Annotated in this window: 93 protein-coding genes and 1 other annotated feature (1 of these 94 running past the window's edge); of the genes, 82 read left to right on the forward strand and 11 right to left on the reverse strand. The window is 52.3% G+C overall.

The window, feature by feature from the left end; all coding sequences use genetic code 11:
- Positions 1–461 (forward strand): hypothetical protein (locus tag EYB31_RS40160; RefSeq protein ID WP_206105452.1); only part of this gene is annotated, 461 nt, incomplete at its 5' end.
- A gap of 774 nt (positions 462–1,235) precedes the next feature.
- Here the strand turns inward: EYB31_RS40160 and EYB31_RS10520 are convergent.
- Together EYB31_RS10520 and EYB31_RS10530 are read right to left on the reverse strand one after the other, a co-directional pair.
- Entirely contained in the window at positions 1,236–1,673 is a 438-nt protein-coding gene (locus EYB31_RS10520) for a MarR family winged helix-turn-helix transcriptional regulator (RefSeq protein WP_131013284.1), read from the reverse strand.
- A gap of 243 nt (positions 1,674–1,916) precedes the next feature.
- Positions 1,917–3,122 carry an MFS transporter gene (locus EYB31_RS10530; protein WP_131013286.1) on the reverse strand — a complete coding sequence of 402 codons (1,206 nt, stop codon included), beginning with the start codon at positions 3,120–3,122 and terminating at the stop codon, positions 1,917–1,919.
- A gap of 264 nt (positions 3,123–3,386) precedes the next feature.
- Here EYB31_RS10530 and EYB31_RS10535 point away from each other — a divergent pair, with 264 nt between their 5' ends.
- From EYB31_RS10535 to EYB31_RS10655, 26 genes are all read left to right on the forward strand, one after another.
- Positions 3,387–4,967 carry a type 2 periplasmic-binding domain-containing protein gene (locus EYB31_RS10535; RefSeq protein ID WP_131013287.1) on the forward strand — a complete coding sequence of 527 codons (1,581 nt, stop codon included), beginning with the start codon at positions 3,387–3,389 and terminating at the stop codon, positions 4,965–4,967.
- A 28-nt stretch (positions 4,968–4,995) separates the two neighbouring features.
- Positions 4,996–7,323 carry a helix-turn-helix domain-containing protein gene (locus tag EYB31_RS10540; RefSeq protein WP_131013288.1) on the forward strand — a complete coding sequence of 776 codons (2,328 nt, stop codon included), beginning with the start codon at positions 4,996–4,998 and terminating at the stop codon, positions 7,321–7,323.
- Positions 7,324–7,335: 12 nt separating this feature from the next.
- Positions 7,336–8,424 (forward strand): mandelate racemase/muconate lactonizing enzyme family protein, encoded by a 1,089-nt coding sequence (locus tag EYB31_RS10545; RefSeq protein WP_131013289.1) that lies wholly within the window; start codon positions 7,336–7,338, stop codon positions 8,422–8,424.
- Between the two features lie 9 nt (positions 8,425–8,433).
- Positions 8,434–9,618 carry an iron-containing alcohol dehydrogenase gene (locus tag EYB31_RS10550; protein ID WP_131013290.1) on the forward strand — a complete coding sequence of 395 codons (1,185 nt, stop codon included), beginning with the start codon at positions 8,434–8,436 and terminating at the stop codon, positions 9,616–9,618.
- A 15-nt stretch (positions 9,619–9,633) separates the two neighbouring features.
- The gene (locus EYB31_RS10555) at positions 9,634–12,462 is read left to right on the forward strand and encodes a hypothetical protein (protein ID WP_131013291.1); all 2,829 of its coding nucleotides are present in this window, start codon (positions 9,634–9,636) and stop codon (positions 12,460–12,462) included.
- Between the two features lie 166 nt (positions 12,463–12,628).
- Complete coding sequence (locus tag EYB31_RS10560) at positions 12,629–13,585, forward strand: ABC transporter permease (protein WP_131013292.1); 957 nt, start codon at positions 12,629–12,631, stop codon at positions 13,583–13,585.
- A 14-nt stretch (positions 13,586–13,599) separates the two neighbouring features.
- Positions 13,600–14,481, forward strand: coding sequence for a carbohydrate ABC transporter permease (locus EYB31_RS10565; RefSeq protein WP_131013293.1), 882 nt, complete (start codon positions 13,600–13,602; stop codon positions 14,479–14,481).
- Between the two features lie 54 nt (positions 14,482–14,535).
- Positions 14,536–15,603 (forward strand): amidohydrolase family protein, encoded by a 1,068-nt coding sequence (locus EYB31_RS10570; RefSeq protein ID WP_131013294.1) that lies wholly within the window; start codon positions 14,536–14,538, stop codon positions 15,601–15,603.
- Between the two features lie 139 nt (positions 15,604–15,742).
- A complete protein-coding gene (locus EYB31_RS10575) occupies positions 15,743–16,234 on the forward strand; it encodes a Rieske (2Fe-2S) protein (RefSeq protein WP_131013295.1) in 492 nt (163 codons plus the stop codon).
- A gap of 60 nt (positions 16,235–16,294) precedes the next feature.
- Positions 16,295–18,472 carry an alpha-amylase family protein gene (locus tag EYB31_RS10580; protein ID WP_131013296.1) on the forward strand — a complete coding sequence of 726 codons (2,178 nt, stop codon included), beginning with the start codon at positions 16,295–16,297 and terminating at the stop codon, positions 18,470–18,472.
- Positions 18,473–18,527: 55 nt separating this feature from the next.
- Positions 18,528–20,120, forward strand: coding sequence for a type 2 periplasmic-binding domain-containing protein (locus tag EYB31_RS10585; protein WP_131013297.1), 1,593 nt, complete (start codon positions 18,528–18,530; stop codon positions 20,118–20,120).
- 336 nt (positions 20,121–20,456) lie between these two features.
- A complete protein-coding gene (locus tag EYB31_RS10590; protein WP_131013298.1) occupies positions 20,457–24,356 on the forward strand; it encodes an S-layer homology domain-containing protein in 3,900 nt (1,299 codons plus the stop codon).
- Positions 24,357–24,653: 297 nt separating this feature from the next.
- Positions 24,654–25,538, forward strand: a complete 885-nt coding sequence (locus EYB31_RS10595; RefSeq protein ID WP_131013299.1) for a carbohydrate ABC transporter permease — start codon at positions 24,654–24,656, stop codon at positions 25,536–25,538.
- Positions 25,520–26,380 (forward strand): carbohydrate ABC transporter permease, encoded by an 861-nt coding sequence (locus EYB31_RS10600; RefSeq protein WP_131013300.1) that lies wholly within the window; start codon positions 25,520–25,522, stop codon positions 26,378–26,380. Before EYB31_RS10595 ends, EYB31_RS10600 begins: the two co-directional genes overlap by 19 nt.
- Before the next feature lie 40 nt (positions 26,381–26,420).
- A complete protein-coding gene (locus tag EYB31_RS10605; RefSeq protein WP_131013301.1) occupies positions 26,421–27,308 on the forward strand; it encodes a dihydrodipicolinate synthase family protein in 888 nt (295 codons plus the stop codon).
- Positions 27,309–27,339: 31 nt separating this feature from the next.
- Positions 27,340–28,698: an FAD-dependent oxidoreductase gene (locus EYB31_RS10610; protein ID WP_131013302.1), complete on the forward strand. Its 1,359-nt coding sequence runs from the start codon at positions 27,340–27,342 to the stop codon at positions 28,696–28,698.
- A gap of 51 nt (positions 28,699–28,749) precedes the next feature.
- Positions 28,750–30,591, forward strand: a complete 1,842-nt coding sequence (locus EYB31_RS10615) for a sensor histidine kinase (protein WP_131013303.1) — start codon at positions 28,750–28,752, stop codon at positions 30,589–30,591.
- Positions 30,584–32,164 carry a response regulator transcription factor gene (locus EYB31_RS10620; RefSeq protein ID WP_131013304.1) on the forward strand — a complete coding sequence of 527 codons (1,581 nt, stop codon included), beginning with the start codon at positions 30,584–30,586 and terminating at the stop codon, positions 32,162–32,164. Before EYB31_RS10615 ends, EYB31_RS10620 begins: the two co-directional genes overlap by 8 nt.
- Before the next feature lie 156 nt (positions 32,165–32,320).
- Positions 32,321–33,718 carry an extracellular solute-binding protein gene (locus tag EYB31_RS10625; RefSeq protein ID WP_165452327.1) on the forward strand — a complete coding sequence of 466 codons (1,398 nt, stop codon included), beginning with the start codon at positions 32,321–32,323 and terminating at the stop codon, positions 33,716–33,718.
- A 110-nt stretch (positions 33,719–33,828) separates the two neighbouring features.
- Positions 33,829–33,993 carry a hypothetical protein gene (locus tag EYB31_RS40165; RefSeq protein ID WP_165452328.1) on the forward strand — a complete coding sequence of 55 codons (165 nt, stop codon included), beginning with the start codon at positions 33,829–33,831 and terminating at the stop codon, positions 33,991–33,993.
- 395 nt (positions 33,994–34,388) lie between these two features.
- A complete protein-coding gene (locus tag EYB31_RS10630; RefSeq protein ID WP_131013306.1) occupies positions 34,389–35,009 on the forward strand; it encodes a histidine phosphatase family protein in 621 nt (206 codons plus the stop codon).
- 53 nt (positions 35,010–35,062) lie between these two features.
- Positions 35,063–35,686, forward strand: coding sequence for a histidine phosphatase family protein (locus EYB31_RS10635; RefSeq protein ID WP_131013307.1), 624 nt, complete (start codon positions 35,063–35,065; stop codon positions 35,684–35,686).
- 32 nt (positions 35,687–35,718) lie between these two features.
- Positions 35,719–37,023: an extracellular solute-binding protein gene (locus tag EYB31_RS10640; protein ID WP_131013308.1), complete on the forward strand. Its 1,305-nt coding sequence runs from the start codon at positions 35,719–35,721 to the stop codon at positions 37,021–37,023.
- A 73-nt stretch (positions 37,024–37,096) separates the two neighbouring features.
- Complete coding sequence (locus EYB31_RS10645; protein ID WP_131013528.1) at positions 37,097–38,389, forward strand: carbohydrate ABC transporter permease; 1,293 nt, start codon at positions 37,097–37,099, stop codon at positions 38,387–38,389.
- Positions 38,386–39,228, forward strand: coding sequence for a sugar ABC transporter permease (locus EYB31_RS10650; protein ID WP_131013309.1), 843 nt, complete (start codon positions 38,386–38,388; stop codon positions 39,226–39,228). The genes EYB31_RS10645 and EYB31_RS10650 overlap by 4 nt, the downstream gene beginning before the upstream one ends.
- Before the next feature lie 130 nt (positions 39,229–39,358).
- Positions 39,359–40,354: a LacI family DNA-binding transcriptional regulator gene (locus EYB31_RS10655; protein WP_240762297.1), complete on the forward strand. Its 996-nt coding sequence runs from the start codon at positions 39,359–39,361 to the stop codon at positions 40,352–40,354.
- 62 nt (positions 40,355–40,416) lie between these two features.
- Here EYB31_RS10655 and EYB31_RS10660 read toward each other — a convergent pair whose 3' ends face one another.
- Positions 40,417–41,388 carry a cohesin domain-containing protein gene (locus tag EYB31_RS10660; RefSeq protein ID WP_131013311.1) on the reverse strand — a complete coding sequence of 324 codons (972 nt, stop codon included), beginning with the start codon at positions 41,386–41,388 and terminating at the stop codon, positions 40,417–40,419.
- Positions 41,389–41,423: 35 nt separating this feature from the next.
- Complete coding sequence (locus tag EYB31_RS40170) at positions 41,424–41,591, reverse strand: hypothetical protein (RefSeq protein ID WP_165452329.1); 168 nt, start codon at positions 41,589–41,591, stop codon at positions 41,424–41,426.
- 106 nt (positions 41,592–41,697) lie between these two features.
- On the opposite strand from EYB31_RS40170, the gene EYB31_RS10665 reads away from it, so the two are divergent.
- Positions 41,698–42,519, forward strand: a complete 822-nt coding sequence (locus tag EYB31_RS10665) for a DUF2935 domain-containing protein (RefSeq protein ID WP_131013312.1) — start codon at positions 41,698–41,700, stop codon at positions 42,517–42,519.
- 510 nt (positions 42,520–43,029) lie between these two features.
- On the opposite strand, the gene EYB31_RS10670 is transcribed toward EYB31_RS10665, so the two are convergent.
- Positions 43,030–43,812 carry an IclR family transcriptional regulator gene (locus EYB31_RS10670; protein WP_131013313.1) on the reverse strand — a complete coding sequence of 261 codons (783 nt, stop codon included), beginning with the start codon at positions 43,810–43,812 and terminating at the stop codon, positions 43,030–43,032.
- A 361-nt stretch (positions 43,813–44,173) separates the two neighbouring features.
- Here EYB31_RS10670 and EYB31_RS10675 point away from each other — a divergent pair, with 361 nt between their 5' ends.
- The 9 genes from EYB31_RS10675 to moaA all read left to right on the forward strand — a co-directional run bounded on the left by EYB31_RS10675 (position 44,174) and on the right by moaA (position 52,768).
- Positions 44,174–44,977, forward strand: coding sequence for a DODA-type extradiol aromatic ring-opening family dioxygenase (locus tag EYB31_RS10675; protein ID WP_131013314.1), 804 nt, complete (start codon positions 44,174–44,176; stop codon positions 44,975–44,977).
- 45 nt (positions 44,978–45,022) lie between these two features.
- Positions 45,023–46,483, forward strand: coding sequence for an aldehyde dehydrogenase (locus EYB31_RS10680; protein ID WP_131013315.1), 1,461 nt, complete (start codon positions 45,023–45,025; stop codon positions 46,481–46,483).
- 67 nt (positions 46,484–46,550) lie between these two features.
- Positions 46,551–47,333 carry a 2-keto-4-pentenoate hydratase gene (locus EYB31_RS10685; RefSeq protein WP_131013316.1) on the forward strand — a complete coding sequence of 261 codons (783 nt, stop codon included), beginning with the start codon at positions 46,551–46,553 and terminating at the stop codon, positions 47,331–47,333.
- Between the two features lie 29 nt (positions 47,334–47,362).
- Positions 47,363–48,259, forward strand: a complete 897-nt coding sequence (locus EYB31_RS10690; RefSeq protein ID WP_131013317.1) for an acetaldehyde dehydrogenase (acetylating) — start codon at positions 47,363–47,365, stop codon at positions 48,257–48,259.
- A complete protein-coding gene (dmpG, locus tag EYB31_RS10695) occupies positions 48,256–49,269 on the forward strand; it encodes a 4-hydroxy-2-oxovalerate aldolase (RefSeq protein ID WP_131013318.1) in 1,014 nt (337 codons plus the stop codon). Before EYB31_RS10690 ends, dmpG begins: the two co-directional genes overlap by 4 nt.
- Positions 49,270–49,363: 94 nt before the next feature.
- The gene (locus EYB31_RS10700) at positions 49,364–50,146 is read left to right on the forward strand and encodes a 2-keto-4-pentenoate hydratase (protein WP_131013319.1); all 783 of its coding nucleotides are present in this window, start codon (positions 49,364–49,366) and stop codon (positions 50,144–50,146) included.
- A 17-nt stretch (positions 50,147–50,163) separates the two neighbouring features.
- The gene (locus tag EYB31_RS10705) at positions 50,164–50,358 is read left to right on the forward strand and encodes a 4-oxalocrotonate tautomerase (RefSeq protein ID WP_131013320.1); all 195 of its coding nucleotides are present in this window, start codon (positions 50,164–50,166) and stop codon (positions 50,356–50,358) included.
- 62 nt (positions 50,359–50,420) lie between these two features.
- Positions 50,421–51,359, forward strand: coding sequence for an amidohydrolase family protein (locus EYB31_RS10710; protein WP_131013321.1), 939 nt, complete (start codon positions 50,421–50,423; stop codon positions 51,357–51,359).
- A 377-nt stretch (positions 51,360–51,736) separates the two neighbouring features.
- A complete protein-coding gene (gene moaA / locus EYB31_RS10715; protein ID WP_131013322.1) occupies positions 51,737–52,768 on the forward strand; it encodes a GTP 3',8-cyclase MoaA in 1,032 nt (343 codons plus the stop codon).
- Positions 52,769–52,870: 102 nt separating this feature from the next.
- On the opposite strand, the gene EYB31_RS10720 is transcribed toward moaA, so the two are convergent.
- A complete protein-coding gene (locus EYB31_RS10720) occupies positions 52,871–54,556 on the reverse strand; it encodes a methyl-accepting chemotaxis protein (protein ID WP_131013323.1) in 1,686 nt (561 codons plus the stop codon).
- 277 nt (positions 54,557–54,833) lie between these two features.
- On the opposite strand from EYB31_RS10720, the gene EYB31_RS10725 reads away from it, so the two are divergent.
- Positions 54,834–56,099 (forward strand): nickel pincer cofactor-dependent isomerase, group 22, encoded by a 1,266-nt coding sequence (locus tag EYB31_RS10725; protein WP_131013324.1) that lies wholly within the window; start codon positions 54,834–54,836, stop codon positions 56,097–56,099.
- 698 nt (positions 56,100–56,797) lie between these two features.
- Here the strand turns inward: EYB31_RS10725 and uvrA are convergent.
- Positions 56,798–59,332 carry an excinuclease ABC subunit UvrA gene (uvrA, locus tag EYB31_RS10730; protein ID WP_131013325.1) on the reverse strand — a complete coding sequence of 845 codons (2,535 nt, stop codon included), beginning with the start codon at positions 59,330–59,332 and terminating at the stop codon, positions 56,798–56,800.
- Positions 59,333–59,618: 286 nt separating this feature from the next.
- Between uvrA and EYB31_RS10735 the strand changes: the two genes are divergently transcribed.
- The gene (locus EYB31_RS10735) at positions 59,619–59,912 is read left to right on the forward strand and encodes a hypothetical protein (RefSeq protein ID WP_131013326.1); all 294 of its coding nucleotides are present in this window, start codon (positions 59,619–59,621) and stop codon (positions 59,910–59,912) included.
- Between the two features lie 192 nt (positions 59,913–60,104).
- On the opposite strand, the gene EYB31_RS10740 is transcribed toward EYB31_RS10735, so the two are convergent.
- The gene (locus EYB31_RS10740) at positions 60,105–60,965 is read right to left on the reverse strand and encodes an aldo/keto reductase (RefSeq protein ID WP_131013327.1); all 861 of its coding nucleotides are present in this window, start codon (positions 60,963–60,965) and stop codon (positions 60,105–60,107) included.
- A 558-nt stretch (positions 60,966–61,523) separates the two neighbouring features.
- On the opposite strand from EYB31_RS10740, the gene EYB31_RS10745 reads away from it, so the two are divergent.
- The 13 genes from EYB31_RS10745 (at position 61,524) to EYB31_RS10800 (ending at position 74,387) form a co-directional block, all read left to right on the forward strand.
- Entirely contained in the window at positions 61,524–62,672 is a 1,149-nt protein-coding gene (locus EYB31_RS10745) for a Gfo/Idh/MocA family protein (protein ID WP_131013328.1), read from the forward strand.
- A gap of 258 nt (positions 62,673–62,930) precedes the next feature.
- Entirely contained in the window at positions 62,931–64,094 is a 1,164-nt protein-coding gene (locus EYB31_RS10750) for a dihydrodipicolinate synthase family protein (protein ID WP_131013329.1), read from the forward strand.
- Positions 64,095–64,307: 213 nt separating this feature from the next.
- Positions 64,308–65,129 carry a sugar phosphate isomerase/epimerase family protein gene (locus EYB31_RS10755; RefSeq protein ID WP_131013330.1) on the forward strand — a complete coding sequence of 274 codons (822 nt, stop codon included), beginning with the start codon at positions 64,308–64,310 and terminating at the stop codon, positions 65,127–65,129.
- Between the two features lie 90 nt (positions 65,130–65,219).
- Positions 65,220–66,038 (forward strand): helix-turn-helix domain-containing protein, encoded by an 819-nt coding sequence (locus EYB31_RS10760; RefSeq protein ID WP_131013331.1) that lies wholly within the window; start codon positions 65,220–65,222, stop codon positions 66,036–66,038.
- Positions 66,039–66,337: 299 nt separating this feature from the next.
- Entirely contained in the window at positions 66,338–67,648 is a 1,311-nt protein-coding gene (gene murD, locus EYB31_RS10765; protein WP_131013332.1) for a UDP-N-acetylmuramoyl-L-alanine--D-glutamate ligase, read from the forward strand.
- Between the two features lie 141 nt (positions 67,649–67,789).
- Positions 67,790–68,302, forward strand: coding sequence for an AAA family ATPase (locus tag EYB31_RS10770; protein ID WP_131013333.1), 513 nt, complete (start codon positions 67,790–67,792; stop codon positions 68,300–68,302).
- A 269-nt stretch (positions 68,303–68,571) separates the two neighbouring features.
- Positions 68,572–68,907: a hypothetical protein gene (locus EYB31_RS10775; protein WP_131013334.1), complete on the forward strand. Its 336-nt coding sequence runs from the start codon at positions 68,572–68,574 to the stop codon at positions 68,905–68,907.
- Positions 68,908–69,082: 175 nt separating this feature from the next.
- On the forward strand, positions 69,083–69,232 hold the full coding sequence (locus EYB31_RS40175) for a hypothetical protein (protein ID WP_165452330.1): 150 nt from the start codon (positions 69,083–69,085) through the stop codon (positions 69,230–69,232).
- A 240-nt stretch (positions 69,233–69,472) separates the two neighbouring features.
- Positions 69,473–71,074 (forward strand): glycosyl hydrolase family 18 protein, encoded by a 1,602-nt coding sequence (locus tag EYB31_RS10780; RefSeq protein WP_131013335.1) that lies wholly within the window; start codon positions 69,473–69,475, stop codon positions 71,072–71,074.
- Positions 71,075–71,091: 17 nt separating this feature from the next.
- Entirely contained in the window at positions 71,092–71,856 is a 765-nt protein-coding gene (locus tag EYB31_RS10785; protein WP_131013336.1) for a formylglycine-generating enzyme family protein, read from the forward strand.
- A 170-nt stretch (positions 71,857–72,026) separates the two neighbouring features.
- Positions 72,027–73,142 carry a DUF3626 domain-containing protein gene (locus EYB31_RS10790; RefSeq protein ID WP_420819434.1) on the forward strand — a complete coding sequence of 372 codons (1,116 nt, stop codon included), beginning with the start codon at positions 72,027–72,029 and terminating at the stop codon, positions 73,140–73,142.
- 148 nt (positions 73,143–73,290) lie between these two features.
- On the forward strand, positions 73,291–73,662 hold the full coding sequence (locus EYB31_RS10795; protein WP_276322041.1) for a MerR family transcriptional regulator: 372 nt from the start codon (positions 73,291–73,293) through the stop codon (positions 73,660–73,662).
- On the forward strand, positions 73,659–74,387 hold the full coding sequence (locus EYB31_RS10800; RefSeq protein ID WP_131013338.1) for an SDR family oxidoreductase: 729 nt from the start codon (positions 73,659–73,661) through the stop codon (positions 74,385–74,387). Before EYB31_RS10795 ends, EYB31_RS10800 begins: the two co-directional genes overlap by 4 nt.
- 208 nt (positions 74,388–74,595) lie before the next feature.
- Here EYB31_RS10800 and EYB31_RS10805 read toward each other — a convergent pair whose 3' ends face one another.
- A complete protein-coding gene (locus EYB31_RS10805) occupies positions 74,596–76,008 on the reverse strand; it encodes a sulfatase family protein (RefSeq protein WP_131013339.1) in 1,413 nt (470 codons plus the stop codon).
- A 180-nt stretch (positions 76,009–76,188) separates the two neighbouring features.
- Between EYB31_RS10805 and EYB31_RS10810 the strand changes: the two genes are divergently transcribed.
- Complete coding sequence (locus tag EYB31_RS10810) at positions 76,189–77,004, forward strand: AraC family transcriptional regulator (protein WP_131013340.1); 816 nt, start codon at positions 76,189–76,191, stop codon at positions 77,002–77,004.
- 283 nt (positions 77,005–77,287) lie between these two features.
- On the opposite strand, the gene EYB31_RS10815 is transcribed toward EYB31_RS10810, so the two are convergent.
- Positions 77,288–78,466, reverse strand: coding sequence for an aminotransferase class I/II-fold pyridoxal phosphate-dependent enzyme (locus EYB31_RS10815; protein WP_131013341.1), 1,179 nt, complete (start codon positions 78,464–78,466; stop codon positions 77,288–77,290).
- A gap of 37 nt (positions 78,467–78,503) precedes the next feature.
- Positions 78,504–78,748 (reverse strand) — a binding site (T-box leader).
- Positions 78,749–78,896: 148 nt separating this feature from the next.
- Here EYB31_RS10815 and EYB31_RS10820 point away from each other — a divergent pair.
- From EYB31_RS10820 to EYB31_RS10925, 23 genes are all read left to right on the forward strand, one after another.
- Positions 78,897–79,457 carry an RNA polymerase sigma factor gene (locus EYB31_RS10820; protein WP_165452331.1) on the forward strand — a complete coding sequence of 187 codons (561 nt, stop codon included), beginning with the start codon at positions 78,897–78,899 and terminating at the stop codon, positions 79,455–79,457.
- Positions 79,432–80,256, forward strand: coding sequence for a hypothetical protein (locus EYB31_RS10825; protein WP_131013343.1), 825 nt, complete (start codon positions 79,432–79,434; stop codon positions 80,254–80,256). Before EYB31_RS10820 ends, EYB31_RS10825 begins: the two co-directional genes overlap by 26 nt.
- Positions 80,257–80,788: 532 nt before the next feature.
- Positions 80,789–81,430, forward strand: coding sequence for a GntR family transcriptional regulator (locus EYB31_RS10830; protein WP_131013344.1), 642 nt, complete (start codon positions 80,789–80,791; stop codon positions 81,428–81,430).
- A 297-nt stretch (positions 81,431–81,727) separates the two neighbouring features.
- Positions 81,728–82,615: a DUF6282 family protein gene (locus EYB31_RS10835; RefSeq protein ID WP_131013345.1), complete on the forward strand. Its 888-nt coding sequence runs from the start codon at positions 81,728–81,730 to the stop codon at positions 82,613–82,615.
- A gap of 27 nt (positions 82,616–82,642) precedes the next feature.
- Complete coding sequence (locus EYB31_RS10840; RefSeq protein ID WP_240762303.1) at positions 82,643–83,380, forward strand: PIG-L deacetylase family protein; 738 nt, start codon at positions 82,643–82,645, stop codon at positions 83,378–83,380.
- Positions 83,380–84,075 (forward strand): 4-carboxy-4-hydroxy-2-oxoadipate aldolase/oxaloacetate decarboxylase, encoded by a 696-nt coding sequence (locus EYB31_RS10845; RefSeq protein WP_131013346.1) that lies wholly within the window; start codon positions 83,380–83,382, stop codon positions 84,073–84,075. The genes EYB31_RS10840 and EYB31_RS10845 overlap by 1 nt, the downstream gene beginning before the upstream one ends.
- Before the next feature lie 1,149 nt (positions 84,076–85,224).
- Complete coding sequence (locus EYB31_RS10850; RefSeq protein WP_131013347.1) at positions 85,225–86,556, forward strand: ABC transporter substrate-binding protein; 1,332 nt, start codon at positions 85,225–85,227, stop codon at positions 86,554–86,556.
- Between the two features lie 64 nt (positions 86,557–86,620).
- A complete protein-coding gene (locus EYB31_RS10855) occupies positions 86,621–87,508 on the forward strand; it encodes a carbohydrate ABC transporter permease (protein WP_131013348.1) in 888 nt (295 codons plus the stop codon).
- Positions 87,501–88,337 carry a carbohydrate ABC transporter permease gene (locus tag EYB31_RS10860; protein WP_131013349.1) on the forward strand — a complete coding sequence of 279 codons (837 nt, stop codon included), beginning with the start codon at positions 87,501–87,503 and terminating at the stop codon, positions 88,335–88,337. The genes EYB31_RS10855 and EYB31_RS10860 overlap by 8 nt, the downstream gene beginning before the upstream one ends.
- A gap of 408 nt (positions 88,338–88,745) precedes the next feature.
- Positions 88,746–89,618, forward strand: coding sequence for a DUF1932 domain-containing protein (locus tag EYB31_RS10865; RefSeq protein WP_131013350.1), 873 nt, complete (start codon positions 88,746–88,748; stop codon positions 89,616–89,618).
- Between the two features lie 289 nt (positions 89,619–89,907).
- The gene (locus EYB31_RS10870; RefSeq protein WP_131013351.1) at positions 89,908–91,716 is read left to right on the forward strand and encodes a cache domain-containing sensor histidine kinase; all 1,809 of its coding nucleotides are present in this window, start codon (positions 89,908–89,910) and stop codon (positions 91,714–91,716) included.
- Between the two features lie 38 nt (positions 91,717–91,754).
- The gene (locus EYB31_RS10875; RefSeq protein WP_131013352.1) at positions 91,755–93,362 is read left to right on the forward strand and encodes a response regulator transcription factor; all 1,608 of its coding nucleotides are present in this window, start codon (positions 91,755–91,757) and stop codon (positions 93,360–93,362) included.
- Between the two features lie 127 nt (positions 93,363–93,489).
- The gene (locus tag EYB31_RS10880) at positions 93,490–94,176 is read left to right on the forward strand and encodes a GntR family transcriptional regulator (RefSeq protein WP_165452332.1); all 687 of its coding nucleotides are present in this window, start codon (positions 93,490–93,492) and stop codon (positions 94,174–94,176) included.
- A 17-nt stretch (positions 94,177–94,193) separates the two neighbouring features.
- Complete coding sequence (locus EYB31_RS40180; RefSeq protein WP_165452333.1) at positions 94,194–94,355, forward strand: hypothetical protein; 162 nt, start codon at positions 94,194–94,196, stop codon at positions 94,353–94,355.
- Positions 94,356–94,666: 311 nt separating this feature from the next.
- The gene (gene dapA, locus EYB31_RS10885) at positions 94,667–95,593 is read left to right on the forward strand and encodes a 4-hydroxy-tetrahydrodipicolinate synthase (RefSeq protein WP_131013354.1); all 927 of its coding nucleotides are present in this window, start codon (positions 94,667–94,669) and stop codon (positions 95,591–95,593) included.
- Between the two features lie 39 nt (positions 95,594–95,632).
- Entirely contained in the window at positions 95,633–96,784 is a 1,152-nt protein-coding gene (locus EYB31_RS10890) for a sialidase family protein (protein WP_131013355.1), read from the forward strand.
- 235 nt (positions 96,785–97,019) lie between these two features.
- Positions 97,020–98,603, forward strand: a complete 1,584-nt coding sequence (locus EYB31_RS10895; RefSeq protein WP_165452334.1) for an extracellular solute-binding protein — start codon at positions 97,020–97,022, stop codon at positions 98,601–98,603.
- Between the two features lie 84 nt (positions 98,604–98,687).
- Positions 98,688–99,665, forward strand: a complete 978-nt coding sequence (locus EYB31_RS10900) for an ABC transporter permease (RefSeq protein WP_131013357.1) — start codon at positions 98,688–98,690, stop codon at positions 99,663–99,665.
- A 12-nt stretch (positions 99,666–99,677) separates the two neighbouring features.
- Positions 99,678–100,553: a carbohydrate ABC transporter permease gene (locus EYB31_RS10905; RefSeq protein WP_131013358.1), complete on the forward strand. Its 876-nt coding sequence runs from the start codon at positions 99,678–99,680 to the stop codon at positions 100,551–100,553.
- A gap of 30 nt (positions 100,554–100,583) precedes the next feature.
- Positions 100,584–101,750 (forward strand): iron-containing alcohol dehydrogenase, encoded by a 1,167-nt coding sequence (locus tag EYB31_RS10910; RefSeq protein WP_131013359.1) that lies wholly within the window; start codon positions 100,584–100,586, stop codon positions 101,748–101,750.
- A 12-nt stretch (positions 101,751–101,762) separates the two neighbouring features.
- Positions 101,763–102,854 (forward strand): sialidase family protein, encoded by a 1,092-nt coding sequence (locus EYB31_RS10915; RefSeq protein ID WP_206105453.1) that lies wholly within the window; start codon positions 101,763–101,765, stop codon positions 102,852–102,854.
- 29 nt (positions 102,855–102,883) lie between these two features.
- Complete coding sequence (locus EYB31_RS10920; protein WP_131013360.1) at positions 102,884–105,187, forward strand: MGH1-like glycoside hydrolase domain-containing protein; 2,304 nt, start codon at positions 102,884–102,886, stop codon at positions 105,185–105,187.
- Positions 105,188–105,591: 404 nt separating this feature from the next.
- The gene (locus EYB31_RS10925) at positions 105,592–106,080 is read left to right on the forward strand and encodes an 8-oxo-dGTP diphosphatase (RefSeq protein WP_131013361.1); all 489 of its coding nucleotides are present in this window, start codon (positions 105,592–105,594) and stop codon (positions 106,078–106,080) included.
- 981 nt (positions 106,081–107,061) lie between these two features.
- Here EYB31_RS10925 and EYB31_RS10930 read toward each other — a convergent pair.
- Positions 107,062–107,976, reverse strand: coding sequence for a LysR family transcriptional regulator (locus tag EYB31_RS10930; protein WP_131013362.1), 915 nt, complete (start codon positions 107,974–107,976; stop codon positions 107,062–107,064).
- 140 nt (positions 107,977–108,116) lie between these two features.
- On the opposite strand from EYB31_RS10930, the gene EYB31_RS10935 reads away from it, so the two are divergent.
- From EYB31_RS10935 to EYB31_RS10960, 6 genes are all read left to right on the forward strand, one after another.
- The gene (locus EYB31_RS10935; RefSeq protein ID WP_131013363.1) at positions 108,117–109,601 is read left to right on the forward strand and encodes an SLC13 family permease; all 1,485 of its coding nucleotides are present in this window, start codon (positions 108,117–108,119) and stop codon (positions 109,599–109,601) included.
- Between the two features lie 63 nt (positions 109,602–109,664).
- Positions 109,665–110,906 (forward strand): 2,3-bisphosphoglycerate-independent phosphoglycerate mutase, encoded by a 1,242-nt coding sequence (apgM, locus tag EYB31_RS10940; protein ID WP_131013364.1) that lies wholly within the window; start codon positions 109,665–109,667, stop codon positions 110,904–110,906.
- 245 nt (positions 110,907–111,151) lie between these two features.
- On the forward strand, positions 111,152–112,255 hold the full coding sequence (locus EYB31_RS10945; protein ID WP_131013365.1) for a Gfo/Idh/MocA family protein: 1,104 nt from the start codon (positions 111,152–111,154) through the stop codon (positions 112,253–112,255).
- A gap of 206 nt (positions 112,256–112,461) precedes the next feature.
- Positions 112,462–113,268 (forward strand): sugar phosphate isomerase/epimerase family protein, encoded by an 807-nt coding sequence (locus tag EYB31_RS10950; RefSeq protein WP_131013366.1) that lies wholly within the window; start codon positions 112,462–112,464, stop codon positions 113,266–113,268.
- 85 nt (positions 113,269–113,353) lie between these two features.
- Positions 113,354–114,787 (forward strand): sulfatase family protein, encoded by a 1,434-nt coding sequence (locus tag EYB31_RS10955; protein ID WP_131013367.1) that lies wholly within the window; start codon positions 113,354–113,356, stop codon positions 114,785–114,787.
- Between the two features lie 359 nt (positions 114,788–115,146).
- A protein-coding gene (locus tag EYB31_RS10960; protein WP_131013368.1) for a Gfo/Idh/MocA family protein crosses the window boundary here: on the forward strand, positions 115,147–115,343 show its 5' portion. 820 nt of this gene lie beyond the right edge of the window; only the first 197 of its 1,017 coding nucleotides appear in the window; it begins with the start codon at positions 115,147–115,149; its stop codon lies beyond the right edge, outside the window.

Here is a 115,343-nt window from a genome sequence, read left to right on the forward strand (position 1 = left end):
CCGAGCGGCCCGGCGCCTCGCCGGCTGCGGCGCCTGCCGCTGCGCCGCCGCCGGTCTCGGCGTCCGGGCAGCTGAAGCAGCTCGGCCCGGACGCCGAAGTGCTCGCCGGCTGGAGCCGCTTCCTGCTGGCCGAGCCGGAGCGGCTGCAGCTGCCCGCCGTGCTGGAGCTCGGCGCAGTCGAGCTGGCGCAGGGCTTTACGCTGCTGACCGCGGGCGCGGAGCTGGCCGGCGCCTACGGCGCCTACGTGAAAAGCCGCTACGCCGGCAGCGTGCTGCCCGTCGGCTACAGCAACGGCCTGCTCGGCTACATCTGCACGCGGGACCAGCTGTCGGAAGGCGGCTACGAGGCCGCCGATTTCATTTATTATTTCGGGCTGCCGGCTCCGCTTGCTTCGGAAACCGAAGAGACGGTATGCGCGGCGATCGATGATGTGCTTCACGAACAATTTGGCGCGAAATAAACTTAAAGCAGTTAATCTCGGAGTTTATGTTCATGGACGTAAATGCTGCGGAAGATCGGCAGATGACGGAGCGCAATTTTATCGGCTATGTAACGAGGGCCGACTGTATCGTCACGGTCCGACGCTAAAGGACAGGGGCGTACTTATTTGGCAAAAAAGCCGAGGTTATCATTTTTAACGGACAGGGGCGCGCTTATTCACTCAAAAAGTCAGGGAAACCACAGGCGCTAGACAGAATAAGACCCCTGATGTCCATTACATTTGGCAAACCCCCGATTTTGTTTAAATTGCGTCGCTCATGTCCGTTAGAGGGGGCGTGCTGATCGCATATTGGGTTATGCACAATGAATTGACGATCTCAGCTGAGGCCCGTTAAAGGAAATTAGGCAGGCTGATCGCATATTGGGCTATGTGCACAATGAATTGACAGCCTCAGCCGAGGTCCGTTAAAGCAAATTAGGCGTATCCGCCATCAACTACCTGAAAGTAACTCAGGATCGATCTACTAGGTGCCGGCCGAACGTCCGATTGCCGGCGGCGTTCTGGCGTCGCTTGCATTTAAGCTGCAGTTTCTCTGATTCGCCACCCATTTGATACGCATCGTGTGAAATGTAAACAAACATGCATGATCCCGCTAACACCGTTACATAACTTGTCCCGCCAAAAGCTTCGTAAAGACGGGCGATGGGCGGGACAAAGCGGTCATGCTTATCTTGATTATAGCCGGGCAAGCAGCTCAAGTTTTCTTCTTTAGCGATTCTCTAACGATCCGGTTTACCGGTAAGTGTTAATGCTTTTATCTCCCATGTTTACAGCCAGATGGTGGAGCCTGGTCTCCAGCTCCAAAATTTCCGCGGAAGAGAACCCTTTGAAACATTTTTCCACAATATCAAATGCCTCGTATCGTTTAATATCCTCAACAATCCGCAATGCATTGGGCGTGGGGACGACCAGCTTGACCCGCCCGTCCCGCGGGCTTTCGTATTGCTCGATCCAGCCGTTCGTGACAAGACTTTCTATCGTTCGCGTCAAACAAGCGGAAGTGATGCCGAATTTCAACTGCAGCACACGTTGTTCCGTCTCTCCGTTTTTGGCGAGAAATTCGATGATATCGAATTGAGTTAACGTAATGTCATATTTTTGCAGCCGTTCGTCGAGGTATTTCCTTGTGGCGAGAAAAGCTCTTTTTAACTCAAATAGTATGGCATGCATTGAATTTAGCCCCCTAATAGGCTGTTATATGATAACGCTTCCAATCGTTGCTCAGCCTTTGTTTTTATTATAAAATAACGACTTTGCCGCTGAATAGTATAATCAATTAATTTTTGTGTAAAGTTTAACAATTTTATAAAGTTGTTAAGCGAATCTTGCGCATAAGGCGGCCAAATTTTCCAACGCGCGCGATCCCAAGCGCGCGTTGCGGCGCTGCGCGGCGGTTGGTCCAACCCCAAAAGTCTACAGCTCCAGCGGACGGCCTGTCTGCGGTTTGACAAAATAAAAGTAAAATCCCCCGGCTACCGCCAGCGATATGATAAAACAAGTCACCCATGGCAGCCAAGCCGCGCCGATGCCGCTTCCCGCATCGTAAAGCCAACCGCCGAGTGAAGTGCTCAGCGCGCCGCCGACCGCCATGGCATACCCGTTGAACCCGTAATAAGAAGCCAGCTTGTCCGGCGGCGCAAAAGAAGGAATTACATCAAGCAGCAGCGGTGCTGCGACCATTGTTCCCAGCGCAAACAGCACGGAGCAAGCGCACATCAGAACGATGCCGCTCACCGAGCCGAACAGCAGCAGTCCAAGTCCCATCAGCAGCGATCCGGCGCCAATAAGCATAAAACGGTTGGCAAACCGTTCCGTATACCGGGTCACCCGCAGCTGCAGGACGATCACGGATATCGAAACCGCCGCATAGATGTAAGCTACGCTGGACGGATCGCCCGTCGCGAGCGCCGCCGCTTTTGGTATGGTCAAGTAAAGCTGCATGTACAGAAAATAATAACCGATCAGCACGAGGGTGTAGATGACAAACGGGACATCCCTTACAATTTGATGAATGTCCTGCACGAAATTTTGGCGGTGAATGTCCACTTCCAGCGGTTTAAGACGGATCATCACAAAAAAAGCCATCGCGAAATAGATGATCCCCGCCGTAATCGATAAATATTTAAAATCAAGCGTCAGCAGTACGCTGCCAAGCAGCGATGAGGCGATCATTGCGATGTTGACCAGCATATTTTTGAAGGAAAACAGCGATTTGCGCTGATCTTGAGGGGTCAGTTTGGCGAAAGCGGCCTGGAAAGCAGGTTCGAACAAAGCGCCGCCAAGTCCGGATAACACCGCGCTTGCAAAGAACTGCCAAATCTCGCCGCAAAAAGCAAAAGAGCAAAATCCGACCGAGCGCAGCAGCAGCCCCGCAATCAGCGTAGGTTTGCAGCCCAATCTGTCGGCGACCAGCCCTCCGAGAAAGGTCACGCCTTGCTGCGACATCTGCCGGACGCCCAGCAGCAGTCCCGTTAATGCAAGTGACCAGCCGAAGCTGCCCGTTAAATAGATGCTCAAATAAGGGATAAACGAATAGAAGCCCAAATTGACAAAAAGCAGCGCAGCAAGCAGCACCTTGGTGTCCGGCGGAGCAGTCTTCCATATTCCGTAAGCGTTCATTGTTGATGCCTCCTAAGAACTTTGCTTTAGCAAAGTTCGCTTCGAAAGATTATGCTTTGAACTTTGCTTCCATACTCATTATGCCAAAACGTACGCCCAATCGGTAACGGACATTTTTGTGCCAACCGGACAAAATTTGATCTGACGGCAGCCGGATCCTTAACGGACAAAATCTGTCGCTTACTTGCCGTCCCGGTACATTTTAAAATGAAAGCGTTATCCTGTAAAGTTTAACCTATTTTACGAATTGGGGGGAGTGTTGAAATGAAGAACTTGTTGCAAAAGCGCCTTAGCTGCTCGGTGGCATCCGTTCTTGTGATCGGCATGCTGGCGGGATGCTCGGGAGGGGCCGCGCCTGCGGCAGGCGGGAAAGACAATAATCCGAAACCGGCCGACGCCAAGCCGGCTGAGGCCAAACCTGCGGACAATAAGCCCGCGGAGCCTTTGAAGCTTCAAATGATGGTGCCGTCGTTTGCCGACGTGCCCAACATGAACGACGAATATTGGTCCGAATGGCAGAAAAAAACGAACACCAAGCTGGACGTGGAATGGATTCCTTCCGGAGACTACGATACGAAATTCGATTTGGTGCTCGCATCGGGCAATCTTCCGGAAATTATTGTCGCCCAATCGGCAACAAGGCCCACTTTGCTTAACGCCATCAAACAAGGAGCGTTTTGGGATTTAAGCCCGATCCTCGGCGATTTCAGCAAATACCCCAACTTGAAAAACAACAGCGAAGGCAACGTATGGAATTATATGAAAGTGGACGGCAAAATTTACGGGATTCCCCGCAACCGTCCGCTGATCGACCTGGGTATCAAAATGCGCAAGGATTGGCTGGATAAGCTGAACATTCCGATTCCGAAGACGATGGACGAATACGGAGCCGCTCTAAAAAAGATCGTCGACAGCGATCCGGACGGCAACGGCAAAAACGATACGATCGGCTTGCTCGGACACGGCTTCCTGCTGGCTGACGGCGACGGCTCGCTGCTGGCGGCGTTTGGCGGATTAGACCCGATTTTTGATAAAGAAGGCGGGCTGATCAAAGAAAATATGACGCCGCAGTACACCGACATGCTCGTATGGCTGCGCAAGCTGTACGCCGACGGCGTGCTGGCGAAAGAGTTTTCCGCTATTAAGAAAACGCAGGCCGAAGAAATGTTTGCGACGGGCAAGGCGGCTTCGTACGTGCGCAACATTTGGCGCGATTACACGTGGGAACAAGATATTAAGAAAGTTCAGCCCGATGCCAATGTCATCACTTTGCCGCCGATGAAAGGTCCGGGAGGCGTCAGTGTGCAGCTTGCCACGCCGTTCTTCGGAGCCATGTACATTTCCAAAAAGGTGCCGGAAGCCAAGGTGCGCCAGATTCTCGACTACATGGAAAAGACAACAACGATGGAGTATACCGACTTTAACTATTTCGGCATCGAAGGCGTGCATCATAAGAAAGTGGACGGCCAGCCGGTGTTAACCGATCTTGGGGTGAAGCAGGTTACGACCAACGCCAACCAAGTATTTGCCTTGGCCTTCAACAACAAAATGAAGGTGATGAACCCGGCCGCGCCTAAAGCGTACAACGACGCCAAGCTGAAGGAAACCGAGGTGTTCGCTCAAGTCGGCAAGCTGAACATATTCAGCATTGTCCCTTCCGATACATGGACGAATATATGGCCGAAGTTCGAGAAAGAATGGCAATCCATGGCGACCAAAGCGATTGTCGGACAAATTACGATGGACGAATATAAAGCGTATGTCGACAAGCTTAATGCATCTCCCGACTTTAAGAAGGCATATCAGGAGTTTGCCAAAGCGTACAAGGAATATTTTAAAAAATAAAGCCTGAAACACGTAATTAGGGGGGCCTATGGAAAATTGGCTGCTGAAGGTGCTGCGTTTACGGGGGGCGAAACCGCTCGGACAAAGGAAGTATTTGCACAAGCTGATTTGGCTTGGCTGTATTTCCGTGTGCATACCGGTCATACTCGCAAGCGTAGTATATTATCAGTTTTCCATGAACCGGGTCAAACAGCAAATTGCCAAAGAAAGCGATGCCGCGCTGATGATGATGAAAGACAGAGCGGAGCGTGTGCTGCAAGGTATTGAGCAGGACTCGCTGCAGTTGGCTGTTGGCCCGGAGCTTACCGATTTTTTCAATCATCAGGCGCAGGACAACAGTTTGATTTGGCACCGGAATTTCCTGGACCGCATCGCACTTGTGAAATACGGCAACAGCTTTATCGACGAACTTTATTATTACAGTCCCGCCGAAGAAGTCGTATTGTCCAATCGTTACGGGGCGATATCCAAAGATTCGTACAAACATTCCGCGGATATCGATCTGCTGCTGAAGGAAGGCAAGCTGTCGCAATGGGCGTATTTGCCGGCCGGCCAAAAGGACGGCATGGTCACCTTTGCCCGCATGCTGCCTGTCATTGGCGGCAGCACACCGCAAGGGGTGCTTGGCATCGAAATCGACGTGTCGGCGTTTACGGGTATGCTGGAGGCCGGCACCTTTGTGCTGCCGCAAGGCTCGGAGCTGCTTATCGCCAATTACCAGAAGCTGCAGGATGAGGCGAAGCTGAACAATCAAGAGCTGAGCGGTTTGCTTGCAGGGCTGCCGGCAATTGCCCAGATCCGTTCGTCGGACAAAGGGGCGGACCGTTTTTTTGCGGAAGGGCTTGGCGGAGAACACGCGGAGTTCCTTTATTTAAAAAACGTTTACGGCCGAACCTACATCACGGTGATTCCGGAGCAATTGATTGCCGGCCAACTGATTTGGATTCGCGTCGGCACCATACTTATCTTATCTTTTTTGCTCGTTTTGGGCATCATGTTGACTTATTTTATTACTAAGCGAGCCTATAACCCGATTGAGCAGTTGTTCCGCCACAGCAGAGAGCTGAGTTTCGGCTCTATTTCTTCAAAGGAAGACGAATTCGACTTTATTAAGGAATGTCTGGATTTTCTGAACAAAGAGACGAAGAAACTAGGAAGTTATATGGAAAAAATCGAACCGACCCTCAGGGAAAAATGCATCCAGCAGCTTCTCGGCGGGGATTATTCGCGGTACGAACCGCTGCTTCGGGAGTGCGAGGAATACGGAATTTCCACTTCATCGACAACGGTCGCGCTGGCGGCGGAAGCCGAAAATTTGACCAAAGACAAGCGGTTTCTTCCCGAAGATAAAGGGATCATCGCATTTGTGATCGCCAATGTGATGCAGGAAATATTGCAGCAAAACGAGGCGTTTACCGGTTACGCGGTGCCTTATCAGGGCCGGGGGGTGGCGCTTCTCCAGTTTCCGCACGATAAGACGGTGACATATATGAGCGAGCAGACGTTGCGTTATGCGGAAGCGGTACGTGTCTCCTTAAAGAAGGCGCTGTCGTTTGAGGTGTCCGTTGGCATAGGACGGTTCTACGCGCATGTGGCCGACGTGCCGGTTTCGTACAAAGAGGCGGATTTGGCGCTGCAATACCGCGTGTACAGGGAGGCCGACCGCATTCTCTATATTGAAGAACTTGAGCATGCCAAAAAGCAGGCCACACTGAAGTATCCGCGCCAGCTGGAACATGAGATGCTGAACGCGCTCGAAAACGGGGATGTGCATAACGCAGCGGCATGTTTGGCGCAATTCGCCGATGCGATGCGCGAATCGGAATCGTATGTGTTTATTTATCAAAGCTACCATATGCTGCTTTCCGCCGCGATCGCTTCGCTGGAGCAGCATGGGGGCAGTATCGCCGATATTGTGGAGCATAATTTATTCGGCCAGCTCAAAGATAAATTAACTTCCAAAGAAATTTACGATTGGTTTGAGGAAACGGTGTTTCCGCTGTACAAGTGGCTGACCGAAAATTACCGCAGCGATGCGGCGCAAACGCTGATTCAACGGGTCTGCCGGCATATCCGGCAGCATTGCGGCGACGATGTGTCTCTGGTGCAATGCGCGGACATGGTTGGAGTGAGCCCGTCGTATTTAAGCCGGCTTTTCAAGAAGGAAACCGGTATGAACTTTCTGGATTTTGTCGTGGAATGCAAGGTGGAAGAGGCTAAAAAGCTGCTGACGCAAACCGATCAAACGGTCAGCGATATTGCCGAGGCGGTAGGCTACTCGGAAAGAAACTTAAGCCGGATTTTTCAACGGCTGACCAAAATGACGCCAAGCACGTTCAGATCAAAACATCGGTAAAGGGAGAGAGCCATGAATATAAAAAGCATAGAAACCTTCAGCACACGCAACATCTGTATCGTCCGGGTGAAAACGGAGGATGGAGCGGAAGGGATCGGGCAAATCGCCCCTTATCACGCCAATATTTCCGCGCTTGTGCTTCACCAGCAAATCGCGCCTCAAGCCCTCGGCAAAGATGCGGAGCGCATTGAGCAACTGGTGGATGCGATTGTCACGGCTGAACATAAATTTCCCGGCTCTTACGTATGCCGCGCCGTCGGAGGGCTCGATACCGCGCTGTGGGATTTGAAAGGAAAACGGCTCGGGCAAAGCGTTTGCGAGCTGATCGGAGGGAAACCACGTGCGATTGAGGTATACGGCTCCAGCATGAAGCGGGACATCTTGCCCGAGGACGAAGCGGAGAGGCTGAAGCGGCTGCAGGACAAACACGGTTTTAAGGCGTTTAAATTCCGCATCGCTAATAATTTCGGCAACGATGTGGACGTTTATCCCGGCCGTACCGAGCAGATCGTGCCGGCTGTGCGCAAAGCGCTTGGCGACGGTACGCTGCTGTACGTCGATGCGAACAGCGGTTTCACCCCCGGCCGGGCGATCGAGGTGGGCAAGATGCTGGAGCAGCACGGCGTTGTGCATTACGAGGAGCCGTGTCCGTACCCGCAGCTCGAATGGACGAAACAGGTGACGGACGCGCTTAACCTTAATGTGACCGGCGGGGAACAGGATACCGATCTGGTGCAGTTTCAGCGGATGATTTCGATGCATGCCGTCGATATCGTGCAGCCGGATATTTGTTATATCGGGGGGCTCAGCAGAGCGCTTGAAGTCGCGCGTATGGCGCAGAAAGCGGGAATACCCTGCACGCCGCATGCCGCGAACCTGTCGATGGTGACCGTGTTTACGATGCATATGGCGGCTGCGATACCAAATGCCGGACGGTTTATGGAGTTTACCGTCGAATCGGACTCTTGGGCAAATGAGCTGTTTACATCGCGTTTTGAGGTGCGTGATGGCAGAATTACGGTCCCCGACGCTCCGGGCTGGGGTGTAACGGTGCGCCCGGAATGGCTGGAAAAAGCCGAATACCGGATCAGTCAATTATAAGGAGGCGCCATGGAGCAGCCTATTCATCAACTGCTAATGCCGGCAAAAGTCATATATGGCCCGGATGCGCTCCGGGAATTGGGCGGCGCGGCCTCGGCATACGGCACTAAAGCGCTGCTTGTCAGCGATCCGGTGATGCTGAATAACGGCGTCGTGCAAAGGTGCGTCTCCCTTCTCGAAGCGGCTTCGGTGACGTGCGCCGTCTATGCTGAAGTTGTGACGGAACCGACGCATCTGTATGTGGAAGATGCGCTTGCGATATGCCGTGAACACAGATGCGACGTCGTTGTGGCTGTCGGCGGCGGCAGCTGTCTGGACACCGCCAAAGCGGTGGCTGTCATGATGCGCAACGACGGTTTTATCGGCGACTACCGGCATAAGCGCTTCGAGCGGGCGGCGCTGCCGCTGATCGCCGTCCCGACGACGGGAGGCACCGGATCGGAAATGACCAAAGTGACGGTTATTACCGATACGCGAACGGACGAAAAGCTGATGATTTCACAGCCCGAGCTGCTTCCCTGTGTGGCGCTGGTCGACCCGTTGCTCACGGTATCGTGTCCGCCGCACATTACGGCCGCAACCGGCATTGATGCGCTGTCGCACGCCCTTGAGGCTTATTTATCGAAAAAAGCACACCCGGCGACGGATGCGCTTGCGCTTAGCGCGGCCCGGCACATAACGGCGAATTTGCCGGAAGCTTACCGCAACGGCGCGAGCGTGCCGGCTCGCACGGAGATGATGATCGGCTCCATGCTGGCGGGAGCGGCTTTCTCCAACGCCTCGGTCGCCTTGGTGCACGGGATGTCCCGGCCGATCGGCGCGCTGTTCCATGTGCCGCATGGCATTTCCAACGCGATGCTGCTCCCTGCCGTGCTGGAATACAGCCTGCCGGAAGCAGCGTCACGGCTCGCCGGCATCGGTCAAGCGATGTTGCCCGAGCTGATCGGGAAAGGGCTTACCGACAGGCAGCTGGCGGAAGCGGCGATCGGCCGGATCAAAGAATGGTGCGTGTTGATGAATATTCCGAACTTGCGCGGCTGGGGTATTGAGCGTGAGCGTTATGAAAGCCTGCTCGGCAAGATGGCCGATGATGCCATAGCCAGCGGCAGTCCGGCAAATCATCCGAAACCGGTGACCCGGGAAGAGATTATCCGGTTATACATGCTGATTTACGACTATGAATTCAAACATTAAGGGAGGGACTATACGATGTCAAACATAACTTCAGCTTTAACCGCAGTATGGAAACTGGTGAGAACGGAGAGTGATACCGCAGCGTTTCATGAATCCGTGGATTGGGCGATCGGACATTTGACCGGCGTTTGCAGCGCCAAAGGCATTGCGCTGCTGGGAGAGGAAGCTGCACCCGGCGGCTCCGCCGAATTTACCTTGACGTTTGCGGGAGGTGACGTGAACGCTGTCAGCGATGCGCTTGAGCACGCTGGACTTACATTAGGCGAAACGGAATCGTTCGCCCTGATTCCCGAACGGGCCGAAGGGCCAGCGGGGCTGCTTGCCGCAGGCGCGGATGACAGGGGCCTGATGTATGCGATTCTGGAAATCGCCGACATCGTTAAGCATGCGGACTCTCCACTGGATGCGCTGCGCGGCATCAGCCCGCTGGCGCAGCGGCCCGCATCGCCGGTGCGCAGCATTAACCGGCTGTTTGTGAGCGAAGCGGAGGATAAGCCGTGGTTTTACGATCCGGCGTTCTGGAGCGAATATTTGACAGAGCTGGCGACACACCGGTTCAACCGGTTTCATTTGGCGCTGGGCATGGGGTACGATTACGGCCACGATCCGGGCGTTCACGATAACTATTTCTGTTTTGCCTACCCGTATTTTCTGCAGGTTCCGGGTTACGAGGTATGCGTGAAGGAGCTGCCGGAAGGGGAAGCGCAGCGCAATTTGGCGGCACTGCAGCTGATTAGCGAAGAGGCCCGCCGCAGAGGCATTCACTTCCAGCTTGGCATATGGACGCATGCGTACGATCCGAGCGAAAGCCCAAATGCGAAATATACGATTGAAGGCGTTCACCGGCAAAATCATGCCGAATACTGCAGGGACGGGCTGAGCGCCCTGCTGGAAGCATGCCCGCTTATCGACGGCGTGACGATCCGCACGCATTACGAAGGCGGCATTCCCGAGCCGGCGCATGAGTTCTGGGCTGTTGTTTTTTCCGGGATTGAACAAAGCGGCCGGAAGGTGGAGCTGGACCTGCACTCCAAAGGCGTCGACGAGCAAATGCTGGGCGTTGCTGTCGATACCGGCCTGCCGGTTGTCGTGTCGCCGAAATATTGGGCGGAGCATATGGGGCCGCCTTACCATCAGGCGGCGATCCGGCCGCTGGAGCTGCCGGTAACCGATACCGAGCGGCCCGATCTGATGGCGATTACCGCCACTTACCGGCGGTTTACCCGCTACGGTTATGCCGATTTCCTCAGGGAGGACCGCAAGCACGACGTGCTTTACCGCATTTGGCCGGGGACGCAGCGGGTGCTGCTGTGGGGCGATCCGGAGATGGCCGCGGGATACGGCCGCTTAGGCACATTTTGCGGCGCGCTTGGCGTCGAGTTGTGCGAGCCGCTGACGTTTAAGGGGCGCAAAGGTTCGGGTTCGCCGGGAGGTCGGGATTCTTATGCCGACGGATCGCTGGCTTTGAACGGCGCCGATTGGAAAAAATACGCCTACAGCTACCGGCTGTGGGGCCGGCTGCTGTACAACCCCGACGCCGATCCGAGCGGCTGGCGGCGGTATTTGGCCGCCGAATTCGGCGCTGCCGCAGCACCCGGCTGCGAGGCCGCGCTTGCCGTAGCCAGCCGGATTTTGCCGCTGCTGACGGCGGCGCACCTGCCTTCGGCGGCGAACAACCATTTTTGGCCGGAAATGTACGCCAATTTGCCGATCGTCAATATGGGCGAGCGCTCGCAATACGCGTTTGATACGCCGGCTCCGGCGACGTTTGGCGCGGTTAGCCCGCTGGATCCGGCGCTGTTTTACCGCATCGAGGATTACGCCGACGAAGTCGTGCGCGGCGCTGGCTTGAGCGGCAAATATACGCCGCTGGAGGTCGCCGGCCAGTTGGAGGCTTGGGCGGAGACGGCTCTGGCGCAGCTTGGCGAAGCGGCTGCAGCACTGGGCGAAGAGCGCGAGCTTAACGCAGCTTGGCGGCGCCTGGCCGTCGATGCGGCGATGCTGGCCGAGTTGGGCCGCTTTTTCGCAGAGAAGCTGCGGGCGGGCGTCGCATATGCCATATACGAAAGAACAAGCAGCGAAAGCAAGCTGCATGAGGCGGTGGCGCGTTACAAAGCGGCAAAAGCGGCCTGGCAGCGGCTGGCGGCCACGGCAAGCGGCGTGTACCGCGACGACATCACGTTTGGGTACGTGCCGTACATGCGGGGGCATTGGGCCGATCGTCTGCCGGACATCGAAGCGGATATCGCCGCGATGGAACGCCTGCTGGCGGGAGCGCCGGCAGAGCGGGAAGCTGCGGCAGGCATTGCCGCTGATGCGGGCACGGAAGCCGCAAGCGTACAGGCCGGCGGAACGTCGGCCGGCTCTGGAGCGGGTGCGCGCACAGCTAGCGGCGCGAACGCCTTCGGCGTAGCAGCGCCTGCCGGTTCGCCGGCAAGCGCCTATGCCGGCGCAGCCGCTGGCTCGTCCGACGCTCAGCCGGCGCATGCCGCCAGAGCGCAGCTGCAGGCGCAGCCGCTCGGCCATGACGCCCCCGCCGCGTACCGCCGGGGCGAAGCGATCCCGCTTCGCGTGACGGCGGGCGAAAGCGTCGCAGCGGTCCGGCTCCATTACCGGCTGGTGCACCAAGCGCAGCCGTATAAACTGGCGGACATGGCGGCCTCCGGCGGCGGTGAGTTTTCCGCGGAAATTCCCGCGGATGATACCGATTCGCCGTATCCGGTGATGTACTTTTTCGAGCTGGTCGGCACGGGCGGAGAAACCTGGCTTTCGCCGGGCTTTAACGAGACGTTTTCCAATCAGCCGTATTATGTCGTCCGTCAGACCGCTGCCGGCAGAATTTGAACCGATTCTCTTAAATGCCTCTGAAGAGCGGCTATGCCGGAGCACGCCGCAATCGTCCGCAATCGTAGTCTGTGATGCATCGCTGGATGTATCATGACCGCGTCGGTTCTCCGGCATAACGGCTCATTGCAAGTTATCCATCGAAATCGGAAAGGTGCTGGTCCTGATGCCGCCCACGTCCACTGTGCTGGCCAAAACAAAAACCAAGCAGCGGGAAAAGTCCCGCCTGCTTGTCCGCATACTGCAGCACAAATATATGTATTTGCTGGCTTTGCCGGGTATCGCTTATTTTATATTGTTCAAATTTGTGCCGATGTGGGGGCTTATCATCGCTTTTATGAAATACAACCCGTACGTCGGCATACTCGGCAGCGAGTGGATCGGCATGAAAAACTTCGCCGAGCTGTTCACCGACAATAATTTTTATTTGATGCTGCGCAATACGTTTGCGATCAATATCTTTGGGCTTGTGTTTATGTTTCCGCTGCCGATCGTGCTGGCGCTGATGCTGAACGAGGTGCGGCATGAGGTATTTAAGCGGGTCAACCAATCCATCGTGTATTTGCCGCATTTTCTTTCCTGGGTTGTCGTGGCGAGCATGACCTTCTTTATCTTGTCTTCGGATGTCGGCATCGTCAACAAGCTGATCGTCGGGGCGGGCCACGAGCGTGTCGCCTTTTTGTCCAACCCGAATTATTTCTGGGGACTCATCACCGCGCAAAACATGTGGAAGGAGGCCGGTTGGGGCACAATCATCTTCCTCGCGGCTATGGCCGGCGTCGATCCGCAGCGTTACGAAGCGGCCGTTGTAGACGGAGCCAGCCGGTGGCGGCAGATTTGGCATATTACGCTGCCGGCGATTCGCCCCACGATCATCATTTTGCTCATTCTCCGGCTTGGCCATATGGCCGACGTCGGCTTCGAGCAGGTGCTGCTGATGACCAACCCGCTTGTCATGTCGGTGTCGGAAGTATTTGATACGTACGCTTACACGATCGGCATTCTCAAAGGCCAAGTCAGCGTTGGCGTCACCGTCGGCATGTTTAAGGGAGTCGTTGGCCTTGTGCTTGTGCTGGCTTCCAACTATATCGTCAAAAAACTCGGGCACGACGGCATTTATTAGGAAGGTGATCAGGTATGAGTCTCGTAAGCACCAAACGGCTGACGTTGTTTGATTGGGTCAATTATTCGCTGCTGGCGCTTATTTCGCTGGCCTGCGTATTCCCGTTTATTTACGTGTTCAGCGTATCCTTTACGGACCCGAAGGCGTATATCCCGCTTAAATTTTATTTGTTCCCCGATCAGTGGTCGCTGGCCGCCTACAAGTACATTTTATCGACGAACAGCTTTCTGAACGCGCTGAAAAGTACGGTGTTTATTACTTTGATCGGAACGGCGCTGAGCATCGTCACCTCGTTTACTTTCGCTTACGCGCTGACCCGCAAGACGATGCCGGGGCGTTCGATTATGCTTGGCGCGGTCGTCTTTACTTTGGTATTTAACGCCGGCATTTTGCCAAGTTATATTCTAATCAAATCGCTGGGCCTGCTTAATTCGCACTGGTCGCTTATTTGGCCGAGCTTGACGAACGCCTGGAGCCTCATCGTGATCAAAAGTTTTCTCGAATCGCTGCCTTCGGAGCTGGAGGATTCGGCGCGCATCGACGGCTGCTCCGATATCGGGGTATTTCTGCGTATCGTCATTCCGCTGTCGATGCCTGCGATCGCCGCATTTGTGCTGTTTTTTGCGGTAACGTATTGGAATACGTATTTTAACGCGTTGATTTATTTATCGGATTCGAAAAAGTGGACCCTGCAGGTGCTCGTCAAAACGCTGGTCATCGATTCCGACTCGACAGGGGTCGGCCAGGCGGGAGCGGGCGGCGACGATCGGATTGTGCCGCAGGAAACGATCCGCATGGCGTCGATTATGCTGGCGATGGCGCCGATTTTGGCGGTATATCCGTTTTTGCAGAAACATTTTGCCAAAGGGGTTATGTTAGGTTCGATCAAGGGCTGACGGGCCGACGGGCAAGCAGGTATGTCTTTTGAAAATACGGACGGAGGCGATCTTATGGGCTCGAATGAAAAAGTGCGCGGCAAAAGCGGCATCATCGACTGCGATGTGCATGTGTATCCGAAAAGCATGGAAGAGCTGAAGCGATACATGCAGGAGCCGTGGCGCGACAGGCATAAGCCGATGGGAAGAGGCTTCTACGAAAATCCGGTGCACGGCAGCCGCCTGGATGCCAAACCGCCCGGAGGCGGGGGGCCGGGAACCGACCCGGCATTTCTGCGAGAGCAGCTGATCGAGGAATACGGGATCGATCACGCTATTTTGCTGCCGCGGGCTTTCTGCAACATGCATCCCGATCCGGACTATGCCGCGGCGATTGCCGCCGCTTATAACGATTGGCTCGCGGACACGTGGCTGGGTCGTTATAACGAAGACGGCGTGTTTAAAGGTTCGATCACGATTGCTCACCAGGATCCGGCGTTAGCGGCGAAAGAAATCGACCGCTGGGCCGGACATCCGCATTTTGTGCAGGTGATGACCGACTCGGGGGCGCGCGCTCCGTTTGGACAGCGGCAGTATTATCCGATCTATGAAGCATGCGAGCGGGGCGGGTTTCCTTTTGCCATTCATCCCGGCACGGACGGCATGGGCATTAACGAGCAGCCTTCCCCGGGCTATCCGACCCATTATATCGAGTGGCACACATGTTTGTCGCTCAGCTTTCAGGCGCACCTGGTCAGCTTTATTACCGAAGGCGTATTCGAGCGGTTCCCCGGTTTTAAGGTCGTGCTGGTGGAAGGCGGCGTTGCTTGGCTGCCGGCATTGATGTGGCGGCTTGACGCCGAATATAAAGGGCTGCGTTACGAGGTGCCGTGGCTGACGAAAAAACCAAGCGAATATTTGCGAGACCATGTGCGCATCACCTCCCAGCCGATTGAACGGCCGGACAACGACGCGTATTTGCTGCAAACGCTGGAGATGATGGATGCCCGGCATTTGCTGATGTTTGCCAGCGATTATCCGCATTGGGATTTCGATTCGCCGACGCGGGCGTTTCCGAAGCTGCCCGAGCTGCTGCACAGCCGTATTTTCTCGGAGAATGCAAGAGAGCTGTACGGTTTGTGAAGGCCGTAACACGGCAATAAACCAGGCTGTCATGTAAGCTGTAAATCGGCACTATGCATCGAAGCCGTATAGTAGGCAGCGTATCGTGCTGCGCATCAAGCAACTTTTTAGCGTACGAACTTAAAGGAGGGAGCGCGCATTGTCCAGACACATTATCGGAAAAGCAAGCGATTTGCCTCCGGGCGAGCGCACCATCGTTACGGCAGAGAATCGTTCGATCGGCGTTTTTAACGTCAACGGGACGTATTACGCTTTGCGCAACAGCTGTCCTCACCAAGGGGCTCCCTTGTGCAAAGGGCACGTAACCGGCATGACGCTTGCAGCGCCGCCCGGACAGTACCGGTACGGGCGTCAGGACGAGATTTTGCGCTGTCCGTGGCACGGCTGGGAGTTCGATTTAACAAGCGGCAAGTCGATCTACGATCCGCATCGCTGCTTGGTGAAAACGTATGACGTGACGGTGGAACGGACGCAGGCCGCGGCGGGAGCGCCGGAGCCGGTCGCTGCCGGGCCGGCAGCGGAAGGTGGCGCTGTTCAAACGGCTGCCGCGAGCGATCCGGACGGCGAAGAGGCCCGGGTCGATACTTATCCGGTTACCGTGGAAGACGGCTGGATCGTTGTGCACGTTTAGAGTCAAGAGGCGGATAAGAGCCGGCAAGGCATGACATGTACGAAAAGGAGCGCGACCTAAATGAGCGAAAATAGCATAAGCGGCACGTATGCAACCGGCAAGCCGGTTGCGGCCCCGATTCCCTGGTACCGCCGGACTTTCCGCTGGGGGCAGACCAACTTGACGGAAATGGATCCCGTGTATTGCGATATGGAGTGGTGGAAGCGGTATTGGCGCGATACGCGGGTTCAAGGCATCATCGTTAATGCAGGCGGCATCGTTGCGTATTACCCAAGCTCAATTAAGCTGCATTACCGCGCGGCAGGATTGGGAGACCGCGATTTGTACGGCGAGTTTTCCACGGAAGCCAGAAAAGCCGGCCTGACGGTGTTGGCTCGAATGGACATTAACCGGGCCACGCAGGACTTTTACGACGCGCATCCGGATTGCTTTGTCGTTAACGGCAAGGGAGAGCCGCTGATGGCGGACGGCCGTTATTTTTCCTGCGTCAACAGCGATTATTACAAAACGTACATTCCCGAAGTGCTGAAGGAAATCATTGCGCTTTACAAGCCGGACGGCTTTACCGACAACAGCTGGACTGGCGTGTCGCGCCAACATATATGCCATTGCGGCAGCTGCCGCAGCAAATTTAAACAATACGCGGGCCTGGAGCTTCCGGCCGCGGCGGATTGGAACGATCCCGGCTATCGGCAGTGGATCAAGTGGAGCTACCAATGCCGTATGGAAAATTGGGATTTGTTTAACCGGGTGACCCGGGAATTCGGCGGGCCGGATTGTCTATGGCTGGGCATGGTTAACGCCAATCCGGTGAAAACCCACGCCTCCTTTTGCGATTTGAAGGAAGTCGGCGAACGATCGCAGGTTATGATGTGCGACCATCAATCCAGGGATCCGTTAAACGGCTTCGAACAGAACAGCCTGAACGGTCAGTTACTGCATGGAGTGGCCGGCTGGGATGCGCTTATTCCGGAGAGCATGGCGAATTATATCCGCGGTGTGCGCAGCTTTCGCCAAGGCAGCAACCCTCCTGCGGAAACTAGGTTATGGATGATCGAAGGGATGGCTGGGGGCATTTCGCCATGGTTTCACCATGTCGGCGGGGTTCAGGAAGACCGTCGGCAGTTCGGCAACATGCCGCCGCTCATGCAATGGCATGAGGCCAACGAAACATATTTGTACAACCGTCAGCCGGTTTCGAATATCGGTCTTGTGTGGAGTCAGGAGAATACGGAATTTTACGGGCGCGCCGACGCCGACGAAAACGTCGCGCTGCCGTGGCACGGCTTTGTCAAAGCGCTCAAGCGGGCGCGGATTCCTTTTATCCCGGTGCATGCCGATCATATCGCCCGAGACGCCGCTCGTTTGGATGTGCTGATTTTGCCCGATCTGGCGGCCATGAGCGACTCGCAATGCGAGGCGGTGCGGCGTTTCGCCGAGTCCGGCGGACATCTAGTGTTTACCGGCGCAACGGGAACGCTGGACGAGTGGGGAGAAAAACGCGAATTTTTCCCGCTTGAAGCCGTAACCGGGATTGCGCATTCGCATCAAACGGAAGGAGCGGCAGGCAAGCAATCGTCCGATTGGGCTTTTTTTGACACGCATAATTACATCAGGCTGCCGGACCTTGATGAACGCCATGAGGTGCTGAACGGCTTCGAGCAGACGGATATTTTGCCCTTCGGCGGTAAGCTTCAGCGGGTCCAAGCTGCGGATTGGCTGAACGCGGCAGCGACTTACATTCCGTCGTATCCGATTTATCCGCCGGAGTTCAGCTGGGTCAGAGAGCAGCGCACGGATATCCCGGTCATGCTGGCCGGCGAAAATCCCTTTGGCGGCCGGATATTTTATTTTGCTGGCGACATAGACCGCTGTTATGGCCGTACCTATTTGCCGGATCTTGGGGATTTGCTCGCCGGGGCTGTCAAATGGGCCTCCGCCGGTACGATGCCGCTGAAAGTGGAGGGCCCGGGGTACCTGGATTGCCAATTATACCGGCAGACCGGTCGGTTGATCGTTCATGTGGTCAATTTGAGCGGTACCCAGCAAACAGCGGGTTATGTGGAGGATTATTTGCCCGTCGGCCCGATTACCGTTTCCGTCAAGCTGGACGGATCCGAACCGGCCTGCGCGGCGATGAAGGTGAGCGGCCTGGAAGTCAAGCCGGTGATCGCGGACGGCTGGGCGACGGTACGGCTCGACACGCTGACGGACCATGAAATGATCATATTGGAATGACCGCAATGATCAAACGGGAAAAACGTTGAAAATCGGGCAAAGGAGAGGGATTGCCATGACGGATGTGGGAAAAGGCAAATGGCATTGGCGTAAAATGGCGCATTGGGCGCTTGGCGTAAGCTGCGCTGCGGCACTTGCCGCCAGCGGGTGTTCCGCCGGAAATGGCGGCAGCTCCCAGCCGCAGGCGGGAACGGGGAACCCGTCCGCTCAGGCGACGGCTAAGGAGACTGCCAAAGAAACCGCCGCCGAGGCCGGAAAGCCGCTGCAAATTCAAATTTTCGGCGGGTTGTACAACGAAATGCCGGATATGAACAACGCCTTCTGGGCGGAATGGCAGAAGCGGCTGAACGTAAAGCTTGACGCCAACTGGGTTCCTTCCGGCGACGTCATCACCAAGCTGGACTTGGTGCTTGCATCGGGCGATCTCCCTGAAGTCATCGCCTACCCGAACCAAGGTTTGACGGTATCGATGATCAACGCGGTGCGCAACGGCGCGTTCTGGGATTTGACGCCTTTTCTGGGCGACCTGAGCCAATACCCGAATTTGAAAAACAACACGCCTCCCAATTGGCAAAAATTCCTGTCCGTCGACGGCAAAATATACGCCCTGCCGCGCTCCCGCTCGCTGATCGACAATTCGGTCAACATCCGCAAGGACTGGCTGGATAAGCTGGGCATACCGGTGCCCGCGACGATCGATGAATACCGCAATGCGCTTAAAGCAATCGCAAACGGGGACCCGGACGGCAACGGGAAAAAAGATACGATGGGCATTGTCGGCATCAACGAAGGGGTTAGTCCGTTCGAAGCGGCCTTCGGCGCGTTCGCGCCGCATTACGACAGCGAGGGCGGGCTCGTTTGGCATGAGCTGACGGGAGAATACACTTCCTTGGTCGAGTGGCTGCGCGGCCTCTATTCCGACGGCAGTCTGCCGAAGGAATTTATGACGATGAAAAGAACGCAGATGGAAGAAGCGATCGGCACCGGCAAAGCGGCCACGTATATCCGGAGCACGAGGTACCATTACGATTTTGAAGTGCAGGCCAAAAAGGTGCAGCCCGAGGCTAAAATCATCGGGTTACCTCCTCTAAAAGGCCCGGGCGGTTATGCGGCGGATTTGTCCACCGGCGTCAACGGCGGGATTTTTATCTCGAAAAAGGTGCCTGAAGCGAAGGTCAAGCAGATGCTGAAATATTTTGATGCGACGGCCTCTCAGGAAATGACCGACTTCGGCTACAGCGGGGTGGAAGGCGTTCATTATAAAGTCGTGGGCGGCGAGAAGGTGCCAACTGAGCTGTCGATTAAAGAGGTAAATACGACAAGCCTTGGCGCCGGCGTTTTCGCCTACGTCAAGTGGGGAAAGGTTGACAATCCCGGAGCGCCGAAGGAAGCAAACGAGCAAAAGCGCAAAGAAGTGGCCGATTATGAGAAGCTCGGCGTCTATAACATTTTTACATGGCTCATATCTAATACGTGGGTGAACACGTGGCCGAAATATTCCAGCGAATGGAACGCGATGATGACTAAGGCGATCGTCGGACAAATTTCCATGGACGAATATAAAACGTATGTCGCCAAACTCAACAATCTTCCTGAATTTAAGACGGCTTACAAAGAATTTGCCAAGGCGTACAGCTATTATAAGTGACGGGACTGCGGACGACGATTGCCGGATGAATGCTGCAGAGCCGTGAAAAAGCGATTGATATATTGGCGTTGGAGAACCGGAGTTGAGACTTCCGGTTCTTTTTATTTTATACGACCGGCATATTTCCAGAGGTGACGGTTATCGTCAGCAGCGGATGCTATCCGGCTTCCGAGTACACGTCCCGGGCTTGCCTGGCGGTGGTCGAACCCTAGACCTATGGAAATTTTGTGAATTTTACGCTACTTTTGGAATGAGCTTGTATCCATCGCGGCGCTGATGCGATACACTTTTATAACAAGCTAACAACATATTTTTGGGAGAAAAGAAGGTAGAGAGATGAGGAGAGCAGGTTACGTTTTCTCGGCAGTTGTTGCCGCAGTCGTTATTGTGCTTCTTGGTTCATTGCAAATAACGCATGCGGCGGATTTTCCGGCGACAGGCGGTTATGAGCAGGTTACGGTGACGGGCGTTGCGGCGGACGCGACGCTGCAATTGGGACAAGGCGCTCAAATATTGGATACGCAGATAGCTTCAGGAACGTCTTTTACGTTTACCAATGTAGAGCCGGGAATCGAATATTATGTCATTCAAACCGCAGGCGGCGTAGTGACTTCGTCCAATATGGTAACGGTCAATCCGGCCGCCGTCAACGCCACGGGAGGTGCGGGATATATCGATGTGACCGGCGGCAAACAGGGTCGCACGTTAACGTTATACCGCGTTGCGGGAAACGAAGTGGCGGCCACGTATACGCTGGCGGCAGGTGAAACCGGCCACCGGTTCGATAATCTCGCGGGTACGTTTTATGTCGTTCAATCGGTTAATTCGCTTGACAGCCAAGGCTCCGCATTTGCCGTTGCAGTGCCTAAAGCGCTGACTGTAAGCGGCGGGATCGGTTATGTCGACGCAAGCGGCGGTACGCCGGGCGTCAGCATGCGCCTGATGCGGGTGTCGGACAATACGCAGACCGCTTCGTATACGCTTGGAGCGGCGGAAACCAGCCATCGGTTTGAAAGCGTGGCCGGCGTATTTTATATCATTCAAACCTCCGTGGACAACGTGCAGGACGGAGGTTCGACGTGGGCTACGGCAACGCCGCCGCAAGTAACCGCAATTGGCAGCGCAAGCGGACAGGTCAGCGTGACCGGCGCCATGCCGGGCGCAGCGCTGACGTTGTATTACGGTGCGGCGCAGCAAACGACCGGGACGGCCGACGGCGCGGGCGGCTACACGTTTACCGGCCTGCAGCCGGGGACCGGCTATTCGGTTACGCAGACGGTAGATTCGGTCACGGGGGCGGCTTCGGCTGCGGTTACCGTAACGCCGGCTGCGCCTGCCGCTGTCGGCGGGGCGATGAGCTTAACGGTGTCCGGCTTAACCGGCGGCGCGCAGCTGAAGCTGTATCAAGTCGGGACGCCAACTCCGCTGGTTTCCGCAACGGCCGGTGTGGCGGATACGGAGTACACGTTTACGAACGTACAGCCGGGTTTTAACTATTACGCAACGCAGACGGTTGGCGGTGTGGAAAGCGTCAACACGAACTGGGTTACGGTGAAACCGGATGTGGTTGCGGTGAGCGGCGGCAGCGGCTATATCGATGTGTCGGGCGCACTTTCGGGCGCAACGCTGCAGTTGTACCGCACGCCTTCGGCTTACATCGCTTCGCACACATTAAGCGTTGCCGAAACGACGTACCGCTTTAGCGGCATTGCCGGCGAATATTACGTCATTCAAAACAAAAACGGCGCGGAAAGCCTCGCTTCTTCGTTTGCTACAGCTACGCCTCCCGCTTTCACTCTTACGGGCGGCGCCGGGTATCTCGACGTCAGCGGCGCGATGCCGGGGGGAACGGTTAAGCTGTATTTGCTGCCGAGTATTTTGGACGACCAAGCTACATTGACGGTGACCGATTCGGCGTACCGTTTCAACGGGAAAGCGGGTGTTTATTATGCGATACAAACGGTAAACGGCACGGACAGTCCGGCTACTCCGTTTGCCACGGCTACCCCGCTGGCGGTCACGTTGTCCGGCGGTGTGGAAAGCGTAACGGTGTCCGGCGCGACGCCAGGCTCGAAGCTGAAGCTGTACGTAGGCTCCAGCCAAACCGCCGAAGGCGTGGCGGACTCCGGCGGGGCATACCGTTTCACAGGCATTGCCGCAGGAATGAACTATTACGTTACACAAACGGTTCATGATGTTGAGGGGCTTGCTTCCAACACTGTGACGGTGTCTCCCGGCGGCTTCGGAGCTATCGGCGCAATCGGTCAGGTGCAGGTGACGGGAGCGGCCAAGGGAGCGCTGCTCAAGCTGTACCGCGGACAAGCGGAGCTTACCGCTTCCTTCACGCTGCAGGGCGACGACACGGCTTATACGTTTACCGGCGTAACGCCCGGCTTTGATTATTATGTGACCCAGACGGTCGGCGGTGTGGAAAGTTTAGGGACTTCCTTTGTTGTTGTCGATCCCGCTCCAGGGGGATTGGCGGCACGCGGCGGAGTCAACACCGTAGAAGTTGCGGGCGCATCGGCCGGGGCGATGCTGTCGCTGTATAACGGTTCGGGCCAAGCGGTGGCGAGCCGACAGGCGTCCGTTACCGGCGCAACGTACGGCGCGGTATTCAGTCCGGTGCAGCCGGGTGTCGGGTACTACGTCGTACAGACGATCGGCGGCATTCCCGGAGCGCCTTCCAACACCGTTACCGTAAAACCGGAAGCCGTCTCGGCCGGCGCAGGGTATTTCCGCATCTCCGTGACGGGCGCAAGCCCGGCGGCGGAAGTGAAGTTGTACCGCGAGGGAACTGCGCTTGCTTCCGGCATTGCCGACACGCTGGGAAGTTATGTGTTTGCTCCGGTGGCTGCGGGCGGCAATTATACGGTAACACAAACCGTATACGGCGCCGAAAGCGATCCAACCGGCGCTTTAACAGTCATCTTTTATTCATCGTCTTCCTCTTCGAACGCGCAACCGGACCAGACAAGCGGTTCGGAGCAAACGGCTGGCGGCGATTCGGCTGCGAATGCGGACGATGAACTTGCTTCCGCGCGGCAAACGAAAGAGGACGGCCAAAATGTTGTCACTATGACGGTCGATCCGCTTAAGCTGGACGAACGGTTGAAGACGGGCGACGGCACGGTCATTACGCTGACGACGACCGGCGGCGCGGACAAGGTTGTCGGTGTTTTGAACGCACAGATGATCAAAAATATGGAAAACCGCAACGCGGTGCTCGAAATCCGCACGGACAACGCGGTGTACACACTTCCGGCGGCGGCGCTGCATATCGAGCATATTGCGGATCAGGTAGATGGGGCTGCGCCGCTTGCGGCAATTGAAGTTTCCGTTGTCATCGGCAAAAGCGGCGAAGCCGCGCAGCAGCGTTTGGCGGAGCAAGCCGGCCAGAATGGCTGGACTGTCGCCGCTCCGCCGGTTGACTTTACGATGTATGCCAGCTTGGGCGTGGCGAAAGTGGAGATCGGCCGCTTTGACCAGTACGTCACGCGCAGCTTAGCGCTTCCGGCCGGAACCGATCCGGCGAAAATAACGACCGGCGTTGTGCTTGAAGCGGACGGATCGGTACGTCACGTTCCTACCAAGGTGGAAAAACACGGTGAAACCTACTATGCCTTGATCAACAGCTTGACCAACAGCTCGTATGCGGTCATCTGGAATCCGAAGTCGTTTACCGACGTATCCGGCCATTGGTCCAAGCAGGCGGTTGACGATATGGGCTCACGGCTAGTTGTTGCCGGAGTCAGCGACACCAGCTTCGCCCCTGACCGCTCGGTCACAAGAGGCGAGTTTGCCGCGATCGTGGCGCGTGCGCTTGGACTCGGCTCGGCGGGCGCCGCTTCCGGCAAGTTCAGCGATGTGCCGGAAAGCCACTGGGCGCAGCGGTACGGGCAGGCTGCTTACGAATATAGGCTCATCGACGGATACCCGGACGGCACGTTCCGGCCGGAGCAAACGATCACGCGCAGCGAGGCGTTTGTCATCGTCCACCGCGCGATGACACTGACCGGTCTGCTTTCCAAGCTGAGCGACGGTTTGTCCGGCCAGCTTGACGGCTTCGCCGACAGCGGCGAAATCCGGCCGTGGGCGCGCGATGCGGCTGCAGCCGTGCTGGCTGGCGGCGTCTTCGAAGGCGACGGCGGTCAGCTCAATCCATCGGCCGAGCTGACCCGGGCGCAGAGCGCTGCGGCAATGCTGCGGCTGCTGAAGCAATCCGGTTTGATTTAACGAGATGATATGGCAATAGCTGCTTAAACTGCATAAAGGCCCCTTCGTGAACGGGAGAGCGAAGCTCCCCCGATCGCGAGGGGGCTTTTTTGCCGGTCACGTCTTTTTTGCATCCAAATCGTTCACTTATCTTCTTGTTCGTAAAATAATGAACCATTTGCGTGAAAAAGTGAATGCGTTCCGGAATCGGCAAAAATGATGAAAATTGATGCGAAGATAGTTCCTTCTGGCCTGATACAACCCGCTCTATAATGACAAAGAAGCACATATCTACGGCACAATACGGAGGTGAATCGGATGAATCCAAAGAAAGAGGCGGCTGCGGGAGTGATGTTTTTGCTGCCCAGCCTGCTCGGTTATATCGTATTTATGTTTTTCCCGATTGTTTTTTCACTCATCTTATCATTCAGCGAATGGGATTTGATTTCGGGACTGCAGACCATCAAGATGGTTGGATTGGAAAATTTCAAGCAGCTATTTCAGGACGACCTGTTTTTCCACTCGCTGAAAAACAATTTCATATATGCGGTTGGGGTTGTTCCCGTAACGATGATCATCGCCCTGCTGCTTGCGGTTGCGTTGAACCGCATGGTGTATATGAAAGGTGCCTTACGGCTCGTATTTTTCATGCCGTATATTACGACGATTGTCGCCGCGTCGGTTGTATGGATGGCGCTGCTGCACCCGTCGCAAGGGCCGCTTACGCAATTTCTCCACTCCCTTGGCGTCGAACATACGCCGCAGTGGCTCGGCAGCACAACCTGGGCGCTCCCGTCGCTGATGCTGATGATGATCTGGAACGGCCTCGGATATGATCTGGTCATTTACATGGCCGGTTTGCAGGGCATTTCCAAGGAGCTGCACGAAGCCGCCGAGGTGGACGGAGCGACAGGGATTAACAAGTTTTTCTACATTACCATTCCGCTGCTTTCGCCTACGACATTTTTTCTGTTTATTACACGTATCATTCAATCCTTTGAAGTATTTGGTCCCGTCAATATTATGACGCAAGGGGGGCCGGGCGACTCGACTTCGGTGCTGGTGCACTATATTTACGTCGTATCGTTCCAGTTTTACAAATTCGGCTACGGATCGGCTATTGCATGGGTGTTGTTCCTGATTATTTTCCTGATTACTTTGATTCAATGGAGGCAGCAGAAGAAATGGGTGACGTACACGTAAAAACGAAAGCGCGGACTAAAAGCAACCTGGGAAAGCTGCTCATGACCTTGCTGGTGTCGGTGCTTGGCATATTGATGCTGCTGCCGTTTCTGTGGATGGTTTCCGCTTCGCTAAAGCAGCCAAACGAAGTATTCCAGTTTCCGATTCGTTGGATTCCCGCACACCTGCAATTTACCAACTACAAGGAGGTGTGGCTGAACAAATATTATCCGTTTTCGCTGTTTTTTTTCAACTCGCTTAAAGTGACGGCAATCACCATCATCGGTACGCTGCTCGTTAGCGCGGCCGCCGCTTATGCATTCGCCAAAATCGAGTTCAGATGGAAAAATGCGATATTTCTCGTTTACCTGACCACTTTGATGATCCCTCATCAGGTGACGCTTGTCCCGCGGTTTATTTTATTTCATTGGCTTGGCGTGTACGACACGCATTGGACGCTGATTCTTCCGGGGATGTTTAATATTATCGGGATTTTCCTGCTGCGGCAATTTTTTATGGGTATCCCGAAAGATTTTTCCGAGTCGGCGTTTATCGATGGCGCCAGACATGCTACCATTTTTTGGCGTATCGTCATTCCGCTGGCTACACCGGGTTTTGTCTCGCTGATCATTCTGTCGTTTGTGTGGAACTGGAACAATTACATGGACCCGCTTATTTTTCTGACAAGCAAGCAGCTGTATACGATTCCGGTCGGGCTGCAGACACTGCTCGATCAGGAGGGGATCCGCACCAATCTGGTAATGGCCGGGGCGACATGCTCCGTGCTGCCTATTATGATCGTTTTTCTGCTGTTTCAAAAACATTTCATTCAAGGCATCGCTTCGAGTGGTATCAAAGGTTAGACCGGCCAATCACGGCCGCAACATATACGGAGGTGCAAACATGAATAAATTGCAAGGTGTTATTTGTCCAATGGTTACCCCGCTTGACGAGAATCAAAACATTGATGAGGCAGGAACAAGGAAGCTTGTCCGCCGCTTGCGGGAGAAAGGGGCGAGCGGGCTGTTTATCCTCGGCACGATGGGCGAGTTCCCTATGATCGTCGAAGAGGAGAAACGCAGACTGGTGGAAATCGTTGTGGATGAGGCGGGACGAGATATTTCCGTGCTGGTGAACGTGTCCGAGCAGGGACCGCGCAAAACGGAAAGGACGCTGCGCATGGCGATTGATGCCGGGGCGGAAGCGATCGTGTTGACGCCTCCGCATTATTACAACACCCGGAATAAGCGGGAGCTCTTCAATTACTATACATCTTTTTCCAGGAATACGGATGTGCCGGTTATTATTTACGACGCCGGGTATACCAATAATTCGATTCCGACCGATATTTTGCTTGAACTAAGCGCCGAGCGCAATATCATCGGCGTGAAATGCGCCGTATTCACACATGCACCGCTGCTGCGCGAGTTTTATGGAAGAGACGACTTCGCCATTTTACACGGCGACGAGACAAGCCTAGACTTGGCCGTTCATGCCGGTGCGGACGGGATCGTGCCCGGCATAAGCAGCCTTGCCGTGGATCTGTGCGTCGAGCTGTTCCAATCGGCGAAGTCGGGTCAGCTGGCGGAAGCGATGCGCGTGCAAAAGCAGCTGCTGCACATTCAGCGGACTGTGTACGGCGTCGGCGGAACCCATTGGGGCAACGGGCAAAAATATGCGCTTTCGCAGCTTGGCGTTTGCCAGGAGCATATCGCGACAACCCTACTGCCGCTAAGCGAAGAAGACCGCCGCGATATCGGAAGCATGCTGACAACATACGGAATTTCCTGATCTTATCTTACTTGAAAAGGAGCGAACAATAATGATCAAAGAGATTGACGCCGACGTTGTTGTCATCGGAGGAGGGCCGGCGGGAATCAATGCGGCCATCGCCGCCGGACGCAGCGGCGCCCGAACGGTGCTTGTCGAGCGGTACGGTTTTGTCGGCGGCATGTCGACGGCGGCGCTTGTTTATCCGTGGATGACCTTTCATACGATGGATGGCCGGCAGGTTATCAAAGGTATTGCGCAAGAAATTATCGATCGTCTGGTGAAGCTGAACGCTTCGCCGGGACATGTGCGCGATACGGTAGGTTTTGTTCGAACTGTGACGCCGTATCATCCGGAAGTGTACAAAGTGGTTGCTCTCGATATGCTGTGCGAAGCCGGAGTTAAGCTTTATCTGCACAGCTTCGCGGACGAAGCTGAGGTGGAGGACGACCGGGTCGTTTCCGTGCAGATTACGGGCAAATCCGGCCGCATGCGCATTCGGGGGAACGTATTTATCGATACGACCGGCGACGCGGATATTGCTTATTTGTCGGGAGCGCCTTATTGGCAGGGCAGAGACGGAGATTTGCTGACACAACCGATGACGCTCAAATTCCGCATGAAAGGCGTCGATTTGCAGCGCGTCAAAGCTTACATGCTGGAGCATCCGGACGAATTTAACGATAAAACGCCGATTGCGGAGCTGCCGGACTTGCCGCTGACCGGGGTGGGCGGGTTCTCCAAACATTGGCAGGAAGCCAATCTGCCGATCAACAGACAGGATGTGCTGTTTTTCACCGGACCGGGCGATGACGAAGTGCTAGTCAATTCAACGCGCGTGCAGGGCCTTGACGGAACAAAGGTTGAAGATTTGACGTTGGCTGAAGAATTGGGGCGCAAGCAGGTGCTTCAATATGCAGCGTTTATGATCGAGTCGTTGCCGGGCTTCGAAAATGCCTCGTTATCGCAAGTCGGCGCGCAGATCGGGGTTCGGGAAACGAGGCGGATCGAAGGGTTTTATGCACTGCGGATGGAGGATGTCGTACAGGCGGCGCGCTTCGATGATTGTATTGCCCGCAGCGGTTATCCGATCGACATCCACGATCCGCTTGGACGTGGTGTCACCGCGGCATGGATCGGGGGCGACGGCGCTTATGATATTCCTTACCGCTGTATCTTGTCCCGGACGATCGTCAATCTGCTGGCCGCCGGCCGCTGTATCTCGACGACCCATGAGGCGCTTGCTACTACCCGCTTGACGCCAAGCTGTATGGCAACCGGGCAGGCGGCCGGGACGGCGGCCGGATTGGCCGTCAAACGCGGAATCACGCCGCACGATATCGACGTGAAAGAGCTTCAGGCCTTGTTGATCGAAGGCGGCGCGGTACTGGAACAGGTCCGCGAGGGATAGACCGGCGATTTTGTCTTCTTATACCGCCGGTTTGTCACAATATGTTACAATATGAACAAAACAGCGGCTGCCAGCGGCATCATGGAGGTATACCGGGCGATGACAGAACGAATTTCGCGTAAAATTCGATTTCGCACCGTACAAAGCAAAATTTTCACGCTTGTATTTGTCTGTTTGATTATCCCGTTTGGTATTACTTTCTATTACAGCTTTAATTCGCTCAAAGAGATTATAACCGATAAAATCGGCACCTCCGTTCAAGAATCGCTTCATCTGACCCAAAGCAATATGGAAGAAGTGCTTGGACAGATGATGTCGGCCGCCATGCTGGTCAGCATCGATCAGCCCGTAGCCCGCGTGTTGGAATCGCCTGGCGAAATGAGCCAATACGAACGGCTGAAAATTACCGATGACATGATTTTTAAGTTAAACAGCACTTATTTGTATAAGATGCGTTTTTATACCGCGATTATGGATGCGCAGGGGCAGTTGTACTCGTCGCTGGAAAATCAGGCGAAGAAGGAAATCATTCAAAACTTCGCTTGGCTGCCGGAAGCCAAAGCGGCGAATAACCAGTTTCTATGGGTGTATGAAGAAAGCAATTTAATCAGCGCCAACAAGAAAGAACCTACCTTGATCGTCGCCAAGTCGATCAGTTCCGCCGACGGAAGACGGAATATCGGGGTGGTTATGATTTTCCTGGGAGTTAATGAACTTGGTCCCACCTTAAACACTCTGGACGGTACGATGGTGTTGTCCGACGCTAACGGTAAGGTGCTGTATCGATCCAAAGGCATGCAATTAAGCAATCTGAGCTCGGATGAACCGGTCACCCGGCGAATGGCCGACTCCAGTCAAGGCCAATTTATCGAAGACATAGACGGGCAGCGTTATATTGTGAATTACCGGACGATTGCATTGACCGGTTGGAAGATCGCGCAGTTCAGGCCGTATGAAGCCGTGTTTAAGGAAATGGTCGACCTGCAAAAAGTGTACCTTTATGTGATCGGCGGCATTCTCATCGTATTTATTTTGATTGCCGGCACAATCGCTTATGGCGTCACCCGTTCGCTGAGGCTGCTGCGGCTGAAGATGGTCAAGGTGGACAAAGGCAATCTGCACGCGGCTGCCGTAGCCGTCAGAGGAACTGATGAAATTGCGGAGCTGATGTCGACTTACAATGGCATGCTGGAGCAAATCAAGGAACTGATCCAGAATGTAAAAGAAGAGCAGAAGCAGAAAGAACATCTGCGCTTCAAGATGCTGCAGGCGCAAATCAACCCGCACTTTTTGCTGAACACACTTAACAATATCAAGTGGATGGCATATATGAGGCGCGACCAGGAGGTCGGCGACATGATCTCCCATATGGCCGTCATGATGGAGGCAAGCATCGGCCGGGGAGAAGACGTTATAGCGCTGCGGCAGGAAATTGAATATATCCAAAGTTACGTAACCTTGCAAAATATTCGTTGGAACGGGCAAATCGAGCTGCGTACGGACATCCCCGACCGCTTGCTGGCATGCGCCATTGTGAAGTTTACGCTGCAGCCGCTTGTCGAGAACAGCATTATACACGGCAGAGGGCAAGGTCGCAATGAAGCGCAGACGATTGATATCGTTTGCGAAGAAGAGCAGGACCATGTGACTCTCATCGTACGCGACAACGGTACGGGTGTCCCGGACAATAAGCTGCGCGTGATCAAGGAAACGCTTGCGGAGCCGCAGCTGTACCGGAATCGGGAGCGCGTCGGGCTGCTGAATGTGCATGAACGAATCAAGCTTCATTTCGGCGATGCCTTCGGCATCGCTGTGAACAGCGCAGTAGGGGAAGGCACAGCCGTTACCGTAACGTTGCCGAAACTTTTGCCAGACGGAGGGACTCATGTATAAAGTCATCATTGTGGACGACGAAATGCTGGTGCGTATTGGCATGACTTCCTTGATCCAGTGGGAGGACCACGGTTTTGAAGTGGTCGGAACCGCCAGCGACGGACTGCAGGCCTGCCAATTGATCGAGCGGCATATGCCGGATATTGTGCTGACGGACATCGTGATGCCCGAACTGAACGGCCTTGAGTTAATCGCTGCAACACGCCAAAAGTACCCGTTTATCCGTTTTATCGTGCTGAGCAGTCATAGCGATTATGCTTACGTGCGGGAAGCGATGAAGCTGGGCGCGGAAGATTACATTTTGAAAGCTTCCGTTAAACCGGCGGAAATGATTCGTCTGCTTGAGACAACGACGGCCAAGATGGGAATCAGCCCGGCGCTGCCGGAAACGGGGAAATCGGCGGGGCGCACAACCGACAGGGAAACGATGATTCGTTTGCTTGGAGGCGGCGCGATCGACGAGGCGGAACGCGAAGGCTGGTTTGCGGAACGCGGCGATGCTTTGCATGATTGGCTTATATTGGTGATTAAAGCGCACGGTCCCGAGGAGGAAACTGCAAATATCGGGATGGAGAGCGCTTTATTGCATTTGACGGATGCATATTTTTCGGGTAGCTGCGAGCATGTAGCGTTGTATAAAAGCGGCGAGTACATGGCGCTGATATCCGTCCCGCGCAGCGATGCGGATTTGGAGCCCGCGGCGTCCGACGCCGCTCCGCTGCTGCTTGCGGTCCGGCGTTATTTGAACGTGGAGGTCAGCATCGGCATGAGCGGGCGGTTCGCCGGTCCTGCGGCCTTTAAAGCGGCGTTTGTGCAGGCCAAAGAAGCGCTGCAGTACGGCTTTTATTGCGGATTGGGGCAATGTTACCGATACGATCCGGCTTTTTTTCCGTCTATAGGCAACGGCTCCTTATTTGATAAAAAAGACGAGGAGCGGCTGGAGCATTGCGTGGAGACGGGAGCTTACGACGGATTGGAACCGCTGATCGCATCAATTTTTGCAAAACTGTCGATGAACAGGTATTACCGCAATCAAGATATCGGCATGTTTATGGAAATTGTTCATGCGGTCAAACGTATCGGCACACGCCAAGGGGTTGAATGGGAACGCGTTTATCCGGGGGATACGCCTATTCATATCGAACTGCTGCGGCTCAGAACGATTGCAGACATGCAAGGCTGGTTCACCGCGCTCATCGGATCGTTTAGCCAACAGCTGCTAAAGTTTAACGGGGAGAAATACCGTGAAGAAGTGCGCCGTCTGATCGGTTATTTGAAGACGAATTATGCGCAGGATATATCGCTTAACGGGGCTGCCGCGATTGCCAATATGAGCCCAAGTTATTTGAGCTCCATTTTCAAACGGGAAACAAATAAAAGCTTTGTGGAGTTTTTGACCGAAATCCGGATGGAGAAGGCGGCGGAGTTGCTCATCCAAACGGATCTTCCCAGCTACCTGATCGCCGAGCAAGTGGGATACGAAAATATCAATTACTTCGGCAGGGCGTTCAAAAAAGAAATGGGTGTCAGCCCAAGCCAATACCGGATGAACCGTTCAAATACAAAAAAATAAAACAACGTTCGAAAAATAATGAATATGCGGCTGCGGAGCCAAAATAAATGAAACAAAACGGCAAAATACTTCCTTCTGGCCGGAATCAATGCGGATTATACTCAATCATGTAAGCGCTATATGGATGCTGCGATCATTTATTGGGGGAGGATTTTCATGAAAAAGAAATTAGTGTCGATACCTGCGTTATTCAGTGCCGTGCTGCTTGTTTCAACGCTGAGCGGCTGCGGAGGGGCGGAACCGGCCAAAACGGATAACGCCGCTGCCGCCGGACAACCCGCGCAGAAGACGGCTCCTTCGGAACCGTCCGCATCTTCGCAAATCAAACCGGCGAAGATCACATGGTGGGCGGCATGGGCCGAAGATCAGGGGCCTGCAGAGATGATCAAGAAGTTTAATCAGAAATATCCGCAGATTAAAGTCGAATACGTGCAGTTCACAAACAGCGATGAAGGCAATGTCAAAGTGGATACAAGCCTTGTTGCCGGCCAGCAGATCGATGTGTTTTTCAACTACGGGCTGCCGCGGTTGGAAGCACGGGCCAAAAAAGGCGTTCTCCAGGATTTGAACGAATTTTTGACTAAGGACAAGGTTGATGTGGCCGGTGAATTCGGGCAAGAAACGTTCCAAATCGACGGCAAGTATTACGGACTGCCGGCGACTTCTCTGATCGATGCCGTTTTCATCAACAAGAAAATGCTCGACGCTGCAGGCTTGAAAGTACCGGAGCGCTGGACGCTGGATGAATACGCCGAATATGCGAAAGCGTTGACCAAAGGCGAAGGAAGCTCGAAAATATACGGTTCTTCCGACTACCTCAGCAATTATTACTGGACGAATCCGGTCAGAGGGCTGCTTGGCAGCAACGCCTGGTACAAGTCGGACGGCACATCCAACTTCGATCATCCGGCCTACAAAAAAGCGCTCGAATTCAAGAACAAAATTGAAAACGTAGATAAATATCAGTATCCGTACACCGAATATAAATCGACCAAATCGTCAACCAACGAGTTATTTATCCAAGGAAAGATGGCGATGGCCGTCAATTCCAACTCGGTTGCGAGGTTCATCAGCAATACAAAAGATTATCCCCGGGATTTCCTCGTAACGGTCGCTCCGCTGCCGACACTCGAGAAAGACCAGAAGGAAGTATATACAAACGGATTGCGGCACTTCGGCTATTTGGCCATGAATAAAAACACGAAGGAAAAAGAAGCCTCCTGGCTGTTTTTGAAATGGCTGTCAACCGAAGGCTCGGTGGATTTGGCCCAAGTCGGACATATCCCTACCTGGAAAAAGAACAATAAAGATGCGATTGCCGCCATTATGCTCGGCCCTAATGCGGATAAAGTTGTGGATGTAGAGACATTCAAGCGTGTTATCTTGAATTATGATGCAAAGTCCTATACGGACACCATCTACACCGCTTATAACGAAGTCAACAAAATTTTGCAGGATGAGGCGGAAAAAGCGCTGTTTGGCATTTCCAGCATCGACGATGCTTTAAAGGAAATGAAGAAGAAAGCGGATCAAGCGATTAAAGCTGCAAAATAAGCTCAGGCAAGGTAGGGAAAATATGGGGCGGAAGCGGTTTTGGCTCGACGGCCGGTTATCAAATTGATGATTTCACCGTTCAAGCCTGGAATGGAAGCGCTTGGCAAACGATGGCGACCGTCACGGGCAATACAAAAGATAGCGCTCTTGGCACATATAACGATTTGCCGATCACAGCTGTAACGACAACCAAACTGAGGATGGACATCACCAACCCAAGCCACGACACCGACAATCGGGCTAGGTTGCAGGAAATCGAAGTGCACGGATATTAGAATCGGATTACCCCTGTCAGCGGAAAACCGGCGAGGGTAAATTTATTATTTCGAAATGTGCTGGCTGAGCGCGACGAACCAGATCGTGCCGTTAGGAAAAAACGACTCGAATTCACGGTATGTGAATTTCAGTCGTTTTTTTATGTTTCATTCCGATCCTTGGGCATAGTATGCATTTGATTATGAAATCTGTTTCATTTTGTTTCTGCTTTGTTTCAATGAAATAAACAATGTCATCAAAAGGTATGCACTGCGACTGGTGCTAATGAATTAAAAATAAGTTGTTTACACATAAAGATAAATGTGTTTTAATAATTTTTGTGAAACTAATATGAAATTATAATGAAATAATTTCATATTAGTTTCACATATCGTTTCATTGATTCGGAGGTATCATGGAATTATTTCTTATCCGACACGGCCAATCCGTAGGGAACATTGCGAGAGATCAAGATCTGCCGGATTCGCCGCTTACCGGGCTGGGTAAGGAGCAAGCTGGAAGAATCGCGGATTATTTGGGAGACAAGCCAATCACCCGCATTATATCAAGCCCGCTCATTCGCGCCTTGCAGACCGCGCAATCATTGGCCAGAAAAATCTCTTTGCCTATTGAGATTTGGAAGGAACTGTACGAGTACCGTAAGGGGGCTCCTTTTATTGGGGCCGCCGGAGATGAATTTTTGGCAGCGTATTCGGAAGCGGCGGTTTCGGATGAATGGTTGGAGGAAGGGGGCTGGAAATACCCTGGTCATGAGGACCAGGCAGCTGTAACTCGGAGAGCGGCAGCCATTGTACATAAGTTTCGCCAATGCGGCGACAATGATTGCATTGCCGTGTTTGCCCACGGGACGTTTAATGATTATTTAATCCGCGAACTTCTGGACATTGCGGATAAACCCCATATTCAGTTCGATCAGCTGAATACGGGACTGAACCATTTTGTGCTTGGCAGAGGGGACATCAAGGTCCGCAAGCTGAATGTTACGGAGCATTTGAATTTGGCACTTCAATCGTAGCTTTCGCTTACAAGCGCGCATATTTGATATAGACAGAGGAGGTAACATCATCCGTGCACTTGTATGTGATCCGGCATGCTCAATCCACTAAAAATATCGGGCAGGGGGGCGGAGCCAACTGCAGTTTGTCCGAAATCGGCGAATGGCAAGCAGAGCAAGTCCCATCGTTTTTCAAGGATATTCCGATTCGTTCCATATATTGCAGCCCTTTGCGCAGAGTTATCCAAACGGCAACTCCGCTTGCGGCGGAAAAGCAGTTGCCGATCATTCTTGTTCCTGAAATGTCAGAGATGTTTCTTGATCTATGGACGGAATATCGGGATTATCCGTGGGCAAACTGTAAACAGCTTGTAAGCGCTCATCCGCTGACCCGATTTATCGATTCACACGATACCGCCCTGCCGTGGTGGCCCAAATGGCCGGAGGACAAAGCTGCGGTAAGAAAGCGGGTGAAGTCGTTTTATGACGCCTGCCTTGCTCCTTCATTAGCGACCGACGATCATATTGTCGTATTCGGGCACGGCCAATCCACGGCGGATTTAAAACAAATTGCCAACCCTGGGGACACGTTTCCGGTGTATAATGCAGGAATTGTCGAGTTTGATCTTCAAGCTGACGGGCAGTGCCAATCTGCTGTCGTACATACCGGTCATCTGGGCCCACATGTTTCCGATTAAATCCAATTCAACGGCTAGGGAGGAATAAATCTATGTTTAGAAAAACACCACTTGTATTGGCAGTTTCCATGATCGCCGCGATGTTGTCCGCTTGCGGGCCTCAGCGCGATGCGCAAGGAACGGCCGCGGGCAATGCGGCTCCGCAAAACACGGCGGCGAAGACGGCCGAGGCGCCCAAGCCGGAAAAGCTGACCATTTGGGCTAATGAAGCGGAAAAAGAATTGCAGGCGATGCGTGAAATTACAGCCAAATTCACGGAAGAAACCGGAGTAAAAGTCGAAGTGAAGCCGGTTAATGCCAGGGAACAAGCGAAAGCGTTCTCACTAGACGGTCCGGCCGGACGCGGCCCTGATCTATGGTGGGCTACACACAACTCTATGGGCAAAAACGTTCTGCAAGGATTAGCGGAACCGTACAACCTGGACCCGGAGGTGCTGAAAAATTACTCCAAAGAAACAATCGATGCGGTGACCCAGCAGGGCAAAATCTATAATCTTCCGATGGTTGTAGAAACAGCCGTCATGTTCTACAATAAGGATTTGCTGCCGACAGCGCCGGCAACTTGGGCTGATCTGGAGACATTTGCAGCGGGTTTTACGGATGCGGATAAGAAGAAATACGGCTTCCTGATTGACGGCACTAATTTTTACTATACCAACATGTTTATGCAGGGCAACGGGGGCTACATATTTGCTTACGACAAAGACAAAGGTTACAATGCTGCGGATATCGGTTTAAATAACGAAGGTTCGGTGAAGGGTGCAAAGCTGATCCAATCGTGGTTCCAAAAAGGTTATCTTCCCCAGTCGATTACGGGCGACGTGATGGACGGCTTGTTTAAGGAAGGTAAAGTAGGCGCTGTCGTTTCCGTGCCTTCATCGTTGATGAACTATAAGAGCACGCTGGGGGACAAGCTGGCTGTCGCGCCGCTTCCGAAGCTGGAGAACGGCAAACGTCCGTCGTCGTTTATGGGACTGAAGGGCTGGGTGCTTTCCCCGTTCTCCAAGCAGAAGGAATGGGCGGCCAAACTGGCCGTTTACATGACCAATCAGAAATCCCTGGAGCATTACTTTGAGGTCGCTGGAGAAGTTCCGGCTACACTGGCCGGTTTGGGAAGCCAAGTGATTACAAGCCATCCTTATTACTCGGCAGTGGCCGAGCAAGTGAAGTCTGCAACACCGACGCCAAACAATCCGGAAATTTCGCAGACATGGGAACCGATGCAGAACGCTTTTGTTTTCATTGCGAAAGGCAACGATGCCAAGGATGTACTTACTGAAGCGGTAGGGCAAATCAAAGAGCAAATTGCGATCAACAATTCATCTGCTAAAAAATAGTCGAACGCCCGGATGAGGATGAAATAATCCTCATCCGTCTATCGTGAGGGGGCTTATTGTCTTGGGTGAACAGATGAACATCGGCAACAAATCCGTTCCCGGTAAACATAATCCGCGTATTGCGGCGTTGCTTTCGTTGATACCGGGACTAGGGCAAGTATATAACGGAAGATATATAAAGGGTATGCTGTTTTTTATGATCATGGCCTCGTTTATTATCGTGTTTTATGATTTCCTTAATATCGGTTATTGGGGAATTGTCACTTTAGGCACTTTACAGGGGGTAGACGATTCCAGGGCGCTGCTGATCCAAGGCATTATTTCGCTGCTATTAACCGGCTTCGCCGTTGTTTTTTATTGGTTTAATTTGGCGGATGCAAGGAAAGAAGCGGAGAAAATTCAGATGGGCTGGCGAATCTCGACAATAAGCGAAGGGTTCAGAGCTGCTTGGGATAAAGGATTTCCGTATGCGTTAATCGCTCCGGGCCTGTTTATGGTCGTGTTTGTGCTGCTCCTCCCTTTATTGTTTATGATGGCGCTGGCGTTTACAAACTACAACATTTACAACTCGCCGCCACGCTTTTTATTAAGCTGGGTCGGATTTGACAATTTTGTCAATGTATTTTCGGTGCCGATTTGGAGAAAAACATTTTTTTCCGTATTGTCCTGGACGATCGTATGGACCTTGGTCGCCACGACGCTGCAGGTCGGACTGGCGTTATTTCTGGCTGTCATCGTCAATGACAAACGGGTGAGATACAAGAAGCTGATCCGCACCTTCCTCATCTTGCCGTGGGCTGTGCCCAGTTTTGTTTCCATTTTGACGTTCGCCGGCATGTTCAACGACCAGTTCGGCGCTGTCAACAATTTGCTGCTGGCTCCGTTTGGCATTTCGATCCCGTGGATGACGGATTCAATGTGGACGAAAGTGGCGATAATATTTGTGGAAGTTTGGCTCGGATTTGCGTTTGTGTTCGCTTTGTTTACCGGTGTGCTGCAAAGTGTAAGCAATGACTGGTATGAGGCTGCAGACGTCGACGGGGCAAACAAGTGGCAGAAGTTCCGTCATATTACGCTGCCGCATGTTTTATTTGCTACAGCACCGCTATTAATCATTCAATATACCGGGAATTTCAACAACTTCAATATCATTTATTTGTTTAATCGAGGGGGGCCTCCCGTACGGGGACAATCGGCAGGTTCCACAGACATTGTAATTTCATGGGTATACAAGCTGACTTTTGACACGATGAATTATAATATGGCTTCCGTCATTTCCATTATGCTTGGGATTATCGTAGCGGGGGCCGCTTTCCTTCAGTTCCGGAGAACACGTTCGTTTAAAGAAGGGGGAGACGGCAAATGAATGCAAAGTTAAAAAACACCGTTGAGCTTGCGGGCATTTATTTGGTCATTGCCGTTATGTTCCTCGTCATTTTGTATCCGCTGCTTTGGGTGCTCGGCATTTCATTAAATCCGGGAACAAGCGCGTACAGCGCCTCCATTATTCCTAAGAACGCGTCGCTTGAACATTATATTTGGCTGTTTACAAACAAAGACAGCGATTATTTGCTTTGGTACAAAAATACGCTTATCGTGGCTTCGGCCAAGACGGTTCTTTCGCTTATTGTTACGCTGCTGCTTGCTTACGCGTTTTCAAGGTATCATTTTGTCGGCCGGAAAAACGGCTTGTATGTGCTGATGCTGGTAAAAATTTTTCCGGTACTCATGGGGATGGTGGCGCTGTATATTCTCCTGAATATCGTGGGACTTCTGGATTCCTTGGTTGGTTTGACGTTGATTTATGTAGGAACCTCCATTCCTACGCATGCTTTTTTAGTCAAAGGTTATTTTGACACGATTCCGCGGGACTTGGATGAATCCGCCAAAATCGACGGGGCCGGTCACTTTCGGATTTTTTTCCAAATCATTCTGCCGCTCGCGGTTCCGATTGTCGCCGTTGTCGCTTTATTTAATTTCATGGCTCCGTTTATGGATTTTATGCTGCCGAGCATCGTCATTCGCAGCCCTGAGAACTATACGCTTGCGCTTGGGTTGTACAATTTGGTCAACCGGGAATTTGGCAGCAATTTTACGCGTTTCGCGGCGGGTTCGGTATTAATTGCCGTACCGATTGCAACGGTGTTTCTATACTTTCAGCGTTACCTGATCTCGGGGTTAACGGTAGGAGCTTCCAAGAGCTGAAGACCTAACGCCCATTGAAGCAATTACTGGAAAAGGATTGCAGATTCGTAGTATGATAAAAAAAAGTTCGTCTTATGGTGAAAAGGTAGCTGCGGCTGCAAGAGACGGGAGGTGAGACAAAATCGCAACAGTGAAAGACGTAGCCCTCATCGCAGGAGTTTCTCCGGCGACAGTGTCCAGGGTTCTTACGAATAAAGGGAATATTGCCAGCGAAACCAAAGCCCGAATTTACTCGGCTATGGAGCAGGTCAACTATGTGCCAAGCGGCCAGCAGCAAGCGGGCAAGTCCAAAACGGTCTGTCTGGCTATTGCGCGGACACCCAGCGATTTTGTGGGCAATGCTTTTTTCAGCGATGTGCTCTGCGGAATATCGGATGCGGCCAAGCAGATCGAATACAATGTGTTGTTTTCGTTAGCTTATACAATGGAAGAGCAGATCGAGAAATGCGCAAGGCTGTACAAGGAAAAGCAGGCGGGCGGATTTATTTTTACAAGCGTATTGTCCAGCGATAAAGATATGCTGTTGCAAAAAATGCAGGAGCTGCAAATTCCGTTTGTCCTGATCGGCAAAAGTTTGACCCACAACGTTTTTTCCGTCCATAACGACAATATGCGCGACAGCTATATGGCGACGACCTATTTGATTAATAAAGGCTACAAGAACATTTTGCTGCTGACTCCAAATGTAAACCAAGATGTGGTGCATGACCGTATTCACGGCTACCGCCGTGCGGTGGAAGAGCATGGTTTGCATATCGCCTCTACGCATGTGGTGTATTGCGATGACGATGAAGAAGGAATTATGCGCACATTAGAGCGGGTTCGGCAGGAAGGCATTGTGTTTGATGCGATTATGACGATGGAGAACATTATGTCGTTGAGCGCACTTAAGTACTGCCAGAGTAAAGGATTGAGAGTACCCGAGGATCTTGGTATCCTGTGTTTCAACAACGCGGCTTATTTGGACAAGCTTTCACCATCGATAACGTGCGTTGATCTGAATCCGACCTTATTGGGGGCTGAAGCGTTCAAGCTGCTGAAGGACATTATGAATGCGGCGCCTGCAGACCGGATTCACAAAAGCGTCACGCTTCCTTCCGAAATCATCGAACGAAATTCAACCTGAAACGCAAAAGGATCTCAACATCCACCGTTAAGTGGAGGCTGAGATCCTTTTTTTCGATTCGCTTAAGAATTAGGCGCATAGTTTGCGTTTTTCAGCATCTCCTGCACGATGAACAGCAGGTCTTCGCTGCCGATATAATCATTTCCGGCTTGATTCGTGTTGTAAATCGCAGGCGTATTCCAGGAAAACTGGCCGTAATAATAGGCGTCGATCGCCAAATCGAGGAGCGTGTATTCTCCTGATCTGTTGACGTCCAGCGCATTTTGTACGATCACGGTATCTTCGTTACAGGAGCGCCCGAGCAGATCAAATTCCTTAGCGGTATCCGCGATCCGGCATTTGAGGGCATCGACTTTGCCGGTTCCTGCCGCTTTGGCCCGCAGCTTCAGCTTCAGCAGCGTCGCTTCGCCGGTAATGCCGTAGGCTTGTCCTTGGCTGGCTGCGATAAACCGGATCGTTCCGTTCTGGGATAACGATGCATTGTAGATGGTATACCCCGGAACTTCCTCGAAACCGATAAAATCAAACAAACTTTTGTCATACCCTACCGTAACATCCTCGGCATAAATGCCGCTGACATTTGCCAAAACGACATTGGCGGTAAATTCGGTGCCGATGGCAATTTTCTCTTCGGCAATCCGGATATCCAATACGGGCTGGTTGGGCGGAATATAAACCGCAACTTCATTGGAATTCAGGCTTTCCCCGCTGCCATTCAAGGCGGATACCACATAATAATACGTTGTGCCGGTCAGCAGGCTTGTGTCCGTATAAGTGACCCCGGTGACGCTGGGAGCAATGACCGAATACGGGCCGCCCGACAAGATGGAGCGTTTAACGTTGTACCCCATGCTTCCCAAGACCGGAGTCCATGTAATATTGGCATATGTGCTGCCGTAGACGGATGAGGCGACCGGGCTGCTTGGCGCCGATAATTGGAGCAGTGGCTCCGCAGCTTCAGCGGCAAACATCGCTTGCGGGAATACAAGGGAACAAAGCAGGACAATAACGATAAATAGCGGTGAACTTTTCAATAAACTCTCTCTCCTTTAATAGTGTATTGTTAAAACTATTTCATATCGTACAAAACGGGAGAGATCCTGTCCAATACATAAATTACATATTTTACATAATCGTCATTGTGTTCAAAACCGACAATTCCAGCCGACAGGCCGATGTTCCAGTATCCCCCCTGCTGCCATGCTTGCCCGGTATGCCCCTTTCTGCTGTTTCCCATCCGGGCTCGGATAAAAAGATTCGTTTATAAATCATTGGACAATTAACCATATAGGCATTCGCACATATGGTGAAGTATACACAGCGGTTGAAGGGAGAACCCGGAAATGTCCAATGAGTTTGTGACGCGATCCTTGGATGAAGTCAGATTTTGGTCGCGTATCATGAAAGAACATTCATTGTTTCTGAAACTGGGATTTCGGTGTGAAGACACTCAATTGATCAATGAAGCCAATCAATTTTATGCCGTTTTCGAAGCGATCGAAATGAAGGCAAATGCATTTACGGTTGGCACGGATCCGCAAACCATTTTAAGGTTCAACCAGGAGGTTCACAATGCAGCGTCCCACATCTGGGCGTTCAAAAGGAAAGTGCTTGGACTCATTTTGCGCTGCCAGCTTCCGGGGGCAAATAACTTCCCCTTGCTGGTCGATCATGTGAGCAGAGAGGCATTTTATTTTAGAAACAGGCTGGAGGAACTGAATACCGGCAGATTGGAACCGCTGCCTGATGCGATTATTGACGAAAACGTGTTTTTCCTGCGCATCATGGCCGATCATGCCAAGTTTATCAGCCATTTGCTTGATCCGTCAGAACGGAAATTGGTAGATCAGGCGAACCAGTTCAGCCATGATTTCGATCAGCTTTTGTTCCAAGCCAAAGATTTGGAATCGATGCGTCCGCAATCGCAAACGGCCCCTCTGCTTGACCAGTTTCTCGACCAGAACCGGGTGTCGGTCAAATCGCTGCGCGATTTTAAGAAAACGGCGCGCGACTTAATTGAGGCCTGCCGAATCAAAAGCATTATTCATCCGCTGCTGGCGGATCATGTATTTCGTGAAGCCGAACGATTTTTGTTTATTATCGACATGTTTGAAAACAGCTTGACCGGAAAACCCGTGCCTGCGCTGCATAATGTAATGGATTAGCGTATTCCCGCGCCGGGCCATACGCTAACGCTAATGGACAGGAGCGCCTTGGTTTGGCAAAAAAATCTGCCGGAGATATCTCCAAGGCAGATTTTTTGTGTTTGTGCGCCACTAGCAGTTTGAAAGCTGCTGTGCGCATACAGATATCGGAAAGATAAGGGCTCATAGCTGCAATGTAACGGACTGAGATGCCGTTATCGGGCCTAATTTCGCCTGCTGGAAATTGTAACGGACCGGGAAGACTCTATTGAGCATGACGAACGCTCATTTGTATTATTTGCCATCAAATAAAGTCTCCCAAGTCCGTTACAATGGAAACAGCCCCCTTTTGATGTAAATAAAGTCTCTGGAGTCCGTTAGCATCATAGCGCTGCAGCTCATCTAGAAACTTGTTTTGAAAGGTGTCCACTTTTTATTCTAGTCGCACCGGGCATGGAGGACATTTTGCTTCTGATCGTCCTCTTCCATAACCATTTCAATCAGGCGTTTTCTCCGTTTGCCGACCGGCCTTCAAGCCATATACCCCAAGCTGCGCGAAATTTCCTTTGCCGCCTTCACCACTTTATTGCGCATGGACGGAATCAGATGCCGCTGAATCCGGTGTTTTGGGCCGATCAGCGAGATGGCGGCGACCACCTGCTTGGTGTAGTCGCGAATCGGCGCAGCCATCGATACGACGTCATCGAGATATTCGGAATCGCTGAGGCAAAATTCCGCTTCGCGGATCGCAGCCAGCTGCGATTTCAGCTGATCCGGATCGGTAATGGTGTAGCGGGAAAATGACGCTAGAGGTTCGGACAATACTTTGGCGATGGTCACGGGATCTTGAAAAGAGAGCAGAATTTTGCCCGAGCTGGTAGCATGCAGCGGATTTCTCCGCCCTACATAAGACAAAATGCGCACCGGGTGCGAACATTCGATTTGTTCGATGTACACGACCTCCTGGCTTTCGAAGACAGCGATGTGAGCGGCTTCCCCGGTTTCTCTCACCAGTGTGCTTAATATCGGTTTCGCTTCACGCCGCACTTCCAGCTGTGAACTGACAATGCTGCTCAACGTAAGGAGGCGGAGGCCTAGCCGGTATTTCTGATTTTCCGCGTCTTTGGCCACAAAACCTTCGCCGGCCAGTGTGCTGAGCAGACGGCTGACCGTGCTTTTGCCTATCCCCAGCTCGGCGGCTATATCGCTAACCCGCTTTTCCGGCTCCTCGCTTGTAAAACAATTCAAAATACGCAGCGCGTTTTTGACTGACGAATATTCGGCCGACGATACTTTTTCGGCTTGTTCCGGCATATGGTTCCCCCTCGAATGTCGCTTTGGATGGAGGACACTGAAAAAGTGAACGCTGCATGAGCAAATCATGCTTACGATCGCTAATTGTCCTCGAATTTCTTCAATTTACCTGCTTGCGGCAGGTGAAATTCGGGGATAAAAGCGAAAACCGGCGCTTCTCCAACATGATTTCGCTCACTCCGCTACTTTTTCAGTGTCCTCTTTGGATGCAGGGTGCTTTTTTTCGAGTATATCACGAACAATTTGAAAAAAATATTGTGCTGTTCCGTATAGAGCAACAGTGATGTTGTATGCAGAACTTACTGCTCTTATGATAAATGTATATTGTAAGTGTTTCCACTACCATTCAAGGAGGGCTATCATGTCACTTGAAATGACTTTATTGGCGGCACATGTGCCTAGTATTTGCCATGAGGAGAAGGCGCCGGATTTCCAAAGCGAGCTGGTCAAAGGGCTTAAGTTGATGCGCGACCGGATTCAGGAAATGCAGACGGAAGTGGTTGTTCTGATGTCCTGCCATTTTCCGGCGACCTTCCATCATTACGTAGATGCGACGCCGCAGCATCATGGCGTGCTGACGGCCGTCGAATGCCCGGATTTGATCGCAGACGTTCCATATAACTACCCGGGCGATCAGCCGCTTGCCAAACAGCTGGTGGAAGCCGGCAAACAAGCGGGCATCCCGGTTCTCGAATTCAACGACCCCACTTATATGTGGGATTACGGCACGGTTGTTCCGCTGCGTTACCTTGTTCCGAAGGAAGATATCCCGATCATCAGCTTGTCGGTCTGCTGGGCTTCGAGCCTGGAGGAATCGTATCAATGGGGCGTGCAAATCGGCAAAGTGCTGCGGGAAAGCAACAAACGCACGGTGTTCGTGAGCAGCGGTGCATTATCCCACAATCTCGTCAGAGGACGGGAAAACATGCCGACGCTTTCCGAACGCGCGCTGGACAATCAATTCCTTGATTACATCATGAAAGGCGATTATGAGCCTGCCCGCGAGATGCTGAACCAATACGCACGTATCGCCGGGGTCGAATCCGGAGGCCGCCATTTGGCCGCACTGCTCGGAGTGCTTGGCGTCAGCCCGCAGCAAGCGGAGTTTTGGGGTTACGGGCAATCGTCGGGAAGCGCCAACGCAATCATTTCATTTGTCTCATAACGACAACTCAATCCATCTTAAAATCAGCGAAGAGGAGAATGTACCATGCAGCAAACCAATGTAAAACCAATCGATTGCTTACACTTTATTGATGGCAAATTCGTTCCATCCTTTGACGGCAAAACCTTTGACAACATCAACCCGGCTACCGAAGAAAAACTCGGCACGGTGGCGGAAGGCGGTGCGGCGGAAATCGATCTTGCCGTTCAGGCGGCGAAACGGGCGTTAAACGGTCCATGGAAAAAAATGAGCGCAAACGAGCGTATCGCCGTATTGCGTAAAGTCGGCGATCTGATTTTGGCCAGAAAAGACGAGTTGGCCGCATTGGAGTCGCTGGATACCGGCAAGCCGATCTGGCTGTCCGGCAGCATCGATATTCCGCGTTCCGCTTACAACTTCCATTTCTTTTCCGATTATATCCGCACGATCACTAACGAAGCGACGCAAATGGACGATGTGGCGTTAAACTATGCGATCCGCCGTCCGGTAGGCGTCATCGGCCTGATTAATCCGTGGAATCTGCCGCTGCTGCTCTTGACCTGGAAGCTTGCGCCTGCACTTGCGGCAGGCAATACTGTCGTCATGAAACCGGCGGAGCTGACGCCGATGACGGCAACTGCATTGGCTGAAATATGCCGCGATGCCGGAATGCCGGACGGTGTGGTCAACCTGGTGCACGGTTTCGGGCCGAATTCTGCAGGAGCGGCGCTGACCGAACATCCGGATGTGAACGCGATCAGCTTTACAGGGGAAACGACAACAGGCAAAATCATTATGACCACAGCGGCCAAGACGCTGAAACGGCTTTCCTATGAGCTGGGCGGCAAAAATCCGAACATCATATTCGCCGATTCCAACTTGGACGAAGTGATCGAAACGACGATGAAATCAAGCTTTATCAACCAAGGCGAAGTGTGCTTGTGCGGCTCCCGGATCTACGTCGAACGTTCGGCATACGAAGCGTTTCTGGAAAAATTCGTTGCCAAAACAAAAGAGCTTGTCGTCGGCGACCCGTTCGAACCAAAGACGAAGGTCGGCGCATTAATCAGCGACGAGCATTATGAGCGCGTAACCGGCTACATCAAGCTTGCGATTGAAGAAGGAGGCACCATTCTTCATGGCGGCAAACGTCCCGAGGGGCTGGACAAAGGCTATTACCTGGAGCCGACGATCATTACCGGGCTTGACCGCAACTGCCGTGTCGTACAAGAGGAAATTTTCGGGCCGGTTGTTACCGTCATTCCGTTTGATACGGAAGAAGATGTGCTTGATCAAGTCAACGACACGCATTATGGCCTGAGCGCATCGGTTTGGACCAACGATCTGCGCCGTGCCCACCGTGTCGCCGGCCAAATCGAAGCAGGCATCGTGTGGGTGAATACGTGGTTTTTACGCGATCTGCGTACGCCGTTCGGCGGCATGAAGCAAAGCGGGATCGGCCGCGAGGGCGGTATGCACAGCTTCGAGTTTTATTCGGAATTAACGAACATTTGTATCAAGTTATAATAGAAGATGTTTGCCGATTATGAATCTCGGTTCAATTCATTTCATAACGAAGGGCGGATGAACGCATATGTCAAATAAAGCAATCCGGTTTGCCGAACATTTGGAGCAAGCTGTCGTCGCAGGGAAAGGCGTTGAGCCGATTACCGCTATCGATCCGGAAATTACAATAGAGGAAGCGTACCAAGTTCAGCTCGTCAATATCGATAAACAGCTGAAATTAGGCAAACGTATCGTCGGCAAAAAAATCGGCCTCACATCTTTGGCGATGCAGCAGCTGCTTAAGGTCGACCAGCCGGATTACGGCCATCTGCTGGATGATATGGTGGTCGAAAACGGCGGGACAATTCCGTTCTCCCGGGTGCTGCAGCCAAGAGTGGAAGCGGAAATCGCGTTTGTGCTCAAGCGCGATCTGGTCGGACCACGCGTAACGGCGCTTGAAGTATTGATGGCTACCGATTATGTGCTGCCGGCGCTGGAAATCGTCGACAGCCGCGTAGCGGATTGGAAAATCAAGCTGCAGGATACGATTGCCGACAACGCGTCATCGGGACTTTACGTGCTCGGCGGAAAGCCGGTCAGACCGGCTGACATCGATTTGCCGTTGGTCGGCTCGGTGCTTTACAAAAACGGCGAGATCATGAATACCGGTGTCGGTGCGGCGGCGCTTGGCGATCCGGCCGTCTGCGTGGCTTGGCTGGCCAACAAGCTGTTTGAATTCGGCATTACGTTGAAAGCGGGCGAGGTCATTTTGTCAGGGGCGCTTTCGGCGGCTGTTAACGCTAAGCCGGGCGATCATTTTTCGGCACGGCTGGGCCATCTGGGCGAAGTCAGCGTCATCTTCGAAGGTTAGATTACAGAATGGAAAGGGCGGTCTAACGTATGTCCAAAATCAAAGTAGCCGTGCTTGGCTCAGGCAATATCGGCACGGATTTAATGTATAAGCTGCAGCGCTCCGAGGTGCTGGAGATGACCACGATGATCGGGATCGATCCGGCTTCGGACGGACTGGCCCGCGCCAGAAATCTCGGATTTTATACGATCGACTCCGGTTTGAACGGGCTGCTGGAGCAGCCGGATTTGGCCGACATCGTGTTTGACGCCACATCGGCGAAATCGCATATGCGCCATGCCAAGGCGCTGCGGAATGCCGGCAAGCTGGCGTTGGATTTGACCCCTGCGGCCGTCGGCGCATTGGTTGTGCCTACGGTAAATATCGAAGAGCATCTGGATAAGGACAATATCAATTTGATTACATGCGGCGGTCAAGCTACAATTCCGATTGTGCACGCGGTAAATCGGGTAAGCCCGGTCCAATATGCGGAAATCGTCGCTACGATATCGAGCAAAAGCGCCGGTCCCGGCACACGGGCCAACATTGACGAGTTTACGGTAACGACAGCCAAAGGAATCGAGAACATCGGCGGCGCCAAAAAAGGCAAAGCGATCATCATTCTCAACCCGGCGGAACCGCCGATTTTGATGCGCGATACGGTATATACGCTGGTTGATCCGGAGCGGATGGACATCGATGCAATCCGCCGTTCGATCTACGACATGGTAGCCTCCATTCAATCTTATGTGCCGGGTTACCGTCTGCGGACGGAACCGATCATCGAGGGCAATAAAGTGTCAGTGTTCCTTGAGGTAGAAGGTGCCGGGGACTACTTGCCGAAATATTCCGGCAATCTGGATATTATGACCGCAGCCGCCGTCAAAGTCGCCGAGCAATTTGCACGGCATCGGCTTGCCCAAGCTGCAGGGGAGGCGTTGAAATGACGATACAACGGGACATTCTAATTACGGAAGTAGCATTACGCGACGGCAGTCACGCGATTGCCCACCAATATACGGTTGACCAGGTGCTGCGTGTGGCGAAGGCGCTTGGCGAAGCGGGCGTGCCGTATATCGAGGTTTCGCACGGCGACGGCCTTGGCGGCTCGTCGCTGCAGTACGGCTTATCGCTTACGGATGAACTGAAGCTGATTGAGGCGGCCGTCTCGGTGAGCGGCGATTCGAAGGTGGCTGTACTGGTGCTGCCGGGTATCGGCACGATCGAAGATATGAAAGAAGCGATCAAACTTGGCGCCAAAATGGCGCGGATCGCCACCCACGTAACGGAAGCCGACGTATCGGCCCAGCATATTTCCAAAGCCAAAGACATGGGGCTGGAGACGGTCGGATTTCTGATGATGTCGCATATGGCCCCTGTCGACAAATTGGTCGAGCAGGCGAAGCTGATGGAAAGTTACGGCGCCGATACCGTCTATATGGTGGATTCCGCCGGCGCGCTGCTGCCGCACGAAGTAAGGGAACGTACCCGCGCCTTGCGCGATCATCTCGGCGTTAATGTCGGGTTCCACGGCCACAACAATTTGTCGCTGGCTATGGCCAACACACTGGCCGCAATCGAAGAAGGCGCTGTGCGAATTGACGGCAGCATTCGCTGCTTGGGAGCGGGAGCCGGGAATACGCAAACCGAAGTGCTTGTAGCCGTGTTGGAACGCATGGGCATACAAACCGGCATCGACTTGTATAAAATCATGGATACGGCCGAAGAAGTAGTCGCGCCTATTCTTCAAGTACCGCAGGAAATTACCCGCGACAATCTGGTGCTTGGTTACGCCGGAGTATACTCCAGCTTTATGCTTCACGCACAACGCGCAGCGAAGAAATTCGGCATCGACTCGCGCGATATTTTAATCGAGTTGGGCAAGCTGAAGGTGGTCGGCGGCCAAGAAGATATGATCATCGACGTTGCTTCGGAAATGGCGAAAGCACGCAATTAATGACGATTTTGCAAACGTAACGCATCGGGGAAGTAGCGAAAGCGGCTTCTCCCGCGTTTCGGCAATACCAATCGTTTATTACGGAGGGAATAAGATGGATAAGGCAAAAGCAAAAGAACTCGCCCGTTTTCTCGTCAGCGCAGAGGTGGAGAAACGGGAAGTGTTGCGCATTACAAACGATCACCCGGAACTGACGGTCAGCGATGCTTACGAGATTCAAGAGCAGCTCGTGCAGATCAAACTCGAAGAAGGTTATAACATCGTTGGTCCCAAAATGGGCTTAACAAGCCAAGCAAAAATGAAGCAAATGAATGTTAGCGAGCCGATTTACGGATATATTTTCGATTATATGGTTGTAAACGGGCAGCAAATTTCGATGAGCGACTTCATCCATCCAAAAGTGGAAGCGGAAATCGCCTTTGTGCTTGGCAAAGATATCGAAGGACCGGGAATTACCGGGGCACAGGTGCTGGCGGCAACGGAATACGTGCTGCCCGCGCTGGAGCTGATCGACAGCCGGTACGAAAACTTTCAATTTACGCTTCCCGATGTGATCGCCGACAATGCTTCTTCTTCGAAAGTGGTGTTCGGAACGACAATCAAGCGTCCTGACAACATGGAGCTTGATTTGGTCGGCGTCACGCTCAGCATCAATGGGCAAATCAAGGACTTAGGCGCCGGCGCAGCCGTTGTCGGCCATCCGGCGAACTCGGTTGCGATGCTGGCCAACATGCTGGCGCGCAAAGGGCTTAAGCTGAAAGCCGGCCAAGTGATCCTTACCGGCGGAATTACCGGGGCGGTGATGCTGAGTGCCGGAGATACCGTATCCGCGAAATTTGACGGGCTCGGCACGGTTGATTTTATCGTTAAAGAATAGAAGGGAGCAGAAACCACATGCCAATTGTAAACATCCAAATATTGGAAGGAAGACCGGCGTCCAAAGTAAAAGCGCTCATTTCCCGCGTCACCGATACGGTGGCCGAAGAGCTTGAAGTGCCAAAAGAGAGAATCCGCGTGCTCGTAACGGAAGTTCCTAAGACACATTGGGGGATTGCGGGAGTCCCGGTTTCCGATACGCCTGGCAGATAAATAAAGCCCGTCTTAAGTACATTATCATCATCGATACCCGTTTTTTACGAGGAGGCCGGTTCATGTACGACGTTCATACGCATTTTATTCCTCCTGAGGTAACGCAATGGCTGCGCAGCAATAAAGAAGCCGTAAACGCCAAATGGATTCAAAAAGATCCGCTGAAGGCCGATTTTTTAAGCGTAAATGGAAACTGGGAATTTGAGCTCAAGGAATCGTTTGTTAATCCCGAGCTGTACCTCGGTGAGCAGGAGAAAGCGGGCATTGCGCATTCGCTGGTTTCCCCGATTCCCCAACTGTTTCTTTATGATTTTGCCCCCGAGGTGACAAGCGAGGTATCTACGGTTTACAACGACGGCCTCGCACAGTGGGTTAAGCTGCATGACACGCGTTTGTCCGCGCTGGCAACCGTGCCGCTGAACGATCCCGAAGCGGCGGCCGCCGAGCTGGAAAGAGCGATGGGGCAAGGGCTCAGAGGCGCCATCGTGGGCTCCTCCTGGGGCGGAAACATGCTCAGCGAAGATAAGTTTACGCCGTTCTGGGAAAGCGCGAACCGCAATAAGGCGATCGTATTTGTTCATCCGCTGCTCTGCACGGACCCGCGGCTTGGCAAACGGATGATGCCGAATTTGATCGGCGTGCCGTGGGAATCGACGGTATGCGCCACCGATCTGCTGCTCAGCGGTATGCTGACCCGTTACCCCGACGTCAAAATATTGCTCGCTCACGGCGGCGGATTGATGCCTTATCAAATCGGCCGCATGAACAAAGGGTACGAGATGTGGAAAGCGGTCTCCGCGGAACTGCCGGAACCGCCGCAGATGATGATCAAAAAATTTTGGTACGATACCGTGCTGTGGAATCCCGGCGCTCTCCATTACCTTACCGAGCTGGTCGGCGAAGACAAAATCGTGCAGGGAACGGATTACCCGTTTGATCTGTGCGAATGGCCGCCTGCAGTGGTGGGAGACAGCGGGTTCAAGTCACTGATGGGAGCTTGAATTCCCAAACGGTACGGGCTTGCGCTGCAATCAGCCGGTATGGAGACCGGCCGGTGTTCATCCGGACTATCAAACGGCAAGCTGCCTCGAACGCCTTGGACGTTTGCCGTACATAGCGGCATTCTATTGGCGAAGCCGGGTTATAAACAGACCTTCCATTCCTGTTAGCGGGGATGCGGAAGGTCTGTTTGTTTTGGCGCGGCATCTCTTGCTGAACGGACGATTTTGCGATAGTCTAGAAAGATAAACTTTGCTGCAGTGGATGCGATCCGGGCGGGTACAAACAACCGGCGGCGTTCGCGGCTGCCAGCCGCCACCGGAAATCCGGACTGATTGTGCAGGGAGCGAATTCGGATCGTTTTGAGGAGTGAACGCAAATGCAGGAAACGCCCCTGTCTTACCAGGCATTTGACAAACTGCAGCGGCCTTTGCGCGACTTGCGGCTGTCGGTTACCGATCAGTGCAACTTCCGTTGCCGTTATTGTATGCCCGAAGAAATATTCGGGCCGGACTATGCATTTCTTGCGAAGGACCAGCTGCTTTCTTTTCCGGAGCTGGTTCGTCTGACGCGGATTTTTGTCTCCTTGGGCGTGCAGAAGGTGCGGATTACCGGCGGCGAACCGTTGATGCGCAAAGGGCTGCCGGAGCTGATCCGGAGGATCGGCGAAATCGAAGGGGTTCGCGATATTGCCGTGACGACCAATGGTTCTCTACTGGCGCGGCATGCGCAGGCTCTGAAGGATGCGGGCTTACGCCGCGTTACGGTCAGCTTGGACAGCTTGGATGACGAACGGTTCGGCCGGATGAACGGGCGGGGATTCAAAGTATCCCAAGTATTGACGGGCATTGATGCGGCCGCGGCGGCGGGGTTGCAGGTAAAGGTGAATATGGTCGTGCAGAAGGGGACCAATGACCAGGATGTGCTGCCGATGGCGAGATATTTTCGCGAGAAGGGGCATATTCTGCGTTTTATCGAATATATGGATGTCGGCAATTCCAATGGCTGGAGGCTCGATCAAGTGCTGCCCAGCCGGGAGATTGTAAGTCTCATTCAGCGGGAAATGCCGCTTGAGCCGGTTGGGGCAAACCATTACGGCGAAGTAGCGCAGCGGTACCGCTATGCGGGAGAAGAAGGGGAGATCGGACTGATCTCTTCGGTGACGCAGGCGTTCTGCTCGACCTGCACCAGGGCGAGGCTTTCTGCCGAAGGGAAGCTGTACAGCTGTTTGTTTGCTTCGACGGGAACCGATTTAAGCGGACCTTTACGCGACGGACGGAGCGATGAGCAAATCCGCCGGCTGATTGCGGAATTTTGGTCCGGGCGCGACGATCGCTACTCGGAGGAGCGGCTGCGCAACACGCCGGGTCTGAAGCGGAAAAAAATCGAAATGTCTCATATCGGAGGGTAATGCAGGCCCGGGAGGCCTCCGGTTTGACATGAATAAGCATATAAAAGGACGCTTCCGGATCACTTATACCGTGGTTCTGGAAGCGTCTTTTTCAAATAACGATCAGACCTTAAACTTAACGATCTGGAATTGCAGCTGTTCAGCCATCTGGGCCAGCGACGAAGCAAAAGTAGAAACTTCCTCCGAGGAAGCGAGCTGCTCTTGTGTCGATGCGGATACGTGCCTGATTCCGGACTCCGATTCCTCGGCAATCGCGGCGATGAACTTCATAAAAGCGCTGACTTGCTCCGTGCTGGCCGACATTTCTTGTGCGGCCGCCGCCACTTCTTGAATTTGGGTCAACACCTTATGTACGGCCTGATCGATATGCTCAAACGACGTACCGGCTTTGCTGACAACGTGAATGCCTTCGTCCACCTCTTTGATTCCGGATTCCATGGACAACGCGGCCTTGTTTGTTTCTTCCTGGATGGCTGCGATGAGGTCGGCAATTTGCTGGGACGATTGTGACGATTGTTCCGCAAGCTTGCGGATTTCGCCGGCGACGACGGCAAAACCTTTTCCTTGCTCCCCGGCCCGCGCAGCTTCAATGGAGGCGTTTAAGGCCAGAAGATTCGTTCGCGCCGATATGTCCGAAATGATTTTAACGATTTCGCCGATATCTTGAGAGCGTGTTTCCAAATGAACGACAACTTCCGAAAGGCGTTCCATCGTGAGATGGATCGAGTTCATTTGCTCCGTTACACGTTGGATGTCTTGACTGCCTTCAGTCGACTTTTCCGCGGCTTCGGAGGCCGAAGACGAGACGTTTTGCGCATTGACGGCAATTTGCTGCGCGCCTGCCGACATCTCGCCTACCGCCTGCACGCTTTCGCCGATGCTCTGCACTTGTTTGCCGGAACCGGCGGCTACCTGCTGAATGGCGGATGCGATTTGCTCTGTAGCAATATTCGTCCGCTGGGCGCTTGCTTTCAGCTCCTCCGAGGAAGCGGCCACATGTTCGGCGCTGATGGTCGTTTGGGCGATGAGTTCCCGCAAATTTCTCACCATCTGGTTAAAAGAATAGGCCAAATCGCCGACTTCATCGCGGTTTTTCACCACGATTTCTTTTACCGTCAAATCTCCGGCTGCAATTTGTTTGGCCGCATTCGCCAGCTGTACGGTCGGTTTGGAAATGATTTTGGAAATCAGAAATCCGATAAGGACAGCCATAATGAAAGCGGCGATACTCATAATCAGAATCATTTTTTTTATCGTTTCAACCATGGCGGAAGTGGCTGTGCTGCTTTCGTCGACCAACTTCTGCTGCCCGTCGGCGATGCTGTTCGCCAAATTTTCCATATCGCGGCCAAGCTGAATGACCCCGGAGGAAGATTTGACGGCGGCCTCCTTATTTGACCCGATCAAAGCGAGAACTTGCTCGGCTTCTTTCTTAAATTGCTGGTTTAAATCGTGTAATTTGTTGACTTGCTCTTTGTCCACATCGCGTTTTATCAAAGTTACCATAAAGCCGCTTCGTTCCGTAAGCTGCTTGCCGGCTTGGTTAAACCGGTCCAAACTGTCCTGATTTTGAGTTAACAAATAATCCCGCAAGCTGCTCATCTGCTGCAGCGTGTCCGCCCTCATGTCTTTGGATGTCGCTAAAATTTTCTCCCGCCTATTCACCAGATCCGCATACGAATCGTCTATCTTTTGCAAATAATGATACGATAATGCGCTGACAATTCCCAAAATAAACGCAATAATTAAAAATCCGGCAATCATTTTATTACCAATTGTAAATCTCATGCGTCACCTCTACTAAATCGTTTTTTTTCCACAAGTTGATACGATATCATGATGTTTTACTATTGACAAGACAGATGGAACTGAAGACAACGCTTACTTGATAAAGAAATCTTTGGATATTTTTTAAGTGTAAACCTTGACAAGATTTGGCTTGTTTTCCATGACGGAGCGCTCTTGTTCCGCAAAACCTATTGCATATTTTTACTTGAAGTGGGAATATGAAATCAACAGATATGACAGCGTTTGCATTTTTTGACGATGAAGGAGGTTTGTTGCGATGAACATGATTGCGCAATTGGTCGGCGATACCTCGCTGCCGCGAATGGTCAAGGTGCGTCAGCATTTTTACGCGCCGGAGGTTGAGGATACGGCTGAGGCCGCCAGAGAGGCGATGCAAGATGCCGGAGTGCTGTCGCGGATCGCGTCGGGAGATCGGGTTGCGATTGCGGTAGGCAGCAGGGGCGTTGCGGATATTCCGGTGCTGGTCCGGGAGGTGGTGAATGCGGTGAAGTTGGCCGGCGGCCTTCCGTTTTTGATACCGGCGATGGGCAGCCATGGGGGAGCGACGGCCGAAGGCCAGCGCAGCGTGCTGGAGCATCTCGGCGTAACCGAGTCGTTTACGGGCGCGCCGATTAGGGCGAGCATGGATGTCGTGCAGGTGGGCGAACTGCCGAACGGATTGCCGGTTTATGCAGATAAACTCGCCTTTGAGGCGGATAAGGTGATCGTCATCAACCGAATCAAACCGCATACGGCGTTTCGGGGGCCTTTTGAAAGCGGACTTACGAAGATGATCACCATTGGGCTTGGTAAGCAAAAAGGGGCGGAAGCCGCTCACGCATACAGCTTCAAATATATGGCCGAGCATATTCCGGCGATGGCCAAAATCGTGTTAAGCAAAGTGCCGATCATCTTTGGGCTTGGCACGATCGAGAACGCCTACGATCATGTCGCTAAAGTGGTGGCGGTCCCGGCGGAAAAGCTGGCGGAAGCGGAGCCGCTGCTGTTGGCCGAAGCCAAGTCGCTGATGCCGAGAATAATGGTCGACCCGATTGACGTGCTGGTGGTGGATGAAATCGGCAAAAACATTTCCGGGGACGGCATGGACCCGAACATTACCGGCCGGTACGGCACGCCGTACGCTTCGGGAGGTCCGAAAGTAACCCGCATCGCCGTGCTCGGTTTGACCGAAGCGACGGAAGGCAACGGCAACGGAATCGGCTTGGCCGATGTGACGACACGTCGAGCGGTCGAGCAAATCGCCGCGGGTAAAGGTTACGCCAACGCGATAACCAGCACGGTGCTGGAAATGGTCAAAATTCCGCTGACGCTGGAATCGGCGGAACTGGCCGTCCAAACCGCCGTGAAGACGTGCAACGCTTTTGATCTCAGCAAGGTCCGCCTGGTGCGCATCGAAAACACGCTGAATATGAAACATATATGGGTTTCGGAGAGCCTGCTCCCTGAACTGAGGGATAATCCGGACATTGAAGTGCTGACGGAGCCCATCGATATGAATTACGCGGACCAAATCGTTTATTAAGCTGCAAAATCGTGAGACCGTACGGCGGCGGCAAGGATGGGGGGCATCAGGTACGCTGTCCAACGCGCGCGAATCCCAAGCGCGCGTTGCGGCGCTGCGCGGCAGTCGCTCGAACCCCACACGTGCAGAAGGAGGCCACTGAAAAAGCGAACGCTGCATGAGCGAATCATGCTTACGATCGCCCATTGTCCCCCAATTTCTTGAATGTACCTGCTTGCGGCAGGTGAAATTCGGGGACAAAAGCGATCGCTGGAGCTTCTCCAGCATGATTTCGCTCACTTAAGCTACTTTTTCAGTGGCAACTATTGTGCATCACTCAACGTTGAAGAGGCGCCCTCTCTAACGGACATGAGCGCAGCTATGTAAACCAAATCAGAGGTTTGCTGAATGTAACGGATATCGTCGCTCTTATTTGGCCTACTATCGCGATTTTCCCGACTTTTTTGGGCAAATAGAGTCGCTCTTGTCCGTTAAAAAATGATAACCCGATTTTTTTGTCATATAGCGACGCTGATGTCCGTTAGCGCTGGAGGGTGACATTATCATGGGCTAAGTCCGCTGCTATCCATTAGCGTTGGAGCGTGATTTTCGCATGGATCAGGCCAACCACAGCGACTTTCAGCCAATCAACCAGCTAACGATCAACTTTAATCAAGGTCGAATCGAAATCGCTTCATTTGCTGCGTTCAAGCCTCCACTCATGCCTTGGCGGGCGAGAGCCGTCCCTTCAAATACTGCCCGGTGTAGGACGCAGCGATATGCTGCACCTGTTCCGGCGTGCCTTGAGCGATGACGGTTCCGCCGGCTTTGCCGCCTTCGGGGCCAAAGTCGATGATCCAATCGGCTGCGCAAACGACGTCCAGATGATGCTCGATCGTTACAACGCTATGTCCCTGATCGACCAGCTTGTTGAAAAAGGCGATCAGCCGCTCCACATCGGCCGGATGCAGCCCTGTCGTCGGTTCATCCAGTAAAAACAACGTATGGCTGCCTCCGTTTTTCCCGAGTTCCTTGGATAATTTCAGCCGCTGCGCTTCCCCTCCGGATAATGTGCTGGCAGGCTGCCCCAGCTTGACATAATTCAGGCCAACCTCAACGAGCAGCTCCAGCTTGTTTTTAATATCCATCCGCTCCTCAAAAAGGGGAAGGCATTCCTCCACGGTCAAGTCCAATAATTCGGATATGTTATGTTCCCGGTAACTGACTTCGAGAATTTCCTTCTTGAATCGTTTGCCGCCGCATGCCGGACATTTCACCTCGACATCGGGCAAAAAATGCATATCCATTTGCAGCACGCCAAGTCCTTTGCATTTCTCGCAGCGTCCTCCTGTCGTATTAAACGAAAAGTGTTTGGCTGTCAGCCCACGTCGTTTGGAGTCCGGCAGACTTGCATAAAGATTGCGGATCGATGTAAACAAGTCCGTATAGGTCGCTATATTCGAGCGTGAAATTTTGCCGATCGCCTCTTGATGAACTGTTATCATTTTGCCGATCTGCTCAACGCCGGTAACTAGCGGTTCGTCCGTTTGACGGCCCCGGATCGCTTGTTCCACCACATCAAATAAAAAAGTGGATTTTCCCGAGCCGGAAACGCCGGTAATTACCACAAACCGATGCAATGGAACGGAGACGGTCACGTTTTTTAAATTATTCCCGCAAGCGTTCTTCACAACGAGAGATGAGCCGTCCCCTGATCTGCGGGGAATGCTGCGGTAAGGCGTTGGCGCGAACAAATACCGTCCGGTAACGGAGGCGGCCATACGCTGCAGCTCCCGCGGTGATCCGGCCCCTACTACATAACCGCCGTTTTTGCCGGCTTTTGGCCCCATATCGATAATGTAGTCGGCTTGTTCCATCACATCGGTGTCGTGTTCGATCAGCAGTACGGTATTGCCCAAATCGCGGAGGCGCTTCAGCGCGGCCAGCAGCTTGTGCGAATCTCGCGGATGCAGTCCTGTCGTCGGTTCATCGAGAATGTACAGCACCCCCGTTAATCCCGAACCGAGCAGCGAGGCGATCCTCAGCCGCTGCGCTTCACCGCCCGACAAGGATACCGCCGACCGGGACAACGTCAAGTAATATAAGCCGATATCGAGAAACCGCTTGATCCGCTCGGTCAAATCCGACATAATCGGCCGCAGGACCGCCATCGCTTCCGGGCCGAGCTGCGTTTGCAGCTGCTGCAGCCAATCCCACAGCTCATCCAAAGCAAACTCGCTTACTTCTACGATGGACGAGCCGTGAAGCGTAACCGCGCGGCTTTCTTCCCTCAGCCGGGTACCGTGGCAAGCCTCGCACATTTGTGTCGTAAAATAGCCGCTCCACTTTTTGCGATTATCTTCATCGTTCATGCTTTCATGGTATTTTTTATGGATGGCGGTGACTATCCCTTCGAATTTGCCTTTTCCAACCGTTTTGGGCGGTTTTTTGCCCGGAAACATCGCTTGGAAGGATTCGCTGAAAATACCGTAAAACAAAAGCGTGCGCTGCGCTTCGTTAAGATCTTTGATCGGTAGGTGAACGTCAAACTCGAATCCGTAATGGGCCGCTGCCGACAGCAGCGATTCCGTATAATAAGGCAGCATAAATTCCGTATCCCATGACTTAACCCCGCCGTCAGTGACGCTGAGCTTTTCATCGATCATAGCGGCTAACTGCAGCCGGCTCGTAAATCCCAAGCCGCCGCAGGAGGGGCAAGCCCCCAACATTTTATTAAAAGAAAAATGCGCCATCGTCAGTTCCGGCAGCTTGTGCCGGCAAGACGGACATTCCACGTGATGCTCCTCGCCGTTTTCTTCTTCCAATTGATCGCTTTCTTTCCCGATGGGCGATAGACTGGTCTGCCGCTCGAAGACAGGTTTCACCTGCCGCCCGCAGGACGGGCAGGGCCGTTCTCCCAAACGTGCATACAGCACTCGCAAGTAAGTGTATATTTCGGTAACGGTCCCTACGGTGGATCGCGGATTGCGGTTGTTATTATGCTGTCCGATACTGATGGAAGGCGACAGTCCGGTAATGGAATCGACGTTAGGTTTGCTTAAATAATCGGTGACCATTCCCATCGACTCCATGTACTGCCGTTGACATTCTTTTTGCAGCGTATGCATGGCGATTGACGATTTGCCCGAGCCGGACACGCCCGTTATGACGACCAGCCGGTTTTTTGGGATACTGAGCGATATATTTTTTAAATTGTTCTCGCGGGCCCCTCGTATTTCGATCGTATTGTTCATGCAAGTTCACCTGCTTGTCTGTGGGCTAGCTTGGAATGGCTACGCAGGTCGGCCGGCAAAATCGCCGCGGCGACGGATCTGTACAAAGCTGCTGCGGCGTGCGGTATGACAGTTCGTTGATAGACATTCATTTTATGGCTCGACTCCTTTTAAGTCTAATGGTTTCAATAGCAGTGTAGCAGGTGTAATATGACAACCTTTGTCATAATTAACGGATACCGTGATTTTTTACGCAGCGGAGCACGTATGTTATGATTTGGGAAACGGTAAAGGAGGGGCGGAAGTTTTGTGGAGATCAAAAGCGGCAAAGGTCATCTTGTTAGTTATAGCGATCACGGCGATAGCGGTTTCGCAGTCATCCGCCATGCAGTCGGTTGCGGCACGCACATCCGCTACGGTCTATGTGCTGCTCCATTACCGGGAGCTGGGCTTGCGATTTGACAATGTGGAATATTCGCCTCCATTCGGGGATTATTTTGCAAGTTTTACCGGCAAGGACGGAAGGAAGATCAGTTTTACGGTGACGCCGAAGTTTATGCCGGTGCTGATCAGCTACGATCCTTTGGATCCGGGACCTTAAAGCCGCGCGAAGCGTTTGTCTTTTGACCGTAAGAAAAATTTCCATGGGAGCTTGGCATGAAAAAGTGGAATTTTTGCACGAAAAAACCGGCCCCACAGGGAGCCGGCAGATATGCCGCAGTAAGTATAAAAGGCAGAGGTAATCTCTGCCCAGATGAAAATATTTAGGGTCCATACCGTAAAAGCAGGCTGCCTAACGGACGGCCCATTCCTTGCCTTCGTTCCAGTCTTTGGCTTTCCAGCGCAGCACTCCCGGCGTGGCCAGATGCATAATCTCCTTCAAAAAATCCAGCCGTTCGATGTCGTCCATCGGCTGGAACTCCCGGGCTACCCGCAAATTTTGCTCCAGCTGCTCCATGGAGGAGATGCCAACGATCGCCGTGGAAATCGGCAAGGAGAACGTGTAACGCAGCGCATTTTCATACCACGGGGCAAGCAGTCCCAATCCGAGCAGCTTCATGCCGATTACGGCGACGCCTTTTTCGTTGGCCTGCGGCAAAAACTCATGAGCGAAGCTGTATATAAAATGATCTGCGGCGGACACGGCGACTAAGGCGCTGTCAAACGGAAAGCGGTTGATCGCTTCAAGCTGGACAAGCGGATTTCTATGGCCGCTGATGCTGATATGTTTGATGACGCCTTGCTCTTTGGCTTCAATCATCGCTTTGATGGCCCCGTCTTCGGCAAAAATCCGGTCCAGCTCCTCCATCGTGCCGACCGCGTGCAGCCGCCATTCCTCCACATGATCGGTCTGCAGCCGCTTCAAGCTTTCCTCCAGCCTTCTCCACGAACCGTCTCTTGTTCTTTCGCCCGTCTTCGTAGCGATCCACACTTGGTCGCGGCGGTTTCCGAACGATTTGCCGAGTCTTTCTTCCGATTGTCCTTTGGAATAAGTTGGCGCAGTGTCAAAATAAGTGATCCCTTCGTCAATTGCCCGGTTGACGATTTGAATTGCTTCTTCTTCGGTGCAGTAGTGCTCGTCGACGATCCGCTGCGCGCCGAAACTTAAGATGGGAAACTGCCGGCCGGTCCGGCCGAAATTGCGTTTTTCCATGAAATGACCTCCATTATTAGAAAATTGTTGGCTGTGTTGCAGCTTCCTTTAAGACATGAATTTACTTTGCCCAGATGCTTTTATTTAGACTAAGAAAGTTTAACTGTATTATACGTTGAAGCGCAAATTAAACTTTCTGCTCGCAAGAAAAGCTTCCTCTAAACCACGAATGCACTTCACTGAAAGTACTTCGATATGGATGCTTTTATTTAGAGTAAGAAAGTTTAACTGAATTTAAACGTTGAAGTGCAAATTAAACTTTCTGCTCGCAAGAAAAGCTTCCTTTAAGACACGAATGCACTTCACTGAAAGCACTTCGATACAGCTGCTTTTATTATAAGCAACGATCTTGTTTGCGAAAATGACTGAATTTTTCGATACTTAGTATCCTTGACTTAAGTACCTGTGGATCGTTAGGTACGCCCGGATCAATCCGGCTTATTTGTTTTGCAAAAAACGATTTCCGAAATTAAGAATCCGCTTCCCAATCTAGCAAGACGCAAGAAGGTAGAACGCTTACAATAACGGTGTAGACGCACACATAGGAGGAGAATAAAGATGGCGACGATTCAAATCGGCATTATTATGAACGGGGTTACGGGCAGAATGGGCACCAACCAGCATTTGATCCGCTCCATTATGGCGATCCGCCAGCAAGGCGGGGTTGCATTGTCCAATGGGGACAGAGTTATGCCCGATCCGATACTGGTGGGCAGACAAGAACAGAAGGTACGCGCGTTGGCGGCATCGCAAGGTTTGGAACGCTGGAGCACCAATCTTGATGAATGCTTGCAGGATCCGTATAACCAAATTTATTTTGACTCGCAAACAACGACACACCGGGCGCAGAGTATCAAAAAAGCTATTGCCGCCGGAAAACATATATATTGCGAAAAACCGATCGCGGAAACGTTGGAGGAAGCGCTTGAGCTGGCCAATCTGGCGAAGGAAGCGGGCGTCAAAAACGGCGTTGTACAAGACAAGCTGTTTCTGCCGGGTCTGATCAAACTGAAACGGCTCGTCGATTCCGGGTATTTCGGACGCATTTTGTCGGTGCGCTTGGAGTTCGGCTATTGGGTGTTTGAAGGAACATGGCAGCCGGCACAGCGGCCTTCTTGGAACTACCGTAAGGAAGAAGGCGGCGGCATTATCGTCGACATGTTTGCGCATTGGCGTTATGTGCTGGACAATTTGTTCGGCGAAGTCCGTTCCGTTTCGTGTATCGGCGCGACGCACATCCCTCAGCGGGTGGATGAGCAGGGCGAACTCTACGAATGCACCGCGGAAGACGCGGCATACGCTACGTTCCTGCTGGAAGGCGGCATCGTTGCACAGGTGAATTCGTCATGGGCTGTCCGTGTCGACCGCAAAGAGCTGGTTAACATCCAAGTGGACGGTACGGAAGGCAGCGCCGTCGCAGGCTTGCGGGAATGCCGGACGCAGCATCGGGTCAACACGCCGAAGCCGGTATGGAATCCCGACATCCCGAATCCACTCTCGTTCCGCGACCAATGGGAGGAAGTGCCGGACAATCAGTTGTTCGACAACGGCTTTAAAATTCAATGGGAGCAATTTTTACAGCATGTCGCCGAAGATGCGCCGTTTAAATGGGGACTGCTGGAAGGCGCCAAAGGCACACAGCTTTCGGAGCTGGGACTGCAATCGTGGAAGGAACGCAGGTGGATCGACGTGCCGGAGCTCAGCTAGCGGTTGACCGGTGAAGATGCAAAAACGGTGAGTTTTTATTCCGATATGTCTGCGGCGGGCTGGGATTGCCATTCCACCGCTCGTGAAAACCGTGTTTTCCCCTTAATTTATTTTATCGTAAAAACACGGTTTTCAAGGCGGACGTAAACTTTCCATGACAATTCCCTTCCCTCTGCAGACCCGGAATAAAAATTCACGAACGCCAAATCTTCAACCATCCCCCCTAGCTGAGGGGTTAGTAAAAATAGGAGGGCTAAGATGAGCATTTCAATTAAGCTGCCAAAGGCGGATAGATCGATATATGCATATGAATTAAACGATGCGCTGTCGCTTCCTCGGCCAAACGGGAAGTTCCAAAGCCGTATCGTATACGCGGCCGCGCATGTCGTTGTTGATCCGTGGGCGAACCGCGATCCGCTTGCCGACGCGCAGATTGATATGGAAGCGACGATGGCTTACCGCCATCATTTGTGGTCGCTTGGTTTTGCCGTTGCCGAAGCGATGGATACGGCCCAGCGTGGCATGGGGCTTGACTGGGCGAGAGCGCAGGAGCTGATCAAACGCTCCATTCAGGAAGCCCGGTCCGTCGGCGGCACTGTCGCAAGCGGTGCCGGAACCGACCATTTGCTGGTTCAGCCGGGGCTTACGCTGGAGCAGGTGGAAGCGGCTTATGAGGAGCAGTGCGCTTTTGTGGAAGGGCTTGGCGGCCAAGTGATTCTGATGGCGAGCCGGGCGCTTGCGGCTGTCGCCAAAGGTCCGGAAGATTATGAGCGGGTGTACGGGAAAATTTTATCCCAAGTATCGAAACCGGTCATTTTGCATTGGCTTGGCGATATGTTTGATCCGGCACTGGCCGGATATTGGGGTCACCGCGATACTTCCGCGGCGATGGACGTGTGTCTGCGCATCATTAACAGCCATGCCGACAAAATCGACGGCATCAAAATTTCGCTGCTTGATGCAAGTAAAGAAATCGATATGCGCCGCCGTTTGCCTGCCAATGTAAAAATGTACACCGGCGACGACTTTAATTATCCCGAGTTGATTAAAGGCGATGAAGCGGGCTACAGTCATGCGCTGCTTGGCATTTTCGACGCGATCGCTCCGGTTGCCGCGGCTGCGCTGCATGCATTGGATGCGGGGGAAACCGCACGGTACCACGAGCTGATGGATAAAACGCTGCCGTTGTCCCGCCACATTTTCCAGCGGCCGACTTTTGCTTATAAAACCGGTATCGTTTTTATGGCTTATTTGAATGGCCATCAATCGCATTTCCGGATGCTGGGCGGAGCCGAAGGGGCGAGAAGCGCTATCCATCTGGCCGATTTGTTCGTTCTTGCCGATCAGGCGGGATTGATCGCGGACCGTGAATTGGCGGTACAGCGGATGAACCTGCTGATGAACGTATCCGGTGTGAACTAAGAGTCTGCAGGGCGAAAAAGCAATTCGGTGAATATTTATTCAAGGTGCGTGTCATTGCAGGCGAGGGATGGCTTCCAAGCTCGAACATTTTGATTGCCTTGATTGGATTAGATGTAGTAAGGTGTCAAGGCAATCAAAAAAATTCGCCGAAATCAATTCGCCCTACAGACTCTAGGCTTTTAATTAAGGTCAGAAAAAAGGAGCTGAGCGCGAATGGAGCCGCTGACATCGATAGACAGATTAAGTTTAAATACAATGACGACGGACCGCTGGACTTTGCAGGAAGCGGTCGACGGCTGCGCAAGAGCGGGCATCGGCTGGATCGCGCCGTGGAGAAACAGGGTGGCCGAAGCGGGGCTTAAGCAAAGCGGCAAGATGATCCGCGACGCGGGATTGCGCGTATCCAGCTTATGCCGCGGCGGCATGTTCCCTGCGGGGACGGCGGCGGAGCGTGCGGCCAGAATCGAGGACAACCGGCGCGCCATCGAGGAAGCGGCTGAGCTGGGGGCCGAAGTGCTTGTGCTCGTATGCGGGCCTTCCTCGGACAAAGATATCGGCGAAGCGAGGAAACAGGTGCTCGACGGCATCGAGCAGTTGGTCCCTTATGCCCGGGAACACGGCGTCAAGCTTGGCATCGAACCGCTGCATCCGATGTATGCGGCCGAGCGGTCCGTCATCGTTAAGCTGTCGCAAGCCAATACGATGGCCGAGCAGTTGAACGTACCGGATGTTGGCGTTGTGGTCGATGTGTTCCATCTATGGTGGGACCCCGATTTGTATACCGAAATCGCCAGAGCCGGGGAACGTATTCTTGGTTTCCATGTTAACGATTGGCTTGTGCCGGTGCCGGATATGCTGATGGGCCGCGGCATGATGGGCGACGGTGTGATCGAGCTGCGCAAAATCCGCCACGCCGTGGAAGCGGCCGGTTATAAGGGACCGATCGAAGTGGAAATTTTTAACCGCCGCATATCGGATCAGCCGGGGGACGAAACGCTTGAGCAGATGAAAAACCGTTATTTGGAACATGTATAGTAAGTAGCTAAGTAATAAGGATACTTGCGTCCTCTTCGCCAAAGAGTAAAATGGTACTAGTACCGTTTTTTGGGGCGGAGGAGACACCGGATGGAGCTGAGAATCATCGAGCTGCCGGACAACGGCATATTGCTGTACGAAAGCAAGCATAGCGACGGCAATGTCGTAAAAGAACACAGCCATCAAATTCATCAAATTTTATATGTGCTGGACGGGATCGGCGGCCTGCAGTTGGACGGACAGCGTTATGAGCTTACAGCCGACAGGCTGGCGCTGATCGTGCCGCATTCCCGCCATTCGATATATTGCGAGGAAAAGCTGACGATGCTGGTGCTGGCGTTTAACGCGCAAATGCTTGAAGGCGCCGTGCACAACGAGCTTTTCGGCAAAAGATTCGCCGCATCCGCGATGCTGCAGCCGAATCCGCTGCTGGCGGCCGAGGTGCGGCAGCTGCTGCGCAAAATGATGTTTGAGCAGGCAGCGGCCGATCCATTATACGCCTGGGCGCAGCGGATCTTTTTGCAGGAAATACTGCTGCAGCTTTCCCGTTCCCGGCAAGGCGCGGCGATTACCGATTCCAACGCGATGAGGGCGGAGCGCATCCGCAAATATATCGAGCAGCATTATTTCGAGCCGCTGACCGCAGGCGATATCGCCGGACGTATGGGAATCAGCGCAAGGTATGTCAACAATATTTTTAAAGAAAGCTACGGCGTGACGCCAACGCAATACTTGATGGAAGTACGCATCGGCGTGGCCAAAAGCCTGCTGCTTGAAACCGATAAAGACATTGTAACCGTCTGTTTTGAGGTTGGCTTTGAAAATGTGCCGACCTTTTACCGGGCGTTCCGGAATATGGTGAAGTTGTCTCCGATGAAATTCCGCAAGCAGCACGAAGCGCCGGTGTGATCCGGCCGTCCGGCGATCTGTATGGAACCGGGGGCGCTGGTACTGTAACTGTAACAAAAGTGAAGCACGGACGAACCTAATAGTTACCGTAAAAAGAAGCTTGAGCGATCAGGCTTCTTTTTGCCGTGACTTTACTCGTATGTTTGCCGCCATCGTTATCGACGCAGCTCACCAGGCTGTGGCTGAAAGCTTGATGATGTTATGTTAGGAATGTTCGGCTGCTTCATTACTTTAATGGGCAGGTTGATTCCAAAATGTGGTATATTGGGTTTAATGACACTTTCTATGTGGGGGTGCTTATGAATCCTGCTTTTGACACTTATATCCAATCGTTGACCGGTCGAGAAGTGACCGTCATCGGCGCCGGCGTCAGCAATTCACCACTGATTCGCATGTTATGCTCGGCCGGGGCGCGCGTCACTGTGCGCGACCGCAATCCGGCTCTGCCCCGGGAGGAGTGGGACGATCTAGGCGTCGGGTTATGCTTAGGAGAAAACTATCTGGATGGCGTTGGAGGCGACGTGGTGTTCCGTACTCCCGGGATGCGCCCAGACCATCCGGCGCTGGACTCGGCCCGCGCTGGCGGCAGCCGTGTGACCAGTGAGATGGAGGAATTTTTTGCATTGTGTCCTTGCCCTATTTTTGGTGTGACCGGTTCGGATGGTAAGACCACTACCACGTCACTAATTGCAGACATGCTGGCTGATGGGGAACGTAAGGTACATCTGGGTGGCAACATTGGCATGCCACTGCTGACACGCGCGGGCGAAATGTCGCCGCTGGATGTGTGCGTAGTCGAGCTGTCCAGTTTCCAACTGATGGACATGACGCGCTCTCCCCATGTGGCGGTGATTACCAACCTCTCGCCTAATCACCTCGATTGGCACCGCGACATGAATGAATATACCGCCGCGAAGCGCCGCCTGCTGGATTTTCAGAGTGCTGACGACTGTGCCGTCCTAAACGGCGACAATCCGTTGACTGCCGCACTTCGCGGACGAGGGCGGACCAAATATTTCGGCAGGCACGCTGTCCACGATGGTATGATCGACGGTCTGTTACCCATCAGTGACATTCGTTTGCCGGGATGGTATAACGTGGAAAACATGATGGCTGCTATGACTGCCGTGCGGGGGATCGTATCGGACGAGGCAATCTTGGAGACGGTGCGTAACTTCGTCGGAGTGGAGCATCGAAACCAGTGGGTTGCAACTGTGGGCGGCGTTCATTATTACAACAATTCCATCGGCTCCAGCCCTGCCCGTACCGTCGCCACACTACATGCACATGCGGGCCGAGTGCTGCTGATCGCCGGCGGGCGAGATAAGAAAGTGCCGTTTGACGAGATGGTTAATCTGCTGCCTGATCATGTTAAGGTACTGCTGTTGATCGGAGAAGCGGCTGGGCAAATCGAAGCTGCGGCGCGTACAGTGCAGAATTGCCCGCCTATTGTTCGCTGTGAAGACCTGGCTGAGGCAGTGGCGCAGGCACACATGCTGGCTACACCGGGTGACACTGTGCTGCTGAGTCCTGCATGCACTGCGTTTGACCAATACCGTAACTTTGAAGAGCGGGGGCGTCACTTTGTAGAGCTGGTCGGGGCGCTGTAACGGTCTGAGGGGTAGGATTGAACATGGGCCTTTGCCGGGAAAACTGATTGTCCTAGCGTCTTTTCATTTTTAGAACTCTTCTTTAAGAGTGATAGAAATATCCAATATATTGTGCTTATCCAGTTGAATGGAGGGTCAGCTATGGGAATTAGGAATTATCTGATTGAAGGCGTTTCCGGCACCGGCAAAACTTCGGTCTGCAAAGAATTGCAGCGGCGCGGCTACCAGGCCATTAATGGTGACCGTGAATTGGCTTATCAAGGCGATCCGGAAACTGGTGCACGGACGGATGGCGTCACGCACGAACATCATATTTGGCATGTAGATAAAGTAAAAGCTTTGGTCGCCAACCAGGATGAGGCGGTAGCATTTTTCTGCGGTGGTTCTAGGAACTTTTCGAAATTCATAGATCTATTTGATGGTGTGTTTGTCCTCGAGGTAGACCTTGACACATTGAACCGGCGGCTTGACGAGCGGCCAGAAAATGAGTGGGGCGGCAAGAAAAGTGAACGGGAACTTATTGTGAGATTGCACCAAACGAAAGAAGACATTCCGAAAAACGGAATCATAATCGACGCCACTGCACCGATCGAGCACGTCGTTGACGAAATCATCCGTCAAATTGAGGTAACTGGCAGTTATCTTCAGCAATAATGAATCGGAACTACCTGCTAGTTATTTCCGTATATTTATGTATGATTGAAGAGGCATACAAACTACAAAGGAACAATTCAATATTGGAGTTTATTTTTTGTATTTGATTTGGACATCTAATTGACGAAGATGATAGCTGAATAAACCACACAATGAGGTTGCCGCGGATGGAAACGGTAACTTCGTTCTATTATTAGGCATGAGAATGCTGCAACAATGGTTAATAAATAGTTTGAGGATGTATAGAAATAGGAGGAGCTTTCAAACGGGTGAAAACAAGGATTACTGTTATCGTGCTGAGCCTTATAATCGGATTTTCTCTATTTGAATGGGGACATAAGATTGGGCCGCCTTTTTCCATTCCCAAAGCTTTGGTGTTGATTGAATCGGGTTCCAAACTGCTAGTTCCCTTAGATGTGGAACAAAGCCGATTTGTTGGGCGGCGCGGACTGTCGCAGGAAGCGCTTAATACGTATTTGCGGGAACATGGCGGTTGGGCGTATCGAGAGAATATGGGGAGTATGTTAATCTATGGACGGAACGGGGAAACCTTGATGGTTGAAGGCCGTTTTTCACGCGGCTATTGGTGGTACAAAGTTATGTAATAGGCCGGAGCAAAAAAATAGGGTAGAATACTTCCGCCTCTAGTGTTTTTCGTTAGCCTCGTTCCATTAACTGGCAGGAAAGGGGATTCGAAATGATGAAACGTCCTAGAAGTAATAAGGTCCGTGGTATGATCGGATCTTACAAAGGCAGGCGACGGTGGGGACATGCCGGCGCATGGAACGTTCGCGAGAATGGCAGTACTTGCCGGTTTTAACGGAAGGCGTTAAAGTTTTCGTCGATCCTTCGGTTGAAGGCGGAGATGCGGAATATGTTCTAATTGCAAGCGGTAAGGTTTCTCAGAAAAAGCCATCATTTGCTAAATAACAACGTGACGCAAGGCATCTGCCTTGCGTCCTTTATTTTTTCTCTGTTTTCGTTAAGGGCTTAATGACCCTGGCAAACTCCGTTTGCTAATTCGATGCCAAAAGGGGCTTTGGGGCGACAGTTACTGTCGGTTCGTTTCTTTTTGAATCCTATCGGTTTGCTTGTTCCGTTTCACCTAAGCAACTATTTTACTCTTCTACACGTCTATATAGAATTGACGTCAAAGAGAAGGTGAGAAATATGTACAAGAAAATGTTGGGATTTGCCGTTATGTTCTTGTTCGCAACCGCCGGAAACGCTTATGCCTACGACGTTCCCATGTTCACTTACAAGGATGTGGCGGAACAAGCTTGGGAAAAAGATTACGTGTACACCTTATCGGCGCTCGGTATTATTGAGGGGTATCCTGATTCCCGCTATCATTCCGAAGATGCGTTGTCCCGGGAAGCCTTTATCAAGCTTTTGGTCACTACGGCCAAGCTGGATATTTCTCATGCTTCGGGGACCGTGCCTGCGGACGCGGCCGACCGCTGGTCGACACCATACATAGCTGCCGCTTCGGAGCGGCACTGGATCGAATTTATGGTGAATAAAGCCGGCGAATTGAAACCGGAACAGCAGATCACACGCGAAGAAGTGGCTGCCGTCGTCGGCAAGTATCTACTTGATAAGGCGGGAATGACCGGCTCGCAGTGGTTATCGGGAGATTGGACGAAGGAACGGGATAAACGAGCGTTTGTCGACATTTCAAAAATGGATGCAAATCTCGCTCCGTACGTGTTTTACACGGTAAACCGGACCGTCATGGAAGGGGATACTCAAGGCTTCCGTCCGAAAAGCGGATTGACCCGCAGCGAAGCCGCGGCCGTGATTTACCGCCTGATCGATATGGAAGCGGCCGAGAAGAAATTGGAAGTGACGGGATTTTACGCGATCAAATCGAGTCCTGCCATCGGGCGCATGCCGATCGTCGACAAAGTCGTGATGGGCTGGTCCCATCTCGAATACGATACAGCGGGGACGGCCAAGCTGGGCACAGATACTACCACCTACAAAGTTCCAGATGGGTACGCGGACGTGGTGAAGTCAGCCGAACAGGCGCATGTCCAAAAAGAACTGATGGTTTTTTATAATGATGGCAAGAAACTTTCGTTATTTTTGCAAGACGGGCCAGCGCAGAAGGCGTTTATCGGCCAGCTCGTCACCAAACTCGGCGATCCAGCATTCGGTTTTTCCGGTGTTTCCTTGGATTTTGAAGGGTTGATGGATGCATCGGATGCGCCGAATTATTTGCAATTTGTCCGGAATGTAAAAGCGGCCATAGGCAGCAAAACCCTCACCGTTTCCGTACCAACGGATTATTATTATAAAGGCTACGATTTAAAGGGGCTCGGCGAAACGGCCGACAGCCTTAACTTGATGGCCTACGATTTTACGCATGATGATTCGAAACTTCCTTCGGCTCCGTTGCCTCTCGTCAGGGACGGGGTGGAAAGGGCGCTCAGACAAGGTGTGCCGGCCAGCAAGCTGGTGCTCGGCATTTCCAAGCAGGCGAACCAGTGGATCACAACAAATGACAAAGTGACAACGGCAGAGCCAGGCATTGACCTGGTGGAAAAACGCCTCGCGGATCCGGAGGCTTCCAAAACCTGGACCATGCCTTATTTCTTGAAGCTGATCCAATACCAGGTTGGAGACACTGCGAACCAAATTTATTATGAAGACACGCAAAGCATCGCCAAAAAAATCTGGCTCGCCAAAGTCTATAACCTCAAAGGCATTTCCCTCTGGCATATGGGTAATTTCACCGCATCGGACTGGGATACGATCGAAAAAAGGTAGTAGGAAAGGGGGGCATCATGTCAATCCCAAAATACGAAAGTGATAGAGGGCATTTTCTAAAAGAATTAATGAATTTGATGGTGCCAGTAAAGGGAGGAACCGTTGAATTACGTGATTATGTTAACACGAATAAATGGCTTAGTTCTAATTATACGTTATCGAACCCTGGAAGTAATAAAAAGGCTGTTACATGGACTGAAACGATCGAACCTTTCCATGTAATGAAGTATCCGGTAACACAGCAGTTGTATCATTTTGTCGTGCATGAAGAAGCAATAGAGCCGATTGTGAATAACCTGCCCATTACGGAAGTTTCGTGGATGGATTCGCTTGCCTTTTGTAATGAATTGTCCAGAATGCTGGGCAGGACTGAATGCTACACAATCACAAATGAAAGTGAGAACACGATATATAACAAGACAGCGAATGGCTTTCGATTACTATCAGACGCTGAATGGCAATATGCGTGTAAAGCGGGAACCACGGGATATCGGTATGCAAGAATTGAGCAAATTGCATGGTATCAAGAGAACTCCAATGGATCAGTCCATCAAGTAGGACAACTGCTTCCTAATCCATGGGGGCTTTTTGATATGATTGGGAACGTCTGGGAATGGTGCTGGGATCTATATGATACTGAACGATATGGGAACTATAGGGTCTTCCGGGGAGGCAGTTGGGCTGAAGTTGCGAACAACTGTGGTTCTACGAGTAGAAGGAAAAGCATGCCCGATTTCAAGATAGATGAGAGCACGATCTCGAGCATGCCGAGATTGAATTAAACTCGCCGTGAGGGCCATCCTGCAAAGGATTGCCCTCACCTTTGCCATCATAGATAATGCGGAGAACCGTATCATATAGTAAAACAAGGAAACTGTGCTATGCTAACGGTACATGAATAGTCAGTGGATTATTGCCGCAACAGCGGTGGGGAATGAGGCTGGTGATGCAAATGTCGAATAACAGTCGACTTACAAATTCACAGACCCTAGCAATTGAACATATCAATCAATACGCTAGTTCTCGAAAGGCAGCTGCTCAAGCATCAATTAAAGAAATTCTCCAGATGTCAAATATTTCACTGAGCACTTTTGAGGATGCGATCTCCAAGCTTCAGTCGAATGCGAGGGTTGCATTACATTTTCATCCGGATCGTCCGGTTGCAGACACGAAATGCGTGGCCCAAGTGTTACTTGAACAAGGAAGCTACAAGAGTCAGTTCGAAACTCGAATTTCCAATGGCAGCGTCTCGGCTTACCCAGGCGGCGCGCGGGACATTTGGGAGAGAAAGTTTTTTGGCGGGGCTTACCAGTCGGAGGGCGTGGCTAACAGTGAGCGACCAAAGTATGGTGCTCTAGATTTAATGTTACACCCGGATGGGCCGGCTCCACGGTTCGGGTCGTGTTATTTTCTTCTCAATCCAAGTGCTTCCTATCGTTGCACGTACTCTTATGGTGGGTCGCAAGATAATCCACCGGAAAAAGGTACTTATGAGGAACTCGATGACATTTTAGCCGCGATATTTAAAGATGCATTTTTCCGCGAGTATGCGATAGGAGAAAAGAATCTAACTCCGAGGAAATTGGTTGATCAACTATTGTTCAACCTTGAACGCCCTTTCGCGGATCCATCGGAACGGAAGCCTAGTCGAAACCTTAACCACTTTATCGAGGTCCAAGTTCATGGTGATATATCCCTTAAAGATGATGTAGTAATACTTGTCGCCGATCCTTCGTTCAAAGGAACATACGTAGGAAAACTTATAGAGCAAATATGCTTGAAATATTCTATTGAACTATTTTGGCATATGGGGTTTTCCATGCAGGTAGAGGAAGTTCCTCCGAATTTTAGGGGACCGACCATGCCTACCCTTGCCAGACGAATAGCGAAGAGTGGTTATATCGATGCTAGTGTGATTGGGGATGCTGTAAATAATTTGAAACGCAGCCCGGCATTATGGAGCGACAGAGGGAACAATGAAGAGGTGCTTCAAGAATTAAAATACATATGGCATGTACTAGTACGATTTGGGAAAACTTTCCTAATAAATGAAAAATCAATTTATTAAACACGATACGAAAATTGTGAGCTGCTGTGAGAGCAGCTCTCTTTTATTTGAAGTAACTGGCAGCATTACTTAACAACAACTACTCTTGACCTTCACATGATGTGATGGTTTAGAATGATTGTAAAAAAAGGGAGGGTTCACTATACATATTAGTGAGTTTTCAAGAAGGACAGGTGTGAGTCTGCGTTCTTTGAGGTATTACGAAGAATGGAAATTATTAAATCCCACTCGCTTGGAGAATGGCTATCGAGATTACGCTGAATCTGATATTAAAAAAGTTGAATTGATCCAACTTTACTTTAGCCTTGGACTCACGGCGAAAGAAATAATGGATTTCTTTGACTGCTTATTCCAAAACGGAGAAAAACGACAATGTCTCCCTAATGCTATAGAAGTCGGAGAAAGAAAATTAGGTGTGATTAAGAACCAAATCGAAATTTTACGTAAAGCCGAGTCTCAATTAGAAAAAAGTATATTTCGGTGGAGACATTTGATCAGCCAAACGGAGGACCTAAAATGAATGAGGTTAAACCACGAATTGCATTAGTTACCGGGGGGAACCGAGGAATCGGAAGGGAAATCGTTCGACAACTGTCCCTGAAAGGCATCAAAGTGTTGAGCGGATGTCGGGACGAGGAGAAGGGAAGAAAGGCAGTTGAACAATTGAGCAAAGCTGGGGTATCGGTTGAGTTGGAAGTAGTTGATATGGCTAATCACGAAAGCATCGTCCAGATAATGGAGCGTGTGAAAAAAAAGTACGGTCGACTTGATATACTTGTGAATAATGCAGGGGTTATTCTCGATAGAGGAACTTCCATCTTGAACGTAAATGAAACCGTTATGAAAGAAACATTTGAGACCAATTACTTTGGGGTTCTGAATCTAATTCAAGCTGCCGTGCCATTGATGAAAGAACATAACTATGGTCGTATTGTTAATATATCGTCGGGATTGGGATCTTTTCAAGTTCATCAAGGCTTGTTGGGTTTAAAGGGAAGTTCATCCGCTTATCGAATCTCAAAAACGATGGTCAACGCTTTAACTTGTCTGGTCGCTCATGATGTGGCTGATATGGGTATTAAAGTAAATGCCGCTTGTCCTGGCAGTGTACAGACGGATATGGGAGGGACAGATGCTCCGCTAACTGTCGCAGAAGGAGCAGATACTGCCGTGTGGCTGGCTACGCTTGATGAAAACGGTCCAAATGGCGGTTTTTTTCGTAATCGTATGAAAGCTGAATGGTAAACTTTATTTAAACTAATGTCCCTTAAGGCCAAAAATGCTTCTCCAGATGAAAAAAAGCGCCCCCAAGCAAGTGGAGGCTGCTGAAGATGCTATGTGTGAACGGATCACTTTACCGGCCTCGGCAAGCTGCAAGCAGGCTCAGAAGCCTGTGTGCAGCTTTGTGTTTGCCGCTGTGTTTGGTCTGGCTATACTTATGTGACGGACGGCTTTAGCGAACCGGATTTAGTGTAGCCGTCCTTAAAATAATCCGGTCTTCGGTCCAATGATCCCGATACCAGCTGCAGCTTTCGAAAGTGTCGTTCACTTCGCCCATCTTCGCTTCCAGCATTGTGCGGAATTTGCGGATGACCGGCTCATAATCCGGATGTTCCGCCAGATTATTCATCTGGTACGGATCGGCCGTGTGATCAAACAACAGCTCCTTGCGATCCGAACGGTATACGGCATATGTGTATTGCTTGCTGCGCAGGGCCCTCCACTCATGCCCGTCCGACCAGCTGGCCGTTGCTCCTGTGCCTTGCAGGAAAGCGGCTTCCGGCTCCTCGCCCTTTTGGCCAAAAGCAAACGGGCTCAAATCCATCCCTTCCACTTCATCGGGCACTGGCATTTCCAGCATGGACAGCAGGGTCGGCATAATATCGCAAGTATTCAGACAGACGTCCGATTCGGCGCCTTGCGGAACCTTTCCCGGCCAACGGAGCAAGAAAGGCACGCGGCTCGCTTCCTCATAGAAAATATTTTTACCTTTCCGTCCATGGGCTCCGAACAGTTCGCCATGATCCGACGTAAAGATGAAGATCGTGTTGTCCCTGAGTCCCAGATCATCAACCGCCTTCATCAATCTGCCGATATTCCAATCCAAATTAGCCGTCATGGCATAATACACCTTAAGCCAGTTCGTAATCTGCGTCCGCTCTTCAGAACCCAGCTTAGCCCAGTTATCCGCATAAGGATCGTTGTGGTCCATATAATTCGGCGGCAGCGCGAACTCCACGTCCTTGAATTTCTCATAATACTCCGGCGGCACATTGCCGATATCCCACGGATCGTGCGGCGTGCCCAGCGATAAAAACATCGCAAACGGCTTATCCGCAGCCGCCTTCTCCTTGAGCTGTTCGATGGCCATGCTGGTCTGCCCGTCCGGCTCGTAACCCTCCATCGGAATTTTCTCTGCCGTATCGGTGTGGTAATACATGTTGTAGTATTCATGGTGAAAATTGTAGGCTGCCCAGAATCCGTCAAAGCCCAGCCGATACTCTCCCGGAGGAATAAACGAGTTGCGAGGTTCATAATGATGGCCAAGTTCATTGGCCCATAGGTGCCATTTGCCTATATAGGCGGTTTCGTAACCTTGTTCGTGGAGCACATGTGCAAAAGCGCGATGGTTTGGGTTCATACGAATTTCATTGATGACCATTCCGGTGCTAGTTGTATATTTGCCGGTAAACAATGTAGCCCTATACGGGGCGCAAACCGGGTGACCGGATATCGCGTTGGAAAAGCTTAGCGCTTCCTTCGAAAGGCTGTCGATATTGGGCGTCAGCGCTTTGCTGTCGCCGGCGTAACCGCAGGAAGACAAGCGCAGTTGATCCGCGAATACATAAACCAAATTTGGCTTCAAATCACTCACTCCTTATTTCGCTGCATAGCGGACTCTACCTATTATGTTAATTCGCAGAGTGGCTAGGCAAAATAGAGGAAAGGGAACAATTGGTGTGCAAAAGGGACAACATCTACCCGATCTAGCGATTCGCTATGTTACAATAGAACCATACGTTAAGATGAACTCAAGGAGAATTTTATGAAACACGGCGATCTGCACGTTGTCCCTTTTGTCCAAAAACTGCCGGTTTACGTCGCCATGTTTGGCATCAATTATTGTCATGCCGACTATTTCAATATGCGGGATTCATCGCCGCTCACCGTACTTGCTTATGTGCTGAAGGGACAAGGCAGCGTGACGATCGATGCCCTGACCTTCCGTCCGAAAGCGGGAGATGTCTTTATATTGCCGAAAGATTCTTACCATAAGGTGACGGCAGATGCCGATCAAGAGGAATATTGGACTTATTTATGGTTTAATATCAAGGGGAATGTTCTGCAGCTTTTTGAGTCGTTCCAGCTTCACCAAACATTCCATATTCCCGAAGCTCCGTTTGAAAACTTGTTCCACAAAGGCTTCGAGCTTGTCGCGCAGCATGGCGAGAATGGTGAACGGCTCCAGATGGAGCTGTTGTTGGCTTGCACGGAAATGGTCGCCCAGTTGTCGGGGCTGATGGAGAAAAGACAAGCCCAGTACTCCATCGAAGTGCAGAAAATGCAGCAATATTTAAACCGGCTGGAGGCGGCCCCCTTCCATTCCGAGCATATGAGCCGTCATTTTGCCATGTCCTTCAAGCAAATCAACCGATCCTTCAAGAAAGAAACAGGCACAACCGTCTACAATTATTTGCTCTGCAAAAAAATCGACAAAGCCAAAATGCTGCTGCAGGACACTTCAATGGCCGTGAGTGAAATCGCCTATCGTATCGGTTATGCGGATGCGCATTATTTTTCCAATGTGTTTAAAAGGAAAACAGGCGTCACACCTACGGAATACCGCAAGCGAAAAACATAGCAGACGCAAATTCCATGTCTATCGAACAGCCGGTTGTTTCCGTCCCACATGTGGATTTTCCGTAAGCGTCAACTAGTTTCCACCTTAAGGCGGGAGCAGGCACGACGCATGCGGCGCCAGGAGTGATCGGAGTCGGTTGCGGTGCAAACCGGCCAAAAGTGCGGATCCCCTCCTATAGCTTTCAGCGCACCCGAATCCCAAGCGTCCCATCGCGGTGCCGAACCCGCTAAAGCGGCTTATATAGGCGAACTTTCGGTCATTCGCCGCCCGTAAATCTCGATCATTAGATCGTCTTCAAAAACTTCTCGATCCGCGTAAGCGACTCTTCAAGCTGCGGCAGCGACGTCGCGTAGGAGCAGCGAATGAAACCTTCGCCCCCTTGACCAAACACATTGCCCGGCACGGTAACTACTTTACCTTCATTCAGTAGCCGCTCCGCAAACTGCTCCGAGGAAAGTCCGGTATGGCTGATCGAAGGGAACGCATAAAACGCACCAAACGGCTCGTGACACGGCAGACCGATCTGCCGCAGACCATGGACAAACATGCGCCGCCGCTGGTTGTACGAGTCGATCATATAGTCCTTTTCCTCCAGACCGTGCTTCAGCGATTCAATCGCGGCAATTTGTCCGATGATCGGAGCGCACATGACGGTGTACTGGTGGATTTTCAGCATCGCGGCGATAACATCCCGCGGGCCGCAGGCATAACCGACACGCCATCCCGTCATGGCAAAAGCTTTGGAAAAACCGCTGACAAGCAGTGTCCGCTCTTTCATGCCGGGGAGCGAAGCAAACGATACATGCCGCGTGCTGTAGGTCAGCTCGGCATAAATTTCGTCGGAGATCACAAACAAGTTGTGCTCTTCCACGAGCCTCGCGATAGGCAGCCAATCCTCATAGTTCATAACGCCCCCGGTCGGATTGTTCGGATAACATAAAATCAGCGCCTTGGTGCGTGGGGTTATTTTAGCGGCGATCGCTTCTGCAGTCAGCTTGAAATGATTTGCCGCGGTTGTCTCAACCTCCACCGGTTTGCCGCCCCCGATCGAAGTAATCGGCGAATACGAGATATAGCAGGGCACGGGCACCAATATTTCGTCGCCCTCCGTAATGATCGAGCGCAGCGCAAGGTCAATTCCTTCGCTGCTGCCGACGGTCACCAGCACTTCGCTGTCCGGGTCGTAGCTTACTTGAAAGCTTGCGTCCAAATATTCGGCGATCGCTTCCCTCAGCTCCGGCAGTCCCGAGTTCGGAGTATACGACGTACGTCCCTTTTCCAGCGCTTTAATGCATGCATCCCGTACATGCTTAGGAGTCACAAAATCCGGCTCTCCAACCCCAAGTGAGATAATATCTTTTTTACCATCGATCAAATCGAAAAATTTGCGAATGCCCGATGGCTGCATATCCTGTACGGCTTGAGTTACAAAACTTCCCAAAACGTCTGTTTTCATGAACATTTCCTCCTTTTTTGGAAAACAAAAAAACCCGCCCCTGTCAAGGGACGAGTTATCACCCGTGTTACCACCCTAGTTTCGCTCCAACATAGAAACGACACTCTTCTTATCACGTATCCATCAATACGTGTTCCTCATAACGCTGGACATGCGGCAGAGCTTACTTAAGGTTCAGCCTGCTTCTCGGAGACGGCTTTCCGTTATGACCCGAACGTTGGTTTTCAGCTTCCCCAACTCTCTGTAAGATCAGATGGATAACGTACTGGTTCTCTTCATCGAATTTGTAGCACCGATATGAAATTAAATTTATTATATGCACTTCTTAGCGAATAAGTCAACGAAAAAAAAGTTTGGCCCGCGGACCGGGTTATGTCACATTATAGGTACCCCGGCGGTTATACATGTGAAAATAAGCGAAAGGGGGAGTAAGTCAGTGGAATATAACGAGCGGGAGCTTATCGACAAGGTGCGCCAAGGCGATTTGGCTTCGTTTGAACCGATTATCCGCACTTACCAGAATAGGTTGTTTTCGTTTTGCTGTTATATGCTTGGCGACAGGCAGGAAGCGGAGGATGCGGTGCAGGAAATTTACGTGAAGGCGTACCGTGGTCTGGCGGCGTACCGGCACGAGTTTTTTATGGCGTGGTTGTATAAAATTGCCGCTAATCATTGCAGAACGGTGCTAGGACGGCGAAAAAGATGGCTGAACCTGCTGCCGCTGCTGCGCGCCGAAAGCCGGGAACATAACACTGAGCATACGTATGCGGGAGGAATGGAAGCGGCGATGCAGCTGCTCGACGGGCTGAGTGCCGCTGACAAGGAAATTTTGATCTTGCGTGTGGTAGAGGACCAACCTTTTGAGAACATTTCCCGTATATTGGAGATTACTTCGGCGGCCGCCCGCAAACGCTTCGAACGCGTGAAGACAAAGCTGAAGAAAAAACTGAGCGAAGGCGGGGGGTCGTTGTATGGCACAAGATGCGAGGTTGAATAGTTTTATTCGCAGATTAAGAGAGGAAAAGCCGGCGCCAATCGATGTCACATCCAAGGTGATGGAGCGGCTCGGTGAGCAGCGGCGGCAAACTGGGGAAATCCGCAACGGCGAGCGCGTAAAAGCGGTACAGACTGGAGCGAGACGGGTGATGTGGATTGCGGCTGCCTGGCTGCTGCTTGTTTCGGCCGTATCGGTCAGCGCGGCTGCCTTATTTCGGGCGGAATGGAACGGGATTCACATCACGGTGGAGGAGACCGCAAACCCGTCTTCGGCCGGACAAGCCGAAGTAACGCTTAAAGACAGATTGGATAACGCATTGTCCGAATCGCCCACCGTGTGGAAAATGATTTCGCTGGAGGAGGCGCAGCAAGGCGAGCAGTTTCCGTTTGCGATATTGCGGCCGCTTCATGGCGTTGTGTCGCTCAGCAAATCGTTTGCGGTCGTGCCGCAGGAAAACAATTACCGCCTGCAATCCGCGGACGAATGGTGGGCGGGCGGCGTGTACGATTTCTGCACGTGGAGTCGGCACGACGTTATCGTGCGGCAAAACCTCGACGTTGCAATGACGGAGCGTCTGCAAAATCCGCAGCTCACGATGTCGCAAGCTTATGTGGGCGGGGCATGGGAAAATGTAAAAGGCAGCGACCGTATGCTGGCGATGTTTTTGGCGGACGGCAAGGATAATTTGCTGCTCGTATCGTACAAAACGGACGATAACCAAGTTATCTCCTTGGAATTGACGGGCGATGCGACAAAAGAAGAACTGCTTGGGCTGGCGGCGGCGTATACGGGAGAATGATGGCCGATGGGGCGAGGGTAAGCGAGCTTGCTGTCCAGCCAGCTCGATACCCCGATTTAGGCCGATGAACTGGTGCATGCTTGGGAAGGATGCGGCGAAAAAGGTGACTGAACCTGCTGCCGCTGCTGCGCGCCGAAAGCCGGGAATATTACATGAAGCATACGCATGCGGGGAAAATGTAGTGCGGACTGAGTACCGCTGAAATACGTCGCAACGCGTGCTTGGGACTCGTGCGAGTTTGAAATTTACAGATTTTTACATTCAAGTCTAGGTGGATGCAAGCGATAAATATAAATATGGTTGCGTAAGAGCCGGTCGCTGTCGACGGCTCTTTTTTTGCTGAAGTTCGCCTATTGTTCCGCCGAGTCGGATGCGCTGCCTTGCAAGAGGCTAAGTGCCATGAGATGTGCTCAGAAAGCCCATATTGCAGCCCGGCAGCAAGTGCAAGCATTGACAATGTATACAAAATAATATAGTTTTATACTCAATGATGAGCTATTTCGTTCAACAATATTGCGAAGAGGTTATGACTATGAGCAAGCCGTCGGATACGGCCTATGAGTTTATAAGAACAAGAATTTTGGACGGAACGTATCGTCCCTCCCAGAAGCTGACAGAGGTTCAACTGTCTGAAGAAATCGGGGTCAGCCGCAACACCGTAATTAAAGCGCTGCTCAAGCTGGAACAGGAAAATTTGATCACCATCGAGAAAAACAAAGGGGCTACGATCAAATCGTTTTCTTTGCAGGAAGTCGTCAACTATTTGGAAATCCGCGAGGCGCTGGAGGGGCTTGCGATCCGTTCGGCGGTCAGCCGTATTACGGAGCGCGATTTGGGCAGGCTGGAGCAAATTTTGTACGACATGAAGGACATGCTGGAGAACGGCCGCTTTGACGAATATTCCAAGCTGAATAAAAGCTTCCACGAAATCATCTATGCGGTGTCCGTGAACCGGCAGGCTGTAGAGATGATCGAAACGATTAAGACGCAGCTGAACCGGTTCCATTTTAAAACGATTCTTGTGCCCGGCAGAAATCATGAATCGTATATGGAACATAAGCGGATTTTTGACGCGCTGCAATCGCGCGACGAAGATGGGGCGGAGAAATGGGTCAAGGAGCACGTCGCAGGTGTCAGACGGACGATTAGGGATAACTATCAGTATTTGCTGTAAAAGTATTTAGTTTAAGAGACAAAGGACGTTCCAGCCGTTTTCGGCAAAAGCGGACGATCGGATGAAGAGGCTAAAAACGCCGTTTGGGCGACTTTTTTGCCTTTTTTTGTTGTTAAACTTCCACTGCATCGCGGGCGCTCATCTTGTGAGGAGCTTCGATACGGCGGGAGTTTTTTTGTTTTTGTTTATATATTTTTTATGGATTGACAATAAAGAGCGGGGATAAGTATAATCAAATACGTAAATCAATATTGTTCAACAATATTGTATAAATCTAAGTTAGGGAGACTGGATACGATGGAAGCGATCGAACTGCTGCAAGGGGCATATGATCTTCATGTTCATTCGGGCCCCGATATTTTGGACCGTAAAGTGGACGATTTGGAGATGGCCGAACGCCTTATGAAGTTAGGGATGAAAGGTTATGGCATTAAATCTCATTACTTCTGTACGGCGGAACGGGCAAAAATCATCAACAAGCTGCACCCTGGTTTTAAGGCTGTCGGTGCGGTTGCATTAAATCATGCGGTTGGCGGTTTGAACCCGCTGGCTGTAGAAATGGCAGCCCGCGGAGGAGCGAAAATCGTCTGGATGCCGACTTTTGACGCAACCAACGAACAGGAGCATTTTCACAAAAACAAACCGGAAAAGCTGCCGCATTGGGCGAAGCTGCAAATGGAGCTGATCGCGCAAGGCAAAACGCAATCAAGCATCTCTGTGCTGGAGAACGGCGAGCTGAAGCCGGTTGTGTACGATATTTTGGATGCTGTCGCTCAGCACGATCTGGTGTTGGCTACCGGACATTTGAGCATCGAGGAGATTTACGCCGTAGTCAAAGCGGCCAAGCAGCATAACGTGCGAAAAATCGTGATCACTCACCCGAACTTCCCTTCCATCTGCTTGTCCAAGGAGCAGCAGAAGGAACTGACCGAGCTGGGTGCTTGGATGGAGTTTTGCTTTACGACGCCGCATTCGGGCAAAACGACCTGGGATGAAGTGTACGAGCAAATCCGTTATGTAGGTCCGGCCAACTGCATTATTTCCACCGATCTCGGCCAGCCGAACGGACCGTACCCTGATGAAGGGCTGCGCACCTTTGTCGCCAATTTGGCCGCCAACGGTTTCACCGTACCGGAAATTAAACAAATGACCGCGGTCAACACCGCTTTTTTAGTTGAAAGCTAATTTTTATAAAACCTGCAGGAGGGAATTATGGATATGATCGATTCCAATGTAAATGTGCTTGTTGTCAGCGCCCATGCCGCCGATTTTGTCTGGAGGGCCGGCGGTGCGATCGCCAAATATGTGAAACACGGAGCTAACGTGTCTTTGGTCGTTTTGAGTTATGGAGTAAGAGGGGAATCCAACGATCTGTGGAACGTTCCCGGGCAAACGGTGGACAATGTAAAAGCGGTCCGCCGCAGCGAATTGGAACAAGCAGCCCAGCATTTGGGCGTAAAAGATATTGAGCTTTGGGATTTTGAGGATTACCATATGCAAATTACGGAAGAGCGGATGGACCGGCTTACGAAAAAAATTCGCGAAGTTAAGCCGCATCATATTATTAGCCACGGCCCAAAAGACGCCTTTAATCCGGACCACGAGATGGTTTCCGACTACGTATTCAGAGCCAGCGTGCTTTCTACGTCCAACGGCGTGCAGTTGGAAGGTTACCCGACGGCCAAGCAGGCGCGGTTGTTTGGCTTCGAGCCGCACCAATCGGAAATCAGCGATTTCAAGCCGGACGTCATTCTCGACATTACGGAAGTGTACGCTCAGAAAGAAGCGGCGATGAATTGTTTTAAAGCCCAGCAGCATCTGATCGATTATTACGGGGCCAAAGCGAAGCTGCGCGGAAACCATGCACGCCGCTGCTCGGGCAACAATGAATACAAATATGCCGAGGCGTTCAGCCGGTTTTTCCCTTATGTCGGGGGTGAGCTGGTCTGATGCAAAAGTACGTCGTTCGCAACATCGACAGACCGGCGCAAGATATTGTAGCACAATACGCGGAGCTTGATACTTCGACCATCTATGAAGCTCAAGGCAAAATCGGCTTGATGAGCTCGTCGCTGAAGCCGATTCAGCAAAACCGCAAAATTTGCGGCCCCGCTGTAACCGTCATTTGCCCTGCCGGGGACAATCTGATGATCCATGCGGCCATCGAGGTATGCAAGCCGGGTGACGTGCTGGTGATCACTACACTTGGCGACAGCGAACACGGCATGATCGGCGAGCTGATCGTCAGAGCGCTGATGAAGCGGGGCGTGCAGGGCGTCATTATGGCTGCCGGGATCCGCGATGCGACGCAGCTGCGGGAGCTTGGTTTCCCGGTATGGACCAAAGCGATTCATTCGCAAGGAACGACAAAAAACCGGGGCGGCTGGGTTAACGCTCCCGCCGTTTGCGGCGGAGCTTTGGTAGCGCCAGGGGACCTGATCATGGCCGATGACGACGGCGTCGTTGTGGTCAAGAGAGGGGACCTGCTGTCTTCCCTGGAGGCGTCCAAGCTGCGGCTGCAGAAAGAAGAAGGCACCAAGGAAAAAATCGCCCGGGGCGAACTCAGCCTCGATTTTTACGGCTTAAGAGCAACGCTTGCTAACGAAAACGTCGTGTATTACGAAGACGAAAGCGAGCTGTCGTAATAGTGGGTTTGGACTCCACGTAAGATACCTTGTCGGATGGACATGATCCCGAATCGTGATTTGCGATGATTTCTGGGTGCGGTTTGTGGCGGAAGTTATTTAAATGTGCTTAAGCCGCACTTATGTCCGGGTTCAGCTCCATATGCAGACCCAATTGCTAATGTGCGCCCCGGCGGACAGACGAACAAAGGGACGAGTATGGGGGGAATAAGCGGCCGTTTTTAAAATCGCATCCCGACTTCTTAGATGAATTTATAGGATGCGATTTTAATAGACGGTCGAAACCCGATACTCGTCCAATGTTGTCAGGTTAGCGATAATGGCTGGTATTCGAATCTCGCTCGTATTGGCTGTATTAGCGCAATCATACCGGGTTCATGAAGTAAACCGGAACTATAACTGCTTGAACGCAGCAAAATTGAGCGACTTCGATTCGTTCGACCTTGATTAAAACTGATCGTTGCTGACTGTCTGTGGAGGACATCCTCGTCGCTATGGTTAGCCTTATGCATGCGAACGTCATGCCCCAACGCTATCGGACAGGGGCGACTTTATTTGGCGAAAAAATCGGGGGTTGCTTTTTTAACGGACGCAAGCGACTTTATTTGCTCAAAAAAGTCGTAGAAACCGCGATAGAAGGCCAAATAAGAGCGGCGGTGTCCGTTACATATAGAAAACCTCAAATTTGGTTTACATAGCAGCGCTCACGTCCGTTAGAGCGGAGGCTTCTCTAACGTTGGGGAATTCACGATGAATCGACAGTTTCACTCAGTCCGGTCTTACTTCAGTCCGCTATCCATCCCACTGGGTTCTATGTCCAGAGCGAGTCGCGACGCATAAAAGAAACTTGATCATTCGCGTGACGACTTTGGTACATCGACTTCTTATCTTGACAACATTGGATATTCGTCCCCTCCCCACGCGTCAACGTAACTCACAGCACATTGATAATTCCGAAGCCAGGCGATCACCCGCCAGGCTTTTCTCTTGCACCCTGCTGCCTCGACTTTACAATAGTACAAGTCGAGCGGAACTTTCTCCATTCACAAAAAAATGCCTCCCTAGTATAGTTAGGTTAAACGTTGGAGCGTTACCATACGCTTGCAAGGCTGGTTTAACCGGCGTAATAACGATGAGGAGGATTCACCGATGTTTAGGAAAGGGCTTACAGTAGGGGTCAGCGCATTGCTTGCGGTTAGTTTGGCAGCATGCGGAGGAAGCGACGGCGGAAAAAAAGAAGCCGCCAAAGGAGATGCGGTCAATAACGCGCCTAAAGAAAAAGTGACATTGCGTTTCGCTTATTGGGGCGGAGAACTGCGCAACAAGAAATACACGCAGACGATCGCAGACTTTGAAAAAAAATTCCCGAACATCAAAATCGAGCAGGAGTTTGCCGACAGCAATCCGTATTACGACAAGCTGGCTGTGCAGGCGGCCGGAGGCAATATGCCGGATGTCATGAGTTTGCAGGTGACGAGGTTTATGGATTACGCCAACCGCAACCAATTGCTGCCGCTTGATGATTTTATCCAATCGAAGGCGATCGACGTATCCGATTTTAACCAGAAAATGATCGACGCCGGTAAAGCTAACGGCAAAATCGTGATGGTGGCCAATGGCAACACTTCCAAAAGCTTGTTCTACAACGCCGATTTGCTGAAAAAATATAACGTGCAGCCGCCGAAATTCGATATTTCATGGGAAGAATTTGCGGCCAAAGGCGCCGAATACAAAAAAGCGGTGAACAACCCGGATCTTTATTTTGTCGAAGACCCGTCCGGGATTGATGCGGGTAAAGAAATTTTCGGTTACTTCCTGCGGCAAAAAGGCAAAGACGTCTATTCCAAGGACGGCAAGTTGGGCTTCGAAAAGCAGGACATGGTCGAATGGTTCCAATATTGGGACAAGCTGCGCAAGGAAGGCATTATTCCTCCGGCAGCCTTAACGGCCGAATATAAAGGCAAATCGCAGCAGGAATCGATGCTGGTCAAGGGTACGGTGGCGGCGACATTGTCCGCGGGAGGAAGCAGCAACTTGCCGATCTACCAAACGTACATGAAAGATCAGCTGGAATTCGGCAGGGTACCTACAAGCCCAAGCGGCAAAAACGGTGAAGATATCGGCGGCTTGTTCCTGGCTGTCGGCGCCAAATCGAAATATCCGAAGGAAGCGGCACAGTTTATCAACTATTTGATTAACGATGTGGACGGCGCCAAGCAGTTTAAAATCGACGTCGGCCCAAGCCCTTCCAAAAAAATCAACGAAGCGGTCAAACCGGTGCTTGACCCGGCCGGCGTTAAAATGATCGAATTCCAGCAAAAGGCAAACGAATATTTCAGCGTTCCGAATATTCCGCCTGCAGGCAACAACGAAATTTTCAAGCAAGTAACGGTCACAAGCGAAGCGATTGCGTTTGGCAAAAAGACGATTGAGAAAGCCGTCGATGATTTCTTCAACGAGGCGAACAAAATTTTAAAGTAACGGACCGATCAGGACAGAATGGGCATCTGCGCATTCTGTCCGTTTTAAAACAGGAGTGGACGAGATGCGCATAAGCAACTTTTTGAAAAAAGACGGGATCGGGTACTTGTTTTTGAGCCCTTGGATCATCGGTATGCTGGTTTTTACTTTTATTCCCATCGTATTATCGCTTTATTTCTCCTTTACGGATTACGAAATGTTTAATACGCCGAAGTGGGTTGGCTTGGACAATTACAAAAATATTTTTACAAATGACGAGCAGTTTCTGGAATCGTTAAGCGTTACGTTCCGTTACGTGCTGATCGCGGTTCCGCTGGAGCTGGCTTTTGCGCTCTCGATCGCGCTGATGCTCAATAAAGGGTTGTCTGGCCTGCGGATCTATCGCGCGGTTTATTACATTCCTTCGCTGTTTGGCGGGAGTGTGGCGATTGCGCTGTTGTGGCGGCAGGTGTTTGGAGCGAAAGGATTGTTTAACGTTGTGCTTGGTTATTTCGGCATCGATGGGGTAAGCTGGATCGCAACGCCGGAATACGCCTTATATACGCTCATTATATTGAAAATATGGCAGTTCGGCTCGCCGATGATCATTTTCCTGGCCGGCTTGCAGCAAATCCCGACCGAACTATACGAAGCGGCGGCGATTGACGGTGCAGGCAAGCGGTCGCAGTTTTTCCGGGTGACAATCCCGATGCTGACTCCGATCATATTTTTTAATTTGGTCATGCAGATCATTCACGCCTTTCAGGCGTTTACACCGGCTTATGTCGTTAGTGGCGGCACCGGCGGACCGCTGAACTCGACGTTGTTTTATACATTGTATTTGTATCAAAAAGGGTTTGTCAGCTTCCAGATGGGATATGCGTCGGCATTGGCTTGGATTTTGCTGGTCATCATCGCGATTTTTACCAGCTTGACGTTCCTGTCGTCGAAAAAGTGGGTGCATTATGAATAACATGCCAAATCAAATCGTACGCCATATCGTCAACATCGCGGTTTCTGTGATCATGCTGTATCCGCTCATCTGGATGTTGTCCAGTTCGTTTAAGCTGCCGGAGCATATTTTTACCGATAAAGGATTGTGGCCGGAGCATTTTACGCTGAAAAATTACGTTAACGGCTGGAAGGGCTTGGGCTCGCAAACGTTTGGTTTGTTTTTCAGCAATTCGCTGATCGTCAGCGGTTTGTCGATTATCGGAAATGTTCTATCGTGTTCGCTTGCCGCTTATGCGTTTGCCCGGCTGGAATTCCGCTTTAAGACACCTTTGTTCGCTTTGATGCTGATGACGATGATGCTGCCGCACCATGTGACCATTATTCCGCAGTATGTCATTTTTAATAATCTTGACTGGATCAATACGTTTTTGCCGCTGGTTGTGCCCAAGTTTACGGCTGCGGAAGGATTTTTCGTATTCCTGATGGTGCAGTTCATCCGCAACATTCCGCGCGAGCTCGACAAAGCGGCGATCGTTGACGGCTGCGGTCCGATTCAAATCTATTGGCGGCTCATTTTGCCGCTTGCGCTCCCGGCGCTGGTTACGACGGCGATCTTCACGTTTATATGGACGTGGAACGATTTTTTCAGTCAAATCATTTATTTGAGCAAAACGCAAAAGTTTACCGTGTCGCTGGGACTTCGCGTCTTCTTGGATTCAAGCGGCGAATCGAGCTTTGGTTCGTTGTTTGCGATGTCGGCGCTGTCGCTTGTGCCGGTGTTTACGATCTTTGTGTTTTTCCAGCGGTTTCTGATTGAAGGGCTTACCTCGGGTGGAGTCAAAGGGTAGGAGTGGGCTGTCGATGAAAGGGGGAGAATATTTATTCAACGAAGTGGTGATTGCGGGGAAGGAATGGTATTCCAACCGCCAATGAAAACCGTGTTTCATCTAAATTTACCTTGCGGTAAAAACACGGTTTTCAAAAGCGGACGTAAACTTTTCCATACCATTTCCTTGCCCCTCCATCACCGGTTGAATAAATATTCGCCGTACCTAAAATCATCGGACAGGTAGAAAGATGGTAAGAAAGAAAAAGGATAAGACCGGTAAAACCGAAAAAACTGACAAGACCGACCAAACTAACAAGTGTACTCGTTCAGCTTTGCTGAACATCGGGGATCAGGCGGGGATGCTCTTCCACCTGATTCAACTCAACATCAAAAATATCGAACATCAAAAAATTAGGGGTGATCTTGAATGCAACTAGGATTTATAGGTTTTGGGGAAGCGGCTTTTTCGATCTCTTGCGGGCTTAAGGAGCAGGGGATCGGCGCGATTGTGGCTTACGATCCGATGTGGGACCATCCGACATACGGCGCGCAGGTGCAGGGCCGGGCGGAAACTGCGCAGGTGGAGTTGATGAAGACGCCGGAGGAGGTACTGCAGCGTGCGAACGTGCTTATCGTGGCCGTTCCAGCGGATAAGGCGCTGGGCGTAAGCGAGACGTTGAAGCCGCATTTGAAAGCCGGGGATTTGTATATCGATGTGTCTGCGGCCAGCCCGAAAGTAAAAAAAGCGATCTGGGAGACAATTGAGGAAACGGGTGCGGCTTTGGTTGATGCGGCGATGGTCGGCGCTTTGCTTGTCGATAAGCACAAGGTGCCGATTTTGGCCAGCGGCAGCGGGACGGACCGCTTCATCGAGCTGATGTATCCGTTTGGCATGAATATTACGAAGGTTAGCGAAATTCCCGGAGACGCCAGCGCAATTAAGCTGATCCGCAGTATTTTTATGAAGGGGTTTGCCGCACTGGGCATCGAGCTGCTGGAAGCAGCCCATCATTTCAATGTGGAGGAGCTTGTCATCAGCGGCATCGGCGACTCACTGGACGGCAAAAGCTTCGAATGGTCGCTTAACCGGATGGTTACAGGCACGGCCATTCACGCGCAAAGACGAATCGTCGAGCTGGAAGGTTCTATCGAGATGCTGCAGGAGTCGGACCTCAACTCGGTGATGTCGGAAGCAGTCAAGGAGAAGCTGAAACGGGTTGCGTCCCACAATTTAAAAGAGAAATTCCAAGGCGTCATTCCCGGCAGTTGGCTTGAGGTTATTGAAGCTATGAAGCACTAGAAGATCTGCAAAAGCGGTGTTTGCCCCCTGCGGTAACGGTGCGGCCGCAGCCTGACGATCTCGAGCGTGTGTCCCGGCGTCACATGGCTGGGATTCGAACCTCTGTGGAAGCGGCGCTGCTGCGTATTGCGGACAAATCGGCAATTTCCATTGTGTTTCCACGGCAACTTTTAGTATGATAGGATTACGCGCAATTGAGGCGGTGCTTAGTGCAAACGGGTATCGCCTCTTGTATTTTGTTGTAGAATGAAAGCGGAAACAGTCCGGAAAAAGGCGGTTGCATACGTACATGAGGCAATGGAGATTAAAGCCGTTTTTGTTTTGCTCGTTGGTGCTGTCGAATATTTTATTTCTAATCGTCATTACGGTGGCGATTTATTTTAGTGTCAGCTATTTTTTTACGAAGCAAATCAGCGAAGCCCGTTTGCAAGGGCTGCACAGCAATCAATTGCAGCTGATCGAAAGGCTGAAGGACATCGAAGGAACCGCCTTGACGATATCCACCCATCAGACGATGAAAACGGTGCTAGAGGAAAACAGCGGCATCGATTTATACGAATATATTGTGATTCAGCGCAATGTTAACGAGTGGCTGAGCACTTTCACTTTTGTCAAACCGTTTATCAACAGCGTGCAAATTTTCACCGATCAATATGTGCAGTACCAAAAAATCGGCCCCGCCGGCAAAAATACGATCCTGCCTTTGGCCAAGCTGCCAGTGTCCCTGTCGTCATTCGATAAAGTCGACGCGATCTGGATTCCCGCTCACCGGGACGGCACGCTCGAAAGTAACGAAAAGCCGGTTCTTACTTACATTCTGAAAATGTATAACCGGAAAGGCGGGACGGCCGGATTTGTGGCGATACATCTCGACGAAGATTCGCTGACCCGTTTGCTGTTCAGCGAAAATACGGTATCTTCCCCGACCAACCGCTCGCTGCTACTGCTGGATGCCGGCAATCAGGTCATGTCCCGCATGTCGGCGCAGGTGAATTCGCAGCGGATGGAATCGTTCCAAGCTCATACGTCAGCTTTGGCAAGCGAAGCCGGTTTTAAGCCGATTGAGCTTGAGGGGAACAAATATTTGATGATCTATACGAGTCAAAGCCAGGAGAAATGGCGGATCGCCGAGTTCCTGGAAAGCGATGAGCTGTACCGGGACGTCAACACGATCCGCAATATTGTGCTGATGATCGGAGGGGTCGTTTTGCTCTGCGTGTTCCCGGTAGCCTCCTATTTGGCCAGCCGCATGATCCGGCCTGTTCCGCTGCTGCTGAAAGGGTTTCAAAAAATTGAAAACGGCAATTTTGACGCAGATGTGGAGCAGCATTTTATCGTTGAGTTTAATAAGCTTATTATCGGTTTTAACTTTATGACCGGACGGCTTAAGATGATGCTTGAAGAGCTGGAGCAGAAAAACCGGCTAAAACGCGATTTGGAGCTGATGGTGCTGCAAAGCCAAATTAATCCGCATTTTCTGTACAATACGCTGGATATGATCAACTGGGCGGCAGCGGTAAAAGGCAATACCGAAGTCAGCTTTATGGCCGCCCGGCTCGCCAAGCTGTTCCGCATCAGCTTAAGCGGCGGCAGCACGTTTATCCCGCTCAAGGACGAACTTGAGCATGCCCGGCTGTATGCGCAAATTCAGCAAACCCGGCTGGAAGACCGGTTTGTGTACAACGAACATGTGAGCCCTTTTTTCAAGCAATGTTACGTCCCGAAAATTATATTGCAGCCGTTTATCGAAAATGCGATCATCCACGGTTTTGCCGGATTGCAGGAGGGTCAAAAAGCCGAAGTTGCCGTGTCCGCCGAGCGTATCGACGAAAGTCGGTTCCGGATCGTGATTGCCGACAATGGGGTTGGGCTGAAGCAATCCAAGGATGAAAGCGAAAGGCGCAAGACGAGTTCGCTGTATGTATCCGGTTCTGGCGGGTACGGAATTAAAAATGTGAGGGAGCGGCTTGAATTGTATTTAGGGGAGCAATACGGGCTCATTATCGAAAACCGCGACGGCGGAGGGGTCAATGTTGATCTGACGCTGCCGTATTTGGATTCGCTCGAGAAAGCGAACGAGTTTAATAAATCGAGATAACTATTTTCACATAAAGGAACTGCGAGAGGTGAAGCGTTATGAAGGTATTGCTGGTCGATGACGACGCATTTGTTGTGAACGGATTAAAAAGCATGATCGCCTGGGACCGGCTTGGCATCGACGAGATCGTGACGGCGCATGACGGAGAGGAGGCTTGGCTGCAGTTTCAGCGGAGCAAGCCCGATCTGCTGATGACCGATGTGTATATGCCGAGAATGAACGGGCTTGAGCTGATCAAGCAAATAAGAACGGTGGATGCGGATTTGCCTGTGGTTATTTTGAGCGGGTATGGGGAGTTCGATTACGCCAAGGAAGCGATCCATCTCGACGTGGCGCAGTACATCTTGAAGCCGGCGGTTTTTACGGAAATTGAGAAAGTATTAAACGATGTGTTAAGCGAAAAAGCGCTGGCCGACAGGAAAAAGCAGTACTTCGACGGCCTGCTGCATCAGCTTGAGCAAAGCGTTCCGATATTGCGCGAACAGTTTTTATTCGATATGATCACGATCGGAATGAAGCGCAAAGATGCGGCGGGCAACAAAATTCAGTTTTTGCAATTGGAGGAGAGCGTATTTCACGGCGGGCTTGTCATGAGCTTGATGCTTCACCGCGAACGGAAGCAGAAAACCGAACTGGAAAAAGATTGGCAGCTGTACAAATTCGCCGCATACAATGTCGCCCAAGAGATCGTAGCGAAGGCGGGACAAGGGTATGTGCTTCGTTATATGGAGGACCGGCTTTCCATCGTTATGTTCGGGGAGCGGGAAGAGACGCTGTCGAGAGCTCAGCGGGTCGCGGAAGAGCTGATCGGCAGTATCGGCACTTATTTGGAGTTAAACGCCAATGTCGGCATCGGGCACTGGTACGGGGAGATAAGCTCGTATCCGCTGTCCTGCAAGGAATCGCGCGAGCTGCTGACGATGGCGGAATACGAGGGCTACCAAAAAATATTCGACGCCCGCCATGCCGGTGAATACCCCGGAGAAGCTTGGCCGGCGTATCCGCTTGAGCAGGTTCGCCAGCTATCGGAAGCGCTGCTGCGCAGCGATTTGCCGTACGTCATGCAGCGCTGGGCAAAAATCGAAGCGGCGCTGCTTAACGAGCAGCGGTATTCGCTGAAATACATCAAGACCGTGTGTATTACGATGATCAACGGACTTGTGTTGTCCGTGATGGAGGAAGGAACGGCTAAGCTGGAGCTGGGGATGCTCGCCGGTTTTCTGCAAACGCTGCAGTCTGCACAGGACGGACAATCGCTTATGAACCATATTTCCGACATTCTGAAACAGCTGCACGGGCTGCTGGATCAAAAAAACGATGCCGGCAAGCAGATCACCTATGTGCAATATGTAAAAAAGGCCGTCTCCGAGCAGTACATGCACAACATTTCGTTCAGCAAGCTGGCCGACGAACTGCATCTGACTAGAAACTACTTGAGCGGCATTTTTAAAACCGTGACCGGCGACAGCTTTTCGAACTATTTGTCATTGTACCGGATTGAGCGGGCCAAAGACTTGATGAAAACGCAGCGGTATATGATCTATGAGATCAGCGAGATGGTCGGTTATTCCGACCCGGCTTATTTCAGCAGGGTATTTAAAAACGTGACGGGCATCAGCCCGACCGACTATACGCTTGGAAAATGAGGGAGCGGGTTGTATGCCGCTTCCTTTTTTCGCCAAAAAAACGATTGACATATGTTATGAACTTGGATAATATCAAATTACATTAAGTATGTTGTATACAACATGTTAAGAGGGGGTGAAACAAACAGTGGAATTGCCTAAAATCGACACAACGAATTTGTGGGATAAAACATACGCGCTGCTGAAAGAAAACATCATCCGCCGGAAATTCAATCCCAATCAGAAACTGTCGATTCCTGAGTTGTCCGTGCAGCTTGGTGTCAGCCGTACGCCGGTACGCGACGCCTTAAACCGGCTGGAGATGGAAGGACTTGTCAAGACCGTATCCAAGGTAGGCACGTTTGTCGTTGCCATTACCGCCCACGATGTGCTCAACATTATGGACACCCGGCTTATGCTCGAATATTGGGTTGTCGAGAAGCTGGCGGGTCTCGATCGGGACCGGCTGAAGCAGGGGCTCTCCAGAATGGAAAATATCTTGAACCGTTCCTTGGAGAAGGTGGAGAATAATGAGTTCGACGAATATTTGAAAGAAGATTATAATCTGCAGTTCCACATTGAATTTATGGAGCTTGGCCAGAACAAAAACAATATCGAGATGTATTTGCGCACGATGAACTACCGGTATATCACGTATAAATCGTCGATCGTTTCCAATGAGATGGTGGAAGTGGCGCAAAAGCAGCATCGCGAAATTGTGGAGTCGATCCGGCGCGGAGAAACGCAGGATATTAAAAGGGTCATCCATCTTCATCTGGAAGATTCGAAGGAACGGCTGCTGAAGGCCATTGAGCAAAACAGCGGGGTAGTCTGAGGCCGTAAACCCGGCAAGTGCGGGATACTCCGGCGATAGCCGGAATTGCGCTTGAGCAGAGCAGGGTGGATGGTCCGGCTGTAGCGGCGATGCTCGTCAACAAGGGGAACCGGTCTGGCAACGCGGAGATGCTCGTCAACAAGGCGAACCGGTCCGACGATAGTGGCGACACTCGTTGAAAGGCAAGATGATCCGCGTCGACGATGATGTTAGGGATGCCTCTGTATCGCAGAGATGCCCGTCAACAAGGCGCTTCGGCGATAGCAGCAAGGCAGATGAACAAAGCGGGACGCCCTGGCTTCGGCGGCAAGGCCCGCTCATAGGGGAAGCGCTCGTCAACGGTTCCCCCCGCAACATGGGTTATGGGAGCAGCTCCAACAATGGCTGTTCAAGCAAGGTATCGATGGCATTTTCTTCTTTGTGAAAATGATATATACAACATACAATACGAAACATGGAAGAACAATTCCATCACGCGAGGAGAGTGCGCATGTTTAAGGCAGAAGGAATTATACCTGCGATGGTAACGCCGTTTAACGACAGGCAGGAAATTAATGAAGCAGCGCTTAAGCAGCTGGTACACCGGTTTTTAGCCGCAGGGGTACACGGCATATTTTGCCTCGGCACCAACGGGGAGTTTTTTTCATTAAGTTACGAAGAAAAGCTGAAGGTTGCCGGGATTGTCATTCAGGAAGCGGCGGGCCGGGTACCCGTATACGTCGGAGCGGGCTGTATCAGCACGGCGGAGACGATTCGGCTGGCGAAAGAGCTGGAGCAGTTGGGCGCCGATGCGCTGTCTGTCATTACCCCGTATTTCTTGACATTTACACAGAAGGAACTGATCGACTATTACACGGCTTTAGCCCGATCGACTTCGCTGCCGATTCTGCTGTACAATATCCCCGCCCGCACGGGCAATTCACTGCAGCCCGGCACTGTGGCGGAGTTGTCCCGGGTACCCAACATCGTTGGCATTAAAGACAGCAGCGGCAGCTTTGATACGATACAGCAATATTTGCAGGCAACCGGACCGGATTTTTCCGTTCTTGCCGGCACCGATTCGCTGATTTTATCGACGCTGATGTCCGGCGGCAAAGGTGCGATTGCGGCAACGGCGAACTTATTCCCGGAGCTGGCGGTTTCCATCTACGAGCTGTGGAAGCAGCGGAAATACGAGGAAGCCGAAGCGCTGCAGCGTCAGCTGAGAGGTATACGCGGCGCGTTTCAGTGGGCGACTTTGCCTTCCGTGCTGAAGGAAGCGATGAATATGGCCGGGCTGCAGGCGGGGCCGTGCCGTTTGCCTGTTGGGGCTTTACCGGAAGCGCGCAGGCAGGATTTGCAAGTGCTGATCGACGCTTATACGGAGCAGGGCGTTCTCCAGAGCCCCGAAACGGCCCGGAGCAACCGGATTGGATAAGGTTGAATTTTGAATAAAAATAGAACCGGAGGCGGACACATGTCATCCCGATGGAAGTTGATCGACCAGCCGATCGGCAAAGACGGCATATTGCGCGCTTGCGCGTGGGGCGGAGCCGAAGCGTATATACCTACCCCGTTTAAAGTGAATCATGCTCCCTGCTTAACCGAACTGAACAACGGGGACTTGCTTGCCGTCTGGTTTGCCGGGTATACGGAAGAAGGCAGACGCGACATTCATATCGTGATGTCGAGGCTGCTTGCCGGAGAAGAACGGTGGAGCGAGCCGGTAAAAGTATCGGACGACGATACGCGTTCGGAGCAAAATCCGGTACTGTTTCAAACCGCTGAGGGCAAGCTGCTGCTGTTATACACCGCCCAGGAAACACATGAAATGAGCCGCGAGGAATTCAAGCGCCTGCACCCTGGCAAGACGTTCACACGGCAGGAGACGTCGGTGATCCGCTGCCGCACCTCGGAGGACAACGGCGAGACTTGGACGCCGTCGGAAACATGGTTTAATAACCCGGGATCGTTCTGCCGGGCGCCGATTTTTCCGTTAACCGACGGCAGCTGGCTGTTTCCGATGTGGTACAGCGTGTCGGACGGCCAGACGGAATATGGAAGCGATTACAGCGTGGTTCAGCATTCATGCGACCAAGGCGCGACATGGCGGGAATATCCGGTTCCGGGCAGCCGAGGCAGGGTGCACGCCTCGATTGTCGGCCAAGAAGGGGATAAATTGCTCGCTTTTTTCCGCAGCCGCGCGGCGGACCGTATCTATATCAGCCGTTCTCCGGATGCCGGACGCACATGGTCCGAACCTGAGCGAACCCCGCTGCCCAACAACAACGCGTCCATCCGTGCCATCCGGCTGCAAAGCGGCGCGATCGCGGTCATTTACAACCATGCGAGCGGAGGCGATGATCCGCAGGCTACCGTTTGGCCCATGACACGTTACCCGGTAACGATCGCCATCTCCGAAGACGAAGGTGCGACATGGCCGTTCCGGCGGCATCTGGAAACCGGCGACAATTACTGCGGAGAAGCAAACGAAAGACTTAACAGCCGGTACGAGTACCCTTGGATTACGCAGAGCCGTGACGGCTTGATTCATGCGGCTTTCGCTTACGGAAGGCGGCAGGGGATCAAACATCTGATTGTGTCCGAAAACTGGGTGAAAGGAACATAAATCAGCTGCGTTTTGTAATGGAAACTCAGTAAGCGCTTCCGTTTCCGAATCCGGCATTGGCCGCAAATAGGCGTTTAAAATACGTATCCATATAACCGCATCCTTCGAGCGATGCGCATGAAAAAAGGGAGGTTTGATGATGGTGTCAAAGTGTTCGCAAAGTTTAGAACGTACAAGGGTTTCGAATGAGTCACAGGGCCCTAAGAAGCTAAAGGCTGCCAGGCATACCGGCGGTTTGCGGGGCAGGCCGAAACAATGGGTGGCGTTTGCGGTGATGGCCGCGCTGATCGGCACAACTGCGTGTTCGTCCGCATCACCCGGAAAAGAAGCCGCTCCGAAGGATGCGGGAGCCGCCGCCGGGGCATCTGCCGAACAGGCTAAGCCTGTCAAATTCACTTATACGCTTCCGGGGAAATTTGTCAACTGGATGAAAGACATGAACTGGATTCCCGTGCTGCTGAAACAGACCGGGGCGGAGGTCGAGCTTGTCGCAGGCGGCGATGGCGACACTTATTACAAAAACGCCGACCTGAAAATCGGCTCGGGCGATTTTTCCGACGCCGGTATCGTGCAGCTGAGCCAAGCCGACGTATATGGCACGAAGGGCGCTTTTCTCGACTTAAAACCGCTGATCGAAAAATACGGCCCGAATATTAAGAAATTTATGGACCAGCATCCGGACCTTACGAAGCTGGTTACAAGCAGCAACGGCAAAATATATGCGCTTGTTCCCGAATACCCGAAAATTTCCAATGTGACCTTTTACCGCGACGATTTGCTCAAGAAAGCGGGCATTACCTCCGAGCCAAAGACGATTCAAGAGTTTACCGATGTGCTGCGCAAATTAAAAGAAGCAAACAAGGACAATAAAAACTTTTTCCCGTTTGGAGGCCGCGACGATTTCCTGAGATTCCAATCCGCCTTCGGCGCCGGGGATTCGATCGATGCCGGAGGCAAGGTGCACGGCATTTACAACGGCGGTCAAGGCAGCGACATTAAGGCGCCCGGTTTCAAAAAATTGATCGAGTGGTATGCCCGCTTGTATGACGAAAAGCTGGTCGATCCGGAATGGATCTCCGGACTCGCGACGGAGGAAGCGTGGCAAACCAAGATGCTGAACGGCAACCTGGTGTTCGGCAACGACTTCTATACGCGCCCGGCCTGGTTTCTGGTGAATGGCGGCGTGAAAAACGATCCGAACTATTCGTTAAAAGTGCTGCCTCCTTTCCTTGATGAAGAGGGGAAACAGTCCAAATTCCCGACTGTGCCGAACTACCGCACGGACCGCGCATTTGTGATTAATGCGAAGTCGGCCGACAAAGCGCCGGGTATCATTAAATTCCTGGATTATATGTATTCCGAGCAAGGGCAAACCTTGGTGGGCTGGGGTGTAGAAGGCACAACGTTCAAGAAAAACGCAGGGGGCAAAAACGAGTTTACCATGAGTTTCGACGACGAATCGACCAAACCGCTTGGCACGCCAAGCTGGACGTTTTTCCAGGACCGGCTGACGTTCCCGATCCCGGTCAACAACGAAGCTTTTTACGAGTGGAATCACAGCTTGACCAAATCGTACGCCAACGATTATTTCAGCAAATATGCGCAGACGTTCCCGATTCTGAAATATTCGACCGAAGATCAGAAGGAAAGAAGCAATCTTGTCGCCAAAGTAAACGAAGCGATCAAAGCCAATCTCGTCAAATTTGTCACGGGTAAACGGCCGCTCTCCGAGTGGGACGCCTTCCTTAAAGAAATGGACGGCCTTGGTTACAACAAAATTATCGAAATCGATCAAAAAGCCTACGATGCGGTAAAATAACAGCTTCGCAGCTTCCTGCTTATCTGGACGCCGCTTGCCGAAAGAGGCGGTGTCCGGAAACCAATACGATACGGGAGTTTTTGTATGGATATCAATCAGACGCACGCCGATTCTTTTCAAGCGGGATTGCTTAAGCGGACCGGAACCCGGAAAAAGCTGTGGCAGCAAATATGGGACGCCAAGCTGCTTTATCTGTTAGTTGTCCCGGGTCTGCTCCACCTGATGGTGTTTAAGCTCGCCCCGTTGTTTGGGCTGGTGATCGCCTTCGAAGATTACAACACATTTCAGGGCATACGGGGCAGCGATTGGGTCGGTCTGGAAAACTTTCGCTTGTTTTTGATAGACCCTTATTTTTTGGTGCTGCTGAAAAACACGCTGCTGCTGGCGATTTATAATCTGGCGTTTGGTTTTCCGATGCCGATTTTGTTTGCGCTGTTTTTAAACGAGGTTAGGCAGATGGCGATCAAACGTGTCGTCCAGTCGCTCAGCTTTTTCCCTTATTTTATTTCCTCCGCCGTGACGGTCAGCATTGTGTATACGTTTTTGTCGCCGCAAACCGGGATCGTCAACCGGCTGCTGGAAATGATCGGCGTGGAACCGGTATTTTTCATGGCGGAACCCGGCTGGTTTCGCAGCTTGTACGTCAGCTTGAACATCTGGCATTCCTTCGGTTACGCTTCGATCATCTATCTTGCGGCGATGACCGGCATCGACCCGCATCAATATGAGGCGGCGGAAATGGATGGAGCGAACCGCTGGCACAAAATGTTTTACATTACGCTGCCCTCGCTGTCGAATATTATTGTGGTTATGCTGATCATGAATATCGGCTCGTTCCTTTCGGTCGATCTGGATAAAGTGCTGCTTATGTACAATCCGAGCGTATACGAAACGGCCGACGTAATTCAAAGTTTCGTGTACCGTCAAGCATTTGCTTCGGGAGGATTTCCGAATTACAGCTTTGGCGCTGCGGTCGGACTGTTTCAATCGATTGTGGCGATGGTGCTTGTCGTCAGCGCCAACAAAATCTCCAAAAAATACTCCGAGTCGCGTTTGTTTTAAGGAGGACTCGTCATGCGCCAACGTAAATTATATGTGTTTGATTTCGTAAACAACGCGCTGCTGCTGCTGCTGGCGGCCGTGTGCGTATATCCGTTTTTTAATATTTTATCGGTTTCCTTAAGCGACGGGCTTGCCGTCATATCGGGCAAGGTATACGGCTGGCCGGTCGGTTTCAACATCGAGACGTACCGCTATATCCTTGGCAACCCGCGTCTTGGCATCACGACAGGGCTGCTTAATTCGCTGTTCTACACGGTGGCGGGAACGTTGATCGCCGTGACGCTGACGTTTATTACCGCTTACGCGTTGTCCCGCAAAAGGCTGAAGGGTCGTTATTACATCATGCTGCTGTTCCTGTTTACGTGGGTATTCGAGGCCGGTCTAATTCCGAACTACCTGGTGAATAACGCGCTTGGACTTGTCAATTCGCGTTGGGTGATGCTGATTCCGGGGGCGATCAACACGTTTCTGCTGATCATTACAAGGTCGTTTCTGGACGCCATTCCCGGCGAGCTGGAGGAATCGGCGTTTATCGACGGCGCCAACGATCTGCAAATGCTGGGACGCATCTTTTTCCCGTTGTCGACTCCGGTGCTGGCAACGATCAGCGTGTTTTACGCGGTATCGATTTGGAACGCGTTTATGGTGCCGCTTATTTATTTGCAGGACAGCAAGCTGCATCCGATTCAGCTTGTTTTGTACAAGTTGATCATTAAACGGGATGGCGGCACTTCATTTGAAAATTTGACCGTCAACGGGTTTCAGATTTTGCCCAACAATATCGAAGCCGCTACCATATTTCTTGCGATATTTCCGATATTGTTCGTATACCCGTTTGCGCAAAAGTATTTTACAAAAGGTATGCTTGTCGGCTCGTTAAAAGGATAAGCCGAATTACAAGAGGGGAGAACGGCGCAGATGAGTTTGTTTGAATTTCAGACGGCCGGTAAAATGGTGCTGGGAGCGCATGCCGCCGAGCAATGCGCCCCATATGTGAACAGACTGGGGGATGTCCGCTCGGCGCTCATCGTCTCCCAGCCTTCGATGCAGCGTTCGGGATTCGTCGATACGCTGACGCAGGCATTGGCGAAGGAGGGCATACACAGCGCCATGTATTGCGGCGTGTCGCCCGAGCCGACCGAACGGCAGCTGACGGACATCTACGAGCAGGCGGTTGCGGGAGCTGACTACGACGTAATGATTGGCGTCGGCGGGGGCAGCGTGCTGGACGCAACCAAGCTGCTTGCGGTGATGGCGACAAGCGGTATGGGCGTGCGAGATATGCTTGGAACGGGCCTGGTGCGGCAAAAGGGCATTCCGACGGTGCTGATCCCGACCACCTCGGGCACCGGCTCGGAAGTGACGCCCAACGCGATTGTCACGCTGCCGGAGGAGGAGCTGAAGCTGGCGGTGGTCAGTCCTTATTTGTACCCGCAGCTTGTGCTGCTTGATCCCGTGCTGACGCTTACGCTGCCCCAGCCGATTACGGCCGCGACGGGCATGGACGCGTTTACGCATTCGCTGGAATCGTACATATCGAACAAAGGGAACCCGCTCAGCGACATGTTTGCGCTGGAGTCGATCCGGCTGATTGCTGCAAGCCTTGAGGAGGCGTATGGCAATGGAACGTCATTGCCGGCAAGAGAACGGATGCTGCTTGGCTCGATGTACGGCGGCATGGCGTTATCGTGCTCCGGCACGGCCGCCGTGCATGCGCTGGCGTATCCGCTAGGCGGGAAATTCCACATCACGCATGGCGTAGCCAATTCGATGCTGCTGTCCCATGTGATGGAATTTAATTTTGATGCGATCGTAGATCGGTTGTCCGACGTCGCTGCGGCGATGAAGCTGCCGGAAGCGCAAGCCGGCTCGGCGCAGCGGGCGGCGGAAGCCGTTATCGGCAAAATTCGCAGCTGGACGGCAGATTTGCATATTCCGCAAAATTTACGGGAGTATGGAGTTCGAGAGGACGACATCGAAGTTTTGTCCGTGGCTGCGGCCAAAGTCACCCGTTTGCTGAACAACAATCCGAAGCAGGTCGGTATGGACGATATTCGCGCTCTATACCGCAAGCTGCTCGCATAAGGAGTGATTGATATGAACGTAAATAGAAACGATTTTAAACCGGTTGTGCCCCAAGACATGGAACATCTGACCGTTTACCGGAATGAGCGGGAATTCAGCTCATGGCCGTTTAACGCCGGGATGTGGAAAATAGCGGAAAACGATATATTGGTCGGTTTTATGAATATCGACTGCGATTATGCGAATCCAAAGCAGCTTGCGCACCGCAGGGTGGAGTTTTTCGGGCGGATCGCCACAGTAAGATCGCAGGACGGAGGGCGAACGTGGGGAATGCCGGAAACGCTGGCCGACAACATTGAAATCAACGAACAGCTGAATTTTGGAGCTTCGCCCGAAGTGGCGGGCGTTTCCTTCGGCGATCCCCGCACGCTGCTCAGTTGCTGGACGACGCCGAATTCCGGCGCTCCCGACGCGAAGGCATGGGTGAAGTTGTCCGGCGACGGCGGGCGCAGTTGGGGAGCCGCCGCTTTATTGCCGGCTTGCAACATCCCGCGTTTCCAAGGCAGGCCGTCGTATCTGGTCAGACCGGACGGCTCGGTGCTGCTGTTTCTTACGGCCAAACCGCAGCATAATCCGTACGACCGGCCTGTCGTTTACGGCTCTTATGACGGCGGGGTGAACTGGACGCTGCTTTCGTATATGCCGGCATCCGGCGAATACCGCGTAATTTGCCCTTCGCCGGTCATGCTTGCGGACGGCACGATTGTTGTCGCCGTGCGCTGCAAGTCATCTATGGAGGGAGCTTGGAGCGAGGTATACGTGTCCGAAGACGGCGGATTTACATGGCGTCTCCGCTCCCGAATCAACGAGCATGGCGATACGGTGCATTTGACGCTGCTGCAGGACGGACGGCTGCTTGCGGTATACGGGTACCGTATCCCGCCGTTTGGCATTCGCGCCAAAATCAGCGAAGACGAAGGGCGGACGTGGGGGCCGGAGCTGATCCTGCGCGACGACGGCGGCAGCAAAGATTTGGGATACCCGCGCACCGTTGAGGTTCGTCCGGGCGAAGTGCTGGCGACGTATTATTTTAACCGTAAAGACGACCCGATCCAGATGAACGGCGGCGTCCGCTATATCGGCGGCACGATTCTGAAGTTGTGACGCAATACGGACGGGAGGAGGGCTTCGCCATGCACATGCGGGAATTGCTTCAGGAGCTGCCCATCGATGCCGCGCTGGCCGGCGGCAAACGCAGCTTGCGCACAATGCCGAAGGCATGCCTGCTCGGTTCCACCGGAGCCAGGTTATGGGCCGATTTTTTGTGGCCGGCGCCCGGTTTCTCCGGGGCTATCGATTTTATTCATAAAATCAATCTGCCTTCCTTGTTTACGGTCCGCTGTGATGCGGTGCAAAGTTACGAGCCGCTGGAAATAAACTGGTATCCGAGCCGGATGACGATGCGGTTTGCCAGCGGGAAAGTGAAGTTTGAAGAAACAAAGTTTATTACGTGGGAAGACTGCGCCGTGTCCTGCCAGACATGGACCAATACCGGGAGTACCGACATCAAGCTTAGCTTGGTGCCGGAGGAACTTATGTTTACGCAACCGGCGGGTGATGCGGAGCGGGACGAATTGGCAGGGCCGCCGGACGGCGTTTTGACGGGTATATCGGGCGCATCGGATAACAATGGCACGCCTGTTGCAGCGGAGAAGCAGGATGTGCTGGATACACTGGCTGCACCCGGCCTACCCGGCGAATCCGGCGCTTACCGCTTGGGTTATCTCGAAGTGCCGCAGTACGATTATGCCGTAGCGGCGATGCTGAAAACAAGCCATCCCGCGTTGTACGGCGGCTTGACGCTGCGGCCGGGCGAAACTATCCGGCTGATCGTAGCTGCTTCGCTTGGCTTGCGCGGCGCGGATGAACCGGCCGAGCTGCAAAAGCGGCTTGACGTATTAGTCGCCCAACCGCAGGATCCGGCCGCCGTTATCGCCAAGCAGCAGCAGGCGTATCAGGCATGGTTTGACCGGGCGCCGTCGTTTGTGTGCAATGAGCCGCTGCTTAATACAACGTGGTCGTATCGCTGGTATGTGCTGCGGCATAATTTGGCCGACCCGCGCTGCGGCCGGCTGCAGCATCCGCTGTTTTACGAGGGCCGCTCCCACAAGATGAGCAAGACGCCGCTGGCGCCCAAAGGCTGGGAATTCAGCAAAATGATCCCGCTGACAGTGCCGCTGCACCTGCTGGAGTCGCGTTGGCACGCTGACGGCTCCACCAGCGAAGGGGCGATGCTGAATATGAAGGCAAGCCAGGATGCGGAAGGGTTTTACAACTGCCTGTTCGTCAACCAAACGCTTCATTCGTACGCCAATTTTATGGGCTGGGCCGTGTATCAGCATTATTTGGTATGCAAGGATATCGGGCTGGTCAAGACCATGCTCGAATCGCTGAAACGGCAGGTCGACGGCGAAGCGGCCAAGCTGGGCAATCCGGCTGACGGTCTGCTGACCGAATATACGCACAACCGTACGGGCAAGGAATACCAGCCGAGCTACTGGTATTTCCACGGTTACCCCGAGGATTGCAAAAATCCCGAGACGTTTACGCCGTTAAAACGCGTGGACCGCTCGGTTTATCATTATTTGAACAGTGTCGGCGTATCGCGTTTGTGCCGGGCCGCGGGGGACCCCGATGCGGAGCATTTCGAGCGGTTGGCGGAGCGGATTCAACATGATGTGCTGGATAAAATGTGGGATGAAGAGACGCGCTTTTTTTACGATTTGCATTACGAAACGGATGAGAAAGCGTGGGTGAAAAATATCGTCGGTTTTTATCCGTATTGGGCGCAAATGACCGGGGATCGCCATGCAGACGGGCTTCATCACGCTCTGACTGAAGGTGAGTTCGCGACCCCATGCCCGTTTCCTTCGGTCGCTGCGGATTGTCCCGTATACGCACCGGAAGGAGGGTGGCAGGGCCGCTTTTTCAAGGGAAGAAACGGCTGCGTTTGGGACGGCCCGACATGGCCGTACACCAACAGCATCGTATTGGATGCGCTGGCGCTCGCCGGTAAACGCGAAGGCGGACCGTGGGAGGAGGCGTTTGGCCGCCTGTTCCGCGAATATTCGCTGCTGCATTACCGGGGCAGGGAGCTCGGCGAGCCGTATTTGGTCGAGCATTACAGCAGCCAAACGGGAGAGCCGCTCAGCGACGAGGTCGACTACAATCATTCCTATTACATCGATTTGGTGATCCGCCATATCGCCGGCTTGCGCGTCGAAGAGGACCGGCTTGTTCTTGAGCCGGCAGACATCGGCTTGTCGTATTTCCGGCTTGACCGCATCCGTGCGGCCGGCCGCAGTATAAGCATCACGTACAATCGCGGGGACGACCCGGCTGCAGCCGGTTTGCCGGTGGGCTATCGGTTGTATGTCGACGGCGAACTGGCGCTGGAAAACGCCGGTTTGGCGGCAATGACCTACAGCTTGTCTTGAGAGCAGCCTCCGGCATCGCGCGCTTGTCTTCAGCTTCGCCATGGGCGGCGCATGATAAGCGAATTTCAGTTTTTCGGTTTTTACCCTGAATGGAGTAGGTTAACTTCAAACCGCATTGAGAAAAAAGCTTTTTAAAACTACGATGAATATGGTTAATCCGGGCGGTACAACTGATGGCGATCAGCTTTGTACCGTCTATTTTCTTTTTTGCCGCTCGTACAGGGGCATGAATTTCGGCGGTTTTGATCAACAAGCATGCGGCTGCTTGTTTTCTCGCGGACGAGCTTACGAGCGAGAATGACGGCATTGCGGCGAACAAATCCGTTTATGGTAGAATAGAACCGATAAGATCAGGTTTATTGCATCAGCGGCTGGAATTTTAGATGACAAAGGAGAATTGCCGTATGGCATCTGGGGACGTCAATAACATAAAAACAATGCTTTATACGATGTGCTTGGTGAGAAATAACGATCAGGTGCTGCTAATCAATCGTCCCAATGAACGCGGCTTTCCGGGGTGGATCGGTCCCGGTGGAAAAGTCGACTTCCCGGAAAGCTTGACGGAAGGGGCGGCGCGCGAAGTGTGGGAAGAGACGGGGCTGAGAGTCGGCCGGCTTGTTTACAAAGGGCTTGATGAATTTGTTGATCCCAAGCAGAACTGCCGATATATGGTGTTTAATTATTTGGCCGACTCCTTCGAGGGGGAGTTGCTGGAAAATCCGCCCGAAGGCGAATTGAAGTGGATTCCGATTAAGGAAGCGCTGGATTACCCGATGCAGTCGTGGTTTAAACGAAGATTTCCGCTGTTTTTTGAAGAGGGCACTTTTGAGATTTATGAAATATACGATCAAGCCGAGAAAGTAACGATAAAGGAATCGGTAAAGAAGTTATAGTTTTCGGATAACGGCTATTTGTTCCGGCAAAAGAACACGGAGTATGCGAATCGGTTCGCAGCAAGCAGGGGCGTTCGCTTATGTTGTCAGGATTTGCAGGAAGCAGGGGCGTTCGCCTAATGTCGTCAGGATAGCGGGGGGCAGGGAGCGTTCGCCTAATGTCGTCAGGATAGCGGGGGCAGCCGACGGCCACGCAGAGCCGCAAAGCGCGCTTGGGATTACGCACGTTGGAATCGCACGTGTTGGAATGATAAATGATGGCTGATATTCAGATCGCGTATTGGCTGAATTAGCGCAATCATATCGGGTTCACGGAGTAAACCGGAACTATTTAATGTTTGAACGCAGCAAACCGGAACCATAAAATGCTTGAACGCAGCAAATGAAGCGGTACTTAGACTTCGATTCGATTTTGATTAAAGTTGATCATTGGCTGTCTGTCTGTAACGGACATTATGCGTCGCTCTGGTTGGTCTTATGTATACAAACGTCATGCTCCGACGTTAACGGACCGGAGCGCACCTATTTGGCAAAAAAGTCAGGGTTATCATTTTTAACGGACCGGAGCGACTTTATTTGCCCAAAAAAGTCGGGGAAACCGCGATGATGGGCCGAATAAGAGCGCTGGTGTCCGTCGCATTGAGCAAACCTCAGATTTGGTATACATAGCAGCGCCCATGTCCATTAGAGAGGCAGCCCCTTCAACGTTGGGTGATGCACAATGAATCGACAGTCTCCCTCAGTTTGTTATCCATCCGGATGGTTCTATGTCCAGAACGAGTCGCGGCGCATAAAAGAAGCTTGATCATACCTGTGACGATTCCTGTGGCAATGGCGATACTGGGGGCCATCGGCTTCTTATCCTGACAACGTTGGACGTTCGCCCACTGGTCCAGTTGCTTCAAGCGGGGGGCATTAAAGAAATCAGAGGGACACCACCGATTGAAAAATAATTCGCGCACCAGTGGCGGTCTCCTTCCATTATGGAGTCTTGGCCGAGATCAGATGGGCGTCGACGTTATCAAGCATGTGAATGAACTGCGTTGCGGCTGGGGACAGGTGTTTGTTTTTATAGTGAACGTATTGGATGCCCCGGCGGAAGGCCGCATCCCGGAGCGGAATTTCGATCAGCAGGCCGCTTGCGATCTCGTGCTGCACGGCAAATTTGGATACTACGGAGATGCCAAGCCCATGGATGACGGCCTGCTTGATCGCCTCCAGGTTGCTGATTTCCATGAAACGGTTGAAGGTGACGCCAAACTGGCTGAACATCGTGTCAAGAAACGATCTTGTTGCCGATTTTTGCGGCTTGAGCAGCAGCGTTTCATTGGAGAAGTCCAGCACGGAGCAATCTTTTTTGCCGGCGGCAGGGTGGCTTGAAGGGGCGATAAGCACAAGCTCATCGCGGTAAAAGGTGCTGGAGTGAAATAACGTTTCGTCCACTTTAATATGATCGGACAAGACGAGAAACTCCAGCTTGTTTGTTTCCAGCATATAGATGAGCTGCTGCGATGATGTGATGTTCATGTTGATGTGAATGCCGGGATACCGTTTGTTGAAGCTGCTGAGCACCGCCGGAAGCAAATAGACGCCGACAAAGTTGCTGGAGCCAAACGACAAGGTACCCGTGCTTAAGCTTTCGGATTGCTTCAGATGCTCTTTCGCCTGCTGAAGCAAATTGACCATCTGTTCGGCGTAAGGCTTAAACAGCTTGCCATGGCTGGTGAGAAACAGTTTTTTGCCGATGCGGTCAAAGAGCGGGGTCCCCAGATCGTCTTCGAGGCTTTGAATTTGCATGCTGACAGCCGGCTGCGAGCAGTACAGCTTGTCGGCGGTTTCCGTAAAATTGAGGCATTCGGCCAAGGTTAAAAATGTATGGAGTTTGTTGATATTCATAAAACGACCTCATTTCGGCATACTCACAAATGAACTATAAGATTATCTTATGGTTACTGAAATTAAATCAAATTGTATTATAATCATACGCGACCTATAATGAAAGCGCAATCAAAAATATGTATTGGGAGGAAAGAAATATGGTTGAAAGGGGAACACCGCTAAGCGATTCTCCGCTGGAGCCTTCCGTCAAGAAAAAAAGCGGCACGGAAGCGTTTTTGAAGAAATGGGGCATCCCGATTGCGCTTATTGTAGGGCTCATTTTGTATTTCATGCCGACCCCGGCGGGAATGACCGTACCCGGTCAAAGGGCGCTTGGGATATTTACCGCCACATTGATTTTGTGGGTGGCGGGCTCGCTGCCGATTTATTTAACCTCGATGGTGGCGACCGTACTGCTGAGCGTAACGGGCACTTTTAAGGAAGAGGAAGCGCTCGGCATGCTGGGCAACGACGTCATCTGGCTGATGGTTTCCGCTTTTATTTTGACTTCGGCGATGATCAAGTCGAATTTGGCGCGGCGATTTGCGCTGTGGATGATTACGGCGTTTGGCAAAACGCCAAAAAGAACGCTGCTTGTGCTTGTGGCGCTCAACTTTATTTTGGCCTTTTTTGTTCCGTCGACGACAGCGAGGGCTACGCTGATGGTGCCGATCTGTATGATATTGCTGGAGGTATACAGAGCGGTGCCGGGCGAGAGCAACCTGGGCCGCATTATGATGCTGCAGGGAGTGCAAGCCGATGCCCTCGCTACTTCGGGCGTCATGACGGCGACCTCGGGCAACATTATCGCCGTCGGTTTTATTAACGAGCAGGCAGGCGGTTCGATCAGCTACATGACGTGGCTGCTAGCTTCCATGCCAACGGCGATTATTACGATGCTGCTCACATTCCTTATCGGTCTGAAGTTGTTCTCGTTTAAAGGCGAGGCGGCGTTCGAAGGCGTCATGTCCACACTGAAGGAGGAACTTGTCAAGCTGGGCCGGTTTAGCGTCATCGAAAAGAAGGCCTTGGGCATTTTCCTGCTGACCGTGGTTTTGTGGGCGACGGGGGACTACCATAAAAGCTGGTTTGGTTTTGAAATCGACGTATTTATGACGGCGATCATCGCCGCTATCTTGTGCCTGATGCCGAAGGTGGGGCTGCTCACTTGGAAAGAGGCCAATATCAAGTGGGATTTAATGATTTTTGCTGCAGGCGCTTATGCGGTGGGCAATGCGCTGGAGAAATCGAAGGGCGCGGAATGGGTGATCAAAAGCGTGGTAAAAGGGCTTGGCCTGGAGCATATGAGCCATGTTTGGGTATATGTACTGGTCGTATTTATCAGCATGTACAGCCACTTGATTTTTACGAGTAAAACGGTGCGCGTGACGATATTGATTCCGGCTTTTATCGCTTTGGCCAAATCGCTTGGCATGGATCCGGTCGCGCTGGCGCTTGCATCGGCGATGACGCTGACTTACACGATTACGCTGCCGCCGCATTCGAAGGTGAACACGATCTATTTTGCCACCGGTTACTTCAGCGTGCTTGATCAGGCCAAATATGCCGTCGTGACTTGTTTTATCGGGGCGACGCTAATCAGCCTGGCGATCTTTACATGGTTTAAAGTGCTGGGCATTTAGCCCAGCCAATGCATACGAAGCCAGTTTTTGCTGGCGCAAAAACTTTCAGGAGGAACTCACACCATGTACTACAAAAAAGCGATAGTGGCGATAGCCGACGGTCTGGGTGACCGGCCGCTTCCCGAGCTTGGGTTTAAGACGCCGCTGGAATATGCCGATACGCCGAATCTGGATAAGCTCGCGTTACAAGGCATCACCGGCATGATGGATTTGGTCGGACCCGGTATTCCGGTTGGCACCGATATGGGCCATATGGTGCTGTTCGGGTTCCAGCCCGGCGAATATCCGGGGCGCGGGCCGATTGAAGCGCTGGGCATCGGCATGGAGGTGCAGCACGGCGATATCGTGATCCGCTGCAATTTTGCCTCCGTTGATGAAAACGGCATTGTGTTGGACCGCCGAGCCGGCCGCATCCGCGACAATACGCGGGAGCTGGCGGAGGCGCTTGACGGGATGGTGCTGGAGGATGAGGTGGAAGTGTATTTCAAACCGGCCACCGAACACCGGGCGGTGCTGATTTTACGCGGCAGCGGGCTGAGCGACCGGATTAGCGATTCCGACCCGAAAGCCCCACACGAAGGCAAGCCGTATTACGACGTAGAGCCGCTAGACGAAACTGAGGAAGCGCAAAAAACGGCGTATTTCCTTAACCTGTTTCTGCAGCGTTCGCATGACATTTTATCAAGCCATCCTATTAACGGGCGGCGTGCCCTTGAAGGGTTGCCTCCGGCCAATTTCATATTGACCCGGGGCGCGGGACGGATGGCGAATTTGGAGCCGGTCGTGCGGCGACGGAATTTTAAAGGAAGCTGCATCGCGGGGGAAAGCACGGTGCTCGGAGTGGCGCATTTGGCCGGCTTTAAAGCCGTCACTTCAGAACGGATGACCGGCAATATGGACACGGATATCGATCTCAAAGCACAGCTGGCCTTGGAGGAAATTGCCGACAACGACCTCGTTTATGTGCACCTCAAGGCGCCCGATCTGAAAGGGCACGACAACAAGCCTTTTGAAAAAGCCCAGGCAATCGAGCTGTTTGACCGCATGGTAGGCTTGCTCGCAAAGCAATTACCGGCCGATACGTACCTTGCGATTGCCGCCGATCATTCGACGCCATGCGAGGTCGGCGAGCATACGGGCGAACCCGTCCCGATTCTGATCTACGGCCCCGGTATCCGCAGGGACAGGGTGTTTCAGTTTAACGAAATTGACTGCGCTCATGGCGGGTTGGGGCGTTTTCGCGGCCATGAATTCGTCGATACGCTGCACGGCTTGATGGGTTATGTGAAAAAACAAGGAAATTGAGCATCAAAAACGGTTGTATCGAATATAAGAGGTTAGTCAACCGATAGAAGCTTCCGGAACCACCTTTTAAGTGGGCCCGGAGGCTTTTTCATTTTTTCCAAAATACGGACGGAATCAGCCAGCAACATGTCGCAATCGGCAATGACCGGATGACTTGTTCATTTTAAGATAAAGTAGTGGAAAGGCAAAAAAGAAAGGTGGTGCAGTTCCTGCCCGGACTGGAGCCGGCATAAGGGAACGCGAAAATGGCGCTGAAAATCGGGATTGTCGGGATGAATGGAATTGGCATGCGGCATGCCGCTTGCTACGCAAAGGATCCGCTGGCTGAAGTGGTCGGCGTATGCGACGTGGTGAAGGAGAAAGCGGACAAGGCGGCGGAAACGTACGGGGTACGCGCTTACTACAGCCTCAAGGACATGCTGGAGAACGAACCGGATCTGCAAATTGTCGACGTTACAACCGGAGGCATCGAAAACGGCAGCTGGCACTTCGAGCCGGCGATGCAAGCGATCGCCGCAGGCAAACATGTGCTGGTGGAGAAGCCACTGTCCAGCGATATTCGCGAAGGCCGGGAGCTGGTGCGTTTTGCCGCAGAGAAAAATGTCTACCTGGGCTGCAACTTAAATCATTATTTCAGCGCACCGGCCGAAAGAGCCAAGCAATACATGAACTCCGGCGATATCGGCGAGGTCGTTTACTGTTTGCACAAAATGGGCTTTAACGGCGGCGAAGAGGTATATTCCCCACCGAAGACGATGAAAGATAAAGACCGTCCTTACTTCCATATGAAAGCGTTTTTAACACATCCGTTCAGCGTGATGCGGCATTTCTGCGGCGATATTACGCACATCCAAACATTTTCCAATCAGGCGGGTTTCCGTAAAAGTGCCGGTGATGTAACGGTATCGATCAACAGCATCCACGTTAAGTTCGCCAGCGGCGCGGCCGGATATTTGATCAGCCAGCGCGGTGATGCGCCATACGGATTAGGCGGCTGGTGGAGCATGGAAGTTGGCGGAACCAAGGGTACGTTCTGCATCGAAAACTGCGTAGAGAAAGTATCGTATTGGCGGGCCGGCAAAAGCATCCCGACCATCGGGGCGCATCCGGCTCCGGAAGTGACCGAATCGGGTGTGACCGATTTTAATACGACGTTTAACAACCGTTTGCATGCATTTCTTGAGGATATTACCAACGGCGTGCCACGCGAGCATATTCGCGCTTCGGGCCGGGACGCACTGGCCGTGCTGGAATACACCTTCGCGGCGATGGAGTCCTACGAGCAAGGCGGCATTGTCGTCCGTCCTCAGGCGTTGCCTGCGTTCCACGGCGATCCGCTCGTCATGTAAGCTGCGGCATCCGATCCAGACGACCGCGCGCGGCAAGTAAATATGGATAATACGGCGGCAGTTGCGAAGAACCGCCGGCTGCCGCCGGAAATTGCGGAATTCATGCGGACTTCCCTTTTACCCTCTGTATGCACGGAATGCATAGTCTGCCTGGGGAGCCGACGCTTCAATATAAGATAAGCGATTAAAAGGAGAGTGCAGTATATATGATTAAACTTGGCGTCAATTCCGTATTGTTCAAAGAATTCGATTTTGCCACGGCCGCCCGGCAAATTGCCCTTTGCGGTTACGATGGCATCGAAATTTCGGCGATTCAAGGGATGTGCGAGCATTTGGATCTTACCAAATGGAAGGAGCAGGCGGCGGAATTGAAAGCGATTGCCCAGCAAAACGGCTTATCTTTCCTTTCCATGGAATTTGGCAGCGTCAAAGACGAAGAGCGTCTGCTGGCCGCATTTGCCGCAGCTGCCGAAATCGGCATTCCGATCGTTAATATCGGACCGGGCGGGAAAACCGGCGTGGAGGAAGACGTTCAAACGTCCATCGCCATGCTGCAAAAAATGTCCGAAGCGGCGGCCTCCTACGGAGTTACCTTATGCGTGAAGGCGCATATCGGCAACGCGGTGCATGATACGCCAACAACGCTGCGGGCGATGTCGGAGGTCGCTTCGCCGGCTTTTGGCATCGATATGGATCCGAGCCATATTTACCGCGCCGGCGAAAATCCGGAGGAAGCGCTGCCGGCGGTCATCTCCCGCGTGAAGCATATCCACATCCGCGACTGCAAAGGCCGCGAGCAAGGTCCGGGACCGATTGAGCTGCAGGCTTGCGGACGCGGCGACATCGATCTGTTCGGCTACTGCAAGGCGATGACCGACAACGGCTACGACGGACCGGTTGTGCTGGAAGTGATCGGCGCGAAGCCGGAGCATTCGCTTGCTCAGGTATCCATTATCGCCGCCGAGACGTACGGTTATTTGAACGCCTGCCTGAAGCAGCTCGGCGCCAGATAAGGCGCCCGGCAGAGGCAGGCGCATAAGCATCGTCTATTTCGACTTGAAAATAAATTGTAAATATCGAAAGGAGAAACTGTCTCTCATGTCCGCAACTAAAAAAAACCTGATTGTATTAGGCATCGACAGCTTGCGCCGCGACCGGATGAGCTCCTACGGCTACGGTAAGCTGACTACGCCGCATATGGACCGCTTCGCCGCCGAAGGCGTATTGTTCGAGCAGCATTTCAGCCCCAGCATCCCGACGACTCCCGCTTACGCCAGCATGCTGACGGGGACGGATTGCTTTGGCACCGACGTTGTCGCATTGCGCCATCAAGGCCCGATGGGCGACCATGTGAAGACGCTGCCGGAGCTGCTCGCCGACAACGGCTACAACACAACTTGCGTTGGTTTTACGGGAAATCCTTCCTCGCGTGGGTTCCAAACTTACTTGGATTATGAAGCGTGGCTGCCAAACGAAGAAGGCAAATGTCCGAAAGCAGAAAATTTAAACGAAGTGACCATTCCCGAGCTGCAGCGTCTGGCAGCCGATGACAAGCCGTTTTTCCTGTTCTTGCGCCATATGGACCCGCATTCTCCGTATTTGCCGCCGCAGCCTTACGAGCGTATCTTTTACGGCGGGAATGAAAAAGACCCGTCCAATGCATCGATGGAGCCGGTGTACAACTTCAAGCCGTTTGCGGATTTCCTGAAATCGTGGATTCCCGCAGGCGTTACCGACGAGCAGTACGTCAGTGCGCAATACGACGGGGCTGTGGCTTATATGGATGCATGTATCCAGAACTTGCTGACCGCCGTTTCCGGGCTTGGCCTGGATGACAATACGCTGATTGTCATCACCGCCGACCACGGCGAAACGCTGTACGAGCATGACTGTTATTTTGACCATCACGGTTTGTACGACTGCACGCTTGTCGTTCCGCTGATCTTCAAAATGCCGGGTGTCGTGCCTGCGGGCAAGAGGGTGTCCGACACAACCGTGATCAGCGACATCATGCCGACCATTCTGGATATTCTCGGCTTTGAACAGCCGGAAGACTTGTCCGGCCGCAGCCTTGTGCCGTTAATGGCAGGCCAGCCGCAGCCGCGGATCAGCGAATTTTATATTACGGAATGCACATGGATGCGCAAGCATGGCTGGCGTACCCCGCATTGGAAGCTGATCCGTTCGCTGGAGCCGGATTTTCACAACAAGCCGTCGGTTGAGCTGTATAACCTGATCGAAGATCCCGAGGAAAACCGCAACGTGGCCGAGCAGGAGCCGGAACTCGTCGAGCTGCTGACCGCCAGAATGGAAGCGTATATCCAAAGAAGAGAGCAAGAAACCGGCCGGACGAATCCGATCTACACCAATCTGGATTGGCATGGCAAAGGTGGCGGCGCATTTGCTTCTTCGGAGCAGGCGTACGACGCGCTGTATATCGGCAATGTGTTTGCCGCTCGCGCGCTGCAGGCGAAAGAAGCAAAAGCGGCGGCCGAAGCGGAAGCGGCAGCAGCCGGGGAAACCGAAGAGTAAGATCCGGTCCCGGTTGAAGCGGGTAGGGCCGCGGCTAAAGCTGCAACAGCCACGAACGAAGCAGCGGAAGCGGCGGAGGTTGCGGCCTGCGCAGCGGAGGAATGAAGAAACAGAACGTGCACAACAGTTATCAGGCGCTCCTTGGAAAGGGGGCGCTTTTTATGAGAACAAAAACCCAAATGAAACCCAAGGCCGCATAGACCATGAATATGCGCCTAGCGGCATAAGTTTTCCGCCAGAATGATGGAATTTAAGGCCGAATAGACCATGAATTTGGCATGATCGGCAATGTGATAAGGAAGAGAAAGTAATAATATGATAACATAAAAGTAAGCGTTCCCAAGAAGGGAGAATGATCAATGATCCGTATTGCCGTCGTAGGCGTTAACAATATCGGCAAAACACATTGCAAATTTTATGCGCAGCACCCGGACACGGAGCTTGTCGCCGTGTGCGATCTGATGGAGGATCGCGTCCGCGAGGCGGCGGCCGCCTTTTCCGCAAAAGCTTATACCGACTTAAGAGAACTGCTGGACCGCGAGGACATCGACATGGT

It is taken from the genome of Paenibacillus thalictri, from assembly GCF_004307995.1.
Taxonomy (GTDB): domain Bacteria; phylum Bacillota; class Bacilli; order Paenibacillales; family NBRC-103111; genus Paenibacillus_AF; species Paenibacillus_AF thalictri.

Bases quoted from the DNA above. Each gene is read 5' to 3' on its own strand.
- EYB31_RS10520 (WP_131013284.1), bottom strand. From the start codon at position 1,673: ATGCATGCCATACTATTTGAGTTAAAAAGAGCTTTTCTCGCCACAAGG.
- EYB31_RS10530 (WP_131013286.1), bottom strand. From the start codon at position 3,122: ATGAACGCTTACGGAATATGGAAGACTGCTCCGCCGGACACCAAGGTG.
- EYB31_RS10535 (WP_131013287.1), top strand. From the start codon at position 3,387: ATGAAGAACTTGTTGCAAAAGCGCCTTAGCTGCTCGGTGGCATCCGTT.
- EYB31_RS10540 (WP_131013288.1), top strand. From the start codon at position 4,996: ATGGAAAATTGGCTGCTGAAGGTGCTGCGTTTACGGGGGGCGAAACCG.
- EYB31_RS10545 (WP_131013289.1), top strand. From the start codon at position 7,336: ATGAATATAAAAAGCATAGAAACCTTCAGCACACGCAACATCTGTATC.
- EYB31_RS10550 (WP_131013290.1), top strand. From the start codon at position 8,434: ATGGAGCAGCCTATTCATCAACTGCTAATGCCGGCAAAAGTCATATAT.
- EYB31_RS10555 (WP_131013291.1), top strand. From the start codon at position 9,634: ATGTCAAACATAACTTCAGCTTTAACCGCAGTATGGAAACTGGTGAGA.
- EYB31_RS10560 (WP_131013292.1), top strand. From the start codon at position 12,629: ATGCCGCCCACGTCCACTGTGCTGGCCAAAACAAAAACCAAGCAGCGG.
- EYB31_RS10565 (WP_131013293.1), top strand. From the start codon at position 13,600: ATGAGTCTCGTAAGCACCAAACGGCTGACGTTGTTTGATTGGGTCAAT.
- EYB31_RS10570 (WP_131013294.1), top strand. From the start codon at position 14,536: ATGGGCTCGAATGAAAAAGTGCGCGGCAAAAGCGGCATCATCGACTGC.
- EYB31_RS10580 (WP_131013296.1), top strand. From the start codon at position 16,295: ATGAGCGAAAATAGCATAAGCGGCACGTATGCAACCGGCAAGCCGGTT.
- EYB31_RS10585 (WP_131013297.1), top strand. From the start codon at position 18,528: ATGACGGATGTGGGAAAAGGCAAATGGCATTGGCGTAAAATGGCGCAT.
- EYB31_RS10590 (WP_131013298.1), top strand. From the start codon at position 20,457: ATGAGGAGAGCAGGTTACGTTTTCTCGGCAGTTGTTGCCGCAGTCGTT.
- EYB31_RS10595 (WP_131013299.1), top strand. From the start codon at position 24,654: ATGAATCCAAAGAAAGAGGCGGCTGCGGGAGTGATGTTTTTGCTGCCC.
- EYB31_RS10600 (WP_131013300.1), top strand. From the start codon at position 25,520: ATGGGTGACGTACACGTAAAAACGAAAGCGCGGACTAAAAGCAACCTG.
- EYB31_RS10605 (WP_131013301.1), top strand. From the start codon at position 26,421: ATGAATAAATTGCAAGGTGTTATTTGTCCAATGGTTACCCCGCTTGAC.
- EYB31_RS10610 (WP_131013302.1), top strand. From the start codon at position 27,340: ATGATCAAAGAGATTGACGCCGACGTTGTTGTCATCGGAGGAGGGCCG.
- EYB31_RS10615 (WP_131013303.1), top strand. From the start codon at position 28,750: ATGAACAAAACAGCGGCTGCCAGCGGCATCATGGAGGTATACCGGGCG.
- EYB31_RS10620 (WP_131013304.1), top strand. From the start codon at position 30,584: ATGTATAAAGTCATCATTGTGGACGACGAAATGCTGGTGCGTATTGGC.
- EYB31_RS10625 (WP_165452327.1), top strand. From the start codon at position 32,321: ATGAAAAAGAAATTAGTGTCGATACCTGCGTTATTCAGTGCCGTGCTG.
- EYB31_RS40165 (WP_165452328.1), top strand. From the start codon at position 33,829: ATGGCGACCGTCACGGGCAATACAAAAGATAGCGCTCTTGGCACATAT.
- EYB31_RS10630 (WP_131013306.1), top strand. From the start codon at position 34,389: ATGGAATTATTTCTTATCCGACACGGCCAATCCGTAGGGAACATTGCG.
- EYB31_RS10640 (WP_131013308.1), top strand. From the start codon at position 35,719: ATGTTTAGAAAAACACCACTTGTATTGGCAGTTTCCATGATCGCCGCG.
- EYB31_RS10645 (WP_131013528.1), top strand. From the start codon at position 37,097: ATGAACATCGGCAACAAATCCGTTCCCGGTAAACATAATCCGCGTATT.
- EYB31_RS10650 (WP_131013309.1), top strand. From the start codon at position 38,386: ATGAATGCAAAGTTAAAAAACACCGTTGAGCTTGCGGGCATTTATTTG.
- EYB31_RS40170 (WP_165452329.1), bottom strand. From the start codon at position 41,591: ATGGGAAACAGCAGAAAGGGGCATACCGGGCAAGCATGGCAGCAGGGG.
- EYB31_RS10665 (WP_131013312.1), top strand. From the start codon at position 41,698: ATGTCCAATGAGTTTGTGACGCGATCCTTGGATGAAGTCAGATTTTGG.
- EYB31_RS10670 (WP_131013313.1), bottom strand. From the start codon at position 43,812: ATGCCGGAACAAGCCGAAAAAGTATCGTCGGCCGAATATTCGTCAGTC.
- EYB31_RS10675 (WP_131013314.1), top strand. From the start codon at position 44,174: ATGTCACTTGAAATGACTTTATTGGCGGCACATGTGCCTAGTATTTGC.
- EYB31_RS10680 (WP_131013315.1), top strand. From the start codon at position 45,023: ATGCAGCAAACCAATGTAAAACCAATCGATTGCTTACACTTTATTGAT.
- EYB31_RS10685 (WP_131013316.1), top strand. From the start codon at position 46,551: ATGTCAAATAAAGCAATCCGGTTTGCCGAACATTTGGAGCAAGCTGTC.
- EYB31_RS10690 (WP_131013317.1), top strand. From the start codon at position 47,363: ATGTCCAAAATCAAAGTAGCCGTGCTTGGCTCAGGCAATATCGGCACG.
- dmpG (WP_131013318.1), top strand. From the start codon at position 48,256: ATGACGATACAACGGGACATTCTAATTACGGAAGTAGCATTACGCGAC.
- EYB31_RS10700 (WP_131013319.1), top strand. From the start codon at position 49,364: ATGGATAAGGCAAAAGCAAAAGAACTCGCCCGTTTTCTCGTCAGCGCA.
- EYB31_RS10705 (WP_131013320.1), top strand. From the start codon at position 50,164: ATGCCAATTGTAAACATCCAAATATTGGAAGGAAGACCGGCGTCCAAA.
- EYB31_RS10710 (WP_131013321.1), top strand. From the start codon at position 50,421: ATGTACGACGTTCATACGCATTTTATTCCTCCTGAGGTAACGCAATGG.
- moaA (WP_131013322.1), top strand. From the start codon at position 51,737: ATGCAGGAAACGCCCCTGTCTTACCAGGCATTTGACAAACTGCAGCGG.
- EYB31_RS10720 (WP_131013323.1), bottom strand. From the start codon at position 54,556: ATGAGATTTACAATTGGTAATAAAATGATTGCCGGATTTTTAATTATT.
- EYB31_RS10725 (WP_131013324.1), top strand. From the start codon at position 54,834: ATGAACATGATTGCGCAATTGGTCGGCGATACCTCGCTGCCGCGAATG.
- uvrA (WP_131013325.1), bottom strand. From the start codon at position 59,332: ATGAACAATACGATCGAAATACGAGGGGCCCGCGAGAACAATTTAAAA.
- EYB31_RS10740 (WP_131013327.1), bottom strand. From the start codon at position 60,965: ATGGAAAAACGCAATTTCGGCCGGACCGGCCGGCAGTTTCCCATCTTA.
- EYB31_RS10745 (WP_131013328.1), top strand. From the start codon at position 61,524: ATGGCGACGATTCAAATCGGCATTATTATGAACGGGGTTACGGGCAGA.
- EYB31_RS10750 (WP_131013329.1), top strand. From the start codon at position 62,931: ATGAGCATTTCAATTAAGCTGCCAAAGGCGGATAGATCGATATATGCA.
- EYB31_RS10755 (WP_131013330.1), top strand. From the start codon at position 64,308: ATGGAGCCGCTGACATCGATAGACAGATTAAGTTTAAATACAATGACG.
- EYB31_RS10760 (WP_131013331.1), top strand. From the start codon at position 65,220: ATGGAGCTGAGAATCATCGAGCTGCCGGACAACGGCATATTGCTGTAC.
- murD (WP_131013332.1), top strand. From the start codon at position 66,338: ATGAATCCTGCTTTTGACACTTATATCCAATCGTTGACCGGTCGAGAA.
- EYB31_RS10770 (WP_131013333.1), top strand. From the start codon at position 67,790: ATGGGAATTAGGAATTATCTGATTGAAGGCGTTTCCGGCACCGGCAAA.
- EYB31_RS40175 (WP_165452330.1), top strand. From the start codon at position 69,083: ATGGAACGTTCGCGAGAATGGCAGTACTTGCCGGTTTTAACGGAAGGC.
- EYB31_RS10780 (WP_131013335.1), top strand. From the start codon at position 69,473: ATGTACAAGAAAATGTTGGGATTTGCCGTTATGTTCTTGTTCGCAACC.
- EYB31_RS10785 (WP_131013336.1), top strand. From the start codon at position 71,092: ATGTCAATCCCAAAATACGAAAGTGATAGAGGGCATTTTCTAAAAGAA.
- EYB31_RS10790 (WP_420819434.1), top strand. From the start codon at position 72,027: ATGTCGAATAACAGTCGACTTACAAATTCACAGACCCTAGCAATTGAA.
- EYB31_RS10800 (WP_131013338.1), top strand. From the start codon at position 73,659: ATGAATGAGGTTAAACCACGAATTGCATTAGTTACCGGGGGGAACCGA.
- EYB31_RS10810 (WP_131013340.1), top strand. From the start codon at position 76,189: ATGAAACACGGCGATCTGCACGTTGTCCCTTTTGTCCAAAAACTGCCG.
- EYB31_RS10815 (WP_131013341.1), bottom strand. From the start codon at position 78,466: ATGTTCATGAAAACAGACGTTTTGGGAAGTTTTGTAACTCAAGCCGTA.
- EYB31_RS10825 (WP_131013343.1), top strand. From the start codon at position 79,432: ATGGCACAAGATGCGAGGTTGAATAGTTTTATTCGCAGATTAAGAGAG.
- EYB31_RS10830 (WP_131013344.1), top strand. From the start codon at position 80,789: ATGAGCAAGCCGTCGGATACGGCCTATGAGTTTATAAGAACAAGAATT.
- EYB31_RS10835 (WP_131013345.1), top strand. From the start codon at position 81,728: ATGGAAGCGATCGAACTGCTGCAAGGGGCATATGATCTTCATGTTCAT.
- EYB31_RS10840 (WP_240762303.1), top strand. From the start codon at position 82,643: ATGGATATGATCGATTCCAATGTAAATGTGCTTGTTGTCAGCGCCCAT.
- EYB31_RS10845 (WP_131013346.1), top strand. From the start codon at position 83,380: ATGCAAAAGTACGTCGTTCGCAACATCGACAGACCGGCGCAAGATATT.
- EYB31_RS10850 (WP_131013347.1), top strand. From the start codon at position 85,225: ATGTTTAGGAAAGGGCTTACAGTAGGGGTCAGCGCATTGCTTGCGGTT.
- EYB31_RS10855 (WP_131013348.1), top strand. From the start codon at position 86,621: ATGCGCATAAGCAACTTTTTGAAAAAAGACGGGATCGGGTACTTGTTT.
- EYB31_RS10860 (WP_131013349.1), top strand. From the start codon at position 87,501: ATGAATAACATGCCAAATCAAATCGTACGCCATATCGTCAACATCGCG.
- EYB31_RS10865 (WP_131013350.1), top strand. From the start codon at position 88,746: ATGCAACTAGGATTTATAGGTTTTGGGGAAGCGGCTTTTTCGATCTCT.
- EYB31_RS10870 (WP_131013351.1), top strand. From the start codon at position 89,908: ATGAGGCAATGGAGATTAAAGCCGTTTTTGTTTTGCTCGTTGGTGCTG.
- EYB31_RS10875 (WP_131013352.1), top strand. From the start codon at position 91,755: ATGAAGGTATTGCTGGTCGATGACGACGCATTTGTTGTGAACGGATTA.
- dapA (WP_131013354.1), top strand. From the start codon at position 94,667: ATGTTTAAGGCAGAAGGAATTATACCTGCGATGGTAACGCCGTTTAAC.
- EYB31_RS10890 (WP_131013355.1), top strand. From the start codon at position 95,633: ATGTCATCCCGATGGAAGTTGATCGACCAGCCGATCGGCAAAGACGGC.
- EYB31_RS10900 (WP_131013357.1), top strand. From the start codon at position 98,688: ATGGATATCAATCAGACGCACGCCGATTCTTTTCAAGCGGGATTGCTT.
- EYB31_RS10905 (WP_131013358.1), top strand. From the start codon at position 99,678: ATGCGCCAACGTAAATTATATGTGTTTGATTTCGTAAACAACGCGCTG.
- EYB31_RS10910 (WP_131013359.1), top strand. From the start codon at position 100,584: ATGAGTTTGTTTGAATTTCAGACGGCCGGTAAAATGGTGCTGGGAGCG.
- EYB31_RS10915 (WP_206105453.1), top strand. From the start codon at position 101,763: ATGAACGTAAATAGAAACGATTTTAAACCGGTTGTGCCCCAAGACATG.
- EYB31_RS10920 (WP_131013360.1), top strand. From the start codon at position 102,884: ATGCACATGCGGGAATTGCTTCAGGAGCTGCCCATCGATGCCGCGCTG.
- EYB31_RS10925 (WP_131013361.1), top strand. From the start codon at position 105,592: ATGGCATCTGGGGACGTCAATAACATAAAAACAATGCTTTATACGATG.
- EYB31_RS10930 (WP_131013362.1), bottom strand. From the start codon at position 107,976: ATGAATATCAACAAACTCCATACATTTTTAACCTTGGCCGAATGCCTC.
- EYB31_RS10935 (WP_131013363.1), top strand. From the start codon at position 108,117: ATGGTTGAAAGGGGAACACCGCTAAGCGATTCTCCGCTGGAGCCTTCC.
- apgM (WP_131013364.1), top strand. From the start codon at position 109,665: ATGTACTACAAAAAAGCGATAGTGGCGATAGCCGACGGTCTGGGTGAC.
- EYB31_RS10945 (WP_131013365.1), top strand. From the start codon at position 111,152: ATGGCGCTGAAAATCGGGATTGTCGGGATGAATGGAATTGGCATGCGG.
- EYB31_RS10950 (WP_131013366.1), top strand. From the start codon at position 112,462: ATGATTAAACTTGGCGTCAATTCCGTATTGTTCAAAGAATTCGATTTT.
- EYB31_RS10955 (WP_131013367.1), top strand. From the start codon at position 113,354: ATGTCCGCAACTAAAAAAAACCTGATTGTATTAGGCATCGACAGCTTG.